The organism is Variovorax glacialis, assembly GCF_051216375.1.
GTDB lineage: Bacteria > Pseudomonadota > Gammaproteobacteria > Burkholderiales > Burkholderiaceae_C > Variovorax.
Map to the genome: position 1 here is coordinate 56,374 of NZ_JBPJZT010000007.1, position 111,271 is coordinate 167,644.

Consider the following 111,271-nt stretch of genomic DNA (forward strand, 5'->3'; position numbering starts at 1 on the left):
CCGACCGTCCTGGTGACAAGCTCGGACGGCACCCGTCGCAACATCATGGCAGCAGCCTGGTCGATGCCGGTCGAATTCACGCCGCCGCGAATTGCCGTGGTCATCGACAAGAACACGCTCACGCGCGAACTGGTCGCGGCGAGCGGAGCATTCGCGATCTGCATTCCAGGCGCGGCCCTGGTCGACCTGACCTATGCGGTAGGAAGCGCGAGCGGCCGCGAGTACGACAAGTTCGAGCATCACCGGATCGATGCCAGGCCCAGTCCCGGCCTGGGCATGCCGGTGCTGGAGGCCGGATGCGCGGCATGGCTCGAATGCCGGTTGATCCCGGAGCCGCACACCGAAGCGGCGTACGACACCTGCTTCGGCGAAGTCGTCGGCGCCGCGGCGGATGCCCGGATCTTCGCGGGCGGCCATTGGTCCTTCCGCGAGGACAACGCCGATCTTCAGACCATCCACCATCTCGGCGCCGGGAACTTCGTACGTGCCGGTGGCGTGCTCCGCGCCCGGCCGCGGGACCCGGGCACCGCGACGGCGTCGCCGTGAGCCTGCGTCAGCGCACGCGCGTGTACGTTCCCTTGGGAAGGCACTTGCTGGCGCCGGTGACCTTCAATTCGTTGAACTGAAAGTCCGACTTGATCGTGTAGTCCTTGCCGGCGTGCGAATGGCTCGCATGGGTACGCGGGTGAAACTTCTTGTCGGGACAGAGGCTCGACACGAATTCATTGCCCAGGCGGCCGCCCGCGCGCCATTCGATTCTGGTGTTGCCGTTCACATACGTGCCTTCGAAGTCATCCTCCGCCAACGCGGCGACGGGGCCGGTTGCAAGGACGATCGATGCGAGGAACTGCGCGAAGCAAGTGCGGTGGTGTCGTGTCATCTGGTTTCGTTCTCGATGGCTGCCCGGACGCCCTAGAAACTGAAGTCGATGGCCTTGGGCCCGCCGCCGACCGTCACGGCTTGCGACTTGGTCTTGCCCGAGGCCTGCGCGTCGACGGTGTAGCTTCCGTCCGGCAGCTTGATCAGGCAGACCGGTCCGGTCGAGGGAACCGTCAGGACGCTGGCGCCCTTGCCATCCTTGACCGTCACCGTGACCGAGGCCATGTACTCGCCGCCGGCCGTCGCGAAGAGCAGGGAGAGCGGATAGTCTTTCCGGGCGGCGAGCATCGCCTTGGAGGATGCTTCCCCGATGCCGCCGCAAGTGAAGCTTGCGGCGCCCTGGGTCTGGAGGGGTGGAATGGCGGGCAGGTTCTGAGCCAGCAAAGGTGTCGCCAGGCATGAAAGCGACATGGCTGCGGCTCGGACGGTCGAAGACAGGAGCGGCATACGGATCTCCTTGGACGGCAACTGGCCAATCCGGCCATTCTCCCGGAGAGGGAAGGGCCTCGCCATCCCGGCGCGCACCTAGCTCACGTACGTAGGGGCGCGGAAGCCTGAACCATCGGCTCAAAGTTGCGCAGACAGCAACGAGGCGACTTTCTCCATCGCCTTTTCGGTCCAGGGCCGCGCATGCCATTCCTCGCGGGTGATGCGTCGCGATCGCTGGAGGTCCGCCACGAACTGGGCGGTTTGCATTGCCGCGAACTTTTCATCGTAGATGTTGAGGTTCGCCTCGTCGTTCAGGCGGAACGAGCGGTTGTCGAAGTTGGTCGAGCCGACCGACACCAGCAGACCGTCGACGGTGAAGACCTTGCAGTGGAACATGGTCGGCTGGTATTCGCTGATCTCGGCGCCGGCATCCAGCAGCGGGCCCCATGCGGCACGCGAAGCGCCGCGCACGGTCTGCGAATCGATGATGGGGCCGGGCACGATGATGCGCACCCGCACGCCGCGCTGCATGGCGGCAACCAGCGCACCGACCGTCAGGTCGTCCGGCACGAAGTACGCGCTGGAGAGATCGATGCTCTTCGTCGCTGCGGCGATGGAGAGCAGGTACATCAGGTGCATGCTCTCGCTGCCTCCCGAAGGCGAACTGCTGAACATCTGCGCCCGCCCTTCGCCCGTTCCGGTGATCGCAGGAAAGTAGCGCTCGCCGTGCAGCACGTCGCCCGCCACCTTGATCCAGTTGTCCATGAAGACGGCCTGCATCTGCGCGACCACCGGCCCTTCGACCTTGTAGTGGGAATCGCGCCAGTGATCCGCATCCTGGGCGTCGCCTGTCCATGCGGGCGCGATACCGACGCCGCCCGTGAAGCCGATGCGGCCGTCGACCACCAGCAGCTTGCGGTGCGTGCGGTTGTTCATGCGCGTGATGTCGTACCAGTCCGGCTTGTGGAACTTGCGGATCTCCACGCCCGCAGCTTCCATTTCCTTCACGAACTCCGCGTCGACCTTCGCGCTGCCCACCCAATCGAGCAGCACGTGCACCTTGACGCCGGCGCGCGAGCGCTCGGCCAGGGCGTCCGCGAATGCACGCCCGATGTCGCCGGACCAGTAGATGTAGGTCTCGAACGTGATGCTCTTCCTGGCGCCGCGGATCGCGGCCAGCATGGGAGGAAAAATCTGGTCGCCGTTGTAGAGCGCCTCGAACCGGTTGCCTTCCGTGATGGGCGGCCCGAGCATGACGCCGAGGGCACGCTGGTACTGCGCATCGTGCAGGGCGTATTCACGCTTCACTTGTTCATCGAGCTTCTTCTCGCCGCCGCTGAGGGTGAGTGCGAAGAGCGTCGCGACCACGGACAGGATGAGTGTCCAGGCGATGACTTTGACGGTGCGGCTTCGAGGCAGATTCATGAGTGAACGAGTGTGTACTTTCCATGACCGAGTTGCCGCGCCGTGCGGCGGTGAAGGTGGGTAGGACGGGGCCGCGAGACGCTGTATGAATCGGCGGAGTTGCTCCTCGTGACGACGTCGTTCCGGAGACAGATCCGCCCCGGTCCGCCTCCTATACTGCGGCCGGCCCTGTGCCGCTTCAGGCGGGCGAGGGCCGCAACGCTTTCAATCCGGAGACTGATACTTGATGCATAACAAGCTACGACTTTGCGCCGCTGCAGCCCTGCTGTGTGCCGCTTCCTACGCGGGGGCCCAGACGCCGGCCCCGATGCCGCCCCTGACCCCCGAGCAGCAGCGCTTCCACGACATCTACAAGGAACTCGTCGAGATCAACACCACCCATCTGTCGGGCAACAACACCGAGGCGGCGCAGGCCATGCGCAAGCATCTGCTGGATGCGGGCTTCAAGGCCGACGAGATCCAGCTCTTCGAGCCCTATCCCAACAAGGGCAACCTGGTGCTTCGATTCAAGGGTACGGGAGGCAAGAAGCCGCTGCTGCTGCTGGCCCACATCGACGTGGTCGAGGCCCGGCGCGCGGACTGGAAGACCGATCCGTTCAAGCTCAAGGAAGACGACGGCTACTTCACCGCGCGCGGTTCGTCCGACGACAAGGCCATGGCGGCTTCCTTCGTCTCGATCCTGAGCCAGCTGAAGCGCGAGGGTTTCAAGCCCACCCGCGACATCGTGCTCGCGCTCACGGCCGACGAGGAACTCGGCGACGTGCCGACCAACGGCGCCTTCTGGCTCGTGAACAACCAGCGCGCGCTGCTCGATGCGGAGTACGGCATCAACGAAGGCGGCGGTGGGCAGCTCAACAACGGCAAGCCGGTGCTCAACCGCATGCAGGTGGCCGAGAAGATGTACACCACCTACAAGCTCGAAGTGCGCGACGTCGGTGGCCACAGTTCGTTGCCGACGCCGGCGAATCCGATCTACGAACTGAGCGCGGCCCTCGACCGACTCGGCGCGTATCGCTTTCCGGTGAAGCTGGCCGAAGTCACGCGCAGCTACTTCGACAAGAGCGCGCAGTTCGAGACCGGGCAGATGGCGGAGGACATGCGCGCCGTCGCATCCGGCAAGCCGGACGAGGCCGCGATCGACCGCCTGTCGCGCTCGGCGCTCTACAACGCCACGCTGCGCACGACCTGCGTCGCGACGCAGCTCCTGGCCGGCCATGCGGAGAACGCGCTGCCGCAGTCGGCGAAAGCAACCATCAACTGCCGCATCCTTCCGCACGACGATCCCGCCGAGGTCGACGCCGCGCTGCGCAAGGTGCTGGGCAGCGAGCGCATCAAGATCGAGCAGACCAATCCGCCGCTGAAGAGCCCGCCTTCGCCGTTGCGCCCCGATGTCATGCAGGTCGTGGATTCGATCACGCAGCAGATGTGGCCCGGCATCCCCGTCGTGCCGACCATGAGCACTGGCGCGACCGACAGCCGCTTCATGCGCAACATCGGCATTCCGATGTACGGCGTGTCGGGCATCTTCTCCGAGCCCAGCGATGCGCGTGCCCACGGGCTGGACGAGCGCGTCGCCATCCCGAGGCTCTATGACGGGCGCGAGTTCATGTACCGGATGGTCAAGCAGCTCTCGCAGTAGAGGCGCGAAGGGTGCGGCCCGCCGCACCCGCTCGCATCAGTTTTCGAGCGTGAGCAGCGGCACGTCGCGCTCGCGCGCCATGGTGTCGAGTTCGGCGCGGGTGCGTGCGCCGATCCAGCGCGCGATCGCTTCGTGCGTTTCGGGGGCGATCATGTCCGCCGCCGCGACGCCGGCGGCTTCGCAAAGGCGTGCCGCGAAGTGCGGCTCCAGGGCTGCGACCGCCACGCGGCCATCGACGCAAGGGTAGACCCGGTAGCCCGCGTGTGCGCCCCCGACCGCCCCCGTGGGCGTCGTCAGGCCCCAGGTGCGCGGCAGCGCGAGCCAGTTGGCGGCGGCGTTGAGTGCAACTTCGAGGTAGATGCCCGATTTGTCGGCCGCGGCGGAACGCAGCGCGGCCTGCAACACGGCTTCGCTCGCGAGCAAGGCGCCGCCCATGTCCGCGTACAGCGTGGGCGGCAGGGCAGTCCCCGCGATCAGGCCGCTTTCCGCCAGATAGGTGAGGTCATGGCCAGGCTCCTCGGCGCGCTCGCCGGGCGCGCCGACGATCGCGACCTGGGACAGCGCCGGATGCCGCGCATTCAGCGCCTCCCACCCGAGGCCCAGCTTGGCCAGCGCCGACGGCCGGAAGGAGGTCAGCAGCACATCCGTCCCCGCAAGTGCACGGTGCAGATCGTCCTGGCCGACCTCGGTCTTGAGGTCGGCGACCTCGATGGTCACGCCTTCGTGCAGCGCGGCGTACGCCGTCCGGTTGTAGTGGGCCATCGGGTCGCCCGATGGCGGTTCGAGCTTGGTGCACGTGGCGCCCATGGCCCGGCAGCGCATCAGGGCGGCAGGTCCGGGCAGGTTGAGCGCCAGGCTCAGCACCCGCACGCCGGCGAGCGGGGAGAAGGCGGCGGAGGGCAGGGATGTGGAAGTCGGCATGGGTCGGATCCTCGGCGGTGTCACCTTTGGAGCTTACTTGCTTGCGTCCGGCGCTCTACGATGTGGCTTGCACTCTGTTCCAACGTAGATAAGGAGACCCGCATGTACCAATCCGATCTCATGGCCGGCCAGCGCATCCTGGTGACCGGCGGCGGCACCGGCCTCGGCCGCGCGATGGCCGAACGCTTCCTGGGGCTGGGCGCCGATGTGGCGATCTGCGGCCGCCGGCAGAGCGTCTGCGAGGAGACCGCCGCCACGTGGCGCACGCAGTTTCCGGGACGCCGCATCGACACCTTCGGCGTCGACATCCGCAACGCGCAGGCGGTGGACGAGATGGTTGAAAGCCTCTTCGAATCGGGCGGCCTGACCGGGCTCATCAACAACGCGGCGGGCAACTTCGTCTCGCCGACCGAGGCGCTGTCGCCGCGGGCCTTCGATGCGGTTGCGAACATCGTGTTCCACGGCAGCTTCTATGTGACGCAGGCTGTCGGCAAGCGCTGGGTGGCCGAAGCCAAGGAAGGCAAGTGGAAGGCGGGCGACCCCTACCGCAGCGTGATGAGCATCATCGTGACCTGGGTCGACAACGGAAGCCCCTACGTCGTGCCTTCGGCGATGAGCAAGGCGGGCATCGAGGTGATGACCAAGTCGCTGGCGGTCGAGTGGGCGCGCTATGGCATCCGGCTCAACGCCGTGGGGCCGGGCGAGATCCCGACCGAAGGCATGAGCAAGCGCCTGAATCCGGGCGAGGAGCCCGGCGCACGCAGCAAGGCGACCAACCCGATGGCGCGCACCGGCCTGATGAGCGAACTGCAGAACCTGGCCGCATTCCTGATGGCGCGCGGCCAGTGCGACTGGCTCACGGGCCAGAGCATCATGATGGACGGCGGCAGCGCACTGGCGACCGGCGGCAACTTCTACGAGCTGCGGCAGTGGAGCGATGCGGACTGGCTGGCCGCGCGCGAGCGCATCGAGGCGCAGAACCAGAAGGACAAGGCGCAGCGCTAGCGCCTGCCGCAAAGCCTCAGGCGCGCTGCGGCGTCCGCAGCCACGCGACCGCACGCGCGGCAAGGCCCTGGTTGACCACGAGCCCGAGCAGCACGGCCGACGTGCCGATCCACTGCGCCGGGCTCGGCCGCTCCCCGAAGCTCACCGCCGCCGCGGCAAGGCCGACGACCGGCACGAGCAGCGAGAAGGGCACCACCCGGCCCGCGGGGTGGCGCTGCAGCAGGCGGGTCCACAGGGTGTAGGCGAGCAGCGTGGCGAACCAGGCGAGGAAGAGCACGGCCAGCACTGCCCGCAGGTCGAGTCCGGCCAGTTGATGCAGCACCTTCCCGGGTCCGTCGAGCGCGAGTGCGAGCAGCGCGAACGGCACGATCGGAAACAGGCTGCTCCACGCGATGAAGCCGAAGGGGTCGTAGCCCGGCGTGGCGCGCACGGCGAAGCGCACGACGATGTTGGACGAGGCCCACATGAACGCGGCCGACAGCGTCAACAGGAAGCCGATCAGCGTCATCTGGCCCGGCCCGTCGCCGTGCGCGGCGGCGATCAGCACCAGCCCCGCCAGCGCGACGGCGAGCCCGAGCCACTGCGCGGGACGCGCCCGTTCGCCGAGCAGCGGCGCGGCCAGCAGCAGGGTGAAGAAGGCCTGGGTCTGCATGACCACCGACGCCATGCCTGCCGTCATGCCGAGCTGCAGTCCGAGGAAGAGCAGGCCGAACTGACCCAGCCCTTGCGCGAGCCCGTAGGCCGCGAGGTAGCGCCAGGGCAGCGCCGGCCGGCGCACGAAGAACACCAGCGGCAAGGCTGCCGCCGCGAAGCGCAGGGCGCCCAGCAGCATCGGGCCCAGGTCGCGGAGCCCGAGCTTCATGGCCACGAAATTGAGGCCCCAGATCAGCGCCACGGCCATGGCGCGGCCGAAGTCGGCGCGGCTCAGCCGGACAGGCGCGACGATTTGCGCAGTGCTCATTGCGCGACTTGACCTTGGACGGCGCTGCGGCCGCAGCGCGCGGCCTTGAAGGCCAGGAACGCTTCCAGGCTCGTCTTGCGCGGCACGTAGCCGAACTCGCTCTTCAGCCGCGCGTTGGAGAGCACCGGCCGGTAGCGCAGGAAGTCGAGTTGCTCCGGGCCATAGCGGCTGATGCCCAGGCGCGAGCCGACCGCCAGTGCCAACCTGAGCAGCGAGGCCGGCAGCACCAGCATCGGCTTGCGAAGGATCGCCGCGATCTGCGACAGCGTCAGCGCGCCGTCGCCGGCAACGTTGAAGCAACCGTCGCGGCCGGTCGTGATCGCGTGGACGACGCAGCCGGTCACGTCCTCGTCCCAGATGAAAACGAAGGGGCTGTCGCTGCCGCGGATCGCGAGGATGCGCGGCTTGTCGAACAGCGCCGTGATCTGGTTGTGCACGTTCCTGCCGAGGATCGTGCCGATGCGCAGCACCGTCTGCCGCAGCGTCGGGTGCGAGACGCGGTAGTCGGCGAGCATCTCCTCGACCAGGCGCTTGTGGTGCGCATAGGCGAAGGCGGTATTGCCGCGCAGTGCGTCGTTCTCGTCGATCCATGCCGGGTTGTCGGCGTGGTAGCCGTAGGCGGCGCCGCTCGACGACACGACGATGTGCTGCACGCCCTGCGCGACGCAGGCTTCGAGCACGTTGCGCGTGCCGAGCACGTCGACCGAGTATTCGAACTCGCGCGTGCTGCCGCGGCCGGGCGTCACGATGGAGGCGAGGTGGACGACCGCGTCGATCGAATGCTCGGCCAGGGTTGCGCGAAGCTCCGGCGCGCGCACGTCCTGCACGGCATAGGTCACGCCGGGTGTGCGCCGGCTGGTGGGGACTTCACGCACGTCGAGCGCGATCACGCAATCGATGTCGGGCAACTGGGCCAGCGCGGCCACCACCGTCCGCCCGAGAAAACCGTCGGCGCCGGTGACGAGCACCCTGCGCGCCGCGATGGAAGGGGAAACAACCATGATTCAGGCCGATCGGGCGGCCGGTGAGGAAAGAGGGCGTCGCGCCCACCATGCGGCGAGCCCGAGGCCCGCGACGATGTCCCAGAAGCCCCAGACGCCGGCGACCACCGCCATGCCGCCGAGGCCGCCGAAGAAACTGAAGATCAGGACCAGCCCGAGGCCTGCGTTGCGGACGCCGACCTCGAAACTGACCGCACGCCGGTCGTACTCCGCGAGCCCCGTCGCGGTCGCGCAGGCGTAGCCCGTGGCGAAGGCGAGCGCATCGTGCAACACCACGGCGAGCAGCACTAGGCTCACGTAGTCGAGGAAGTAGCGCCAGTTGCCGGCGATCGCGGCCAGGATGAACCCGATCAGGCAGACGAAGCTCAGGATGCGCGCGGGCTTCTTGATGCGCTGCGTGAGCGCCGGCAGGTAGTGGGAGAAGGCCAGGCCGATGACGAAGGGCGCACCGATGATCGCCACGATGTGCACAACCATCTCGCCCGGATTCAGCGCGATGGTCTTCAGCAGCGGCGCCGCCGACGGATGGATGCCGCCCCAGAACGCGAAGTTGAGCGGCATCACCACGATGGCGATGAGGTTCGAGATCGCCGTCATCGACACCGACAGCGCCACGTTGCCGCCGGCCCGGTGCGTGAGGATGTTCGACACATTGCCCGGCGGGCAGCACGCGACGAGGATCATGCCCAGCGCGATGCTCGGCGCCGGCCGGAGCAGCAGCGTGAGCCCGAAGGTGACGGCCGGCAGCACGATGAACTGCGCGGCGATGCCCACCGCCATCGCGACGGGCATGCGCATCACGCGCTTGAAGTCCTCGATGCGCGTGTCCAGCGCGATGCCGAACATCAGGAAGCCGAGCACCGCGTTGAGCAGCACCAGCGATGCCGGGTTGAAGTTGAGGCGGATCTCGTCGACGGGAAGCGGAAGCATCGGTCTTTCTCAGTAGCAGCTTTGCGTTCGGGCCAGGACAGGTCCAGGACCCCCACGGAACCGGCTCCGCCGGGCCGCAGGGGGTGCCCCCGGCGAGGGGGTGGAGAGCGACACGAAGTGCGCGAGCCTGGGGGTCATACCAATCCTGCGGATGCTTCGCGCACGGCGCGGCGGTAGCTGTCCTTGTTGACGTAGTAGGCCATCCGCTCGAGCTTCAAGTACTTGTAGCCGCCCGAGAGATCCGGCGTCGGCCCCGCCTTGGCTTCCTTGAGCGCAGCAGCCTGCGGACGGCCTTGCGCCTGCGCCTTGAAATAACGCGCGACCAGTTCCGCCTGCTCGTAGCGCCCCTGCCATCCGATGCCGCTGGCCTCGATCATCCCGAGCACGGCGAGGTTGTCGAAGCCCGGCGCGAAGATGTTGAGGTAGAGCTTCGGCGCCATGCCTTGCCAGTTGAGCCAGGTTCGGTCGATGAAGGGGTAGTGCAGCTTGTAGCCGGTTGCGCACAGGATGAGGTCGTAGTCGCGCGCGCTGCCGTCCTTGAAGTGCACCGTGTCGCCGTCGAGCCGCGCGACGTCGGCGCGCACGCCGATGTCGCCATGGCCGATGTGATGCAGCACGAGCGAATTGACGACCGGATGGGATTCGTACATGCGGTAGTCCGGCTTCGGAAAGCCGAAGCGCACCGGGTCGCCGGTGAACCACTGCAGCACCTTGGCATCGAGCCGCTGCTTGATCCATGCCGGCAGCGGCCGCTTGCCGCCGAGCGTGTCGGCCGGCTTGCCGAAGATGTACTTCGGCACGAAGTAGTAGCCACGGCGCACGGAAATGTCGACGCTCTTCGCGTAGTGGACCGCATCGACCGCGATGTCGCAGCCGCTGTTGCCGGCGCCGACCACGAGCACGCGCTTGTCCTGGAACAGGCTTGCGTGCTTGTAGGCGGAGGTGTGCAGCAGGGCGCCGTTGAAGTAGCCCTCGAAGCGCGGCATGCTCGGCTCGGACAGCGTGCCGTTGGCGATGATCACGCCCTTGTACTCGGCCGACTCGATGCGGCCGCCGCCCGCGTCGACGCTCACGCGCCACAAGGTCGACGCGCTTTCCGTCACCGGTTCGACGCGCAGCACCTTCGTGCCGAAGCGGAAGTGACGGCGCAGGTCGAAGTGATCGGCGAAGTCGCTGAAATAGCGGCGCAGTTCGGTGTGGCTCGGGTAGTCGGCCACGGTGTCGCTCATCGGAAACTCGGCGAACTCCGTCGTGCGCTTGGACGAGATCAGGTGCGCGGACTGGTACACCGTGCTGCGCGGATTGCCGATGTTCCACAGCCCGCCGACATCCTCATAAGCCTCGAAGCCCTGGAACGGAATGCCGAGCTTCTGCAGGTTGCGTGCGCCGGCCAGCCCCGAGGGGCCGGCGCCGATCAGGGCGATTTGCTGGTGGGTAGGCACGGGAACGGACACAGGATCACTCACGAAAGAAAACTCCGACGCTCGATGGAACAGCCGCTCAGCGCGTGGCGGCTTCAGGGGTGGGTGCTGAAGTGTCGGCCGAAGCCGGCAGACCGGGAATGTGCGTGGCGCCCGGTTCGCCCGCACGTGGCTTGCGCGGCTGGCGCAGCAGCAAGGCATCGCGCCAGGCCGCGGGCAGCAGGGCGAGCGCATGGGCCAGCCAGCCGAGCCGGCGCGGCAGCACCAGTTGCTCACGGCCCTTGGACAGCGCATTCAGGATGGCGATGGCGGCGCGTTCCGGCGCCATCAGGCCGGGCATGGCGAAGCGGTTGCCCGCCGTCAGCGGCGTGCGCAGGTAACCGGGGCTGACGGTGCAGACGCGCACCCCGCTCGGACGCAGTTCGGCGCGCAGGCTCTCGAGATACCGGATGAGGCCGCCCTTGCTGGCGCAGTAGGCGCCGTTGCCGGGCAGGCCGCGCCGGCCGGCGAGGCTGGCAATGCCGACCAGCGTGCCCCGGTTGCGATCACGCATCGGCGCGACGAAGGGGTGGAAGGTGGTGACGACGCCGAGCAGATTGATTTCGAGGATGCGGCGGAACACCGCCAAGTCCGCGGCTTCGGTCGTGTCGAAGCCGCCGGCGACACCCGCGTTGGCGATGACGGCATCGGGCACGCCGAAGCGCGACATCCAGTCCTGCGCCATGGCCTGTACGGCCGCGACATCGCTGACATCCGGCGTGTAGACCGCAGTGCGCCCCGGTGCCGAATCGGCGAGGGCGTCGAGCGCGGCCCTGTCCAGGCCGACCAACGCGACTTTCGCTCCGCGCGCCAGCGCCTCGACGGCCAAGGCGCGGCCCAGGCCGCCACAGGCGCCGGTGATGACGAGGTTGTCCGGAGAAAAAGTCATGGAATCGTATGTTTGGGGTGTGCAGCTTAGCGAAATCGCGGCAAAATCTCGAAAATATTCAATTATTCGTCTCGATTTCAGAGATTTCTGATGGATTTTCTAACCCCAGACGCCCAGGAAGACACCGATTCGGCCCTGACACCCGGCTTGCGCCTCTTCCAGCTGCTGGAGCACGTCGTGGCCGCGCCCGAGCCGCAGACGCTGGTCGAGATCGTCCGCACGACCGGACAGCCGAAGCCTTCGGTCCATCGGATGCTCCAGCAACTGGAGGCCGGCGGCCTGCTGGCGCGCGGTGGCGATGGCCGCCGCTACGCAACCACCCCGCGCCTCATGCGCTTCGCCGAAACCGTGCTGCGTGGAAGCACCGCGACCGGCGTGCGCCACGCGGTGCTGCGCCAACTGGTGACGGACGTGGGCGAGACCTGCAATCTCACGGCGCTGTCGGGCGCCGAGGTGATCTACCTCGACCGCGTCGAGACGGCGTTCCCGCTGCGCCTCGAACTCGGACCCGGCTCTCGCGTGCCCCTGCATTGCTCGGCCAGCGGCAAGCTCTTCCTGGCGCACCTGCCGCGGGCCCAGCGTGAGCGCCTGCTCGACGGAATCGGGTACGAGCGCCACACGCCGCACACGCTGTGCTCCCGCGAAGCGCTGGAAGCCGAGATCGAGCGCATCCAGCACGAGGGCCATTCGGTGGATGCCGAGGAATTCATCGAAGGCCTCGTCTGCGTCGCGGTGCCGGTCCGCGACGAAGCGCACGGTCCGGTGCGCTGCGCCGTCGCATTGCAGGCGCCGGCGGTGCGCATGCCCTTGCCCGAAGCGCTTCAGCAACTCGACAAGCTGCGCACCGCCGCGCAGGGGATCGCGCGAGCGATGCGCTGATTCCGGCCGGCGCTCAGTCGACGATCTTGGCGCCGCGCTCGGCCAGCAGCGCGCGCAGGAAGGACCGGTGGCAGACCGCCTCGTGCTCGCAATAGCAGCCGACCGACAGGTTGCTCTGGTGCGAGAGGGCCGCCAGCAGGTCCAGGCTGCGGCTGGCGTCGGGCTCGGCCATCTCGTGGCGGAACTTGCGCCCGAACGCGGCCCATTCCGCCGGCACGCCCGACACCTGGGCCGCCTGGGCCATCTTCATCGTCTCGACCGAGGGCGCGAGATTCGGGTACCAGACGTCATACCAGTTGTGGGAGGCGAAGTCTGTCTTCGGCACGCCGCGCGGCGGGCGGCGCACGGTGCCGATGCGCAGGCCTTCGTCGGGCGCGCGGTCGGTGCCGAGTCGGACGATACGGATGGCCATGGCGTTTTCCTCTCTCCTCGATGGCTGTTCAGCTGCCGACGATACCGCCGTCGCGCCGCCGGACGACCACGGTGGCCGACCTCGGGCGTGCGCTGCAGGGTTCGGTGCCGTCGGGCCACGCGCTGTTGGGCGCGCCGCTGCCGTCCTCGCGGGTCTCGCCCGGGTGCTGGATGTTGACGAAGAGACTGCGGCGATCCGGCGTCACGGTGCAGCCCGTGATCTCGCAGCCTCCGGGGCCGACCAGGAAGCGCTTGATGCGGCCGCTGGCCGGATCGGCGCAGAGCATCTGGTTGTTGCCGAAGGCGGTCATCGGGGGCTTGCCGATGGCGGGGCCGCTCATGTCGGTCTGGATCCACAGCAGGCCGCCGCTGTCGAAGCACAGGCCGTCGGGGTTGCCGAACACGTCGACATCGGCGCTTGGGTAGCGCGTGCCGGCGCCGGGCCACTTCGGGTCGCCGGCGAGCACGAAGTGGTCCCAGGCAAAGCCGGTGCTGGCCGCATCCCGGCCGTCCTCGCGCCACCGGAGGATGCCGCCGAAAGCGTTGTTCGCACGCGGATTGGCTGCATCGGGCGCGGGCTGGCCGGGGGCGCCGCGTTGCGTGTTGTGGGTGAGCGTGACGTACACCTCGCCGCTCTCGGGATGCACGGCGATCCATTCGGGTCGGTCCATCTTCGTGGCGCCGACGATGTCGCCGGCCAGACGCGCGTGGACCAGCACCTCGGCCTGGTCCGCGAAGCCGCTGGCGGCATCGACGCCGTCGCGGCCATGGCGGAGTTCGAGCCATCGGCCGCGCCCGTCGGCGTCGTAGCGCGCGACGTACAGGGTGCCCTCGTCGAGCAGGTTGCGGTTGGCGGCGCGTGCGGCAGCGTCGTTGCCGGGACGGACCTTGTCGCGGCTCACGAACTTGTAGATGTACTCGAAGGCGGAGTCGTCGCCCATGTAGACCGCCAGCCGGCCGTTGCGGGTCAGCGTGCAGGTCGCGCTTTCCTGGCGCTTGCGGCCGAGGGCCGTGCGCTTGACGGGCACGGCGCCGGGGTCGAAGGGATCGATTTCGACCACCCAGCCGAAGCGATGGGCTTCGTTCGGATGCTTCGACAGGTCGAAGCGCTCGTCGAAGCGCCAGTAGTCCAGCCATTGCGATCCGCTGACCGTGCCGTAGCGGCGCTGCGCCGGCGTGGCGCGCGATGCCGCTTCCTTGGGCCCGCCGAAGTAGCCGTGGAAGTTCTCCTCGCACGTCAGGTAGGTGCCCCAGGGTGTGACGCCCATCGCGCAGTTCGCGAAAGTGCCGGACACCCGGTCGCCGCCGGGGTTGGCGGCGGTGCGCATCATCGGCGTGCTGGCCGCCGGGCCGGCGATGCGCATCGGCGTGGCGCCATGCACGCGGCGGGCGTAGCGCGAAGGCAGCACCTGTCGCCAGCCGGCGGCGGTCAACTCGACTTCGATCACCGAGACGCCCATCGCGTGCAGCGACTTGCGGGTCTTCTCCTCGGTCCAGGGCGTCATGCCGGTGGCGTGGAGCAATCGCTCGTCGGTGTACTCGTGGTTCATCACCAGCAGGCCGCGATCGGTGCGGCCGTCGAGCGCGAAGAAGTGCATGCCGTCGTGATGCATGCCGGCCTGCACCGCCTGCTCGGCCGCGATGTTCGAGGCGTCCGGCGCGAAGGCGGGCATCGACGAGGCGATGCCGGTCGGCGTGCCCCAGGGATAGAGCACCTGCGCCTCGTACTCGGGCGGCACCGTGACGGCGTCGCGCAGCGTGGGCGCCACGGCGGTGAAGCCGAGGCGGCCATCGTCGGCGCGGGCGAGCGTGCATCCTTCGCCCACGAAGGCAACGACGGCAGCTGCGGCACCGGACTGGAGGAACTGGCGGCGGGCGAGTGGCATGGCGGGATGTTGACTGGGCGACAGCGCGATCATCGCCGAGCATCGCCGAGCATCGATACTGTCTGAAAGCTCCGGAGACATGCAATGACCGACCGCATCGAAACGATCCGCCACGCCGACGGCGTGGTCGAACTTCACCTGGCCCGCGCCGACAAGATGAACGCGCTGGACCCCGCCATGTTCGATGCCCTCATCGACGCCGGCACCCGGCTCCGCGATGACGCCGGCGTCCGCGCCGTGGTGCTTGCCGGGCGCGGCAAGGCCTTCTGCGCAGGGCTCGACATGCAGTCCTTCGAGCGCATGGGGCAGGGCAGCGGCAGCGGCGTGATCGGCTCCGGCGCCGCCGGCCGCGACCTGGTCGAACGCACCCACGGCGTCGCCAATGCGGCGCAGCAGGTGGCGATGGTGTGGCGCGAAGTGCCCGTGCCGGTGATTGCGGCCGTCCACGGCGTCGCCTTCGGTGGCGGTTTGCAAGTGGCGCTCGGCGCGGACGTGCGGCTGGTCGCCCCCGGCACGAAGATGTCCGTGATGGAGATTAAGTGGGGCCTCGTGCCCGACATGGGCGGCATGGTGCTGATGCGCGAACTGGCGCGCAACGACGTGGTGCGCGAACTCACCTTCACCGGCCGCATCTTCTCGGGCGAGGAGGCCGTGGCGATCGGTTTCGCGACGCGGCTGGCGAACGACCCCCTGGCCGAGGCGCTGGAGATGGCGCGCGAGATCGCGCAGAAGAGCCCTGATGCGATCCGCGCCGGCAAGCGACTGTTGAATGCGGCGATGGGGCACAGCGCGGCCGACCTGCTGCTGGCGGAGTCGGTCGAGCAGAAGGCGCTCATCGGCAGCGCCAACCAGACCGAGGCCGTGCGCGCCAACATGGAGAAGCGCGCGCCGCGGTTCAGCGATCCGAAGCTGGCAGCGTGAGCGCGCTCAGGCGTCCCTGAAGTTCAGCCATTCTTCCGACGGGGCGCGGTCGCTCACGAGCGTGTTCACCGGATGCGCCGGATCGCGATAGCCGATCGCCATCCCGCAGAACAGCATGCGTTCCGGCGGCAGGTCGATCGCCCGGGCAACCGTTGCCGGGTACACCGCCCAGCACTCCTGCGGGCAACTGTCGAGCCCCTCGGCGCGCAGGAGCAGCATCACCGTCTGCAGATACATCCCCAGGTCCGACCACTGTGGCGGTCCCATCGTGCGGTCGACCGAGCAGAACAGCGCCATCGGCGCGCCGAAGAAATCGTAGTTGTTGGCGAACCAGCGTCGGCGCGCGGCCTTGTCGTCGCGGGGGATGCCCAGCCGCGCGTACATCGCTTCGCCGACCTGGAAGCGCCGGTCGCGCCACGGGGCGCGCAGGCTCGGCGGATAGACGTCGTACTCGGAGGGTTCCGGCTCGCCGCCTTCGGTGAGGCGCTGGCGCATGGTCGCCCTGAGTGCAGCCAGCGCGTCGCCCGCGAGCACGTCGATGTGCCAGGGCTGCAGGTTGCCGCCGGAGGGCGCCCGCGCGGCGGCTGTCAGCACCTTGCGAATCGTGCCGCCGTCAACCGGCGTCGGCAGGAACGCCCGGATGGATTGGCGGCTGGCGACGGCGTCCTGGATGTGCATGGAAAGGCTCGGAGTGGGTCGGACGAGTTTAATTAAGCGCGCCGTAAGCAGCGTCACGCCATACTCGCCGGGTGCCTATGTACCTACTCCATCGCCTCGCAGCCCAAGCGCTGCCCGTCGCCGTCACCGGTGGTGCGCAAGTTGACGCCGTTCGCGTGCTCAGCATGGCCGGCCATGTGAAGGCGGAGATCCCCAAGCCCATCCGGACGCTCGACGGCTTCGAGCAGCCGCCCGCCACGGTGACCGAGATCACCTCGCTCGGACACAGCATGCTCCGGCGCTTCCCACTTCGCTAGCGCGCGCCCTGCAACGGGGCGCTCTCGCGCCATTGCGGGGCGTACAGTTCGACCGCAAATGTCCTATTGACGGTACAACAGAACGCCGCGACGATCGGGCTCCATGTCCCAGATGCCGCTGCCGAAGTACCACCAGATCTATCTGCTGCTGTGCGAGCAATTGGCTGAGGGGCGTTTCGCCGACGGCCTCCCCGGCGAGTTCGCCTTGATGGGGGAATTCGGCGTGGCCCGCGTCACCGTGCGGCGCGCGCTCGAGAAGATGGCCGCCGAGGGCCTGATTTCGCGGGAGCCGGGCCGAGGCACGCGGCCGATCCGTCCGCCGTCCGCTTCCATCGGGCAGGGCGCGCATGACGTCCAACGCGCCAATCTCGGCGGCCTTCTCGAAAACCTCGTGAGCATGGGCCTGCGCACCTCGGTCAAGGTGATCGACGTGCAGACCGTCACCGCCTCGGCCAGCGTCGCGACCGCGCTGCAGCTGCAGGCGGGCGACGCGGTGCAGAAGGCGGTCCGCGTGCGCTCGACGCGCGAAGGGCCGCTCTCGCACATCACCACCTACGTGCCGGCCGATGTCGCGCGCCAGTTCGGCCGCCGCGAGCTCGCCCGCAAGCCCATCCTCGTGCTCCTGGAAGAAGCCGGCGTGCAGGTCGGCCGGGCCCACCAGACCATCACCGCGCGGCTGGCCGATGCCACGCTGGCGCAGCACCTCGACGTGTCGGTCGGCTCGGCCCTGCTGGCCGTACGCCGCCTGGTCTACGACGCCAACGAACGCCCGGTGCAATGGCTGCACGGCCTGTACCGGCCCGACCGCTACACCTACGAGATGCAGTTGTCCCGCGTGGGCGGCATCGACGCCAAGGTGTGGGTCAGCAAAGAGCTTTCCGCCCAGTTCATTTAAACCACGAGGAGTCCCCATGGAGAATCGCCGCCGCTTCCTGTCGCAGACCGCCGCCCTCGGCACGTCGATCGCCTTTCCGCTGGTCGGGGGCGCGCAGCCCAAGCCCATCCGGGTCGGCGTGCTGCATCCCGTGACCGGTGCGCTCGCCTACTCGGGGCAGCAATGCCGGCTCGGCGCGCAGATGGCGATCGACGACATCAACCAGGCCGGCGGCATCAAGTCGATGGGAGGCGCAAAGCTCGAAGCCTTGCTGGGCGATGCGCAATCGCAGCCGCAGGCCGGCGCGGCCGAGGTCGAGAAGATGAACGAGGCCGGCGTCTCCGCGATCGTCGGCGCCTTCGCCTCGGCGATCTGCCTGGCCACCACGCAGGCCGCGGCCAAGTACAACCTGCCGCACGTGGTCGACGTCGGCGTGGCCGACCAGATCGTCGAGCGCGGGCTGAAGAACACCTTCCGCTTCGGCCCCGGCTACAAGAAGTCGACCGAAGTCGCGATGGCCAACCTGCTCGTGCTCAACAAGGCCGCAGGCAGCCCGGCCAAGACCGTGATGATCATCCACGAGGAGTCGCTGTTCGGCTCCGGCACCGCGCAGCTGCTGGCGCGCGAACTGCCGGGCTACGGCTTCGAGGTGAAGGAAGTCGTGAAGCACGCGAACCCCACGCGCGACTTCAACAACATCGTGCTGCGCATGAAGTCCATCAACCCGGACATCGTGATTCCGGCCAACTACTACAACGAGTACGCGCTGCTGGTGCGCACCATGCAGCAGCAGAAGGTGCAGCCGAAGGCGATCTTCTCGGTGCTGGGCGGTGCCGCATCGAGCTACAAGTTCGTGAAGGAGTTTCCGGACGCGGCCAACGGCATCATCGACTGCAACCACTGGTTCAACCCGAAGGACAAGCGTTCGCAGGAGCTGCGCAAGCGGGTCGAGGCCAAGGGTCAGTTCTTCAGCTACGAGGTCTTCATGACCTACACGGCGATGGCGCTGCTGGCGGATGCACTGGAGCGTGCCAAGTCGAGCGATCGCGCCGCGATCATCGATGCGCTGGAGAAGAGCACCTTCTCGAACCACATCATGCCGTACGGCCCGACGAAATTCGTCAACGGGCAGAACGAAGGCGCCCAGCCGCTGATGACGCAGGTGGTGAAGAACGACATCAAGGTCATCATCCCGCGCGACTTCCGCGAAGTCGAGCCGGTCTTCCCCCTTCGCGCAGCCTGAACCCGGCAGTTCCGCAGGATGTTCGACTTCAGCATTCTTTTCCCGTCGGTCCTCAACGGCCTGACGACCGGTGCGGTGTATGCATTGATCGCGCTGGGGCTCACGCTGATCTACGGCGTCCTGCACATCATCAACTTCGCGCACGGCGCCTGCCTGATGCTGGCGCTGTACGCGGTGTACTTCCTCAAGGAACGCTGGGGCATCGATCCCTACCTGGCGCTGCCGATCGTGATCCCGGGCATGTTCGCGCTGGGCTACGGCCTTCAGCGTGTCGTCATCAACCGCGCCGGGCACGGCAAGGACGAGAACATCCTGCTCGCCACGCTCGGCATCGCGATCGTGATGGAGAACCTCGCGCTGCTCTTCTTCAAGTCGGACACGCGCAACATCGACACGGCCTATTCGCTCAGCACGGTGGCCATCGGCCCCGCAATGATCGCGGTGCCCAAGCTCGTGGCCTTCGGGGGCGCGCTGGTGGTGTCGGCGGTGCTTTTCTGGATCATGGGCCGCACCGACCTCGGCCGCGCGATCCGCGCGGTGGCCAAGGAGAAGGAGGGCGCCAAGCTCATGGGCATCGACGTCGACCATGTGTATGCGATGAGCTTCGGCATCGGCCTGGCCTGCCTCGGTGCGGCCGCGTGCTTCCTGCTGCCGGCGTACTACGTGAATCCGCAGGTGGGCGGCGGCTTCGTGCTCGTGGCCTTCACCATCGTGGTGCTCGGCGGCATGGGCAGCTTCGTGGGCGCGCTCATTGGAGGCTTCCTGGTGGGCGTGGTCGAGTCGCTCGGCGGGCTCTACCTGGGTGAATCGCTGGGCCAGATTGGCATCTTCGCGATCTTCATCGGCGTCGTGCTGTTCCGGCCCGAAGGCATGTTCGGAGCGAAGGCATGAACGGCGCGCGCGTTTCAGGCAGTGGCCTGCGGCACCTGGGCGGCATCGCGGTCTTCGCGGTGCTGGTGGCGTGCCTGCCGCTCGTGACTTCGTCCGGCGTGGCGCTCAACTTCGTGATGATGGCCCTGTATGCGACCCTGATCGCACAAGCGTGGAACATCCTCGGCGGCTTCGGCGGCCAGTTCTCCTTCGGCCATGCGCTCTTCTTCGGCACCGGCGCCTACATCCAGGCGATCGCGCAGTTGCAGGGCGGTATCAATGCATGGGTCGCGTTGCCGATGGCGGTCGCGGGCAGCGCGCTCATCGGGCTCTTCGTGGGCGCGCTCACCTTCCGCTACGGGCTGAAGGGTTCGTACTTCGCGCTGGTGACGCTCGCTTTCGCGGAGGTCTTCCGCATCGTCGCGCTGTCGGTGCCTTTCACGGGCGGCGGCGTCGGGCTGATGGTGCCCTTGCGCGAATCGGTCGGCAACCTGCAGTTCGCTTCGCGCGCCGGCTACCTGTGGGTGGTGCTGGCCTTCGTCACGGCCGCTTTGCTCGTGACCTGGTGGCTGCGCAACGGCCGCTTCGGCGCGTACCTTCAGGCGGTGCGCGACAACGAGGACGCGGCGCGGGCGGTCGGCGTGAATCCCTTCCGCATCAAGCTCGCGGCCATCGGCATCTCGGGCGCCTTCATGGGCGCGGCCGGCGCGTTCTACGTTCAGGTGTTCCAGTACATCGATCCGGGCATCGCGTACGGCTCGGGTACGTCGATCGAGGCGCTGGTCGCGGCCATCGTCGGCGGCATGGGCACGCTGTGGGGGCCCTTGCTGGGCGCCGCGGCGCTGCATGTGCTGTCCGACCTCACGCGCAACCTGTTCGGCGAACTGCCGGGCATCAACATGGTGATCTACGGGGTGGTGCTGGTGCTGATCGTGATCTTCCTGCCGCGCGGCATCGCGGGCATGGGCCTGTCGGTCCGCCAACTCTGGGCGGGGAAGGGGAGCCGCCATGGCTGAGCCGCTTCTCCAGTTGAACGGCGTCTCGCGCTCCTTCGGCGGACTGAAGGCCGTGCAGAACGTGAGCCTCGCCGTCAACGAAGGCAGCCTGAGCGCTTTGATCGGCCCCAACGGCGCCGGTAAGACGACGCTGTTCGCGCTGATGTCCGGCTTCCTGAAGCCCGATACGGGCACGGTGCGCTTCGCCGGCGAGGACATCACCGGCCGCGAGCCGCATCGCAACGCGCTGCTGGGCATGACGCGCACCTTCCAGATCGTCAAGCCCTTCGCGGCACAAACCGTGCGCGAGAACATCGCGGTCGGGGTGCACCTCCACGTTCGCGCTCGCGGCGCCGCCCTGCAGCGCGCGGAAGAAGTGGCGGCGCGGGTCGGCCTCGCCGCCCAGCTCGACAAGGCGGCGTCCGACCTCACGGTGGCGGGGCGCAAGCGGCTGGAGCTGGCCCGCGCACTCGCCACGCAGCCGCGGCTCCTGCTGCTCGACGAAGTGCTGGCCGGTCTCAATCCGCAGGAGATCGCCGAGATGATGCCGGTGGTGCGCGGCATCGCCGACGGCGGCGTGACCGTGCTGATGATCGAGCACGTCATGCAGGCCGTGATGCACCTGGCCGAGCACGTCTGGGTGCTGGCGCAGGGCCAGCTGATCGCCGAGGGCAATCCCGCGCAGGTCACCTCGAACGACAAGGTGGTCGAGGCCTACCTCGGCCACGGCACGGCGGCCCGGCTGCGCAAGGCCGCGGCAGGTGCTGCGCAAGGAGTCGCCGCATGACTTCGCTGCTCGAGATTCGCGCGCTGCGCGGCGGTTACGGCCGCGTCGAAGTGCTGCGCGGCGTCGACCTGCAGGTGAATGCGGGCGAAATGGTCGCGCTGCTCGGCAGCAACGGCGCCGGCAAGTCGACCCTCAACAAGATGATCTGCGGACTCTGCCCGGCCTGGAGCGGCACGGTGCGCTTTGACGGCCAGGACCTGAGCGGCGCGCACTACCGCGACGTCGTCAAGGCCGGCCTGATCCAGGTGCCCGAGGGCCGCAAGGTGTTTCCCAACCTCAGCGTGCTGGAGAACCTCGAACTCGGCTCGTTCACGCGGGCCCGCGAACGACGCGCGGCCAACCTCGACAAGGTGTTCGGCATCTTCCCGCGGCTGAAGGAACGCATCCGCCAGCACGCCGGCACCATGAGCGGCGGCGAGCAGCAGATGCTCGCGATCGGCCGCGGCCTGATGGCCGAACCGGTGCTGCTGATCCTCGACGAGCCTTCATTGGGCCTCTCGCCGCTGTTGGTCGAGGAGATGTTCACGCTGATTCGCCAATTGCGCGACGGCGGACTCGCCGTTCTGCTGGTCGAACAGAACGTCGGGCAATCGCTGGAGATCGCCGACCGGGCCTACGTGCTCGAGAACGGCAGCGTCCGCTTCTCGGGCCTGCCGCAGGACCTGCTGGGCAGCGACGAACTGCGCCGCGCCTACCTCGGCCTTTGAGCCGCAACGAAGAGATCGAACCCGGAGACAGGGAAACGTGAAACGCAGAGACATCCTCCTCGCATCCATGGCCGCGGCGCTCGGCAGCGCGGCCCACGCCCAGGTGGGCAACGCACCGGTGCGGATCCTCGTCGGCGCGCCGGCTGGCGGCTCCACCGACACGCTGGCCCGTACGCTGGCCGCGAGCATGGGACCGGCCCTTGGCCGCACCGTGATCGTCGAGAACCGGCCCGGTGCGGGCGGCAACATCGCCGCCGACGCGGTCGCCAAGGCGCCGCCCGACGGCAACACGCTGCTGATGAGCTTCACCAGCCATGCGATCAACGCCACGCTGTATCCGTCGCTGCCCTTCGATCCGGTCAAGGACTTCACCGCGCTGACCGAGGTCGCGACATCGCCGTCGATCCTCGTCGCGCATCCGTCCGTGCCGGCGAACAACGTGCGCGAGTTGATCGCGCTGGCCAAGGCCAAACCGGGCGAGCTGAACTTCGCGATCGGCTCCGTCGGCTCGTCGCTGCACATGGCGGGAGAAGCGTTCAAGATGCAGTCGGGGGTCAATATCGTGAACATTCCCTATCGCGGCACCGCGCCGGCGGTGCAGGACGTGCTGGCCGGGCAGGTGCAACTCATGTTCGCCGCCGTGGGCAACGTTCAGGCCCACATCCAGGCGGGCAAGCTCAAGCCGCTGGGCGTGACCACCGCGAAGCGCTTGCCCGCGTTCCCGGACGTGCAGGCCATCGCGGAGGTGTTGCCGGGCTACGAGTCGAGTGCGTGGTTCGGCCTGTTCGGCCCGGCCCGCATGCCGCCCGAGGTCACGCGCAAGATCAGCGATGCGGCGCGCCAGGCGATCAGGCAGCCCGAGATGCAGCGCCGGCTGGAAGTCGAAGGCGCGATCCCGGTGGGCAATTCGCCGCAGGAGTTCTCGGCTTTCGTGCAGAGCGAGATCAAGCGGTGGTCCAAGGTCGTGAAGTTCTCGGGAGCGAAGCCGGAATGAGCCAGACGCTGGCCCAGAAGCTGATCGCACGTGCGAGCGGGTGCGACGGCGTGTCGGTGGGCGAGATCTTGACCTGCAAGGTCGACATGGCCATGTTCCATGACTCCTCCGGTCCCCGGCGCCTGAAGCCGATGCTGGAGGAACTGGGCGCGCAGATCTGGGACCGATCGCGCGTGGTGCTCGTGATGGACCACTACGTGCCCGAGCGCGACGACGATTCGCGCCGCATCGTGCGCATCGCGCGCGAGTGGGCCCGCGACCAGCAACTGCCGCATGTCTACGACAGCCAGGGCATCTGCCACGTGGTGGTGCCGCAGCACGGGCACATCCGGCCCGGCATGCTATGCGTGGGCGGGGATTCGCATTCGCCGACGGGTGGCGCCTTCGGGGCCTACATGTTCGGCATCGGCAGCACCGAGATGCTCGGCGTGATGGTCACGGGCGAGATCTGGCTGCGCGTGCCCGAGACCATCCGGATGTGGTGGGACGGTGCGTTGTCCGCCGGCGTGACCGCCAAGGACATGATGCTGCACATGATCGGCCGCTTCGGCATGAACGGCGGCGGCTACCAGGCCGTCGAGTTCTGCGGGCCGGGCGTGATGGCGCTGTCGATGCAGGAGCGCATGACGCTGTCGAACATGAGCGCCGAACTCGGTGCGCAGGCCGGGCTGATCGCGCCCGATGCCACGACGGCCGCCTTCCTCGCGGACGCCGGTGCCCCGGAAGTCGACATGGCGCCGTGGTTCACCGACGCCGATGCCGACTTCACGCGCCATCGCTTCGACGCCGCCACGCTGGAGCCGCATGTCGCCGCCCCTCACAGCCCGGCCAATGCGCACGGCGTGAGCCGCTACGTGGGAACGCCCGTGGACGTTGCCTACATCGGCGCGTGCACCGGCGCCAAGCTGGAGGACCTGCGCGCGGCTGCCGAGGTCCTTCGCGGCCACAAAATCGCTGCCGGCGTTCGCCTGATCGTGGCACCGGCCAGCCTGCGCGACCAGGAGCAGGCGCGCGAGGAGGGCGTGCTGCAGGTGCTGCTGGAGGCAGGGGGCGAACTCTTCCCGACCGCATGCGGCGCGTGCTCCGGCTACGGCGACCCGATGGGCGACGACATCACGGTGATCTCGACCACGGCGCGCAACTTCAAGGGCCGCATGGGCTCCGCGTCGGCGCAGGTGTTCCTCGGGTCGCCCTATACGGTGGCTGCAGCGGCGCTTCGTGGCCGGGTCACCGACCCCCGCGAGGTTCTTGCATGACCTCCCCCACCACCCACCGCGTCTGGCGCCTCGGCGCGGACATCGACACCGACGTGCTCGCGCCCGGCCATGCGATGAAGCATGGCATCGAGCGGATCGCCGAACACTGCCTCGAAGCCGTCCGCCCAGAGTTCGCCCGCGAGGTGCGCCCCGGCGACGTGATCGTGGCAGGGCCCAATTTCGGCATCGGCTCCTCGCGGGAGCAGGCAGCTGCGGTGCTGGTGAAACTGGGGGTCGCCGCCGTCATCGCGCCGGCCTACGGTGGCCTGTACTTCCGCAACGCTTTCAACCTGGGCCTGCTGCTGCTGACCTGTCCCGCGGCCGAGACGCTGCGCGAGGGCGATCACATCGCGATCGACAGCGCCGACCTGGCGGTGATCACGCCGGACGGTGCGCGGCTGGCGTGCGAGCCGATCCCCGCATTTCTCATGGACATGGTCCGCGCCGGCGGGCTCATGAACCAGTTGCGCCAGCGTGCTGGCAAGGAACCCATCGATGTCTGACCCTTCCCACGTGACAGCGCTCGACCCCGTCACGCTCGCCGTCCTGCGCGGCCGCCTCGAACAGGTGGCCGACGAGATGGACGCGACGCTCTACCGCAGCGCGTTCAATCCCATCATTGCCGAGGCGCACGATGCCTGCCACGGCCTTTACGACGCCGTGACCGGCGACACCCTGGTGCAGGGCAAGTCCGGCCTGCCGGTCTTCGTCGGCGCGATGGCTTTCGCGGTGCGTGCGACGGCAAAGGCGGCCGAGCCGCGCGGCGGCATGCGCGACGGCGACATCTGGATCAGCAACGACGCCTACGACGGCGGCACGCACGCCAACGACTTCAAGCTGGTGCGGCCTTTCTTCCGCAACGGCAAGCTCTATTGCCACATGGCCTCGGCCGCGCACTGGCACGACGTCGGCGGCGCGGTGCCCGGCAACTACAACCCGGCAGCGACCGAATGCTGGCAGGAGGCGGTGCAGATCCCGCCGGTGCGCATCGTGCGCGACGGCGTGCTCGACGCGGACGTGCTCGCCATCCTGCAGGCCAACACGCGGCTGCCGGACAGCCTCTGGGGCGACCTCAACGGCCAGCTCGCCGCGCTGGAACTCGGTGCGAAAAGGCTGGACGGTCTGCTCGACGAGTACGGCGACGACCTCGTGCTGCAGGCGCTGGGCGAACTGCGCAGCCGCGCCCTGCGGCTGATGCGCTCGCACATCGCATCGCTGCCCGACGGCCGCTACAGCTTCGAGGACGTGCTCGACAACGACGGCATCACCAACGAGCCGCTGACCATCGCGCTCGACATGACCGTCGCAGGCGACCGCCTGTTGCTGGACTTCTCGCGCACCTCGCCGCAGTGCGCGGGCCCCGTGAACATCTCGCGCGCCACGGCGGTCGCCGCCTGCTATGTCGCGCTCAAGCACCTCTTTCCCGACGTGCCGGCCAACGCCGGCGTGCTCGACGCGGTCGACTTCGAGATTCCCGACCGGCTCGTGATCAGCTGCGAGCGCCCGCGCCCCGTGGGCGGCTACACCGAGACCATCCTGCGGATGATCGACGTGATCTTCAGCGCTGCCGCCAAGGCCGACCCCACGCGCGCGGTGGCGCAGGCCTACGGCACCATCAATGCGCTGTCGATCGCGGGCCATCGCAGCGACAAGGGCCGCGAAGGCCAGCGCTGGGTGATGTTCAGCTTCTTCGGCGGCGGGCATGGCGGGCATTCGGGCGGCGACGGGCTCTCGCACGGCAACGCACCGATCTCCACCGCCACCATCCCGCCGCTCGAAATCCTCGAAGCCGCCTATCCGGTGCGATTCACCGAATGGTCACTGCGTGCCGACTCGGCCGGCGACGGGCAGTTCCGTGGCGGCCTCGGCGCTGTCTATGAAATCGAACTGCTGGAGAAGGATGCCGAAGTGTTCGTCTTCGGCGAGCGCGGCACTTCGCCGCCCAAGGGCATTGCCGGTGGCGGGCCGGGCGCCGTCAACGTCTTCCGCTACGAGAACGAAGGCGAGTGGCATGCGCCGCCGATGGTCTCGAAGATGCGCGGCATCCAGCTCGTGCGCGGCGAACGAGTGCGGCTCGAAACCCCCGGCGGAGGCGGCTGGGGCAGTGCGGCCGAACGCCAACCCCGACAGCGTGAGCAGGACTTGGCCATGGGCTACGTGAGCGCCGGCACCGAATCGAAGAAGAAGGCATCCGAATGACATCCACTGGCCCATCCCTCGTCGTCGGCGTTGATGTCGGAGGCACTTTCACCGACCTCTTCGTGCTCGACGAAGCGAACGGTACCGCCCGCATCGTCAAGGTGCCTTCCACGCGCGGCGAGGAAGCGCGCGGCTTCATGAACGGCGTGGCCCGCGTGGCCGACTCCGCAGCGGCGATCGCCACCATCGTGCACGGCACGACGGTCGGAACCAACGCGCTGCTGGAACGCAAGGTGGCGCGCACCGGCATCATCACCACGCGCGGTTTCCGCGACGTGCTGGAAATGCGCCGCCGCGACCGCCCGCAGACCTGGGGCCTGCGCGGCAGCTTCGTCCCGGTCGTGCCGCGCGACCTGCGCCGCGAGGTGGACGAGCGCGTGCTGGCCGACGGCACGCTGCACACGCCGGTGGACCTAGCCCAGGTGCGCGCCGAAGCGCGCGCGCTGCTGGCTGCAGGTTGCGAGGCGGTGTGCGTGTTCTTCATCAACACCTACGCCAATGCAGAGAACGAACGGCTTGCCGTCGCGGCGGTGCGCGAGATCTGGCCCAACGCGCACGTCACCTCGGCCAGCGAGGTGCTGCCTGAGATCCGCGAGTTCGAACGCTGTTCGACCGCCACGCTCAACGCCGCGCTGCAGCCGGTGGTGGGCGGCTATCTCCAGCGGCTGGAATCCGATCTCCGCGCGCAGGGCTTCGACGGCGAACTGTTGGTGGTGCAGAGCAACGGCGGCGTGATGTCGCGGCAGACCGCGAGCGACTTGCCGGTTCGCACCGCGCTCTCGGGCCCTGCGGCCGGCGTCATCGCGTGCGCGGCGATTGCGCGCGCGGCGGGCTTCCCGAATGCGATCACCGGCGACATGGGCGGCACCTCCTTCGACGTATCGCTGGTCGCGAACGGCGAGGCGGCGCTGGCCGCGCAGACGGCGATCGAATTCGGCATGGTGATCCGCTCGCCGATGATCCAGATCGAGACCATCGGCGCCGGCGGCGGCTCGATCGCGTCGGTGGACGCGAGCGGCATGCTGCAGGTCGGCCCCGAATCCGCCGGCAGCGTGCCGGGCCCCGCCTGCTACGGGCGCGGCAACATGCGGCCGACGGTGACCGATGCGAACGTGCTGCTCGGGCGCATCGCCGCCGACCGGCCCCTGGGCGGCGGCCTGCTGGCCGCACTCGATGCGGAGAAGTCACGGCAGGCCATCGAGGAGCACGTGGCGCGCCCACTGGGCCTCGACGTGCATGCCGCGGCCGAGGCCATCCTGACGGTGGCCAATGCGCGCATGGCGGGCGCGATCCGACTTGTCTCGATCGAACGCGGCCATGACCCGCGCCGCTTCGCCTACATGCCCTTCGGCGGCGGCGGTGCGCTGCATGTGTGCGCGATGATGCGCGAGGTCGGCGTCGCCACCGGCATCGTGCCGCGCTATCCGGGCGTCACCTCGGCGCTGGGCTGCGTGATCGCCGACATGCGCCACGACGCCGTGCAGACCATCAACCGGCCGCTGGCCGATCTCGACGTCGGCGACCTGCAGCGGCGCATCGACGAACTCGCCGCCAATTGCCAGCAGCGCCTCGATTCTTCGGGCGTGCGCTTCGATGAAATCCGGGAGGTCGTGGCGCTCGACATGCTCTACGCGGGACAGACCCATACCTTGCCGGTGCTGCTGCCCGATGCACGCAGCGCGCCGCTGACGAACGCGTCGATCCGCGACGCCTTCGAGGCGAGCTACGCGGCAGCCTTCGGCCGCGTGCTCGACGGCATTCCGATCCGGGTGATGAATCTGCGCTATGCACGCATCGGCGTGCGGCCGAAGTTCGATCTCGCCGTGCTGGCACCGGAAGGCGCGGGCAGCATCGAGCCGCTGGGCACGCAGAGGGTGTTCCATCATGGGCAATGGCATGAGGCGGTGCGCTATGCGCGTCTCGAACTGCCGGTCGCGGCGCGCATCGACGGACCGGCGATTCTCGAACAGGCCGACACCACGGTGTGGCTGGAGCCCGGGTTCCACGCGGAGGTCGACCCGCACGGCAATCTTCTCGTGAGGCCGACATGAGCGACGGCGCACCGATCGCGGGCCCGAAGACCGCGCTGGTCATCATCGACCTGCAGAACGACTTTCTCGATCCCAAGGGCGCCTATGCGCGCGGCGGCGACACGAATCCGCCGGCGCTGCTGCTGCCCGCCCGCGTGGCAACGGTCGCACGCGCACTCAAGGCGGCCGGCGGCATGGTCGTCGCGAGCCAGTTCACCTTGTGGCCGGATGCAGCGGGCGAGCCCATGGTGTCGCCCCATCTCAAGGCCTTGCGTTCCTACCTGGCCCGGGGCGACTTCGCGCCCGGCAGTTGGGGCCAGGCGAACGTCGATGCGCTGGCGGGGCTGGTCGACGTGACGGTCAGCAAGGTCGCGTATTCCGCCTTCTTCAACACGCAGCTCGACTGGGTCCTGCGGCGCGCCGGCATCGACACGGTGGCCGTGTGCGGCATCGTCACCAACGGCGGTGTCGCGAGCACCGTGCGAGATGCGCACATGCGCGACTACCGCACGCTGGTGCTGGCCGACGGCTGCGCGGCTTTCGGCGTGGAACGGCACCTGACCTCGCTGGCCGACATGCGCAACGTGGCCGAGGTCACCGACTGCGCCGCCTTCGTCGAGGGGCTCGCATGAAGGACACGTTGGCAACACAGGAGGGCGGCCCCTCGCGTGGCGTCCGTCGTGCGTCGCATGTCGATGCGGAAGTGCATGTGTCGGTGGCGATCGTGGGGGCTGGCGCATGCGGTCTCACGGCCGCATTGATGCTGCATGACGCTGGCGTCGATTGCGTGGTGCTCGAACGCGATGCCGTGCCCAGCGGCTCGACGGCGCTGTCGTCGGGATTCATACCTGCGCCGGGCACGCGCGTGCAGCACGCCCATGGCATCACGGACGACACCCCGGCGCGCTTCGCCGCCGACATCCAGTCCAAGGCCCATGGCCGTGCCGCGCCGGCGCTCGCTGCCGCGTATGCCGCGGCCATCGGCCCCGCGCTCGATGCCTTGCAAGCCCGGCACGGGATGGAGTGGGTGCTTCTCGATGGCTTTCTCTACCCGGGCCACAGCGTTCACCGCATGCATTCGCTGCCGCAGAAGACCGGTGCCGCGCTGATGGCGAAGCTGCAGTCCGCTGTGGAGACTGCGGGGATTCCGGTGCTGACGCAAGCCGTGGTCGATACCCTGGTGCTCGACGCGAAGGATCGAGTGATCGGCATCGACTACCAGCGTCCGGACGGCCATCGCGAAACCCTGGAATGCGATGCGCTGCTGCTGGCCTGCAATGGCTTCGGCGGCAACCCGTCGATGGTGCGCAGCCTCCTGCCCGAGATGGCCGCGGCCACCTTCGGCGGGCACGTCGGCAACGACGGCAGCGCGATCCTGTGGGGACTGGCGCTGTGTGCGCGCCTGCGCGATCTCGGCGGCTACCAGGGGCATGGCTCCTGGGTCACGCCGCAGGGCGCCTTGATGACCTGGGCCGTGATGATGGAAGGCGGCGTGCAGATCAACCGCGAAGGCCGGCGCTTCCACGACGAGACGCACGGCTATTCCGAGGCCGCGGTGCACGTGCTCGCGCAGCCGGGCGGCATCGCATGGAACGTGTTCGATTCGCCGCTGTTGGCGCTGGCCCGGGGCTTCCCCGACTTCCGCGACGCGGAAGCCGCCGGCGCATTGCGCTGCTGCGAGACCGTGTCGGAACTCGCCGCGTGCATCGGTTGCGAAGAGGCCGTATTGCGCCGCACGCTCGATGCGATGCGCGAAGGCACGGCGCAGGCCGACGGACGCGTGTTCACACGCGGACTGGAAGCGCCGTACTACGCCGTGAAGGTCACCGGCGCGCTCTTCCACACGCAGGGCGGACTCGACACGGCCTCCGACATGCGTGTGCTGCACGAGGACGGCAGACTCTTCGACAACCTCCTGGCGGCCGGTGGCGCGGCGGGCGGCGTGTCGGGCGACGAGGTGTGGGGATACCTCTCGGGCAATGGCCTGCTGAGTGCGGTGGCCGGCGGCTACATCGCGGCGCGCACGGCCGCCGCATTGATCCATCCATCGAAAGCAACCCATGTCGCATGACACCTTCAAGACACGCCTGTCGTCGGCCGATATCGTGCTCGCGCCGGGCGTGTACGACGCACTGAGCGCGCTCGTCGCGGAGCAGGCCGGTTTCGAGGCGCTGTATCTCTCGGGCGCATCGATCGCGTACACCCGACTGGCCCGCTCGGACATCGGCCTCACGACGTTCACCGAAGTCGCCGACACACTCGCACGCATCACCGAGCGCGTGAGCCTGCCGGTGATCGTCGATGCGGACACGGGCTTCGGCAATGCGCTCAACACGCAGCGCACCGTGCGCGGCTTCGAGCGGGCCGGCGCGGCCATGGTGCAGATCGAAGACCAGACCTTTCCCAAGCGATGCGGCCATCTCGATGGCAAGGCGGTGGTGTCGGCGCGCGAGATGGCCGGCAAGCTCAATGCCGCGCTGGATGCGCGCATGTCGAGCGATACGCTGATCCTCGCGCGTACCGACGCCGTCGCGGTCGAGGGACTCGACGCGGCGCTCGATCGCGCCGACGCCTACCTCGACTGCGGGGTGGATGCGATCTTCATCGAGGCATTGCGGTCACCCGAGCAGATGGATGCCGCTTGCGCGCGTTTCGCGCACCGCGTGCCGTTGCTCGCCAACATGGTCGAAGGCGGGAAGACGCCGATCCAGGATGCGGATGCGCTGCAGGCCCACGGCTTCCGCATCGCCATCTTTCCGGGCGGCACCGCGCGGGCAGTCGTGCACACGCTGCAGGGCTACTACGCGAGCCTGCACCAGCATCGCACCACGCAGCCCTGGCGTCCGCAGATGCTCGATTTCGATGCGCTGAACGATGTCATCGGCACGCCTGAACTGATGCGTGCCGGGCAGAAATACGAATAGAGGAGCGCGCGGCGCGGCCGGCGCAGGATCAGGCGCGCCCGAGCACCTTTCGCAAGGCGGACTTGAGCGGCGTGCTTCCGAAGATCAGGCGCGAATACGTGACGAACAGGGAGCGCGGCAGCACCAGGCTGCCGTAGTAGTACACGCGATGCTGCCGGGGCGCATTCAGGGTGTCGGGATGCCGCAGCACCTTGCGCAGCAACTGGCGATCCTTGCCGTTACCCGAGAGCCACCGTTCGAGGAAGGTCAGCCAGAGATAGCCGCCCTGGTCTTCGAGCGGGCGCCACAGGGTGGCCGCTCCCGGCTTGATCTTCTCGAGCTGTGCGCGCAGCCACTGGTCGTAGCGGCTCGCGCGCTTCCGCGTCGCGCGGATCTGATCAAGCGTGATCATCGATCCCGACGTGGCGGAAGTGTCGTGAACGCGGTAGCGGGTCAGGGGTTCGGGAATCCACGCCGTGGCGCTGAGGAAGGTCGCCGCGGTGCACAGCTGCAGGTCCTGGTACATCAGCCGGTCGCTGTCCAGGGGCCCGATGGCCGCCAGCACCTCCTTGCGAAAGGCCAATGCCGAGGTCAGCGAGAGCACCGGCGTCGATGCCGCCGTCACGGCCTCTTCCACGAGCCAGCCCTCGGGGCCTTTGCCGCCGGGGTAGTGGGGTGCGAGCCCCAGATGCGGGCGTCCGTCGGAAAAACGCTGCATGCGGTGATGGACCCAACCGGGGTATTGGCCATCGACGGGCCTGCGCAGCGCGCTGAGCACCATTTCGATACGCTGGGGCGCCATGGTGTCGTCTGCGTCGAGCAGGACCACCACATCGCCGGAACAAGCGCGTATCGCGGCGTTGGTGGCCGAACAGATACCGCCGTTGGCCTGATGGATGGCCTTGATTGCCGGGTGGCGCGACGCGTAGGCGTCGATCACTTCCGCCGAGTTGTCGGTCGAGCCGTCGTTCACGACGACGATCTCGTCGGGCGGCGCCGTCTGGTCGAGGCAACTGTCAAGGCATTCCGGGAGGAATCGCCCGTAGTTGAAGCAGATGATGGCCACGCTCACCGAAGGTTTCGGTGGCAGTTCACTCAACATCAGGGGTTCGATCGCAAGACGGGCTGGAGAGCTATCGGACATTCTTGCAGCCTTCATATGACGGATTCAGACAGGTAGCACCAACTGTGCCGACACATCCTCCTCGGAGTCATGCGACGGGTGATTTTGCGGAGCAACCCTGCGCTGCGTGGTCATCTTGTTGCCACGTATTTCGTCGGAAAACGCTGACGATAGTGTGACAAGGCTGCCCTATCGCTGACTCTGGCGAGGGTCTGAAGATTAATCGCGCTGCGTGACCGCATAAAGTCGGGGGCATGGCACTTCTTCGACAAACGACATCCCCATTCATCGAATCGCCGCCACCTGGCGCAACTGCATTTCGTTTCATTTCTTTCGGCTTCGCCGCTGCGGTCACGGCGCTTGCGTTGCTTGGTTGCGCTTCGAAGCCTGCACCCGCATCGGGAACGAGTTCGAAAGCGGCCGCGGCATCGAGTTCATCGAAGGCCGAGTCGCATGCCGAACCCTCTTCAGCTTCGTCGTCGCGATCCACACGCACGGCCAAATCCTCGAGCGCGAAGAAGACCGCGAAGAGCGGATCGCGCGGCAAGGCGGCCGATCCGAAACCCGCGGCGGTGGCGAAGGCGGACAGGAACTTCCTCAAGCCGGCAGGCGGCGCGGTCATCGCCCGTTTCGACGGACGTCGCAACAAGGGCGTGGACTTCGCAGGTGGGAAGGGCGATCCGGTCTATGCGGCACGCGACGGCCGCGTTGTCTATTCAGCCGCCGGGCCGCGAGGCTATGGGCAGTTGGTCATGATCAAGCACGACGCGTCCTATGTGACCGCCTATGCGCACAACAGCCAGTTGCTCGTCAAGGAAGGGCAGTCGGTGAAGCGGGGCCAGGTGATCGCCCGCATGGGCAGCACCGAGTCCGATCGCGTGAAGCTGCACTTCGAACTGCGAAAGAACGGCAACGCGGTCGACCCGCTTCAGTATCTGGAATCCGGCGAAGCTGCCGCACCGGCCGCGGCCTCCGAAGCGCAGTGAGCGTCGATCCTCCTTCAGGTCATTAGCTCGCGCAGCACCATGTAGGCGCCCAAGAGCGCCAGGCCGATGAAGAAGCATCGCTTGAAGACCGGCACCGGAAGCCGCACCCGGATCCACTGTCCGATGGCCATGCCCGCGATCGCCGGCACCAGCATGGCCAGTGAAGCACCGAACAAGGGCACCGAGTAGCTGTCCTGCCCGGCCAGCGCCAGGCCCAGGGCGATGGTGGAGGTCGTGAACGAGAGCCCCATCGCCTGGATCAGTTCGTCGCGCGTCAGCCCCAGCGATTGCAGGTAGACCACGGCAGGCAACACGAAGACGCCGGTCAGCGCGGTGATTCCGCCGGTCAGGATGCCCGCGATCGGGCCGAGCCAGCGTTCGTGCCGCGCGGGGAGCCTCAGTGGCCGAGCCAACAGTCCCCACGCCGCGTAGCCGACCAGGGAAAGACCGAGAGCCGCGGCGGCGCCCGCACCGGCCGGTGCTCCGAAGGTCCACGCGGCCGAGAGCGTTCCCACGACCACGCCGGCCTGCATGCCGCCCAGGCGCCACGCGATCCGCCGCAATGTGGCCCAGGGCCGCAGTTGCCACACATTGGTCACGAGGGAGGGCACGATCAGCAATGCAGCGGCCGCGGCAGGCGGCATCCAGACGGCCAGCAAGGCCATCGACAGCGTCGGAAGCCCCAGCCCGATCACGCCCTTGACGGTGCCCGCGAGCGTGAAGACCGCGGCGACCACTGCCCACACCATGAAGCCTTGACCCGACAAGGCGACCAGTTCCGTATTCGTCATGCGGCCAGTGTCGCGAGAACGCCCGAGGTCGAAAATGCGGATCTCGCACACGCTGCCTCAGTCCCAGCCTGAGGATGCCGTGCTACCGTCGGCACCATGCGATTCGACCTCACCGACCTTCGGCTGTTCGCGAACATCGTCGACGCCGGCAGCATCACCGGCGGCGCTGCGCAGACCCACATGACGCTCGCTTCGGCGAGCCAGCGCGTGCTCGGCATGGAGGAAGACCTCGGCACGCCGCTGCTGTTGCGTTCCAAGCGGGGCGTGCAACCGACGGAAGCGGGGCACACGCTGGTCCATCACGCCCGGCTGGTGCTGCAGCAGATGGAGCGCCTGCGCGGCGATCTTGGCGAGTACGGCGCCGGCCTGCAGGGCCACGTGCGGCTCCTGTGCAATACCTCGGCGATGACGGAACACCTGCCCGAGGCCCTGGGCACCTTCCTCGCGCAGCATCCGCGCGTCTCGGTGGAACTCGAAGAGCAGGGCAGCACGGAGATCGTCGATGCCGTGCGCGCGGGGCTCTGCGACATCGGCATCGTCACCGACGCGGTCGATGTCGAAGGACTGCAGAGTGCCGTGTTCCGGCGCGACGACTTGGTGCTGATCGTGCCGCGCGGCCACCCGCTCGCGCGCCGGCGCAAGGTTGTGCTGGCCGAGGTGGTCGATGCGCGCTTCGTCGGCCTGGCGGAAGGAAATCCGCTCCAGGCGCACGTCGCGCTCCATGCCCGGCGGCTCGGCAAGCGGCTGAACTACCGCGTGCGGGTCCGCGGCTTCGACGCCGTGTGCCGCATGGTCGAGCAGGGCATCGGCATCGCGATCGTGCCCAAGGCGGCGGCGGACCGTTCCGCCTCGTCGATGCACATCCGCCGCATTCCCGTTGCGGAGGCATGGGCCGAGCGCTACCTGCTGGCCTGTGTGCGCGATATCGAGGGGCTGCCGCTGAACGCGCGCCGCATGCTGGAGCACCTTCTCGCGGAAGCGCCAGCGGGGCGGCGATGACCGCCGCGGCCCCGCTCAGTTCGTGACCGAGACAATGTGCGCCTGGATCTTTCCGTCGACCGGCCCGGTGCCGAATCGAGCGGCAATCGCCGCAGCCGACCTTGCCGTGGCCGTCGCCAGATCCGCGCCGCCGCGAGCCTCGATCTCGTTGCGCAGGGGCGTGCCCTGGCAGTAGGCGATGGCGGGCGTCTCTGCCGAAGCCGCGCGACTTCTCGCTTCCTTTGTCTCGAAGCCGGGCGCCGCCCCGAAGCCGCCCGCCGAGAGGTCGGCCGAAATCGCGATCCGGTCGTAGTAGCCGTGCGGCGTGCGCGCCATGAAGCGCGGCGGGTCGTCGGGAAACAGGGCCGCCAGCGCCTGCGTGACCACATCGGCGAATTCGTTCTCCTCGATGCGATCCCAGGCGTTGAACAGGAAGGTGCCGCCGGGACGCAGCACGCGCCGCGCCTCGGCATACGCGTGCGCCTTGTCGGGGAAGAACATCACGCCGAACTGGCAGACAACGACGTCGAAGCTGGCGTCGGCGAAGGGCAGTTGCATCGCGTCGGCGTGCTGCCATGTCACGGGCCGGCTGGTGCCGGTCGCCTTGGCGCGATCGAGCATGGGCTGGTTGAGGTCGGTGGCCACCAGTTCCACGGCGGCGGGCAGCGCACTCGCCATGGCGCGTGTGACGACGCCGGTTCCTGCCGCCGTCTCGAGCACGCGGGTCGGCTGGAGCGCGGCAACGCGTCCGGCGAGATCCTCGGCATAGGGCGCGAAGATCATCGGCACCATCAGGGTGTCGTACAACTCGGGAATCGAACCGGCGAAGAGAGCGTCCGAAGGGGATCCGGCCATGAGCCACTTCCTTTCTCTGTCGCCGGCAACATGTCGCGGCAGCAGCGTAGAGGATCTTAGGCGCGGCGCAGGCAATCTCCTACAGTGCCAGGCGCACCCCGCCCACCGTGCCTCGGCGCCGCGCTGCTAGGGTGCACGGGCATGAAAAAGTCCATCCTTGTCTCCATTGGTTTGGCCGCCTGCTGCACCGGCGTGTTCGCGGAGGATCTGAAGTTGCCGCTCGACAGCAGCGACAAGGGCACGGTCTACGTCAATCCCAACGTGACGCCGACCGAGACCTCCGTCAACACCAACGGCGCCACGCTTGGCGTGGAGCGGCCCGACGGAAGCGGGCTTCGCGCCGGCGTCGATACCTCGGCGGAGCGATCGAAATACTCCGTCGGCGCCAGCACGGGCGGGAAGCGCTCGTTTTCGGCGGATGCCTTCTCGGACGGGAAGAACAACGCAGGCGTCAAGGCCGGCGTGACGATCAAGTACTAGTCACTGGTCGGCGGGCTCACTTGCCGAAGGCCGACGCGGGCATCCGCAGTTCGGTGAGCTTCCAGTCGACGAATCCACTGCGCTCGAAGACGAGGCCGAGCCGTTCAGAATTCGGCGCGTCGGGCTTCGCGGGATCGACGGCATACGCGGTGATCTTGCTCGGGCCCTGACGCTCGATCACCCAACGCGCTTTGTTCTCCGTCGGCGCGCGGTCGGGTGGCGGGGCAGTGTCGGCCGCTGAAGGCGCTTCGCCTGCCGCCTGAGGCGGCGGTGCAGGCGGAGAAGGCGCGGCGGCAGGCTTGGCCAGTTGCCCGTTCTTCATCGCGGCCATCACCGTCTCGGGACGCACCATCGCGTCCACCAGCTGATTCACCAGGCCCAGGCCGATCATGCTGCCCAGCGCCGCAAGCGGATTGCGCGAATGCTGCGTGCCCAGTTTCTGCGCGACGATGGCGGAAAACTGGCCCTTGAGGCTGTCTCGGACGCGGGGATAGTCGACGTGGGCGTTGAAGGTCTCCGCATCGCCTTCCTGGGCTGCCGTCTGCAACTGGCGCACGGCCAGGAAAGGTGACCAATACCAGTAGGCCGCGAGGGCCGCAAGAAGGATCAGTGCGGCTGCAAGAAGACTTCTGCTTTTCATTGCGCGATTCTGCACGCGCAAAAAAACGGCCCGCACGAGGCGGGCCGTTTCGATGGGCGCTATGCGGCGCTCAGGTCAGGGCACGTTGGCCGAGTTCACCTGGTAGGGCTTGCCGGGCAGCGACATCTTGCCGCCGTACTCGATCTTGGTCGAGCCGGTCGCAACCACCGGGCAGCCACCGCTGGCCTTCGGGCACGAGCCGCCGTCGGAGAAGATCACCGGGCCGTAGCGGAAGTTGTGGATGCCCTTGCCGGCAAAGTCGGCAACCGTCATCACGTAGCCGGTGTTGGCGAAGTTCTCCGCATCTTCAGCCGCGATCGGATCCTGGATCCGCGGATCCTGCAGCGTCCGGATCACGCTGGCATTGCTGCCGAAGCGCACCCACGAGATCTTGCGATCGCCGCGAGAAGTCACGAGCACCTGCTCGTTGTTGGGCTCGATGTTGCCATTGTCCGGCTCGCCCTTCGACGTGGCCAGCGAGGTCGGATTGCGGCCGACGTTGATCGCGAACTGCGTGAGTTCCGAGATCTGCGATGCGCTAGGCGAAGCCACCGTACCGCCCGGCGCGTAGTTGCCGAGGTTGTAGGTGCGCAGCGAGCCGTCCTGCGTCGCGATCCAGGCGCGCTGCGTGCCGCCGAAGATGGTGGTCTTCACCGCGGTCGGCTTGTCGGCCAGCGAGATGATCTTCGCCACGGTCGGCTTCTGCGACGGCGTGTTCGCAAAGGAGTACGGCCACTGGCCATCCGCCTGACCCAGGCTCGCCATGCGCGAGTTGAAGGTGTTGACGTCGCCACCGAAGTACACGCTGTTCACGTAGCTGAACAGTGGCTTCAGGTCGATGAACGCAGCCTTCTTCTCCGACTTCGAGACCACCACCGCCATGCCACCCTTGGCGTACTTGCCCGCGTAGCTTCCGTTGAGGAAGTTCTGCCGGTTGGCCTGGTTGGTCAACGGGTTGTCGAGGCCCATGAAGTTGCCGCCGACCAGCATGGTCTGGAACTGGTCCATGCCCGTGGTCACGGCGATCTCGGTCGGCGCGTTCATCGCCGTGCCGTCGCTCGCGACGAGGTCGATGTAGCCCAGGATCTTCATGAAGGCGATGTTGCCCATGTTGGCCAGGCCCGGGTAGGGCGACATCCACTCATGCCACCAGTCGTAATAGGCGCGCTTGCCGTTGGTGCCGTTGCTGTACGGATCACAGCCATCGCACAGGCCGGCTAGTGCCACCACGGCAACCTGGCCCTTCTGGGTCTGGGTGTCCCACACCGTGACCAGCGCGAACTCGCTGTCGTTGGTCATGGCGATGCCCGTCGGTACCTTGTTGGCCGGGAGCTTGACGGTCGTGTCGTTGCTGGCCGTGTTGCTGCCCACGGTGCCGATGACGCCGTTCTGGAACGCCACGAGCGCTTCGGCACAGAAGCCGGCGCGGCCGCCGCAACGGGCGATCGCGACCGGGTCGCCCGACACGACGCCTGCCGACTTGTACGCCATCACGTTGAGGCTGTTCATGCCGCCACCCGGGGCTGCTGCAATGGTCCAGCTCAGCTGGGGCAGTTGCGCGAAGGTGTTGTACATGAAGCCGGAGACCTGGAAGTCGGTCACGCCGACGTTCGTCGACGGGCTGTCCGCCTGGAACACCAGGTTGGCCTGGTTCGTCGAGTACGAGCCGGCATTGCCGGTGCGCGATCCGATCTGCCACGTGTACGGGTATTCCGGGAAGGTCTGGTTCCCGCGCGGCCCGTACAGCTGCGTGCCGCCGCCGGCGCCATAGGACGCGGCATCGGGACCGTAGCGGTAGGCGAGGCCGGCGCTGCCGCTGTACGCGGCGGCCATGTCGTTGTAGGCCTTGGCGACGATATTGCCGGACGAGTCGACCACGTCACCAGGCAGGGCTGCGCCAGGCGCCGAGGGGGCGGGAGCGGGTGCAGGTGCGGGAGCCGGCGCGGGGGCCGGTGCAGGTGCCGGGGCGGGAGCCGGTGCCGGCGAGGGTGCCGGGGCAGCAGGCGCGGGCGCCGGTGCCGGAGCAGGTGCCGGGGCGGCAGTGCCGGCCGCTTCGCACGTGCGGGGAGCAGGCACGCCAGGGTTGCCGAACACGTCGACATGGCACATGACCTGCGTATTGGCCGGGATGCCGCGGCTCTTCCAGCTGGTGCCGCTGCCGAAGCGAACGTCCGTGTACTTGGGAACCGTGAAGATGTCGCCTTCGTTGGCTACCTTGACGTAGCCGCTGGGAGCAGGCGCCGGGGCCGGAGCGGGTGCCGGCGCCGGAGCAGGCGCCGCAGGGGCCGGAGCCGGAGCGGGCGCGGGAGCCGGAGCAGGCGCATCGGCAGTGCCGGTTTCGCAGACGCGGGGCGCGGGCACGCCCGGGTTGCCGAAGACGTCGACGTGGCACATGACAGCCGTGTTGGCCGGCACGCCCCGGCTCGTCCAGCTGGTACCGCTGCCAAAACGAACGTCCGTGTACACCGGCACGGTGAAGATTTCGCCTTCGTTGGCGAGGTGGGTGACCTTCTGGGAGTTCGTCGACTTGACCGTCGAGGCATTGGCTGCGCTCGGGTCGGCGACCAAAGTGCCGGTCGCGTTCGAATCGGCTGCCGCGACAGTGGCGGCAGCGGCGTTTGTTCCTGCAACGGCGCCCAAGCCGCTGCCATTGCTTCCTCCGCCCCCGCAGCCGGCGAGTGTTCCGGCAGCAATAAGGAGCAAAAGAGAACTTTTATCTATTGATTTCAAACAAAAAACCTCAAGTTTTGGAAAGATGACGGTTTGTACGTGGGAGGCCTCCTACGCGGCAAGTGTTCTTTCAAATCTTTTCCCAATGTGTATTGGGTTCCCTAAGGCGCTGTTACAACCGTTATGCACAGTCACGAGTTCAACGTGAACTTCTTGATTAATTGCAAGATTTGCGTGTAACCGTAGGCAACATTGCAGAATCTGCTTTTATCTTTCGAGATGTTGCAAGGTGTCTCGACTTCGGCGCCGTCCGGGACCCTGCCGGGACCTCCGCCTACACGTTTTTGCGCTGCCGCCAGCAGCGAAAAAGGTGCGCCATCGCCTAATTTGTAAGAGGCGAAAAGGAGATGCGAAATGACAACAGATTCGTGTGGAACGCGCGCAACGGTGCGCTCCCGATATGTGCTGATCGCGATAGTTTGCGCTCTAGAGTTGGCTGGATGCACCGATCGCGCATCCCAGGGGTCGGCTGGCGGACAGGTTGATGCGGCTGTCGACAAGACGGAACAGGCGACCGTCGCCGCTGCCCGGAAGGCCGCCGAACTGGCGGACGTCGCGCGGGACAAGACCCGTGCCTACCTCACCTCGCCCGACGTCAAACAGGACGCAGCGGCCGTCAAGGATGCCCTCAAGAATGTGGGTTCGGGCGCGGCGGCGACCACGGACGACGCCTCGATCACGTTCTCGGTGTCCACCGCGCTGGCCAAGGACGCCGAACTGAAGGGTTCACGCATCGATGTCCGGACCAAGCACGGCACGGTGCACCTGACCGGCCCGGCGCCCAGCGCGGCGGCCAAGGCGCGGGCCGGGGATATCGCCAAGGCGGTCAGTGGCGTTTCGCGCGTCGACAACGAACTGGTCGTGAGTCCCGGCTGAAGGGAGCGCGGCTAACCCCGCGAGTCCCCTGCCTCCTGGATCTCGTCCGGGAAGGGACGGGCCAGGCCGTTCCACGCCCCAGCCGTGGAGGGCGAGGGCGCGTCCTCTTCGAGTTGCAGCCATTTACGGGCAAATCCGCGCAGCGCCTCGATCTGCAAGCCGATCAAGCCGAGTTCGGTTCGAACGAGATGCACGGTCGGGTCCGTTTGCCCTTCCTGTGCGGCTGCGGGCGCGAGCGCTTCGAGGACGGCCAGACTCGCCTCGGCCTCCGACGGATTCACCGATGCCTTGTCGAGGCCGTCGGCCAGCGCTTCGAGCCTTGCCGCCGTGGCTTCCGCCGCCGCGCGGACGGCGCCGACATCCTCCGGATTGCGCAGGGCCGTGCGGTGTGCGCCCAGGGCGGAGAGATAGCTCAGCAGGGTATGCGACTGGATCAGGAAGCGCAGGGCCACGCCCGCGCGCGGCCGCACGAAGCCGGGCTCGCGGAACATCTCTGACACCGCCGCGGACAGCGCCGCATCCGCGTTGTGCGCGTTGCGTCGGGCCAGCCGGTAGGCCAGGTCGTCACGCGGGCCCGATCGGTATTGCCCGGCAATCTCGCGGAGGTAGCCTTCGTGGGCGCGCATCGCGGTGGCCGCCAGCTCGCTGAAACGCCTGGCCTGCCAGTGCGGCAGCACCAGCAGCATGGCCAGCCCCGCGATCAGGCTGCCGATGGCGGTATCGATCAGCCGCGGCACGATCAGCACGCCACCGTCGCCCACCAGGTTGAAGCACATCAGCACGAGCACCGTCATGCAGGCGGTCGCCAGCAGGTAGCGCGTCGTGCGCGTCGTGAAGAACAGGACGCCGGCCACCACGGCGAGCAGCGACTGCACCAGGTGCTGTGGAAACAGGTCCAGCAATGCCCAGCCGGCGACGACGCCGACCGCCGTGCCGGCCATGCGCTGGCCCATGCGCGAGATGGTGTCGCCCCAGGTCTGCTGGCAGACGAAGAGCGTCGTGAGAAGGATCCAGTAGCCCTGCGCCGGATGGATCAGCCGCATCACCGTCCATCCGGCCAGGAGCGCGACGGCAAGCCGGAGCGCGTGGCGGAACAGGGCCGATTTCGGGCTGAGCTGTCGCCGCACCCGGTCCACTCCGTCGCGCCATGAACGCGGCGAGCGGTCGAGCAGGCCCATGTCGTTGCGACCGGCTTTCGCGGTGGGCTGGCTGGCGCCGGCGAGTTGCCCGTCGAGTTGCGCCAGGTTGCGCGCCAGGGCCTCGATCGAAGTGAGCAGGGCCTGCCGCCGTGGCTCGTCGGCATGTGCGTGCTCGTAGTCGATGGCGCTGCGCAGGTCGGCCAGCGCCTGGACGGTCGCGTTGTCGACCGCGAAGGGCTCGCGCCGGGCGATCGATTGCGCAAGGCGCAGGCAGGCCTGGCCCTGCATGTCCAGCACGCGCTGGCAGCGGTAGCAGGTCGCTGTGGAAGAAGGCATCGGCGAGCGCGTTGTAGTCGTCGTGCGACGAGCTCGCACGCTCGTGCACATCCTGTGCGATCAGGTAGAGGCCCCGGTAGCGCGCAATGCGGCCGGTGGGCGCACGTTTGCCGATGCGCCGGAAGATGCTCTCCTTGGCCGCGTTGAGTTCGCTCACCACCTCGGCGTTGAGCTGCGCGAGCGACAACCGCTTGCGTTCGATGTCGATGCCGCGCAAGGGCTCGAACAGCGAAGCCTTGAAGCGCACGTACTGCCCGAGCACCGAGAACAGCCTGACCAGCCGCGCCTGCACCGGCTGCGCCGGGAAGGCCGCGCACCACGCAACCGAGAACACGCCGTACCACGCGGCGCCGATCAGCAGGAGCTGGACTTCGCGCCACCGCACCTCCTGGGTCGCCGGCTGGTTCTGGATGCCCAGCGTGGTGTACATCGCGAGGATCAGGGTGGCGTAGCCGATGGCCTTGTAGCGGGCCTCGACCGCGCCCAGCATCGTCAGCCAGAAGGCGGCGAGTGCCAGCCCCGTGACGAACAGGACCGGCGATCGGATCAGGGCCACCACGGCGAAGGCCGCCGCCGCAAAACAAACCAGCGTGACCACCTGCGCGCGAAAGCGCCCGCGGCCGCTGTCGTCGGTTTCGGCCAGCGCACTCGCAATGGCGCCAAGGAAGAGCGGCGTCACCGCCTCCGGACGACCCATGAAAGCGCAGATCGCCATCAGGCTTCCGAGGGTGAGCAGCACACGAAGCGCCTGGGCCCGGCTGGCCACCGCGCGGAGCCGCTGCCGGAAAGTGTCGACTGCGGAAGGAGGCATCGGCATGGACAGTGCACGATACGTGCCATCGAGGCGCAGAAGATGGTGCTCCAGACCGCGCCCGGGGTCTGGAAAACCCTGTGCGAACAGCAGGCAGTTGCCCGGAAATCGAACAATCCGCCTGTTTCAATTTCAGGCGATCTCAGCGATTTCTCGAATGAAACGCCTGCGTTTCCTCACTTTGGTCCGATGGCATGAACTGTGCAAGTTCCAGCCAATGTTTTTGAGGAGCTTGCCATGGACCATCGCCCGAACCCCGCTGCCGCCGACGCCGTCCTGGATGCCGACATCGCCGTCCTTGAACTGTCTCTTCGCACCACCAAGGTCCTGCGCGTGAACCAGCTCCACACGGTGCGGGACGTGACGAGGGTCCCGGCCAGGAAGCTCTTCGCGCTCTCGCGCCTGGGTCGCAACTCGTTGAGGGAGATCGTCGAGAGCGTCAACCAGAGGGGACTGCAGCTCGCGGACTGAGCACTGAAGACGGGGTTGCCGCTCAACGCCCCTGGTTCAGGCGCTGGAGGCCCTGCTCGGTCAGGAACTTGTAGCCGTGGCGGTCCGACGCGACGAGCCCGTTAGACCGCAGACGCTCGGAAACCTTGATCGAATCGGTCGGGTAGCCTTGGGCATGGGCCTCGCGCAAGGCCTCGAGCGTTTTCCACTGTTCATTGTTGAGCTGAATCTTCTTGACCACGACACCTCCGTCGATCGTGGGAAGTTTGGAACAGCCGCGGTCTCCGTGCGTCCCCAAAATTGGCGACGTACCGGCGTCGTCGCCGCGACGGGTCTTCAGGGGCGCTTGCTGGTAAAACATGCGGCGCTCCATGACAACACCCACACATGCCCCATCCCCAGCCACTTCCCCCGCCCCGGTGCGGCCCGTGCGCGTTGCCGCCACCCTGATCGTCCTGCGCGATGGCGCGTCCGGCCTGGAAGTGCTGATGCTGCGGCGCGCGGAGAAAGAGGCCGACCAGAACAGTGGTGCCAGTGTCTTCCCCGGCGGCACGCTCGACGCGCAGGACCGCGCGCTGCATGCGCTGTGCATCGGTGTCGACGATGCGGCGGCATCCTCGCGTCTCGCCTTGCCGGCGCACGGGCTGGACTATTACGTGGCGGCAGTTCGCGAATGCTTCGAGGAAGCCGGCCTGCTCTTTGCCAGCGGCGCCGATGGCCCGCTGGTCGAACTCGATGCGATGCCGGTCGACGAACTCGCGGCGATGCGGCTGGCGGTGGAAGAGGGCGGCGATGCGCTGGGCAAGCTGTGCACCGACCGTGGCTGGCGCCTGGCCGTCGACCGGCTGGCCTACTTCAGCCACTGGCTCACGCCGCTCGGCATGCCGCGCCGATTCGACACACGCTTCTTCGTGGCGATCGAGCCGCAGCGCCAGAGTGCGCGGCCCGACGGGCGGGAAACGGTCGAGCACACGTGGTTCCGTCCCGCCGACGCGCTCGATCCTGCACGCGGACTCAAGCTGATGAACGTGCAGCGGCGCATCCTCCAGCACCTTGCCACCTTGCCACCTTCGACAGCGCGGAGGCGTGCATGGCCTACGCGCGCGAGGCACGCGAGATCCCGCTCATCATGCCGCGCATCGCGGACGGTCCCGCCGGCCGCCAGCCGGTGAATCCCGGCGACCCGGCCTACGAAGAACTGTCCCGCATCGATCCCGATGGGCTCGTGATCGGCCGGTACGCGCTTTCGCAGGGGCTGGCGATGCAGTTGTCGCCCCGTGTCCTGCGCGTCACGGCCCTGAGCGATGACGTGCTCGTCAACAGCTACTTCATTCGCGGAGACCGCGATGAATGGGCGTTGATCGACGCGGGACAGGGCGACGAGGCGCACGCCGACGTCTTGCTCGCGTCGGCACCCGGCCGCGTGCGATGGACGCTGGAAATGCACCTCCCCACGCTGCCGCACGGCCACCGCATCGATCTGGGCGGCTGCGCCTTGCGCGTGCACCGTACGTCCGATCGGGAGGATGCAGGCGTGAGTTTCCTGCTCGAGGAAGAGAAGACGCTGTTCGTCGTCGATGCCGATTCGCCCGGCGCCTTCGATGCGGGCGAGGTCGAGTGGCTGGCGCCTTCGCGCGGCTTCATCCGGCGCGCTTGACTGGAATAACATGCAACTCTTCGAACTCCCGGAAGCGAAGACATGAAGTCATTGGCCAGAAGGGCAGTCGCGTCGGCGCTCGCGATGCTCGCGGTCGGAGTCGCAGCGCCGGCCGATGCGGCGCTCGATGTCGGCCAGCCCGCCCCGACGTTCAGCGCGCCGGCTGCGATGGGCGGCAAGACCTTCACCTACTCCCTCTCGGCCGCCCTGGCCAAAGGGCCGGTCGTCCTGTATTTCTTCCCGGCGGCCTTCACCATGGGTTGTTCGCTGGAGGCCCACGCCTTCGCCGAGGCGGTCGACAAGTTCGCGGCGCTCGGCACCACGGTGATCGGCGTTTCGACCGATGACATCGACACGCTCACCAAGTTCTCCAACCAGGCCTGCCAGGGCAAGTTCCCTGTCGCCTCGGACGCGAACAAGTCGATCAGCCAATCCTTCGATGCGCTGGTGCCGGCGCGTCCGCAGTACGCAACCCGCGTGTCCTATGTGATCGCGCCCAACGGCACCGTGGCGGCCGAGTACCAGAACCTCGATCACGACAAGCACGTCGAGAAGATGCTGGCCGCGGTGAAGGAACTCCCGCAGAACCGCGACAAGAAATAGCCGCTCGAAGGCCCGATGCCATGGACACAGCGCAGACAACCCCGAACTGGCCGGCCCTCTCGCTCTCCGAATGGCGCGACACCTACGCCACCCTGCACATGTGGACGCAGATCGTCGGCAAGACGCGGCTGGCATTGGCGCCGATGGAGAACCACTGGTGGCAGGTCGCGTTCTACGTCACGCCGCGCGGTCTGACGACATCGCCCATGCCCTGCGGCCAACGCACGCTCGCCGTCGAATTCGATTTCGTCTCGCACGCGCTGGTGCTCACGTGCAGCGACGGTGCCTCGCACAGCTTCGACCTCGTGCCGATGTCCGTCGCCGACTGGTTCGCTCGCTACCAGGAAGCGTTGCGTATCTTCGGCGTGGACCCCAAGCTGATGCCGTCGCCAGTGGAAGTCGAGACGGCCATCCCTTTCGCCGAAGACCGGACGCACACGTCCTACGATGCGGACGCCGTCCATCGCTGGTGGCGCATCGTGGTGCAGGCCGATCGCGTGCTGAAGCGCTTCCGGGGCCGCTTCGGCGGCAAGCAGAGCCCGTCGCATTTCTTCTGGGGCGCTTTCGACCTGGCGGCCACGCGCTTCTCGGGACGGCAGGCGCCGCCTCACCCCGGCGGTGTTCCGAACTGTCCCGATCACGTCATGGTCGAGGCCTACTCGCACGAGTGCAGCAGTTGCGGGTTCTGGCCCGGTGGCGGACCCGTGGCGGAGGCTTCGTTCTATGCCTATGCGTATCCCGAACCGCCGGGCTACGCGAGCCGTGCTGTGCAGCCGGCCGTCGCGCGCTACGACACGCAGATGCGCGAGTTCATCCTGCCGTACGAGGCGGTGCGCACTGCGGCGGACCCGGACGAAGCACTCCTGTCCTTCCTGCAATCCACCTACGACGCGGCAGCCGATCTTGCGCAGTGGGACAGGGCATCGCTCGACCGCCCGCCCGCGCTTTGGCCCTGATCGCTGTACAGCCGCAGGCATAGCCGATACATTGCGCTCCACGTCCGGGCTCGGAGATTCCTCCGGCGAACGCCACAAGGAGTCGATCTCGTGATCATGTACCCGTTGCCCGGCTCGCGTGCCTACCAGGAGCGCGTCTATCCCGACCCGTCGCTCCTGAACCCCAAGACGCGCAGTGCGCTGAAGCTCGAGACCTACGAAGACGTCATCGCGCACTTCACCGCCAGCTCGCTGGCCGAGGACGGCATCCAGATCGAACCGGGCTCGCTTGCCGTGAGCAAGGGCGCTGGTGCGACGGGCTACATGGTGGCCTTCCGCGCCTTGCCTGCCTTCGCGCTCAAGGCGGAGCAGTTCGCGGCCATGCACGTGGCCATGCTCGACGCCGAGCATTCGGGCCTGGCGCTCGACGGCGCCGACGCATGCCGGAAGACCCCCGCGTGGAATCCGATGGCCGGCTTTCCGGTGAACCGCAGCGACGGCCCTTCGGAGTGGCTGCCCTGCCTGCCACTGGGCATGCCGATCGCGAACCATCAGGCCGTGACGCTGATGCACTACCCGCCGATCGTCGCCTACCGCACCGCCGACTACCTCAACAACATGACGCTGCACCGCTGGGCGCAGCTGCTGCAGTGCGCGGGTATCGACGAGCCGCGCCGCTATCACTCGATCCTCGACGTCAACCCGATCGCCGCGCCCGGCTCCGGCGAGAGCGAATACCCGAACGACTACTTCCCGATCAGCCTCACGTCGATGTTCTACGACAACGAGGCAAGCGGCCACACCTACGTGCGCTCGATGCTCGAACTGATGCTGAACCCGCCGGCCAATGCGTCCAACCCGACGACGCTGCCGTTGCTCGTCTGCGGCTCGCCGCTGTACGACCCGCAGGCGCCGGGCTGGTTTCGCACCCGCTACAAGGAGCATCTGCCGAAGGACGGGAACGGATCGCCCACGGTCAACGTGCTGCAGGCGGGCTTCGTCCGCATCAACCCCGACAGCCCGAAGAAGACGCCCTACATGGTCGCCAACCACATGATCGCCGCCGGCGTGACCGGCCGCTGCACGGACGACCCGAGCCAGATTCCGGACATCCGCAAGTACGAGGCGCAGGACCTGGTGGCCGCGACTTTCCTCGGCCTGTGCGCCGAAGCGGCCAGGCAAGGCGAAGAGGTCGACCCCACGGAGGCGGCGCAGAAGGCCTGCCAGCGATGGTTCGGCGCGGCGGACGGCAGCGGCGCACCCAAGCCGCCGAGCGAAGACGACCGCCTGACGATCTGCGCGCTCGCGCAGATGGACCTGTGCTTCAACCCGAAGACGATCTCGCCGATGTACACCTACGCGCAGGCGTTGGAGCGCTGCAAGAGCAAGGGCGGCGCGGATTTCTCGCCGTGCTTCGGCTGCGATTGCTGACAGGTCGCGCGCCGGCGCCGGTTGGCCTAACATCGCTGCATGGAAGAACTACTGCGGCGCACCGCCGGCCTGCCTGAAATCGACCTGGCAGCCGGCGACACGGTGGTACGCGAAGGCGACACCGGCGACGGCATGTGGATCCTCGTCTCGGGCTGCGTGGAAATCCGCAAGCACGGCATCCCGATCACGTCGATCCGCCGCCCGGGCGCGGCGATCGGCGAGATCTCGCTGCTGCTGAATTCACCCTATACCGCCACCGTCGTGGCGCTCGAACCGAGCGTGGTCCGCTTCGCGGCCGAGGGTTCCGAGTTGCTTGCGAGCGATCCGGCCGTCATGCGCCTGATCGCCGCCGGACTGGCCGAACGCCTGGACTTCGTGACGAGCTATCTCGCCGACCTCAAGAATCAGTACGGCGATTCCCCGGGGCTGGCGATGGTGTCGGAGGTGCTGGGCCAATTGGCGCACCGCCGGGGGCCGCCGGCCCAGCCCGGCTCGGCGCGAGAACCGAACCCCGACTACTGACGGTTCAGAACACCGAGCGCGCCGGTGCGTGCTCGGCATCGAGCGCCAGCGATTCCTCGCCCATGAGCGAGCGCCATACCGCGGTGCCGGCGTCCAGGTCGATCACGATGTGGGCGGGCACCGGCCCGATCTGCTTGCCGGCATTGAAGACCCAGGTGCGGCCGATGCGATCGGCCCAGGCGCCATCCGGCTTGAAGGGCGGCTGGTGCACGTGGCCGGTCAACACCAACTCGGGTTGATGGCTCGCGATCCAGGCGGCGAGGTCCGCGTCGCCGTACTCCCGCTTGCCGGTCCAGCAGGTGGGCGAGCCGGTCGGCGGCCAGTGGTAGATCCAGATCCAGCGGGCGGGCCGTTGCACAGCGTCAGTGGCCAATTGCCGGTCGAGCGCGGCACGGCCGGCGGGGCCGTCCCACCAGGGGCAGATCGTGATCAGCGTGTCGCCGATGGTCAACGAATCGCCATCCGTGAAGACGCCGCTGCGGCGGCACTCGGGCAGCCACAGCGCGGCCCGCTCGCCGTTGGTGTCCGGCCCCGTCAGGTCGTGATTGCCAGAGGCCAAAACGAGCGACTTGCCCGGATTCATCAGCGAAAAGTAGCGCAGCAACACGACCGACTGCGCATCGAGCGACACGGGCGAACTCACGTCGAGATGATCGCCGGCGAGCACCACGAGGTCGTAGGACGGCGCAGCCCGCACCACCCAATCGAGTTGAGGCAACGCGTAGTGAAGGTCAGAGGCAAGGAGGATGCGCACGACGTGGGCTGCTGCGACGGAGCACGCATTGTGCGGGCTCTGGCCGGGTTGGCGAACGGGGTAGCATCAACAGATGCCCGAATTCACGCCCCAGACTGCGGCTATCGCGAGCTGTATCGCCGCGGGCGTCATGACGGTCGGCTTTGCGGCGCGGTCGACGCGATGGGGCGTGCCGCTGATGATGTTCGGCATCCTTGCACTGCTCGCCATCATCGGCTACGGGATCATCGATCTCGTGACCATCTGACGGCGGCGCAGCGCACCGCGCGATCACTCAGCGGGTCGTGGAGAGCACCGTGGCCCGGCAGCGGCGTTGTTCGTTGGCCGGCAGCAGCACGCAGTTGTCCAGCGCACGCTGCTGCATGTCGCTCAGCCTCGGCGGCGGCGGGCGGCCTTGTCCGTGCCCGTAGTAGCCCGGAGCCGGCGCGTAGTAGGCAGGCGGCGGTGCGTAGTACCCCGGCGCCGGACGATAGTACACCGGCGGTGGAGGTGCCTGGTAGACGGGTGCCGGCTCGTAGTAGACGGGCGGCGCGGGTTGGTAGTAGACGGGCGGCGGTGCCTGGTACACCGGCGCCGGCTCGTAGTAGGTCGGGCCGCCGACACCGACGGACAGGCTCACGTCGGCATGGGCGGCAGCGGCCGCTGACAGCGCAGCCGCCGCGACGGCTGCGGAACAAGCCCATTTGGCGAACACAGGGCGATGAAAGATCAAGAAATTCTCCGAAAGAAGGGCAGGTCGAGCCTACATCCATCAACGTTCGGATCGCGGTCCGGTGGACACCAGACGGTTCTTTTGCGTAACAGGGCCCGGAAGTGTCACTTCGAGGCCAGCCAGTCCCAGACCCGCCCGGGCGCTTCGACCATCACGTTGTGGCCGTGCGGCCCCAGATCCGAGGCCTCCGGGTCCAGGCCGCGCAGTTGTTCCGTGGTCACCAGCGCGTCGTCGCGCCCGCGGCCCAGATGCACGGCACATTGGGCCAGGGCGGTCAATTCGGTCAGCGGCGGCTTGCCGACCGCGTTGGCCCGAGGGTCCATGGCAAGACGCCATCCGTCGGCCTCCGGTCGAACGCCCCGCGCCGCGACCGCCCCCGCCGCGCTCGCGATGCCGGCAAGCCCGGCGACCTTCAGGTAGCGCGCCCAGGCTTCTTCTTCCGTGGCGAAGTTCCTGGCGGGCTGCGACGCCACCGCTTCCATCCGTAGGAGGTCGTCATCGCTCCAAGCGACCTTGATACCGGCCCCGAAGACCCGGTGCGGCGTGACACCGAACCAGCCGGTCGCCAGCGCGAGAGCGATCACGCCGCCGAGCGAGTGCCCGAGAACCACGAGCTGGCCGTCGGGCTGGATGTTTGGCAGCACCGCACGCGCCACGCTGGCGGCGTATTGACCGATGGCGTAGCTGTCCTGGCGATCGGATCGACCGTGGCCGGGCAGGTCGAGGACAAGCCAGCGTCCGCGCCACCGGGCGCCCGCCTCGGCGCACATCGGCGCCCATACCGCCCCTGTGGCACCCATCCCATGCAGCATGAGGAGCAGGTCCGGGCCATCGCCGCCTTGTTCCATGTACATCGTCCATGTCTCCATGATTACTTGTGCATCAGCCGCTCGAAGCCCTGCCAGTCGACGGCAACCGGCTCGTTCAGGAATCGGGCGCATCGCTCGGCGAACAGGCGCGGCACTGCGTCGTCGGGGTCGGCCTCGCTCATCGCTTCGAACAGGGCCATCGCCGCGTCGAACTCGCGCTGGAAGTACAGCGCCATCGCCGAATCAAGCTGCGCACGCGTCGCGAGCTTTGCCGCGCGGCGATCCGCCGGTTCCGCGTCGATGACCTCGTACAGATCGACGGCGACGTTCTTTCCCTTGACCGCCACGCGATCGACCCGGCGCAGCGCGAAGGCGTCCGGCTGCTGCAGGCTGCGGAACATCGGCTCACCGATGAGGAAGCGCCCGCCGTAGACCTTGGTGAGTTGCTCGATGCGCGAGGCGAGATTCACCGTGTCGCCGATCACCGTGCACTGGATGCGGTCGACGCCGCCCACCGTGCCGAGCACGACGGGCCCGGTGTTGGCGCCGATGCCCGCCGCCAGCATCGGCTGGCCCAGCGCGGCGGCCTTCACGTTGAACGCCTCCAAGGCGCGCCACATGTCGATCCCCGCGCGCACGGCCGCGTCCGGCGGCGTGTCGAAGAGCACCTTGATCTCGTCGCCGGCAAAAGAGTCGATGAAGCCGCCAGCCTGCGTGATCTGCTCCTCCATGCTGCGGAAGTAGCGGTTCAGCAGGTCGATGATGCTGCGCGGGTCGAGCCGCTCCGCCAGCGGCGTGAAGCCGCGCAGGTCCGCGAACATCACGGTCATCGTCTTGGCGACGTTCTCGCCCAGGTCCACCCGCGCGATGTCGCGGCGGTCGAGGCTTTCGAGAAACTGGCTCGGCACGAAGCGCCGCTGTGCGTCGATGAGCCGCTGCTGGTCCTTGTAGAGCCGGGCGTTCTCGATGGAGATGGACACCTGCGCCGCCAGCAGCTTGATCAGCTCGATGCGGTCGTCGGTGAAGACGCCCGCCGTCAGGCTGTTCTCCATGTAGATCGCGCCTTCGAACTTGCGGTTGCGCTGCAGCGGAATGCACAGCACGGACTGCGGCTGGCGCGCGAGCAGGTAGGCGTCGCGCGCGAAGCGTCCGGCACGCGCGGCGTCCTGCAGGACGATCGGACTGTTGGTGTGCAGCACGTGGTAGACGATGGAGATGGGCAGCGCGAGCGCGCCCTCGTTGGTGTCGAAGGGGATGGCGCGCACGGGCAATACGGGCTCGGGGCCGGTCTCGCAGAGGCCTTCGATCATCAACTGGCCCTCGTCGCGCACCACGAAGCAGCCGCGCTGTCCGCCGGCGTTCTCCAGCATGATCCGCATCGTGGTCGTCCACAGGTGCTCCAGCGTGATCTCGCTGGAGATCGCCTGCGAGGCCTTGAGCACCGAAGCGAGGTCGAGCGAGGCCGAGTCGACGCCTTTCGCCGTCGTGCGAAGCAGCGAGCTGAACTCTTCTTCCAGGTGCGTGACCTTGCGCCGCGCGCCCCAGGCTTCGTAGAGGTTGCGTGCGGCGCGCAGATAGCCCTCGGCCTGCTTCCGCCTTCCGGCGGCCAGCAGGTGCCTTGCGGCCAGTTCGTTGGCCATGGCCTCGTCGCGGCGGAAGCCGGCGTTGCGGGCAGCGTCCATCGCCTGTTCGTATTCGAACAGCGCAGGCTCGACGCGACCATCGAGCCGGGCAAGCTCCGCCTGCATCAGCCGCTGCAGGTGCAGGAAGTTCGCGGGGCAGTTCACCGCCCAGCGCGTCATGCGCCGCAGGTCGGCCCGCATGCGCATGCGCGTCGCGGCCTGTTCGTCGGCCGTCATGCCGGGCAGGCAGGCGGCCAGCGTGAGAAAGGCGACGATGTAGAAGCGCGCCAGTTGCGGCAGCGACATTGCTGAGGCGATGAGCTTGTCCTGCTCGCGCACGTGCACGAGGGCCTGCGCATGCTGGCCGTAGAAATGGAAGATCTCCGCCTTGTAGATGTGATAGTTGGCGACGCCGGTCATGAAGCGGCGCTGCTGCATGCCTTCGAGGCAGCGCTGCTCGTCGAAAGTGGTGTCGTTCATCGAGCACAGCCCGTCGGTCAGGCCGAGGAAGTTGCGCTGCATCTGCAGGAAGAGGGTGCCCGAGTCCAGCGAGTCCTGGTATTCGCAGTCGCGCACGATGGTCAGGAAATCGGCGTGCTCCTGCGCGGCCGTCTCCAGGTCGAGCCGCGGGTCCCAGATGATGCAGTCCTGTGCGCTGTAGGCGAGGTAGAGCAGGTCGCCCGACTCGTAGCCGGCCTCGATGCCGCGGCGGAACCACGGGGTCATGGTCGACCAGTGGTTGCTCCAGTGGTGAATGAACATCGCGTAGAGGTAGATCACGCGGGACTTCAGCGCGATGTCGTCGCTGCGCTCGTTCATCGCCACGGCCAGCTTGCCGTACTCGTAGCCGAGGGCCGGGTCGTCGAGCACGCCGCACAACAGCATGCCGTAGGCCGCATAGGCGAAGGCCGACTCGGGGCTGTTGCCGTGGCGCAGCGAGATGTTGACGGCCTTGAGCACGAGGAACGGAAAGAGATTGCCGCTGCCGGAGAGAAAGGCCGCCGGGAAGATCTCCATCAGCAGCCGGATCGCGACCTGGTGCGCGCGGTCGGTCATCGGCGGTGCGCCGATCAGCTCGGCGATCTTCCTGCCGGCGAGATTGCGACGCACCGTGGCGATCTCGCGCCCGATCGCGGCGCGGTCGGGGTTGTCGCCGAGGCGCATGCCCAGCAGGGCGAGCCCGGTGGTCGCGGCCTGGATCGATGCTTCCATCTTGCCGGTGGTGGCGTACTGCCGCGTCCGCATCGAGAGGATCTCGGCCTTCTCGACGTTGGTGCGGGCGTGCGCCAGCATCTGCTCGATCCACGATTCGGCTTCGTCGAAGCGGGCAGTCAGGTAGGCGCACTGCTGGTACTCCGTGGCGAGCGTCATCGCGAGATCGGGGTCGCTGGTCCATCCATCGGCAGGCAGCAGGTCCAGGCCGATGCGCAGGTAGCCGAGCGCGGATTCGTAGGACGACGAACGCTGGGCCCGGATGCCCGCAGCCAGGTTCATGCGGGCGAGCGACTGGCGCTCGTCCGGGTCGACGATGAGCCGGCGGCATTCGTTGAGGTGGCCGACGATCTCGATCAGCCGCTGCTCGCGTTCTTCCTCGCTGGCGTGGCGCTGGATGAGCCGTCCGATCGAGAGGTGGACAGCCTCCTTGTGGTCGGCGTCGATGAGCGCATAGGCCGCCTGCTGCACGCGGTCGTGTTGAAAGCGGTAGGTCGGGTTCAGTCCCTCGGCGCCGGAGGCCTTGCCGACCAGCTTGTAGTCCTCGTTGAGCGGAACGACCAGATGCCGCTGCAAGGCCGGCAGCAGGTCCTCGCCGGCCTCGTCCATCGGACGTTCGTGGATGATCGACAGCGTTCGCAGATCGAAGGAGTCGCCGATGCAGGCCGCCAGTTGCAGCGCACGCTGGGTCGCATCCGGCAGCTTGCGCAGATTGGCGAGCACGAAGTCGACCACGTCGCCGTCGAGGCCGCTGCGTCGCACGGCGTCCATGTCCCAGCGCCAGCGGCCGGCATCGGGCGCGAAGGCGATGGCGCGCGCCTGCTCCAGCGTGCGGAGCATCTCGGTGAGGAAGAAGGGGTTGCCCTGCGCCCTTTCGTGCAGCAGTTCGGCCAGCGGCCGGCAGGTGGCGGCGTCGGTGTGCAGCGCATCGGCGACGAGGTTCTCCACCGCGGATTGGGCCAGCGGCAGCAGCCCCAGTTCATGGATCGCGCGGCTCTGCTGGATCTCGTTCAATGCGAGCCGCAGCGGATGGCCGACGTCGACCTCGTTGCTGCGGTACGCACCGATGAACAGCAGGTGCGGGAGATCGCGGGCCGTCGCGAGCCAGCGCATCAGGTTGAGCGTCGATGCATCGCTGAACTGCAGGTCGTCGAGGAAGATCACCAACGGCTGTTCGCTCGCGACCGCGCGGACGAAGTTCAGGAAGGCCATCTGCAGCCGGTTCTGCGCTTCGTTGGGCGGGAGTTCGGCCACCGGCGGCTGCGTGCCGATGATCTGCACCAGCTCGGGGATCAGGTCGACCAGCAACTGCCCATTGGGCGCCACCGCGGCGTTCAGCTTGCGATGCAGCGCTTCGCGGCGCTCGCCGGATTCGACCATGAGCTGCCGCGCCAGGCTGCGAAAGGCCAGGGAGACCGCCGAGTAGGGCGTGCTGCGCTGGAACTGGTCGAACTTGCCCTGGATCAGGAAGCCCTGCCGGCGCACCAGCGGCTTCGCGATCTCGTTGACGAGCGCCGACTTGCCCACGCCCGAGTGGCCCGAGATCATGCAGAACTCGGTGCCGCCGGCGGCGACGCGCTCGAACAGCGCCAGCAGCGCCGCCTGCTCCGGCTCGCGTCCGTAGAGACGCTGCGGGATGTTGAACTTGCGCGACACATCGCGATGGCCAAGCGCGAAGGGCGTGATGCTCCCGGTCTGCGCCAGCTCGCGCTGGCAGCGCCCGAGGTCTTCGATCAGGCCGTAGCTGCTCTGGTAGCGGTCCTCGGCGTTCTTGGCCATCAGCTTGAGCACGATGGCGGAGACCGGCGATGGAATCCTCGGATCGAGATCGCTGGGCGAGGGCGGCGCCTTGCCGATGTGGCTGTGCACCCATTCGAGCACCGTGTGCGCGTGGAAGGGCAGTTCGCCCGTGAGCAGCTCGAACAGCGTGATGCCGAGCGAGTAGAAGTCCGACCGGTAGTCGAGGAGGCGGTTCATGCGGCCCGTCTGCTCGGGCGACATGTAGCGCAGCGCGCCTTCGAGCCGGCGCGACAGCGCATCGTTCTGCCGCTCCAGCGACAGCTCCGATGCGATGCTGAAGTCGATCAGCCGGATTGCGTCGGCATCGTCGACCAGGATGCTGTGCGGCTCGATGTTCTTGTGCACCACATCGAGCGCGTGCACGCGCGCCAGCGCATCGGCCAGCGAGATCGCGATGCGGAAGAGGCTTTCGAGCCGCAGGCCGCGCTCGCTCAGCACCTCGATTTCCTCGGCCAGCGAATGGCCGAAGGGTTCGAGCACGAGCGCCAGGTTGCCGTTGCCCCATGGCTCCAGCGCATGCACCCGCACGACGGACTCGATCGCCTGCAGGCGCGACAGCAGGTGGAACTCGCGGCGCAGTTCCGCCACTTCCTGCCGGCCGGGGTACTCGACATCGAGCGTCTTGATGACGACCGCATGACCATCGGCGACGCGCACGGCGCGATGGATCGAGCGCCGTTGCGACTGGTGGATGCGCTCGCCGATCTGGTAGCCGGGAATCGTGAGCACGCGGGCCGATGCTAGATGCCGAAGACCTGCCGCGTCCGCTCGGCGTAGGCCTCGGCGGCAGTGTCGCGCAGCGGCGAACCGTGTCCGCAGAGGGCATGGCGGAAGGGCAGTGCGCGCAGGCGGGCGTAGTCCTCGCCCTTGGGCTCGTTGACCTGCAAGAAGAGCGGGCCGAAGTTGGCGGGCTGGAAGAAGCCCATCCCGGCCATCATCTCGCGCGAACCGTCGGAGAAGTATTCGTTCGGCTCGACCCAGTTCTGCAGGGCGTCGCAGGCCACGAGGATGCCGCCCGCGCGATCGATGCGGATGATGCTTTCCGGCAGCTTCGTGGTGTCGAAGGCGAACACGCTGCATCCCGGGAAGGGCACCTCGCCGCCCGGCACGAGGGGCTTGTCGACCTGCAGCCCGTGCCCATGCGTGGTGCCGGGCGGGGCCCAGAAGGTGGCCCCGTAGCGCTGCTGGTAGAACGCGTTGTCCTCGTCGTGCAGCGCGCCGATCTGTACGACGTTGACGACGCGGCCGAGCGAATCGAGCCGCGCCAGGCCGGCGTCGTCGAGCCGGACCGGATTGATCAGCGTGAGTGCATCGCCGTCGCGGACCACCGTCATGTTGCGGCTGAAGTGCCACGGTGCGCCCATCAGGACCGTCTTCATCGTCCCCGTGACGAAGAAGACATCGGGAAAGACCTCTTCCAGCTCGCCGTGCGGCAGGGCGGGGGGCAGCTCATCCATCAGGTGACTCCTGTGCTCGGAATCCGCGAGCGTACTTCGGCGGCGCCGAGGCGACAAGCAGGACCTCAGTCGTAGGTGAACCGGCCGGCGTAGCGGTATTCGTCCATGTAGGCGTGCAGGTACTCGTCGAGATAGCGCCGTTGCGCGGGTGTCAGGCGGCCGTGGCGCAGGTCGTCGAGGGTCTCGCTGCCGTCGGAATGGTCGAGGCGCTTCAGGTGGAAGAGCGTCATGTCCCTGCCGCCGAAGTAGCCCTGCAGGTAGCGGTGGTAGGCGCGGGCGCCGGCCATGTCGAAGACCGCGCCGGCCAGCGCCGTGAGGTTCGGCTGCCGCGCCAGCGTGGCGGCGGTGAAGGTGGGGTAGTCGCCCGCCGGTGCCACGAAAGGCGCGATGTCGCCCTTGGGCAGCACGGGCTGGCGCTGCAGCGCCTCGATGTAAGCCGGGTCCAGGCCGGCGGCCTTTGCACCCTGGAGCAGGATGTTCAGGTAGCGCCGGGTCGGCAGGCAGGCATCGTTGACGAAGGCGGGCAGTCCCGCATAGGCGACGGCGCGCTGCTCGCCGGTGTCGGTGCCGACGACGACCTCGAAGCGGTCATAGCCGTGGCCATAGGCTTCGGCGATGTCGAGCAGGGCGAGGTGCTGCGGCTCGCACAGGTGCAGCACGCCGCGCACCAGGTCGGACGGCTCCGCCGACCGCTCGATGTTCCCGACGCCGCCCTCATGCCGGAAGAAGTGCTGCACGTTGAAGCGCAACCGCCAGCCGTGCAGCACGCCGCGTTGCGACGCCCGCGGCTCGACGCCTTTCGCGCGCAGCGACTGGAGATCCATGTTGGAGCCATAGCCGAAGTACCAGAACACGGGTCTTCTCCTGTTGCACCTTTGGCAGTTAGTATCCGACGAACAGGAGCGGGCTGCCCCGGCCGAACGGCTGGAAGATGGTCCCGGATGCAGGCAACGACCTTCGACGAGGAGTACCCCAGTGGCCCAGAACGCTCCGGTGAGCCAGGACTTCGTCCTGAGCCGCCAACCCGCGCGCAACACCTATGCGGGCAATCCGGCCTACCGCCTGTGGCGATTCGACATCGAGGCCGACAGCCTGCTCGCGCCGATGCCGCTGGACCCCGGCGCCACCCTGGACCCCACCCACCAGCTGGTGCCGATCGGCCGCTACCTGCTCGAATGGGGGCCGCTGATGTTGAAGCCCTACCAGCCCTGCTTTCCCTATCGCCTGTTCGAGTTCGATCCGCGGAGTGCCAATCCGCTGGCAACGCGGCCGGTGCAGCACGGGCTGTGGACCAAGACGAAGTTCTGGCAATACCGCCCGGACTTCGGCAATCCGGAAGGCGCGCACGAAGGCTATGACTCGGGCGAAGAGCTTCTCCTGCTGCCGCTCGGCGGCTTCATGCTCAACGTCATCCCGACCGAAGGCCGCGGCACCTTCCAGCTGTGGAACTTCGACCCCAGTCCGTTGAAGCCGGGCTGCGCCGACCCGCTGCCGTTGCCGTACACGCCACAGGGCTCCTTCGACACCATCCAGTTCGGCCACGAACTGATCCCGATGGGCAACTACGTGCTCGACCGCGTGCCCGAGACGGGCGAATACTGGCTCTGGAGCTTCGACCCGCAGAACGTGATGCCGCTGGGCCTGCCGGCCATCCAGCAGGGCCAGTGGAAGGACATCGACGCGGGCCACAGTCTCGCGGTGATCGGCGACCATGTGCTCGACTGGACGCCCGCCGATGGCGCCTACCGTCTCTGGCGCTTCGACCCGCGCAGCGCGAACCCGCTCACCGGCCCGGTGCGCACCGGCACGCTGCCGCCGGAACTCGACGTGAACACCGTGCTGACGGGCATCCAGGCCCTGCGGCCCGTCGATGCAGCACGCAGCGAGGTGCCCGGCACCATGGACTTCATGCGCGCGAAGATCAAGCATGTCGTCTACCTGATGCTGGAGAACCGGTCCTTCGACCACGTCTGTGGCTGGCTCTACGACAAGGGCGAGACCGGGATCAATTTCGTCGGCGACGACCGGCCCTTCGATGGCGTCGACCTCGCCATGTACAACGTGGACCCCGGCATCAAGGATGCGCAGGGCAACCCGACCAAGGTTCACGTGCTCAAGTACAAGGACGGCGAGCTCAGCGACGACTGGGACCTGGACTTCCTGCCGCAGGACCCCTATCACGACAAGTCCGACGTGATGCGCCAGATGTACTTCGGCAACCGGCAGGGCTACCAGCAACACGCGAAGCCCACCATGGACGGTTTCGTCTGGAACAACGGCGTGCACCAGGTCATGTGGACCTATTCGCCCGAGCAGTTGCCGGTGCTCAACGGCCTCGCGAAGGGCTTCGCCGTGTCGGACGCCTGGTTCTCGTCGATGCCGGGCGCGACCGACCCGAATCGCGCGATCGCCTTCACGGGCTCGGCGGGATGCACGCTCAACAACTTCCAGAACGGCACGCAGTACACCTACTGGCCGCTCTCGCCGCATCGCCAGTCGATGTGGAAGGTGCTGTGGACGAACGGCTTCACTAGCTGGAAGATCTACAACTCGGTGGAGTGGATGAACTTCGTCCACACGTACCACCTCTTCCTGCAAGGCCAAATCCCGTCGGTGGATGCCGCCATCGTGCAGAACCCCACGAGCTTCATCGACAACATCGACCAGTTCAAGAAGGACGCGCGCGCAGGCAACCTTCCCACCTTCAGCATGCTGGAGCCGGCCTGGATCGCCACATCGGGCACCAGCTCCTACCACCCGGGCGCCGACCTGGTCCCGGGCGAGAGGGCATTGAACGAGATCTACGAAGCCCTGCGCGCCGGGCCGGCGTGGAACGAGACGCTGCTCGTCATCACCTTCGACGAGCACGGCGGCATCTTCGACCACGCGACCCCGCCTTACGCGGCGAACCCCTGGCCCAACGACGTCGTCGACGGCTTCCGCTACGACGTCATGGGCGTGCGGGTGCCGACCATCCTGGTTTCGCCGTGGATCGAGGAGAAGACGGTGTTCCGCTCGCCGACGGACGTGGCCTATGACGCGACCTCGTTCATGGCGACGCTGCTGCACTGGTTCGGCATTCCCGAGTCGCGCTGGGCGGTGGGCGAGCGGGTGCAGCAGGCGCCGACCTTCGAGGGCGTGTTCCAGCGTACTGCGCCGCGCGCCGAGACGCCTTCGCTCACGCCGCCCTACGACCGGATGTTCCCGCGTTCGGGCAGCTCGGGGCGGAGCGAGCGGGTGCACGGCCTTCACCGCCTGATGGCGCCGCGCGTGGTGGCGTCCCTGGCCGCGGGCAAGCTCAGTCCTGAGGAGATCGCCAGGCTCTCGGACGAGATCCTGGCCGGCGCCACCGATCTGAAGACGTTGCACGCGATGCTCGACAACCTGGCGAAGCGCCTGGCCTGAGGCGCGTCACAGAAGGTCCTCGTCGACCAGCGTCGCGAGTAGCGAAAGCCGCAGCCTGCGTCCCCAGGTGGTATCCGGTTCGCCGGCATGGACGACCTCCTGGCGTCGGCCGCTCTGCTCGACCCATTGAAGGCGTTGCGTGCCGTCCGTGTAGCAGACCTGGTAACTCCTCGGCAACCGTTCGTCCCGCAGCAGCATCGCGACCTGGCCAGCCAGCACCGGGCTGTCGATGATGAGGCTCATCTCGGTGTTGCTGTGCGCGGAGCGGCGGTCCATGTTCATCGAGCCGATGGAGAGCCAGCGCTGGTCCACCACCGCCAGCTTGGCGTGCAGGCGGCCGAGCGAGCCGTGCGGTCCGTCGGCGAGGGGCGGCCGGTCGTCATCGTCCTCGGGCATCAGTTCATAGAGCGCGACCCGCATCTTCAGCAGCGACACGCGATAGCGCGCATAGCCGAAGTGCGCCAGCGGCTCGTCGGTGGTCGCGAGGGAGTTGGTCATGACGGACACGCTCACGTCGCTGTCGGCGGCCCGTTGCAGCACGTCCATCGTGCGGCGCCCCGGAATGAAGTAGGGCGATGCGACCAGCACCTCCGAGCTTGCGGACTGCAGCAGGTCGAGGTTGCCGTTCATGACCACGCCGTCGGCGAGCGAGTCGTTGTCGGCATCGGCCTTCTGCGGTGCATCGGCCACCACGCGGACGGCGGCCATGTGCATCTCGACGCGGCCGGCGGCCAGTTGCGAGCCCACGCTGCTCTGGCCGAGCGAATCGCGTGCGGCGAGCGGCGTCACCGCCGCGCCGGCCACCTGCACGGACTGATCGAACCGGCGACGCGCATCGGCGGGGTCGAAACCCTGCGCGGCGAGGCTTTCGATCGGATAGGCGTGGCGGCTGTTCCAGTAGGCGTCGAACACGGCCGCCATCTCCGCCACGACCGGTCCGGTCGACAGCATGTCCATGTCGATGAAGTTGGCGGGTTCGCTGCGGCCGAAGTACTCGTCGGCGATGTTGCGGCCGCCGCTGATGGCGAATGCACCGTCGACGATGAACAGCTTGTTGTGCATGCGGCGGTTAATGCGCGAGAACTCGTGCATCGACAGCAGCACCCGCGAGCGCACGCTGCCATCGCGCACCGGCAACGGGTTGAACATGCGCAGCTCGACGTCGGGACGCGCGGCCAGGCCGGCCAGGAAGGCGTCTTCGCCGGTGGCGTGCAGGTCGTCGATCAGGACGCGAACGCGCACGCCGCGGGCAGCGGCATCGCTCAGCTCGTGCAGGAACTGGCGGCCCGAGGTGTCGTCGGCGATCTGGTAGTACTGCACGTCGATCGACCGCTCGGCGGCGCGCGCCAGCGCAATGCGCGCCTCGAAGGCCTGGTCGCCGGCCGGCAGCAGGCGCATGCCCGAGAGCTCTGGTTCATCGCTGGGCATCGAAGCCGCCGCGAGCGCGGCGAGGCGCGTGTCGGCCGCCTCGTCGATCGTCTGCGAGACCGGGCGGTGGACGTTGTCCGGCAGGCTGGCGCAACCAAGCATGCCGATCAGCACCACGATGAACACGAGCACAGCCACGCCCACGCGGGCCTGGGCCATGCCGAACTCGATCAGGCGCATCGCGATGCTGTGGGCGATCAGCAGATGACAGCGCTTGGCGGAGGGCTTGGCGGCGGGCTTCATGGCGAAAAGGCGACGGGCAGGGGTCCTTCGGGTGATAGAGCGAATCTAGGCAATGGCCTCGTTCCGCACGAGGAATCAATACGCAACGGGCGAGTGACATCGATCACATCCGGGCCCGTGGCGTCCCATAATGGATTGATGAACTCGCCCGTCGAAGGCCTCGACGACCGCCTGCCCCAGTCCCTGCTCGACGCCATCGCGCCGCACGGGCTGACGCGCACCTTTCCGGCGCACGCGATCCTCATCAATGAGGGGGATACGACCGACTCGCTCTACATCGTTCTCAGCGGGCGGGTGAAGGTCTACGCCAGTTCGGACGACGGCCGCGAACTGGTGCTCACCGAGTACGGCCCGGGCGGCTATTTCGGCGAGCTGTCTATCGACGGCGAGAAGCGCTCGGCCTCGATCAAGGCCATCGAGCCCTGCACCTGCCGCGTGGTCCAGGGCTCCGAGCTGCGCCAGTTCCTTGCGGACAACCCCGACTTCGCGGTGCACCTCACCCGCAAGCTGATCCGCATGGTGCGGCGCCTGACCGAGCAGGTCCGCAGCATCGCCCTGCAGGACGTCTACGGCCGCATGGTGCGGGTGCTGACCGAACTGTCCGAGCCGGTCGGCAACGAGCGCATGCTGCGCCACAAGCTGACGCAGCAGGACATCGCCGACCGCGTCGGCTCCTCGCGCGAGATGGTGAACCGGGTGATGAAGGAGCTGACCGCCGGCGGCTATGTGGGCCAGCGCGACGGGCGGATGGTGATCCTGCGGAAGCTCCCGCCATCGTGGTAGCCCGGCTTGCCCTGCTGCTGTCCGCGCTGCTGCTCGGCGGCTGCACCACCTATGGCGTGGTCGTGAACGTGCCGCTGGCGGCGGACGAAGAGGGTCGCGTCTATTCGCTGGGCGAATTCGCCCGGGGCCCGCATCGCGGTTCCGGCGAACTGAAGCTGGCCGTCGCTTTCTCCGGGGGCGGCACGCGCGCCGCGGCCCTCTCCTATGGCGTCATGCAGGAACTGCGTGACACCCGTGTGACGATCAACGGCCAGGAACAGAGCCTGCTCGACCAGGTCGACATCATCAGTTCGGTGTCTGGCGGCAGCTTCACCTCGGCCTACTACGGGCTCTACGGCAACCGGATCTTCGTCGACTACGAGGAGCGCTTCCTTCGCAGCGACGTCCAGGGGGCGCTGCTGCGCGGCCTGCTGAATCCCGTGCGCTGGTTCAGCAGCCGCGGCCGCACGGAGATGGCGGTCAGCTACTACCAGCAGTCGCTGTTCGGCGATGCGACCTTCGGTGACCTGGCACGGCGCGGCGCACCGATGATCCTGATCAACACGTCCGACCTGAGTTCGGGCGCCCGCTTCTCATTCGTTCAGGAATATTTCGACCTCATGTGCTCGGACCTGAGCAAGTTTCCCCTGGCGCGGGCCGTCACGGCATCGAGTGCCGTGCCCATCATCTTCGGGCCGGTGGTGGTCGAGAACTACGGCGGCTGCGCCAGCGGGATGCCCCCCTGGCTCGCGGCCGCGAAGAAGCGCGACGGCAACAATGACTACCTGAGCATGATCGTGCACGACGACCTCGCGTACGAAGACAAGGTCACCCACAAGTACGCCCAGTTCGTCGATGGCGGCATCACGGACAACCTCGGCCTGCGCGCATTGCAGGACGCCGTCGAACTGGCCGGCGGCCCCGAGGGCTACGTGCGTGAACTCGGCATCCAGACGCCGCGACGCATCGCCATCATCTCGGTCAATGCGGCGGCCGATACGCCGGCGGGTATCGGGGAGACCAGCCGGGAGCCGTCCTTCGAGCAGACGATGAACGCCGTCACCAATGTCCAGCTGCATCGCTACAACGTCGCGACGCTCCAGCAGATGCATCGCAACCTCGACCGCTGGACGCGCGAACTTTCCACGCCCGAACGGCCCGTGAGTTCGTACTTCGTCCAGCTGAGTTTCGAGGACGTGCCCGACCTGCCGCTGCGCCGCTTCTTGAACGAGATCCCGACCAGCTTCGCCCTCGACAAGGAACAGGTGGCCCGCCTGATCGCGACCGGCCGCGAGTTGCTGCGCAACAGCCCGGAGTTCCAGCGATTGCTGGCCAGTCTGCGTGCACCGCCAAGCGCGGGCGCGTCGAAACCGCCGGCACGCTGACGCCAGATCTACTTGTAGTCCAGCGTGAACGTCGCCATGCCGTCGGCACGACCGGCCGTCACCTGGTTGCCAGTCTGGAAATAGCGCGCGGTATACGGGAGCAGATAGACGCCATCCTTTGATAGACCCACCAGCCCGTCGTCGCCGAACTGCACAGGGAGGCCCATCTTGTCGAGGACTTGAATGCCCACGCCGCCGGCGATGTCCTTGCCGCCCTGCGTGATCTGCAACACACCCGGCAGATTCGTTGGGTCCCGCTGTGCATCCATCCGCAGATAGACGGTGTTGGGCATGTTCAGGCCGGCGCTGCAGTTCAACCTGATGTTGAAGTTCTTCTCGTACCCGATGGCAGGCGATGCCATGCCCTTGAAGCTGCTGATCGGCACCTTGCCGAATTGCACCGGGATGTTGCGCGTGCCCGCGTCGACGGTGCACGAGGGTGTGACGATGTTGATGCCTGCGCCCGAGAGGACGGTGGTCAATATCGAGTACGCCGGGCCATCGTCGCCGTAAAAGCGGGTGTAGACGCCGTGCGCGAGTGGGCCATTGCCGGTGATGGGCGCTGTCTTGATCAGTTCCACCCGGAACTGTGAGCCGAGCTCGAAATACAAATTGCCGACCCCTGTCTGCCGCGTGAACGGGTAGTAGCGCAGCGTCGAGGTCTTGAGCGACAGGCGAATGCCCACGCCTGGCACATCGGTCGAATAGATGTCGGCGCGGCTTGGGACCGGCGCCCCCTGCAGCATTACAGCGTTCATCCTGCCGCCGCTTCCCGAGCAGTTGCTCCTGATGTCGGCCGAGCCGTTGGTTTGGATGGGGAACTCTCTTGACATGATGAGACCACCCACCGGTATGCCTGGGCTGACGAGAACGTTGCCGATGTCGATGTTGATGACAAGCTCGGTGACGCCGGGAATGCGCGCGCATGCCGCCCAGGCGGCAGGCGCGCCGTGCAGCAGGCACAAGGCCAGCAATGCGGGGCGCGCTCGACGGCGCCACAGTTTCTTCATCGCTGCGGATCGACTGTTGTTCATCTCATTCCTTTGCTTCGGCATCTGCCGGGGGGGCGCTGAGAGCGACGCTGGCGTCGGACCTGCTGCACTGTCCGTCGAACTCGCGAATGGGCGGCGGGTTCTCTTGGTCGGGCAGGCTGTAGGGCACGATGCACTGGTCGTTTTCGCCATGCCCCCAGATGACTTTCAGGTGGCCCTTGCTGGCCGCTCCCGCGACGAAGGCCTGGCCATCCGGTCCGACGATGCCGACTTCCTCGCCCGCTTCGTTCTCGATCTTCGAACCCAGCGGCAGGGGCCTGCCAAATTCACTCACCAGCGTCATCAGCAGGCGGAACCCCACCGAGCTCTCGAACTTCGCCACCACCACCGCGCCACGGGTCGGCACCAGCTCGGTCGCGGCGTTCTTCACCTCCACGTTGTCGCCCAGGTCACCGGTGCGAATGGCGATGCGGTTGATGCGGTAGGGACTCAGGCTGGGGATCACCGCGTTGCCTGCGCCGTCCGTTGCGACGCCCGGTTGCGAGTCGAAGCCGACATCCGTTGCATTGGGCGCCTGCACCAGTGCGACGGTCTCGCCGAGTGACTGTGACAGCGTCGCGCCGCCGGCATGCACCAGCAGGCCGCCGGCCACGCCCAAGGTAGTCTGGCCGTAACCGCGCCCTTGCGAACGGCCCACGTCCAGGCGCCCCATCGGCGAGAGGTAGCTGGCGCTCGCGCTGCCGCTGCCGCCTTGCTCGTTGGAATGACCGGCCGTCACGTTGTAGGTGAGACGGCTGTCGTCGAAGGCGGAGCCATAGACGCTCGCCTGATGGTTGACGCGCCCGCCGCGCTCGCTGGTCACCGAGTACTGCGCGCTGGCGCGTGTGCTGCCCAGCGGAATGCTCAAGGTCACCATGATCTGCCGGGAGGGTGAACGGCCGAGGTCGGTGGCGTAGTTGTAGAACACGCTATAGCCGAACTGCTTGTAGTTGCCCGAATAGCCGACCTGCACCAGCCGATCTGTCGCGCTCGTTCCCCAGTAGGACTGCTGTCGAGCCGACACGAACACGGCCCCCTTGTCGGCGACCTGCTGCGACATGTCGAAACGCAGCTCGTTGCGACGGCTGTTGAACGGCAGCGACGAGAAAGGGTCGCGCATCTGCACCGCTTCCTCGAAGGTCCGGTAGCCGCTGGTCGAATAGCGATAGCCCGCGATGCGGAAGTTGGTGCCTGAGTCGGCGAACGACTTGGCGTAGAGAAAGCGCAGCGACTGTCCGCTGCCGCCGACGTTGTTGCGAGCGCTCGAACTGGCGCTCGACAGGTCGACCGACACCGCACCGAATCCACGCATGTTCTTGCCGACGCCGGCGAGCACGGATTGGTAGCCATGCGTCGTCGACACGGTCGTTCCGCCGTAGAGCGTGAACGCGTGGCCCAGACCGCGCGCCAATGTGCCCTGAACGAAAAATGGTGTCTCACCGTTCCGGAATGACTTCGATGAGGGAAGGCTGTAGCCGTTTCGGTATTGGCCCGCGGTGGCCGAGTAGCGCCAGGCGCCCTCGCGCAGAAGCGTCGGAACGGCCGAGAAGGCCTGGATGAAGCGGCTTTCCCGACCGTCGGCTTCCGTGACCGTCACCTGGAGATCGCCGCCCGCCGCCGTGGGATAGAGGTCGTCGAGCACGAAGGGCCCAGGCGCCACGTAGGTGCTGTAGATGATGTAGCCGTTCTGCCGCACGGTGACGCGTGCATTTGTCTGTGCCATGCCGCGGATCGTCGGCGCGTAGCCCTGCAGGCTGTCGGGCAGCATGGCGTCATCGGACGAGACCTGCACGCCCCGGAACTGCGTGCTGTCGAACAGGTCGCCCGGCGTGCTGCCGTCGCCGATCAATAGCTGGCCGCGAATGGACGGCAGGTCTCGCTGTACGTAGGTATTGATGGCCTGCCATCTGCTGCGGCCGTCGTAGGCCCGGTTGTAGGTCGAGAAGTGGCGAAAGCGCCAATCGCCCAGATTGAAGCCGGCGCGCACGCCTGCGAAAAGCGTGTCGCGTTCGTACCTGTCGGCTGCGCCGTTGGCGAACGACGTGTCGCCGCTGAAGGCGGGTGAGTTGTCGGAGCCGTTGCCGTCGTTGCGTGCGAAGTTGACCTGGTAGTCCATCATGCCGGCGGTGATGCCCTTGTCCCACATTTCCGGGTCCACGGCGCCGCGGGCCGAACGCGTCAGTGCGGCTTGCGGGATGCTTATAAACAGGCGCTGCTTGCCGCCGTCGTACGACACTGTCGATTCGGGGATGACTGCACGCGGGTCGTCGAAGCATGTGTCTTCCGACGCGCTGGCGAGGTCCGGAAACACCGCGACGTTGACACCCCATTTGTCGAGCAGGCCGCGTGTCAGGCAAGGTACGGCGTCCTTTTCGGCCTCCCGCTGGACGAAATGGATGTCGCTTTGTCCGACGAAGCGCTGGTTCAGGATGACGTCGACAAAGTAGGTGCCCGCCGTCACGCGGTTGCCTGTGGCAAACAGCGACAGGTCCGCGTGGGCCTGCTCGCCGCCGATGGCGAGGAACTCTTCATTGAAAGTCGATGCCGCCACTTGCTGTTGTGCATAGCCCGGGGTGCCCAGCGATGCGAGCAGTACCGCCCACAGCGTCGGCCCGGACGGCAGGCGGGAGGAGGACCTGGATCTCTTGCCCATGCGTCGGCCCTCAGCGCTTCACACCATCGGCGGGCGGCGCGACCAACTCGGCCTTCACGGCGACAGGCTCGGTGCCGACGGGGACCTGCACGCGCTCTTCGGGCGTTTCGCCGCCGTAGTCGTTGATCGTCGTGTAGGAGACCTGGATCGCCTGCGGGGTCTCGATGGCGCTCAGTGGGTACGTGACGTCGCCGTATGGCGGCACCATGGCGGCGTTGATCTCCTGCTTGCCGTCGTTGACCTTCAGCGCGGTGAAGGTCACGTGGTAGGCCGAGGTGTTGGCGACCTTCAGCACGGCCCCGTGGCGACTGCCGTTCGCACTCACTGCCCACTTGAGCTTGGCGCGAGCCTCGCCAGGCTGGCCGGAAAGATCCGACGGCCGATAGAAGATCTTGATGCGCGTTCGCACTGCGATCTGCAGGACGTTTTCTTCCCTGGACTTCTCCGGAATCTCCTTCACGTTGAGCCAGAACACCGACTCGCGGTCGGTCGGCAATGACCCGCCTGCACGCATGATCCGCAGGATGTTTTCCATGCCGGGATCGAGCCGCGACAGCGGCGGCGTCACGAACAATGGCGTCTTGTTCATGCCTTCTCCGGCGTCGATCCAGGCCTGGACCACATAGGGAGCCGTGCCGGTGTTCTTCAGGGGAATGGAGGCTTCGCGATCTTTCTCTCCCAGAATCACGCGCGTGCCGGCGAGCATCACGCCCGCACCGGCCGGCCATTGGAGGCCGACCAGCAGCAGCAGGCCGAGCGCCCACCGAAAACAGGTCTTGTTGTGCATACACATCCCTTGGTGCGCGTCGAACACGGGGCACATGGCGCGCAGGCGAAAGCACCGCGGCGCGTCGGCGTCGACGCTCCGGCGGAGAACAATCAAAGAGGAGAGGTCCGACGCCGCAGCGGGAGTGCAGGACCTCGGACGGCGTCGGTCCTTCAGGCGGCGGGCTGACGCGCAAAGGCGTTCAGCCTGCCGCGATTCCCGCGGGTTCCGCGGAAACCATGGACTCGTGAGCGTCGACTAGGGGTAAGTGACGGTGAACTGCGCCACGGCGTTGGCCGGGCCCACAGTCACTGCAGGCTGGGTTGCCACGTAGATGGCCTGGAAATTCAGCGAGTTGTCGCCCTGGCCCAGGACGTATTCGGCGGATTGCGAACCCAGGGGAATCTTGCTGCCGTTCGAATCACCCAATTCGATCGCCACGCCGGTAGCCTTCTGAACGCCGGTCATGCCTGTATTTGCAATTGCCAGGGTTGTGTTGTCGTTCAGATCGGGAACGCCGGTGAAAGCCACCGTGGCGCCCTTGGCGGAAGCGCCGCAGTTCAACAGGTCGATGGCGAATTTGGCCGGCATGGGGGCTCTCTTGCCCACGGCACCGTCGAGGGCCGTGCGCGAGACGCTGCCGAGCGGCACGATGATGTTCTGGCTGGCTGGCGAGATCGAGCAGGGTGCGTCGGTGATTTCACCGGTGAAGTTGATCGTGCCATCGGGAGCTGCAAAGGCGCCTTGCGACAAAGCACCGACAAGGGCGAGAGCTGCGAATTTGAAAAATCCAGTCTTTTGCATCTGATTCTGATCCAGGGTGAATTTAGAAAAGGGTGTTGCCTGTACAGAGCAGCTTCAGAATAGCAGCGCAATTCAGTCCTGAATCAGCTGATCGAACTTTCAGAACATTCCTAGAACGCTATTCAGATAAGACAAATAGAACCGAATGGACTAAATAGTTTTAAGCGGGCGAAAACTCTGGGCGAGGTTTTCCGGCGGCTTCGGGCGAGCGCGCCAAAGGCATGAATGCCTTTCCTGTCCACCTACCGCAGCGCTGCCACGACCTGGACGAAGCCGCTGATCACCAGCGCATTGCACAGGTCGATGATGAACGCGCCCACCACCGGCACCAGGATAAAGGCCTGCGGCGCGGCGCCGTAGCGCGTGCAGATCGCCTGGATGTTCGCAATGGCCGTCGGCGTGGCGCCGAGCCCGAAACCGCATTGGCCGGCCACCAGCACGGCCGCCTCGTAGTTCGCGCCCATCACCCGGTAGGTGACATAGGTGGTGTAGAGCGCGACGCCGATGCCTTGGAGGGCAAGGATCACGAACATCGGCAGCGCGAGAGACGCAAGCTCCCACAGCCGCAGGCTCATCAGCGCCATTGCGAGGAAAAGCGACAGGGAGACGGCACCGGTGAAGGACAGCGCCTGGCCATCGATTTCGTGCACCCGTGCGAAGGCGAGCGCGTTGCGCAGCACTGCGCCGACGAACAGCGCCCAGACGAAGGTCGGGAGCGTGAACACCGGGTTCTCCGTCCATCGCGCGAGTGCGGTTCCCACGGCCACGCTGGTCGCGACCAGCATGATCGTGACGATCAGGCGCTCCGCCGTGAACGCCTCGAGGGACTCCGCCTCGTCATGCGCGAGCGCCTGTTCGTTGGAAACGCCCAGCGGCTCGCCGCGCGCCTGGAGGCGCCGTATGAGGCGCATGGCCACCGGCCCGCCGATGACGCCGCCCATGATGAGGCCGAAGGTGGCGGACGCGAGGGCCAGTGCGGGCGCGCCCGCCAGGCCGAACTGGTCCGCGAAGCGCTGGCCCCAGGCCGCGCCGGTTCCGTGGCCGCCGGCCATGGTGATCGAACCGGCGATCAGGCCGATCAACGGGTCGGTGCCCATGACCTTGGCCGCGCCGACGCCGATGAGGTTCTCCACCAGCAGCATGCCGATCACGCAGACGGTGAAGCGAAGCAGAGGGCCGCCGCCCTTGGCGATCATGCGGGCGTCGGCGCCCAGGCCGATGGTCGCGAAGAAGGCCAGCATGAGCCCGGGCTGCAGCGCCGTATCGAATGCGATCCGTACCCCGGCCGCATGCAGCGCGGCGACCAGCACCGCGGCGACCAGTCCGCCGACGACCGGTTCCGGAATCGAGTATTTCCGGAGGAACGCGATGCGCTGGATCAAGAGGCGACCCACCACCAGCACGAGTGCCGCGATGGCGAGCGTCGCCGGAACGCCGAGCCCGATGTCCAAGTTCACTCCTCACGCAGCCTGTGATCGGCCTTGGCCCGCATCCTGCCACATCACCCTTGCTCTGACGAGCCCGGGGAAGCGGCAGGTTGCGGGCGGAGGAGGTCGACCGGTCAGGGCGGGCAGGGCGTGGCCGCGGTGGCGGCGGCGATGGCGGTGCGCAGGGCCTTCGTCGACTGCGATGTGTCGTCCACCCCCATGACGTTCTTCGTGAAGGTGCAGCCGTAGGTAGGCTGCGCGACGGTCGCTGCCGTCACGACGTCGTCGCCCGCGGGCTTCACGCCATCGCGTTCCCACTTGATCATGTCGTCGAAGGCCGTGACCTGCTCCGCGACGGTGAAGTCGCAGTGCGAGGCGCCGCGGATCGCGCGCTGCACCAGCCAGGCGCTGTTGCCCTTGGCGGCGACGCGCTTGTTGTAGACCTGCTCCATGCTGAAGGGCACGTACAGGTCACCCAGCGTGTGCAGGGTCACGACGGGGATCTTGAACTCGCCGTTGGCCTTCGGGATCCAGCGCAGTCCGTCCCTGCGCAGGCGGTTGGCATCGGTCTCGGCGGTGAGCTTGAGCGCCGAGGCATTGAGCGCCGCGGACCCGGCCGTGTCGCCGTCGATCACGTAGGTGAAGCGGTTGGTATCAACCCCGTTCTTGTTCAGGATGCCGGTGACCGTACCGTCGCCGCCAAACACGCCCCAGACCAGCGGGAAGGTGCCGCCGTTGGAGAAGCCGAGGCCGAACAGCGGGCGTTCGCCGCCGGTGAGGTTCTTGATGACCGATGCGTACTTCACGCCGACGGTGGCCGAGGGCGTCACGGCCGCGGTGGGCGTCGCCGCCGACGGGAAGGTCGAGAACAGCGTGCCGGTGACCTGCGCCAGGATGTCCGACCAGCTGGTGAACGGGTACTTGGGCACGCCGGCCAGGGCCTGCGCCGTGACCTGCGCGGCAGCGAAGTAGTCGAACAGCTCGGTGTCGCCGACCACGCCGCACATCGGCACCGCGCCGTTGTACTTGACCTTGTGGTTGGCGGTGGCGAAGGCCTCGTCCTCGATCGCGGCAGCGGTGATGTGGCCGCCCATCGAATGGCCGGTGATGTAGATCTTGCTCGGCGCGGCCAGCGTGCGGCCTGCCGCCGCCGCGATCTTGTTGAACTCCAGCGCCAGCGCGTTGGTGTCCTCGACGCCCACGCGCACGTCGTAGTAGTTCTTGCTGTAGCTCGATGCAGCCCAGGCATAGCCGTTCTGGATCAGGTAGCGTCGGATCGACGGATTGGTGACGCCCAGCGCGTTGCCGGTGCCGGCGTAGCCGTGCGCATACATCACGAGCTTGCCGTTCCAGTTGGCCGGCACTTCGACGCGATAGGCCGCACCGCCGAGCACGCCGGCCCAGCGGCTGGTGGTCGTGTTGTCGACCGTGTCGCCGGCATCGGCCGCGAGCGCCGCGAAGGTGGTGTCCGTCGGCGCGGCGGGCACGAAGGTGTTGCGATCGTCCTGGGCGCGCTTCTCTTCCGGCGCGGGGGCAGGCGCGGGGGCGGGTGCTGCGGGTGCCGGGGCCGGCGCTGCCGCGACGGGGAGGAAGGCTCCTCCGTTGCCGCCGCCGCCACACGCGGCAAGGCTGAGAGTGGTCGCCAGCGCCAGGAGCTGGACACGAGTCTTTTGCATGGGTTTTTGTCTCCGTGATTGAACACACAAACCGGCGCCGCACTGCCTGGACAGTGCGGCGCCGGCGGTCGGAGCGTAGGGGGGCCATGCGTGCGGCCCGGGGCGGAGTAACCCGGAGCCTCTATCACCTTGGCGACACGGGGTCGCGAAACTAGGCGTCGGCGGGCGTCGCGACGGCGTACACCTCGACCGGTGCCGCCTTGCCCCGGAACGAGGCGGGGCCCAGCGGCTCGACGGCGATCCGGCCGTCGAGCGCGAGCTGCGTCGCCGTGTCGATCAGGATCAGTCGCCCCGCGAGCTTGGTGTGTTCCTCGAGCCGCGCGGCGAGGTTCACCGTGTCGCCGATGCAGGTGTAGGTCGCGCGCTGGTGCGTGCCGGTGTAGCCCGCGACCATCTCGCCGGTCGCGACGCCCACGCCCATGCGGATCGCCTTCTTGCCGGTCGCCGTGCGTTCGAGGTTCAGCAGGTCGATCATCTCCACCATCTCGAGCGCGGCGCGCACCGCGGCCGCGCTGTGGTCCTCCAGCGGCAGCGGCGCGCCGAAGATCGCCATCAGGCCGTCGCCGATCATCTGGTTGACCACGCCGCCATGGCCGTTGATCGCGTCGAACATCAGCGTGTAGTAGGTGTTCAGCAGCTCGATCGTCTCTTCGGGTGGCTGCGATTCGACGATCGAGGTGAAGCCGCGAATGTCGCAGAACATGACCGTCGCCAGCACCCGCCGCCCGCCCAGCGCGAAGCCGGATTGCTGCAGGTCCTGCGCGACTTCCGAGGTGGCGAAGCGGCGCACCATTTCCTTCTGCTGGTCGCGCAGGCGCTTCTTTTCGAGACTGGCCCCGATGCGTGCCTTCAGCAGCACCGCATTGACGGGCTTGTGCAGGTAGTCCTCCGCGCCCAGTTCGATGCAGCGCGCGATGTCGGCCACGCCTTCGAGCGACGAGGTCACGATCACCGGCAGGTCCTGCAACTTGACGTCGGCGCTCAGGTGTTCCAGCACCTCGAAGCCGGTCATCTCGGGCATCTCCATGTCGAGCAGCAGCAGGTCGAAGGGCTCGCGCCGCAGCATCTCCAGCGCGATGCGGCCGTTCTCGGCGCACTGGACGGTGTGGCCTTGCAGTTCGAGACTTCGCGTCAGCAGCAGGCGGTTGACCTTGTTGTCGTCGGCCACCAGCAGGCGCGCGGGCGCATGGCGCAGGTCAACCATGGCTGAGATCCTGCAAGGCGGCCGCGACGCGCCCGTATTCGGCCGCGAGCGCGTCGAGGGCGTTCGACGGCTGCGCGGCGGCGAGCCCGCCGAGTTCCTGTTCGCGCGCCATCGCGCCGAGCGTGAGCGCGCCGAAGGTGAGGCTGTTCGATTTCAGCGAATGCGCCGCGCGCCGGAAGGTGTCGGCGTCGCTTTCGGCCAGCGCGTCGCGAAGTTCCCTCAGCATCAGCGGCGCTTCCTCGAGAAAGGTCTGCACCAGTTCCTTCACGAAGTCGGCGCCCGCGGCTTCCTGCAGTTCCGCGAAGGTCGCGCGGTCGATCGTTGCCTGGCTCTTGTCATCGCTCACGTCATCGGTCCTTTCGTGCGGGCACGCTGTTCAATGCTTCGACCAGCCGGTCGACGCGGATCGGCTTGGTCAGGTAGTCGTCCATGCCCGCGTCCATGCACATCTCGCGGTCGCCCTGCATCGCATTGGCCGTCATCGCCACGATGCGCGGCCGCGAAGGGGGGTCCAGCAGGGTGCAGATCTGGCGGGTGGCATCCAGGCCGTCGAGCTCGGGCATCTGCACGTCCATCAGCACCACATCGTAGGCTTGTCGCTGCACCGACTCCACGGCCTCGATGCCGTTGGAGGCGAGGTCGGCGCGGTAGCCCATCTGCTGCAGCAGGCGCATCGCGAGCTTCTGGTTCACCGCGTTGTCTTCGGCCAGCAGGATGCGCAGCGGATGCCGCGACGCCATGGTGGGGTCGATCTGCGGCTTGGCCGCGGCGCCGGCCGAGGGCCTCGCGGGCGCGTCGTGCGCGAGCAGGCTCACCAGCGTGTCGAAGAGGTGCGACTGGCGGATCGGCTTGGCCAGGTAGGCATTGAACAACGTATCGGCATCGCCGATCTCGCGCCGGCCGAGCGAACTGAAGAGGACGAGCGGCAGCGTCGGATGACCGACGCGGATGCGCCTCGCGAGGGCGACACCGTCCATCCCGGGCATGTGCATGTCGAGGATCGCGAGGTCGAAGGGCTCGCTCTGTTCGAGCCAGCGCAGGGCCTCGACCGGGGATTCGGTGTCGTGCGGCTTCATGCCCCACTTGTCCGCCTGGAGCGCGAGCACGCGCCGGTTGGTGGCGTTGTCGTCCACGATCAGCAGGCGCTTTGCCTGCAGTTCATGCTGCACGCCGATGAAGTCGCGGCGTGCGCTGGGGGGCAGTTCCGCGAGCGGCACCTCCATCGTGAAGAAAAAGGTGGAGCCGGTGCCCGGGCCATCGCTCTCGACCCACATGGTGCCGCCCATCAGCTCGGCCAGCCGCTTGCTGATCGCGAGGCCCAGGCCGGTGCCGCCGTACTTGCGCGTGGTGCTGGAGTCGGCCTGCGAGAAGGACTGGAACAGCCGCCCCATGCCCTCCCGCGTCAGGCCGATGCCGGTGTCGCGCACCGCGAAGGTCAGGGTGATCTTCTCCGCGGGCAGAGGCTTCGCGCTGACCGTCAGCACCACTTCGCCGGTCTCGGTGAACTTCACCGCATTGCTCATCAGGTTGAGCAGCACCTGCCGCAGCCGCGTGAGGTCGCCGCTCACGGCAGGCGGCACGTCGCCCTCGAACATGTAGGCGATGTCCAGGTTCTTCTCGGTCGCGCGCGTGCTGACGAGGTCGAGGGCCGACTCCACGCAATCGCGCAGGTCGAAGGGATGCTCCTCGATGTCCATCCGGCCAGCCTCGATCTTCGAATAGTCGAGGATGTCGTTAATGATGGTCAGCAGGGCATCGCCCGAGTCGCGCACGGTCGAGACGTAGTCCTGCTGTTCGGCGTCGAGCTTCGTGTCGAGCAAGAGGCCGCTCATCCCGATCACCGCGTTCATCGGCGTGCGGATCTCGTGGCTCATCATCGCGAGGAAGGCGCTCTTGGCCTCGTTGGCGGCCTCGGCCGCGGCGCGCGCCTCGCGGGTTTCGTTGAAGAGCCGGGCGTTCTGGATGGCGATGACCGCCTGGTCCGCGAAAGTCTTCAGCAGCTTGAGGTCCTTGTCGGCGAAGGGCCCCGGCGGCTGGCGGGTGACATGGATCGACCCGATGAACTGGTCCTCCCACATCAGCGGCGCGACCATGATCGCGTAGGTGCCGATCTGTTCGGCCACCTGCCGGATGAAATAGGGCGCCTCCCCGTGGGCGAGCACATCCGGAATGTGGAAGACGTCGGGCCCTCGCATGCTCATGCCCAGCGGCGAGCGATCGATGGGGCGCGGATAGAACTGTTCGAGCACTTCGCGGGCGGAACCCCGATGCGCGCCCAGGTGCACCATGCCGTCGTCGCCGACCAGCGAGACGCCCACCTGCCGCCCGGAAAACAGGCGCTGGCAGCTTTCGAGGATCTTGTCGAACACCGGCCGCGCGTCCTCCATGGAGCCGCTGATGACCTGCAGCACTTCGGCCGTGGCGGTTTGCTGCTCCAGCGCCTCCCGGGTCTCGCTGATCAGCCGCACGTTCTCGATGGCGATGACGGCCTGGTCGGCGAAGGTCTGCACGAGCCCGATCTCCGCCGGCGCAAAGGGCCGGACCTGGTTGCGCAGCAGGGCGATCACGCCGACCGACTGGCCGTCGCGCAGCATCGGCACGGCCAGCACCGTGCGGAAGCCGTTGCGCGCCTGGAGCTCGCGCACGTCGGGGTATTCCGTGTCCATGAGGGGGACGACGTCCTCGACGTGGATGCAACGGCGCTCCATGAAGGCACGCCCCGCGATCGACGCCGTGCGCATCGGCAGCTCAGCGGCCATGGCGCCGGTGTCGTACGTCGGCCCATAGCTCGTCATCGCGCGCAGCCTGCCGTCGATCGCGAGCCACACCCGGCTGCCTTCGGCGCGGCACAGGATGCCCGCACGCTCGGCCACCGTGTCGAGCACGGGCTGCACGTCCGTCGGCGAGGCGCTGATGACCCTGAGAACCTCCGACGTGGCCGTCTGGTATTCGAGCGACTCGGTCAGCTCGGCGGTGCGCTCCTCGACCTTGCGCAAGGCCTGCTGGGTCTCGTTGAACAGGCGCGCGTTCTGGATGGCGATCACCGCCTGGTCGGCGAAGGTCTTGAGCAGCGCCCGCTCGCTGCGGCGGAAGGGCCCGACCTCGCCGCGCTGCATGCTGAGCAGGCCGATGCCGCGGCCCTGCCACATCAGTGGCGCAGCGAGGTTGGCGAAGCTCCTTCCGAGCTGTCGGGCGTTGCGATGCAGCACGTGCGGCGCGCCCGCGTCCTTCAGCACATCGGCGAACTCCACCAGTTCGCCGCTGCGGAAGGCGAGTTCGGCCGATGTGTCGGAAGGCGACGCCGGATAGCTCGACTGCATCAACGGCTGGAGCTCGGCGGAGCGGGCCTCGCCGATCTCGGCGCGGCCGGCGGCGGTCAGCATCCACCGTTCGAGCGCGAGCTGGCCGTTGTCGTCGAGCATCATCAGCGCGAAGGAACTGGCGTCAAACAGCCGATCGCAGCATTCGAGGATCTTGTCGAAGACGGGGCCCGGATCGGCGACGGAACTGCCGATCACATGCAGCACCTCGGCGGTGGCGGTCTGGTGCGCCAAGGTTTCCTGTGTCTCGTCGAACAGGCGCGCATTTTCCAGCGCGACACCCATGCTCGCCGCCACGGTTTCGAGCAGGCGGACCTCGTCGGCCTCGAAGGCGTATTCGCGCTCGTGGTTCTGAAGTCCGATGGCGCCCAGGACGCGGTCGCGGCCGATGATGGGGACGGCCGCGATCGAATGCGCCCAGTCGGTCCCCGGCGCGGGGTGGAGGCCGACCTGGGTCTGTTCCTCACGCGTGTTCGCCACGCGCACCTCGCGCATGTGGAGGATCCGTATGAGCGGTTCGTCCGCCTGGATCGACCGTGGCGGCGGCAGGGGCAGCGGCTTGTTGTGCTCGTAGCGGTACAGCGCCTGGATCAGATCGGTCTTTTCGTCCCACCAGAGGATGTTGACGTCGCCGGAGTCGAAGATCTCGCGCAGCTTGTCGCCCACCATCTGGATGATGGCGTCGAAGCCGAGGCGGTCGGCCATGCCTTGCTGGATGCTGTCGATGAGGGTGAGCGCGCCTGTCTGTTGCGCCAGTTCGGCGTTGCGCTCGGTCAGGCGGTGTTCCACGTCTTCCCGCGCGCGCAGGTTGAAGAGGGCGCCCGCGGCCTGGCGCGCCAGCGCGGACAGCAGGTCGCGGTCCGCATCGCGGAAGCGTCCGACTGCGCCTTCGACATCGGCGTAGAGGAAGCCGAGGAGCGCGTCCTGCGCCATCAAAGGGGCGATCAGGCATGAGCGCTGGGCCGTGGGCCTCGCCCCTTCAGGCCCGTGCCGGAGGTTTGCGATGCATGCGCGGCGTGTTTCGGCGAGCCATGGTTCGATCGCGCGGAGGAGGCTGTCGGCGTCTTCGCCGGGCGGCAGCATCGAACCGGCGATGCGCAGGCCGTCACCGGTATCCAGCACAAGCAGCACCCGCTGGGCACCGCTGAGCTCGGCTGCTTCGCGGACCAGGTCGCCGTGCAGTTCGCTTTCGCTGCGCAGCCCGTTCAGGCGCAGGCCGCTCTCGATCAGGCGCTCGAACGGCTCCCGCGGCTGCGCATCGGCGCGCAGCGCATGCATCGACAGTGGCCGGGACCGGGACTCTGCCATGGGGCGATTGCTCCTGCGATCAGGGGACGGTGCGCGAGGCCGCGCACACGGCGTGGAGTCTAGCGAAGCAGCGGCCGGATGCGGAGCCCTCGGTCAGGGAACGAAAAGCCGCTGCACGAGCCCCCGCAGCCAGATGTTCGACGCATCCTGGTGAAAACGCCGGTGCCAGAACTGGTGCACCTCGACCACGGGCGCCTTGAACGGCGGGTCGACGATGCGGATGCTGGCGTAGCGCATGCAGATGTTCGCCAGGTCGCGCGGCACGGTCGCTACCAGGTCCGAGGCCTCGATGATGGGCAGTAGGCTCATGAAATGCGAAAGCCCGACCAGCACGCGCCGCTTCAGCCCACGTCGCTGCAGGAACTGGTCGAGCAGGTGCTCGCGGCCGTCCGGGCTCACGACCGCGTGGGAAGCCGCCAGGTAGGTCTTGAGGGTCAGGCGCTCGCCGATGGTGGGGTGGTCGCCGCGCACGATGCACACATAGTCGTTGCGAAACAGCTTCTGCAGGAAGAAGCCGGCCTTCTGCAGGTCCGGCAGGTAGCCGATGGCGAGTTCCGCCGCGCCGGTCTCCAGCGCCTCGGCCGCCGCCTGGCGCGGCATCGACAGGGTGCGCAGGTCGCAATGCGGCGCCTCCTGCGCGAAGGCGGCCAGGATGCGCGGGAGGAAATGGACTTCGGCAATGTCCGGCGTGACGAGGGTAAACACCTTGCTCGCGTCGAGCGGATCGAAGCCCGGCGCGGGAAGGATGTCGGCCTTGATCGTCTCGATCACGCGCCGCACGGCGGCATCGAGTTCGGCCGCGCGCGGCGTGGGCTGCATGCCGGCGCCGGTCTTGACGAACAGCGCATCGTTGAACAGCAGCCGCAGGCGCGAGACGGCCGCGCTCATGGCCGGCTGGCTCAGGCCGATCGCCTCGGCGGCGCGGGTCACGCTGCGGTGCTCCGACATCGCATGGAAGGCGACCAGCAGGTTGAGATCGACTTGCCTGATATCCATGTCATGGATTCTATGTATATGCCGAATCCACTTCATCAATGAGCGTCGGCTGCCTAGACTTCGCCGACAGGAGACAAGACAACATGGTTCATCGGTTTTCACGGATGGCGGCGCATGGCTGAGGGCATGAAGCGCCTGCGCTGCGCCTGCGGCGTCGACGTGCATGCGCACGTGGTGCCGGCCGAGTTCCCGGCTTACCTCGGCAGCAAGGCGCCGGCGGACTGGCCTTCGACCGCACTCGCGCCCGACGCGGGCGGCCTGTGCCACCGCCACGTGATGATCGCCGGCAAGAACTACCGCACCGTGTCGGAGAAGTGCTGGAGCGTGACGCGCCGCCTCGCCGACCTGCCGGAGATGGGGCTTGCGCACCAGGCCATCTCGCCGATGCCGGAACTGCTGTCGTACTGGATGGCGCCGGCCGATGCGCAGCAGCTCTTGCGCTACCTCAACGAGCAGATCGCCACGATGGCGGCAGAGTCCGGCGGCGTGCTGATCGGCATGGGCGCCGTGCCGCTGCAGGACATCGACCTCGCGATCGCCGAGTTGCGGCATGCGGTCGAGACGCTCGGCTTCGCGGGCGTCGAGATCGGCAGCAACGTCAACGGCGCGCCCATCGGCGATCCGCGCTTCGATCCCTTCTTCGAGGCTTGCGAGGCGCTGGACGCGGCGGTGTTCGTGCATGCCCTCAAGCCGACCGGCATGGACCGCCTCGTCGGCCCGGCCCCGCTGCAACAGGTGCTCGCCTATCCGACCGACGTGGGGCTGGCCGCCGCATCGGTCATCACCGGCAACCTGCTGCTGCGCCGGCCGAAGCTGCGCATCGCCTTCAGCCACGGCGGCGGCACGCTCGCGATGTTGCTGCCACGACTGCAGCAGGGCCGGGGCGTGTTCCCGGCGCTGAAGGAGCAGGTGCAGGCATCGCCCGCCGAGCAGGCGCGGCGGCTGTTCTATGACACGCTGGTGTTCGACGCGCCCACGCTGGCGCATCTGGTGCAGGTGTTCGGCGGCACGCAGTTGATGGTCGGCACCGACTACCCGTTCAACTTCCACGAACCTGCACCGCTGGCGCGCATCGACGCCGCCGGAATCGCTGCGGACGTGGCGGACCGACTGACCGACGGCAACGCGCGGCGCTTTCTCGCGCGCGCCTTTGCCTCGACGCAGCATTGAAGGATCGCGAATGAGTTCACCCTGGATCAGTGGCCTGCGCAGCGTCGCACTCGATGTGCCGGACCTGGCGCGCGCCGAGGATTTCTACACCCGTGTGTGGCATCTGCAGGTTGCGGCGCGGACGGACGATGCGCTCTACCTGCGCGGAACCGGCGCCGACCACCACCTGCTCTCACTGCACAGTGGCGGTGCCGCCTGTGCAATTCGCCACGTGACTTTGCGGGCGCGCAATGCCGAAGCCCTGCAATCCGTGGCCGACGCGACGGTTCGCGCCGGCGGACGGATCGTCGCGCCGCCCGCAGCCGTGACTGAACCCGGAGGCGGTACCGCGCTCACGCTGCGCGATCCCCACGGCCGCCTGCTGCAGGTGGTGCACGGCGATGCCTTGCACGCCGACGCGCACGAGGCCGAGGACCGGCCGGCGCGGCTCGCCCACGTCGTGCTCAACAGCCACGACGTCGCCGGAACGCAGGCCTTCTTCGAGCAGGCGCTGGGCTTCCGGCTGGCCGATCGCACGCGGATCATGGCCTTCCTCAACTGCAACAGCGACCACCACAGCGTCGCGCTCGGTGACACCGACAACGATGCGCTCAACCACATCGCTTTCGTGATGCCCGACCTCGAATCGGTGATGCGCGGTGGTGGTCGCATGAAGGACGCGGGCCACGCCATCGAATGGGGCCCCGGCCGCCACGGACCGGGCGACAACGCCTTCAACTACTTCATCGGCCCCTTCGGCGAGGTGATCGAGTACACGGCCGAGGTCGAGCAGATCGACGACAGCTACGTCGCAGGCGGCCCGGCCGACTGGACCTGGCCGCCGGGCCGCGTCGACCAGTGGGGCATCTCCCAGCCGCCGTCGGCGCGCCTCAAGGAAGCGCAGCGGCAGGTTTTCTTCATCCCGACTCCGGAGCATCCATGAAATTCACCACCTTCCTGCACGACGGGCGCGCACGCCTCGGCGTCGTCGACGGCGACCAGGTCATCGACCTGAACGCGGCACAGTCGCAGGTTCCGCCGGACCTGCGCGCGGCGCTGGCCGCCGGCGTCGATCTCGCGGGCGCGGCCAAGGCGGCCATCGCATCGAACGCGCCGCGCCTTCCGCTGGCCGGCCAGTCCTTCGCGCCGCTGGTGCCCGAGCCCGGCAAGATCATCTGCCTCGGCCTCAACTACTTCGATCACGCGAAGGAGGGCGGACGCGAGAAGCCCGAATACCCGTGGTTCTTCTTCCGCGGCGCGACCTCGCTGGTCGCGCACGGTGCGCCCGGCATCCTGCCGAAGGTCTCCGGCAAGTTCGACTACGAGGCCGAACTGGCACTGGTGATCGGCCGCCGCGTGCCGCGGCATGTGACGCAGCAGGACGCGCCCGGCTACGTGTTCGGCTACACCTGCTTCAACGACATGTCGGTGCGCGACTACCAGAAGCGCACGCCGCAGTGGACCATCGGCAAGAACTTCGACGGCACCGGCGGCTTCGGACCGGTGCTGGTCACCGCCGACGACCTGCCACCCGCCGCGACCGGCCTCAAGATCCAGGGGCGCCTCAACGGCGAAGTCATGCAGAACGCCAACACCACGGACATGATCTGGGGCGTGGCCGAGACCATCTCCCTGCTGAGCGACGTGCTCACGCTGGAGCCCGGCGACGTGATCGTGATGGGCACGCCCGCCGGCGTGGGCCAGGCACGCACGCCGCCGGTCTGGATGAAGGCCGGCGACACCTTCGAGGTCGAGATCGAAGGTATCGGCACGCTCGTGAACCCGATCCGCGCCGAGGACTGACAGCATGGCTTCATCGGTTCGGCGCGACGTCGACTTCGACGTCGCGGTGGTCGGCTTCGGTCCCTCTGGTGCGGTGGCCGCCGGCCTGCTCGCGGGCATGGGCCTGCGCGTGTGGGTGTGCGACCGTTCGCGTGAGGTGTACGACAAGCCGCGCGCCATCGCCGTGGACCACGAGATCCTTCGCGTGTTCCAGCAGCTCGGCGTGATCGACGACATCGAGCCGCACCTGGAGCCCTTCACGCCGTCGGAGTACTTCGGCGTTGACGGCCAGCTCATCAAGCGGCTGACGATGGTCGCGCCGCCGTATCCGCTGGGGTACACGCCGTCGAACGTGTTCACGCAACCGCCGGTCGAGGCGGCGCTGCGCGCGCACGTGCAGGCGTTCCCCGACGCCACCGTTGAACTCGGGACGCAGGTGACCGCGCTCGCGCAGGACGGGGAGGGGGTCACGCTGCAATGGCGCAGCGACGACGGGCAGGAAGGCAGCACGCGCGCCCGCTGGGTGGTGGCTTGCGACGGTGCCTCCAGCAGCGTGCGCGAGCAGGTCGGCATCGCCCTCGAAGATCTTTCGTTCGACGAGCCCTGGCTGGTGGTCGACGTCCTTGCCAACGCAAGCGGGCTGGCCAAGCTGCCCGAGACCAGCGTGCAGTACTGTGAGCCGGACCGGCCCTGCACGATGGTCATCGGCCCCGGCAATCACCGCCGCTGGGAGATCTCGCTCAAGCCCGGTGAAGATCCGCAGAAGGTCGTCGAGCCCGAAGAGACCTGGAAGCTGCTGTCCCGCTGGCTGTCGCCCGTGGACGGCACGCTGTGGCGGCAGGCGAGCTACCGCTTCCATGCCCTCGTGGCCGATCGCTGGCGCAACGGCCGCGTCTTCGTCGCCGGCGACGCCGCGCACCAGCAGCCTCCCTTCCTCGGGCAGGGCATGTGCCAGGGCGTGCGCGACGTCGCCAACCTCGCCTGGAAGCTCGCGGCCGTGTGCAAGGGCGAAGTGCGCGGCGCCGCGGCCGAGGCATTGCTCGACAGCTACGGCATCGAACGCAAGCAGCATGTGCGCGAACTCACCAGCCGCATCAAGGGCATCGGCGCGGTGATCTGCGAGCGCGACGAGGCCAAGGCCCGCGAACGCGATGCGCGCATGCTCGCCGAATGCGGCGGCGTCGTGCGCGACATGCCGCGACAGGATGTGCTGCCCCGTCTCGAAGGCGGACTGCTGTCGCCCACCGCTCACTCCGCCAACGGGACGATCTTCCCGCAGCCCTGGATCGAAAGGGGCATGGAGTGCCTGCGCTTCGACACGCTGGCCGGCAACGGCTGGTGGCTGGTGCTCGACCCGAGCTTCGACGCCGTCGATGCCGCGGCCTTGTCGGACGGCGCACCCGGCCTCACGACCCTGCGCCTCGGCGAGTCGCTGCACGAAAGCGATGGCGTGGCCGCCGCCTGGTTCCGTCGGCACGACTGCCGCGCAGCCATCGTCCGGCCCGATCGCTACGTGTACGGCGTCGCCTCGAACGCCGCGGAACTCGACACGCAACTGGGCGCACTCGCCGCCCGGTTCGGCTGAACGCTCATCCATTCAAACAACGGAGACAAGATCATGAACAGAAGAAGCTTTCAACTGACGCTGGCCGCCGCGGCATTGGCGCCCCACGCCATGCTGCGAGCGCAGGAGCCATGGCCCTCCAAGCCCATCAAGGTCGTGCTGTCGCAGCCGGCCGGCTCCGGCCCCGACAACATCGCGCGACTGCTCGGCGATGGCCTGTCGCAGTCGATCGGGCAGCCTTTCGTCATCGACAACAAGCCGGGCGGCCAGAACGTGATCGGCGCGCAGGCGGTCAAGCAGTCGGCGCCCGACGGCTACACCTTCTACTTCGCGACCACGGCCGCGCTGGTGACCAACAGCTACCTGTTCAAGACGCTGCCCTACGACCCGCTGAAGGATTTCGCGCCGGTGGCCTTCGTGGCCAACAGCCCGTTCGCGCTGCTGGTGAGCAGCGAGTCGCCCATCAAGTCGGTGAACGAACTCATCGCGCGCAGCAAGGCGGACCCCGGCAAGCTGTCGCTGGCAAACGAGGGGCCGCGCACCTTCGGCGGGATGATCGCGCGCCTCTTCAATGCGCGTGCCCAGGCCGGCGCCAACCTGGTGGCCTACAGCTCCATCGGCACCGGCGTGCAGGATCTCATGGGCGGCCATTCGGATGCGCTGGTGGCCGACGTCGCGTCGACAGCGCAACTGGTGCGCCAGGGCCGCCTGCGCATGCTGGCGGTGACATCGCCCAAGCGCATCGCAGGCTGGGACAACGTGCCGGCGCTTGCCGAGACGCTGCCCGGCGTGGACATGGTGGGCTGGATGGCGGTCGTCGCACCGGCCGGGACGCCGGCGCCGGTCGTCGCCCGCATGAACGCGGGCATTAACGCCATGCTCGCGAATCCAGCCTTTGCCGACAAGTTGCTGGCGATCGGCCCCATCGCCGCGCCGCCGCAGTCGCCGCAGCAGTTCGAGGCCTTCCTGCGCGAAGAGCACCGCCGCCTCGGACAGGTGGCCGCGGAAATCGGGTTGCTGCCGGAATAGGCCTGCGCTCAGCCGGGGACCAGGCCCGCGGCCTGGACGCCGGCGATGCAGATGGCCTCGTCCTCGTCGCCGGTGCCGCCGCTGGCACCGACGGCGCCGAGCACCGTGCCTTGCGCATCCTTGATCAGTACCGCGCCGGTCTGCGGCAGGAAGCGGCCGCCCGAGGTGGCGGCCAGCGACACGAAGAAGTTGGGGTTGCCCTTGGCGCGCTCGCCGAGCGTGCGGCTCGACACGCCCATGCCCACGGCGCCCCAGGCCTTGCCCTGCGCGACTTCGAAACGGAACATGCTGGCGCCATCCTCGCGTGCGAAGGCCTTGAGGTGGCCGCCTTCGTCGAGGACGACCACGCCCATGGGCTGGTAGCCGGCCTTTTTCGATGCGGCGAGCGCGGCGCTGATGATCTGGTTGGCCTGTTCGAGGGTGAGTGGCGTCATGGCTTGAGGATGTGAGGGAGGAGGGAGTGATTGTGTTCTCAGGCGGCGGGCGTCGGTCGCGTCAGGGCGTCGAAACCGAAGCGGTTCATGCTGCCGAAGTTCGGGCTGGCCGGGTGCGGCACGAAGCGCGTGTGGCAATCCAGCACCGCGGGGAGTCCAGACGCCAGTGCGCGCGCCATCGCGGGTGCTACGTCTTCCGCACGCGCGACGACTTCGCCAAAGCAGCCGAAGCCGCGTGCGATCGCGGCGTAGTCGGTGCCGTCGAGGCTGGTGGCGAACTCGAAATCCAGTTGGGCCTTTTGGCCCGCGCGGATGATGCCCCACGCCGCGTTGTTGTGGACGATGGTGAGGACGGGCAGCTTCGCGCGCCGTGCGGTGTCGAGTTCGTTCAGCGTGAAGCCGAAGGAGCCGTCGCCGGTGATGTGGACCACGGGCCGCGCGGGGTGCTGCAACTGCAGGGCCATGGCAAAGGGCAGACCGAAGCCGAGATGGCTCATGCCGGGCTCGTGGAGACGCGTGCGTACCTCGCTGACCGGTGTGAAGTCGTTGCTCCAGAAGGTCGTGTGACCGCCGTCGAACACCGCGAGCGCATCGGTGGGGAGGGCGTCGGCGATGGCCTTCGCGAGTGCGGCGGGATGCATCGGCTCCGTGCTCTCGCTCGCCATCGCGCTGAGTTTCGATTCGTAGGTGGCGCGCACGGCGCGGAGGCCTTCCAGCCATCCGGCCTCGGCGCCGGGAACCGGCTCCCTGTCCAGCGCCGCAAGCAGGTCTTCCAGCGCCAGCTTCGCATCGGCCTGCATCGCCACCTCATGCAAGGCCGGCTGCCCGAGCGCAGCGGGGTCGATGTTGATGTTGATGGTGCGATGGTGCCGCCGCGCGAACGGGCCGCGTTCGTCCCACATCCAGGACGAGAAGCGGCATCCGATGCTCAGCACGACGTCGGCACCCTCGAAGGCGGCGCGCACCGCGTCGCCGGCGATCAGGCCCCCATGGCCGACGAAGTGCGGGCTGTCGCTCGCGACGACGCCGAGCGCCATCTGCGTGGGCACCACCGGCGCGCCCAGGCGACGCGCGATCTCCCGCACGGCCTGCGTTGCGCCGGCAGCCACGACACCGCCGCCGGCAACCACCAGCGGACGCCGGGCGTGACGAAGCAATTGCGCAGCCTCCTCGACCACGCTTGCCGCAGGCCGCGGCCCGGCAGTGGCGCGGTAGCGGGAGGGTGGGAGATAGAATTCGTCGTCGGCGAACTCCGCGACCGCCGAGAGCACGTCCTGCGGCACGTCGAGATGCACCGGCCCCGGCCGCCCCGAAAGCGCCTCGCGAAAGGCGCGGCGGGCCAGTTCCGGCATGCGCCGCGGATCGTGCACCACCGCATTCCACTTGGTCAGCGGCGCGAACACGGCGCGCGTGTCGAGGTCCATGAACATGCCGCTGTGCGGATACGCCGCCGCGCGATGCTGGTTGGTCGTGATGGCGAGCAGCGGCAGGTTGTTGTTGAGCGCGACGCCCATGCCCGACGCCAGGTTGAGGCCGCCGGGCCCCATCTCGCCGACCGCGACCGCCATGCGGCCTGAACCGGCGTGCACGGCCGCGGCCATCATCGGGCCGGTCGCTTCGTGGCGCACGCCGACGAAGCGCACCGCCTGCTGCTGCGACAGCGCATGCATCAGCGGCGCGAGCTTCCCGCCGACGATGCCGAAGGCGAAGGGCACCTGTTCCGCCGCCAGGACGCGTACCAGGGCCTGGGCACCAGTCAATCGAAGCACGGGTTCAGTCCTCCGCCGTGAAGCCGGTGGCACGCACGATGGGGCCCCAACGGTCGTAGTCGGCCTTGACGCGGCGCGCGAATTCCTCGGGCGACTGGTGGATCGGCTCCAGCCCGTAGGTGGCGAGCGACGCAATGAAGTCGGGCGCCTGCAGGGATTCGCGCACCAGCGTGTTGAGCCGCTGCACGGTGGCCGCGGGCGTCTTCGCGGGCAGGAACCAGCCCAGCCATTCCTGCACCGCGATGTCCTTGTAGCCCTGCTCGACGAAGGTCGGCACCTCGGGCAGGAAGGGCGAGCGCTGCGCGCTGGTGATGCCCAGCGAGCGCAGCTTGCCCGCGCGGATGTGCGGCATCACCTCGCCGACCACGTTGAAGCTCACCGGCACCTGGCCGCCCATCACGTCGTTCAGCAGGGGCGCGCCACCCCGATAGGCCACGCTGGTCATCTCGACGTCGGCTGCCTTCTGCAGCATCATCCCGGCGAAGTGCAGTGCCGAGCCCGCTGCGGGAACACCGTAGGTGGCCTGTTTCGGATTGGCCTTGGCCCACTTCACATAGTCTGCGACTGTCTTGATCTCTGCCGGCAGGCCGGGGCCCGCGGTGAACGAGAAGGCATAGGTCACCGTCGAGGTCACCGGCGCGAAATCGACCAGCGGGTCGTAGTTGAGCTTCTTGTAGGTGTGCGGATACAGCACCATCGGCGAGCTCGGGATCTGCAGGATGGTCAGTCCGTCGGGTGCGGCGCGCTTGACGTACTCCACCGCGATGCGTCCGCCCGCGCCGGTGCGGCTTTCGACGACCAGGCTGGTCGCGTAGTGGCCGCGCAGCTTCTCGGCGATGGGCCGCGCCACGTTGTCGCCCATGCCGCCCGCCGGAAAGCCCGACACGATGGCCGCGTTGCCGTTGAGTTGTGCCATCGCCAGCCGCGGCACGCCGAATGTCGCAAGGGCCGAGAGCCCGGCGCTGCGCAGCAGCACCTCACGCCGATTCCACATGGTCTTGTCTCCAGTGTTCTGTTGTGCGTCGAGCTTAGGCAGTCGCGCGCGGCGCGGCCATGGACGAAGAGGTCCGGGCCATGTAGATTTCCGGCATCCTGAAGCCCTCGCCATGGCCGTTGCACCCCTTCTCGTCGTCCCTTACCGCGAAGTCCGTCACTTCGGGCCCGAGGACAGTCTGCACTTCGAGGCGATCCGCGTGCGCGCCAGCCAGCACCAATGGACGATTCCGGCACACCGTCACGAAGGCCTGCACCAGTTCCAGTTGCTGACCGAGGGCGGGATGGTCGGCATGCTCGATGGCGAACGGCACGTGCTGAAGGCGCCGGCCGCGGTGATGGTCGCGCCGGGCGTGGTGCACAGCTTCGTCTACGAGCCGGAGAGCGCGGGCTCGCAAGTCACCGTGCCGAGCGAGGCCCTGGCGGCCCTCACGGCGCATTCGCCCGCGATCGGTCAGCGACTGTCGCAGAAACTGATCCTCGACCAGGCCGCGCTCGGCGATGGCGTCGCCGATTGCGCGCAGCGCTTCGCGATGCTCGGCGACGAGTTCATCGGGCAGCGGGCAGGGCGCGCGGAGGCGCTGCAGTCGCACGTCATCCTGCTGGCGCTGTGGTTCCTCCGGCACCAGGAGGCCATCAGCGGCAGCGGCCGGCTGCGGGCATCGCGCGACACGCTGGTGCAGCGCTATCGCGGGTTGGTCGAGCTGCACTTCGCGGAACACCGGCCGCTGGGCTTCTACGCGGGCGCGCTCGGTGTGACGGCGGATCACCTGAGCCGCGTGTGCCGCGCGACGACGAGCACCAGTGCGCTGGAGCTGCTGCACGCGCGGGTCGCGCTGGAGGCCAAGCGCATGCTCGCGCACTTCGACCTCACGGTTGCCGATGTGGCGGAGCGGCTCGGCTTCGACGACGTGGCTTACTTCAGCCGCTTCTTCAAGGCGACCACGGGGAGTGCGCCTTCGGCATATCGGGAGGCGCTGGCGGCCGGCCTGGCGGCAGCGCCGCGCCTGGCCGCTAAGGGGTGAGGCGCCGTCGACTGGCGCGTTGTCAGCTCAGCGTCGATGAACGATTGCCTCCTGGCCTGCTGAACGCCGTCGCCGCGGCCTGCAGTTCGGGCACGAGCGTCAGCAGCCGGCGCGTAAGCCAATAGAGGTGCGAGGGATCGAGCGGGTTGGGCAGCCTCAGGGTCTTGATGAGCCGCTGCGGACGGTCGCCCAGCGGAAGAGCGGTCAGCGGTTCGAGGGTGCGTGCCAGTTCCAGACGCACCTGCTCGTCCACCAGGTCATGCTCGTCGAGGCTGTGCCAGATGGCGAGCACGGCACGTTCGCACAGGTCAGCATCGGTGGGCGCTCCCATCGGAATGGGATAGCCCAAGGTGCTCGGAGGTACTTGCGGCACGCCCCGTGTCTCCGTGGGCGCGTGGCTTCTTCTTGAAGGCATGTGCTGCTCCTTCATGGTGCAATCACACGATACGCCGCACCGAAGTGAACCGCAATGACGGGAGCCATGCAGGAGCGAAGGCGAATCCATGCATATGGCGTAAGTGATGTTCCCTTGTGTAGGACGGCTTCATAGAATGGCCCGCCCCTGCACCAATGGAGCTTGCCATGCCAGACGGGCCATCGGATGACGACAAGATTCGCGTCTTCATCAGCTATGCAAGCGCAGACCGCGAGATCGCGCAGGTTCTCTACGACGAACTGACGGAGATCGACCGCAACCGCGTCGAGTGCTTCTTCGACGTGAGAACGATCGAGTCCGGCGCCGAATGGAAGCAGATCCTGAAGCGGGAATTGCGACGGGCCGAGTGGCTCATCTGCATCTACACCGGCGAGCAGAGCGAGTTCTGCGGCTTCGAGGTCGGCTATTTCGCGGATGCGAACGACGGCAAAGCCTCCCAGGATGCGCGCGTCGTCTGCCTGCATGACGTGGCGGACCTCCCCGGCATCTACAGCGGCTATCAGAGCCGGCGCATCATTTCGCCGTCCGAGACGCCGCCCGGCGCGCCGCTGCCGGACGAGTCGACGTTCTACAAGGCTGCGCCGCTGGCGAAGTTCCTGAACGATTTCTGCAAGTACCGCGACCTCTACCGCATTCGGGACCTCTCCGATGCAACGCGCCAGGAGGCCAGCCTCCTGGCCAAGGTCAAGCGGATCACCGAAGCGTTCGTCTCCGCACGCGGCAGCGACGAGAAGTCATCGACGCCCATTCAACTCGGCATCGAGATCCGCATCGCGAAGGTTGCGGAAGGAAAGATGGAGGCGATCCCGCCGACGGCAGAGGTCTCCGGCACCTACGAGAGCCTGAAACTGTTCGGCCTCCAGCCGCCCATGCAGCAGGAGCGGCTGCCGCGCACCACGTGGCAGGAATTGCGGGAAGCCAGCACCTCGCCCCGCAATCCGAATGTGCTCTGGATGGACAAGTTGCAGGCGGACATCGTGAACGCCGCCAACGGACGCGCGGTCAGCGCGCCCGAGGCCACGCTCCGAAGCAAGAGCAATGAAAAGATCTACCGGCCGATCCTGGCGCGTCACGTCGAATACTTCGGTGGCAGCCGGCTTTTCTCCGTGCTCTTCGTCGAGACATTGCCGCGTCAATTCATGGGTAGGAAGAACACCTCTATGCTTCTGGCCGGGCTCGTATTGGCATCGCGTTTTCGATTCGCGTACCTGGAAGATGGCGAGGAAGTTTTCGCGAAGCTCTTCGGTGATGGCCTGTCGGATGAGGAATTCGAAGCGAACTGCACGCAGCTCAAGTACAACCTGGAGCAGATGTCCCACGAGGCCGCCGATTTCGGGTTGCTCGACAACGACACCTTCGTCAAGGCCTTCGGTGTGGAGAACCGGGCCAAGGCCGAGAACTTCCTGAAGAACTGGGACGAGACGGAAAAACGCCTCAACCTGAAGCTCCCCACTATGGAGACCCGCATCACGCCCGAGAATCGGTCGGACATCAAGAGCGCGTTGACCGAGTTCTTTGCCAGCGTCGAGGTCGAGAACGAGAAATTCACCCTGGCTGCGATCGATGTGTTCCGCGCGGAAGTCGAAACCGGATTCCGTCATCGTGAAGCGAGCGTCGGACGCCTCGCGCAATGAGGATCGCACGCACCCTGTCGATCATCGCGTTGCCCTTCGTGCTGCTGGCGGGCATGCCGGCTTCCGCCGCATCGCCGAGCTTCAGTTGCGCCAGGGCCGAGGGCGCGGCGCAGCAGGCCGTCTGCCAAGACGACACCCTTGCCGCCCTCGACCGGGAGAATGCGCGCCTCTATGCACTCGCGCGCGCCACGCCTGGCTTGAGCGCGCAGCGCAGGAGCGAACTGACCGCGACACAGCGCGGCTGGATCAAGGGCCGGGACGATTGCTGGAAGGCGAGCGACCTGAAGACCTGCATCCGCGACGCCTACATGATGCGCATCGCCGAACTGCGCACCGGCTATGCGGGCGCGCAGGGCAAGGGGAAGGGCGGCGTGAGCATCGGGCCGGTGCGCGTGACCTGTCCGGATGTTCCGGCCATGAACGCCACCTTCGTGAATGTCGATCCGCCGCTGGCCTATCTCTCGGGCGGTGATCGCAGCATCGTGCTGACCATCGCGCGGTCGGGCTCGGGCGCCCGATACACGGCCCGCACGCCTGAAGGCGAAGCGACCTTCTGGCAGAAGGGTCCGGAGGCCATGGTGCAGTTGCCGGGTGGCAAGGAGCAGACCTGTCGCGTCGGCGCGCTGGAGTGAGCGTGGTCGTGATCGCCTCGCCGCGATCTTTGCGCTGAATGAAATAGCCCATTCGGACGTCGCTTCTTTTTCCAAACCGCGTTCGTCCCTAGAGTTGGCCGCAGGGTTGCCTCTCCCGGCTTCCCGGCTTTCAAAGGATGAACCATGAGCCGTGATCCCCTGTACTTCGACGACCTCCATGTCGGCGACACCTTCCAGACCGCGACGCACACGCTCGATACGGAGCAGATCAAGGGCTTTGCGCGGCAGTACGACCCTCAGCCTTTCCACCTCGACGAGGCCGCGGCCCGCGAGTCGCTGTTCGGCGGACTCGCCGCCAGCGGGTGGCACACGGCCGCGATCACGATGCAACTGCTCGTGACCAGCGGGCCGGCGCTCGCCAACGGCATCGTCGGCGCCGGTGGAGACATCGAATGGAAGGCCCCCACGCGGCCGGGCGATGTGCTTCGCGTGGAAAGCGAAGTGGTCGCGCTGACGCCTTCGCGCTCCCGTCTGGACCGGGGCATGGTCGTGCTGCGATCGAACACGCTCAACCAGCGCGATGAAGTCGTGCAGACGCTCACTGCCAAGCTGGTGGTAGGACGCAGGGCGGCCTCGTAGTCATCGTCGCCGCACGCGCGTCCGCCTCGGCGGGTTCACCGCCCTATCATGGGCTCCCCCAGCGCAACCGGGAGCTTGGACATGGATCGAATCGCCGCGATGAACGCCTTCGTCCGGGTGGTCGAGGCGGGCACCTTCACCAAGGCCGCGGACACGCTCGACGTGCCCAATGCCACCGTCACCCGCCTGATCCAGGGCCTGGAACAGGAACTGAAAGTGCGCCTGCTCCACAGGACCACGCGCTCGGTGACCGTGACGCCGGAAGGCGCAACCTACTACGAACGCGTGATCCGGCTGCTGGCCGACCTCGCCGACATCGAGGCCAGCGCCAGCCAGTCGCTCGCCAAGCCCTCGGGGCGGGTCCGCGTGGAGACTGCCGCGGCGATCGGCTCGCTGGTGATCGTTCCGAAGCTGGCCGAGTTCTACCGCGACTTCCCGGAAGTGGAGATCGAACTCGGCGCGGGCAACCGGCGTGCGGACCTCGTCGCCGAAGGGATCGACTGCGCCATCCGCATGGGCGAAGTCACCGAGCAGATGCTCGTGGCGCGACGCATCGGCGAGTTTCACTTCACGACCTGCGCGACGCCGGCGTTTCTCGCGCGGCACGGCATTCCGGCCACGCCCGACGACCTCAGGGAGCGCCCGACGATTGGCATGAACTCGGCCGGCACCGGGCGGCCACTGCTGTTCCGGTTCACGAACGCTGAAGGGGTGGTGGACCTGCCGTTGTCGCATGGTCTCGTCGTCAACGACACCAACGCCTACCTCGCAGCCGGACTCGCCGGGCTCGGCATCATCCAGGCACCCACGTACGTCGTGCATTCGGCCGTACGAAGCGGTCACCTGGTGCCCGTGCTCGGGGACTGGGACACACCGGGCTTTCCGGTGCACCTCATCTATCCGCCCAACCGGTACCTGAGCGCCAAGGTGCGCGTCTTCATCGATTGGGTCATCGCGCTGTTCGAGCAGCACGAAGACCTCAGGCGGCGTTGAGCCGCGGCGGCGGCCCGTCCGCCTGCGACAGCGCCCGCCGGAGCCGCTCCATGCCGGCGTCCCTGATCGCCAGGCCTTCGAGCGTCGCCAGCATCGTCTCGAAGTACGCCCGGCTGGTGCCAAGCCCTCCCTTGCCCGTGCGGACAAGATGCGCGATCTGCTCGACGGGAAGCCCGCCAAGGTAGCGGTCGTGATGGCGATTCGCAACGAATGTCAGCGCGCGCAGCCTGCGGCCTTCGGCAAGCACGGTGACCCAGCGCGAGGTGTAGGAGCCTGCGAGCATTTCGCGCCGCCACAGGAGACGCAGCTCTTCAGCCACCATCGCGGCGGGAATCCGATAGACCCGCCCGATGCAGGCCCCGCCACGGTCCAGCGCGCACATCACGCCCGGGTCGTCCGGCGACCCTCTCGCGAACAGCAGTCGCAGGCAGAACCTGCGATGCCAGCCCTGAAGGCGCGCGGTCCAGACCCCGGCGTGCTCCAGCGCGGGGTTCCACATCAGGGAACCGTAGCCGAAGACGTACACGTCCTGCGTCTTGTCGTGCGTTCGCAGCATGTCGGCGAGCGACGCTTCCAGTTCCTCGTCGCTGCGGATCGTCATGCCGGCGGGCGGATCGGCCCGCCAGGCGGCCAGCACGGTGCCCTCCCGCAAGCGCTTCCGCGTCGCGTCCGAATCGTCCCCGAGGAGTCCGGCATTCGTGTCCACGTGAGCTTCCCGGGTCGGTCTGACTTCCATCGCGATGTCCTTTCGAATCGTCGATGGAACTCTAGGGCCCGACCGCAGCGGCACCAACGGTGCGCGTTGAAATTGATCTTTGTTCCGGGGGAAATGATGCCGACACGGCTCGGCCGCGCCGCACCCATCGCGGAGGCCGCCCGAACCCTCGCCGCGCCACCCTTTGACGTCTCGCCGTCATAGGTTCACAGTGGCTCGTCCGTCATTCCAATTCACGCACGAGGAGCCTTTCATGAACCGATTCATCATTGGCGCACTGCCTGCCGCCGTGGCGCTCGCCTTTGCCTACCTCGGCCCGTCGGCCTTGGCGCAGGGCACGGCCCCGAAAACGGAGAACGCAGGCGAAAAGGCCTGGGACGCCACCAAGAGCGGCGCCGAGAAGGCCATGAAGGCGACCGAGAAGGGCGCCAAGGCGACCGGCAAGGCGATCGACAACGTCGCGGACGATGCCGCTTCCGGCACGCGCAAGGTCGGCGACAAGATCGGCGAGAAGATCCCGGGCACCGTCCAGAACGAAGCCGTCAAGAAGTAGGCGGCTAGTCGGCGCGGAACCCCGACGCCTTGACGATCGGCGCCCAGCGCGCGATGTCTTCGGCCAGGATCGCGGCGAAGGCCTCCGGCGTGGTGCCGGTCGGCTCCACGCCGAAATCGAGCAGCAGCTTTTGACCCTCCGGCGATCGCACCGTCGCGACCAGCGCGCGCGACCACTCGTCGATCACCGCCTTGGGCGTCCGGGCGGGCGCGAACACGCCGGCCCAACCGGTCGCCACGACGGTGGGGTAGCCCTGCTCGGCGAAAGTGGGAACGTCGGGCAGCTGTGGCACCCGCCTGTCGCCCGAGGTCGCGATGATCCGGAGCCGTCCCGCGCGATGCAGGTCGATGAAGTCCGACACGCCCGAGATGCCGGAAGAGATGGTGCCCTCCACGAGGTCGATCGACATGGGTGCGAATCCCTTATAGGCTACGTGCGTCATTTCGACGCCGGTCGCGCGCGAGACCATGACGCCGAGGAAGTGCGGCAGCGCGCCCGCGGCGCCGGTGCCGTAGAAGGCCTTGTCGGGATGTGTTTTCAACCAGGCGATGTACTCGGGCATGGTGCGGGCCGGGTGATTGAACGGCACCGCAAGGGCCAGCGTGTAGGTCGCAATCTGCGAAACGGGGGCGAAGTCTTGCGTCGGGTCGTAGTGGACATCCTTGAAGGTCAACGGTGCCAGCACCGGAACGGCAATGGGCAGGTATGCAAGCGTTGTTCCGTCGGGCGCCGCGTTCTTCAATGCCATCGCGGCGATGCGTCCGGTGGCGCCCGGACGCTCTTCGACGATCACCGGACGCCCGAGCTGGACGCGGGCGCGCTCGGCCAGCAGGAATGCCACGGCCCTGCTGGAGCCGCCTTCGAAGGCCAGCAGGATCTTCGCGGGACTGGCGTCCTGGGCGCCGGCGCCGGAGCCGGATGCGGCGGCGAAGGCCATGACGGCGATGGACAGAAGTGCTCGAAACAGACTCATGCCACGGCTCCCGCAATGACCGGCTCGGTCGATGGGCCGCAGGATACCTCCGTTGAGGCGCTCCCATGAGGCATGAATTCATCCCCGACGGCCTGTTCGCGGTCGACCTGCTGCGCTTCGAGCGCCTGTTGTCTGAGCTCTCGGCGGACTTCATCGACCTGCCGCCCCAGCACATCGATCGCGCGATCCAGGACAGCCTCGCGCGGATCGTGGACGCACTGCGGATCGATCGATGCACCCTCAACCGGGTGTACCCGTTGACCGGGTGGATCGAGGTGACGCATTCGTTCGCGGTGCCTGGCGTCGACCCGGTTCCCAGGTCGCTTCCGGCGCGCTCGCTGAATCCATGGGTCCTGTCGAATTCGATGCGCAACCTGCCGTCCGTGTTCGAGCGGCTCGGCGACCTGCCGCCCGAGGCGAGCATCGACAAGGAGTCCTTTCGCCGCATCGGCCTCAAGTCGCATGTCACGATGCCGATCGTCGTCGCTGGCGAGTTGCATGGCTCGCTGAGTTTCGGCTGCGTCCAGTTCGAACGCACCTGGCCAGACAGCCTGCTGGCCCGGATGCGGCTGCTGACCCAGGTGTTCGGCAGCGCCCTGGCGCGCAAGCAGACCCAGGAAGCCCTGGACATCGCGATCGGCTTCGAGCGGCTGGCGAGCACCATCCTGGCCTCCCTGGTGCTGACCAAGCCGGGCCAGGAAAGCCGCGCGATCTCGCTCGGCCTGCAGCAGATCGGCGAGTTCGTCGGCGCCGAACACGTGGCCCTCTGGGAGCGGCTCGGCACGGAAACACGCCTGGGCATCACGCGGCGCTGGGATGCACTCGGGTCCGAGGCGCCGAGCCACGTCGAGCTGTCCGGGGTGCTGCCCTGGATCAGCGCCCAGGTCCTCGACGGCCACGTCGTCCGCGTGTCGGACGTTGCCGAGCTCACGCCCGCCGCGCCGCGGGATCGCGTGGCGCTGGAGGAGGGCGGCATACGCTCGATCATGGTCGTGCCCATCTCGGTGTCGGGCCGGATCGCCGGTGCGCTGTCGATCGCCAGCCTCCGGCGCGAGCACCAATGGCCGGCCACGTTGACGCCCGGTGTCAGCCTGCTGGCCGATGTGTTCGGCAGCCTGCACGCGCGCGAGGCGGCGGAGCAGCGCAAGGCGGCCGCGGAGGTCGAGGCGGCGCACTGGCGCGAACGCCTGGCCCACCTGGTGCGGGTGCACACGGCCGGCGAGATGTCGGTCGCGCTGGCGCACGAGATCACCCAGCCGCTGGGTGCCATCGAGAATTACGCGCTGGCCGCGCGGCGGCGCGTCGGCGAGGGTGTGCCCGACATGGCCCGCGTGGTCGAACTGCTCGACAAGGTCATCGGTCAGGCCACGCGCGCCGGCGACGTCGTGACGCGCATGCGCGGCATGGCGCAGCGCCATGAGCTCGATCCCAAGCCGCTCGACATCGAGCGCGCCGTCAACGAGTGCGTCGGCATGGTCAAGATGGATTGCGAGATGCGCGACATCCGCATCCGCGCCCGTTGCGCGAGCGGATTGCCGGTGGTGGTGGTCGACGAGATCCACCTGCAGCAGGTGGTCCTGAACCTGCTGCGCAACGCGATGGAGGCGATCGAACTGCCGGGCGCGAGCGCCAGGGAGATCGGCGTGGCCATCGCGCCGAACGATCGCGGCGAGATCGAGGTGCAGGTGGCCGACCGCGGTGCGGGCATCGCCGACGGCGACCTGGAGCGCATCTTCGAGTCCTTCTACTCGACCAAGTCCAGTGGTCTCGGCGTCGGCCTCGCGATCTGCCGCAAGCTGATCGAGGCCCACGGCGGCCATCTCTGGGCGTCGCACCATCCCGGCGGCGGCGCCTTGTTCCACTTCACGCTTCCCCTCACTCCTCCCGCGGATTGACGCCATGGCCGAACCGACTGTTTTCATCATCGACGACGATGAGGCCTATCGTGATTCGGTCCAGGAACTGGTCAGTTCGGTCGGCCTGCCGACGGAGACCTTCAGCTCCGCACTGGATTTCCTCGATGCGTTCGACCCCGAGCGGGCGGGCTGCCTGGTGCTCGACGTGCGGCTCGCGCGCATGAGCGGGCTCGCGCTGCAGGAGCGCCTCGCGGCCATGGGGGCGCGCATCCCCATCGTCTTCATCAGCGGCCACGGCGACATCGCGATGGCGGTCAAGGCGGTCAAGGACGGCGCGGTGGACTTCGTCCAGAAGCCCTACCGGGAGCAGCAGTTGCTCGACGCCATCGACGAGGCGTTGCGACGCAACGCCGCGCCGCGCGCGGCCGCCGGCGATGGCCGCCCGGCCCTGGCCCGGCGGCTGGACGCCCTGAGCGTGCGCGAACGGGAGGTGATGGACCTCGCGCTCAAGGGGCTGTCGAGCAAGCTGATCGCCAAGGAGCTGGAAATCAGCCACCGCACGGTCGAACAGCATCGCAGCCGCCTCATCGAGAAACTCGGTGTGGGCTCCATCAACGACCTGTTGCGCCTCAATCTCGACAGCCCTCCGGAATAGGGCGCTGCGTCGGCCGCGCGACCCCACTACGTACGTGGCGTTGCGTGGTCGCCGGGATGGACCCTTCGCCTCGCGGCACGCAACATGATGTGCTCGAAGGCGCCGCGTGCTGCTCACCCTCTCGGAACTCATGCCAACAACCGTCTATGTCGTGGACCCGGACCCGGCCGAGCGCGCGTGGATCGAGGGCGCGCTCGCGCGGTCGGTCGATGCCGTCGTCTTCTGCGACGACGGGCCGACGCTGCGCGCAAGCCTGGCTGGCGCGCCCGACGGCTGCCTCATCGCCTCGGCCGACGGCAACGAGGCGGCCACGCTCCGGCTGGTGCGCGAGATCCGCGCCGCGGGCTCGATGGTGCCTGTGATCGTGCTGGGGCCGCATTCCGCTTTCCGCACCGCGGTCAGCATCGCGCGCCTCGACGCGACGGATTTTCTCGAACGGCCCGTGAGCGTGCGGCAGTTGCGCGCCGCGGTGCGCCGCGCCTGCCCTGAAAACAACTGAGGATCACCCATGAAATTGCGTTCTGCCTCGATCTTGCCGCCGACCTGCATCGCCATCGCATTGGCGTTGCTTGCGGGCTGTGCCGGCCCCGGCGGCGGCGCCGATGTGATCGCGTCGGAAAACTCGAAGGACAAGGTTCCCAACGTCGGCTTCCTGAGCGACCCGGGCAAACTGAAATCCATCTCGGCGAACAGCGGACTGCTGTGCTGGCGCCAGGCGGGCGTCGACTGGCGACGCTACGACAAGGTGATGATCGAGCGCATCCAGGTCTACATCAAGCCGACGGCGAACCAGCGGCCGGTCGATCCCAGTGACTTGAAGACCCTGCTGGACTACTTCCACAGCGCGCTGGTCCGAGACCTGTCGCCGGAAGTGCAGATCGTCAACGCGGCCGGGCCGGGCGTGCTGCGCGTCCGGCTGGCCTTGACCGCGCTCATCCCGACCAACACCGCCGAGAGTCTCGCCGGCACCGCGGTTCCCTACGGCTTCGTGGCCGAGATCGGATCGGGCGCGGCAACCGGGCGGCCCGCGGGCTCGACGCCCTACATGGGGCAGACGGGGCTCGAGGCGCAGTTTCGCGACGGTGCAACGGGCGCGGTCGTCGGCGAATGTGCCGACACCGAGATCGGGCTCAAGTACGCGGCCGACCTGAACAGCGGGGCGCCGACGGCGGCGGAAGCGTGGCTCAGCGGCTATGTCAGTTCGTTCCAGAGCTGGACCTACGCCCAGGATGCCTTCAACAAGTGGTCGGCCGTCTTCGCGCGGCGATTCAAGGAACTGCGTGCCGCGTCATCCTGAGGCTGTGGCAGCGCGTTCTATCCTGGTCAGTGATTACGTACGTGAAGCTAAGTGGCCGCCGGGATGGTTGTGACATCCCGCCAATTCCACAATGAGTCCCTGTCCACCACCATGAAGGAATCCAGATGAGCAAGATCCTCGCAGCCATGATCGCCGGACTGTTCGCAGCCGGCGCGTACGCACAGAACCCTCCCGGCGCTTCGTCGCAGGAACAGGTCATCACCAACAGCAAGGGGCAGGACAAGGCACAGGCCAAGGTCGAAGCAAGGCCGCAGGGCAAGGTCAAGAAGATCGGTGGCGACGAAGTGACCTCGGCGCAGAACGATGCCATCGGAACCGGCAAGGCGGCTGCCGCCGGCCAGGCGAAGGTCCAGGCGCGCGACGCAAAGCACCCGAACAGGAAGGCGGCCCCGAACGGCGGTACGCCCGACATGCCCGGAGCCAAGTAACCGGCTTGCGACACCGCCTTGCGCGGTGTCGCCTTCAGATCAAACGGGCCGCGGCTTCCCCGTCATTGCCTATAGCCGCTGCGCACCTTGCCGCGGAACACCCAGTAGACGCCGAAGGTGTAGATGGCGATCACCGGCAACACCACCACCCCGCCGTAGAACAGGAACTGGAGCGATGGGTCGGGCGCGGCGGCACTGCCCACCGTGACCGCGTACGGCACCATGTAGGGCCAGAACATCACGCCGAGCGTCAGGTAGGCCGCCGCGAAGAACAGCATGGTCAGCGCATACGCGGCGCCATCGCGGCGGGCCCGGGCCCCCATCACGACGCCGAGCAGCGCGGCCACCGCCACCACCGGGAAGATCCATCCCCAGGGCCTGTCGCGCAGGTGGCCCTGCGAGATCGCGCCGATGTCCCAGGTCAGCGACACGACGAAGGCGACGCCGAGGATCACGAACACGGCCACGGCCAGCCAGGGGATGCGGCGATACGCCCATTCGCGCAGGGCGCCCTCGCTCTTGAGCACGATCCAGCCTGCGCCCAGCAGCGCGTAGCCGCAGACGAGCCCGATGCCGGTCAGCACCGGAAACGGATGCAGCCATTCGAACGATGTGCCGGCGAACTGGCCGTCCGCCACCTTGAGGCCGCGCATCAATGCGCCCACCGCGGCGCCCTGCACGAAGGCGACCACCGCCGAGCCGAGGAAGAAGCCCATGTCCCACAGCCAGCGCGTCTTCACGCTGCGGAAGCGGAATTCGAAGGCGATGCCGCGGAAGATGAGGCCGACGAGCAGCAGCAGCACCGGCAGGTAGAACGCACCGAGAAACACGGCATACACCACCGGAAAGGTCGCGAACAGCCCGGCGCCGATGATGACCAGCCAGGTTTCGTTGCCATCCCAGAATGGCGCGATGGTGTCCATCATGTGCAGCCGGTGGTCTTCCTCGTTCGTGGTGCCGAAGAGGATGCCGACGCCGAGATCGAAGCCGTCCAGGACCACGTAGACGAGGATCGACACGGCGATGACCGTCGCCCAGAAGAGCGCGAGATCGCTGGGCTCGATGGAATTCACCGGGAACCTCCCGGGACGGGATTGGCTGCCGCGTCGGTGCGGGCGGCCACGGCCATGGGTCGACTGCCGGTCACGTTGGCCGTGGCCTCCGTCCTGGCGCGCGGTCCCTGGCGCAGCAGCTTGTAGATGTAGTAGATGCCGAAGGAAACGAAGAGCCAGTACACCACCACGTAGATGATCAGTGAGGTCAGCACGTCGCCCGTCGTCAGGGAGGGGGTGATGGCGTCCTTGGTGCGCAGCAGGCCGTAGACCACCCAAGGCTGGCGTCCGATCTCCGCGGTGTACCAGCCGGTGAGGATGGCCACGAAGCCGGTCGGGAAGGCCGCGAACGCGCACCACAGGAACCAGCGCGACGATTCCAGCTTGCCGCGCCAGCGCAGGAGGTTTCCGAACCACGAGACCGCCAGCATGATGAGTCCCATGCCGACCATCAGGCGGAAGGCGAAGAAGGGAATCAGCACCGGCGGGCGGTCTTCTTTCGGGAAGGATTCGAGGCCGCGCTCGGCGGCCGTGAAATTGCCCGACGCGATGAGGCTGCCCAGCTTGGGCACCGAGATGGCGTAGAGGTTGCGTTCGTTCGCCTCGTCGGGAATCGCGATCAGCGTTTCGCTCGCGGGTTGCTCGTTCTTCCAGCGCGCCTCGATCGCCGCGAACTTGGCGGGCTGGTGCTTGAGCACGTACTCGCCGGTCAGGTGGCCGAAGAAGAGCTGGACCGGGATCAGCACCGCGGCCAGCCCGAGGCCCCAGTGCAGCATCATCCGCCCCTCGTCGTGATGGACGCGGCGCAGGAGATACCAGGCACCCGTCGCCGACACGCACATCGAGGTCGTCAGCAGGGCGGCCAGGAGCATGTGCGGCCAGCGGACCATCTGTATCGGGCCCAGCACGATCTGCTTCCAGTCCACCGGGATGATCTTGCCGTCCACGATCGCGTGGCCCAGCGGCACCTGCATCCAGCTGTTGTTGGCCAGGATCCAGAAGGACGAGAACATCGTGCCCAGCGACACCATGCAGCACGAGAAGAAATAGAAGCGCGGGGACACCCGGTCCCGCCCGAGCAGCATCACGCCGAAGAAGGTCGCCTCCAGCATGAAGGCGGTGAAACCCTCGTAGCCGAGCAGGGGGCCCTGGATGGAGCCGGTCTTGACGGCGAGGACGCCCCAGTTGGTGCCGAACTGGAAGGCCATCACGATGCCCGTGACCACGCCCATGCCGAAGGATGTGGCGAAGATCGGCAGCCAGAAGTCGAACACCCGCCGGTAGAGCGTGTTGCCGGTCGCCAGCCGCGCACCCTCGATCGTGGCGAGCCATGCCGCCAGCCCGATCGTGAACGCCGGGAAGATGATGTGGAAGCTGATGACGAATCCGAACTGGATTCGTGACAGCAGGACGGGATCGAGGTCCACGGCGGCGGGTCTCAGGGCATCAGCTTGTTGACGACGACGCGCTCGACGTCGTGCCGCGCGTAGGGTGGATAGCGCACGCCGGGGTCGACGGTGCTGCTGTGGTGCAGCACGCCGCGCGCATTGGTGAAGGCCTCGAAACCCCACCGTCCGTGGTATTTGCCCATGCCGGAGTTGCCGACGCCGCCGAACGGAAGCTCGGGGAAGAGCGGATGGATGGCGCAGTCGTTGACCTCGGCATCGCCGGAGCGCGTGGCCGAGAGGATCTTTTCGACCACGGCGCTGTCCTCGGCAAAGATGTAGAGGCCCAGCGGACTCGGCCGGCTGTTGACCCACCGGATGACGGACTCGACCGAATCGATCTCCAGCACCGGCAGGATCGGCCCGAAGACCTCTTCCTTCATGATCGGCGAATCCACCGCGACGTCCACCAGCACCGTCGGCGCGATGTAGAGCTCGTCGGCATCGGTCTGGCCGCCTGCAAATGCCTTGCCGCTGCCGATCAGGCCGGCCAGCCGGTCGAAGTTGCGGCGGTTGATGATGCGTCCGTAGTCGGGGCTCTGCTTCGGGTCGTCGCCGTAGAACTCGCGGATGGTGTCCTTCATGTGCTGCAGGAATTCGTCCTTCACCTCGGGCCACGCCAGCACGTGGTCGGGCGCGGTGCAGATGTGGCCGGAATTCATGAATCGGCCGTAGGCGATGCGCCGCGCGGCCGACTTGAGGTTGGCCGACGAATGCACGACGGTCGGGTTCTTGCCGCCGAGTTCGAGCACGCAGGGCGTGAGGTTCTTCGCGGCGGCCTGGTGCACGATCTTCCCGACGGGCGGGCTGCCGGTGAAGAAGATCATGTCCCACTGCTGCGCCAGCAGCGCGGTGGTCTCGGGGACCGCGCCCTCGACGACCGCGACGGCGCGCGGATCGAAGTACTTCGGCACCAGCCGCGCCGCGGCGGCCGCGCAGTTCACCGCGATCTCGGACGGCTTCAGCACCGCCGTGTTGCCCGCGGCCAGCGCCGCCACCAGCGGGCCGAAGACCAGCATGAAAGGCTCGTTCCACGCGCCGATGATCAGCGTCACGCCGAGCGGATCGCGGTTCACGCGGATATAGCCCGGCTCGAACACCAGCGGCATCGGCTCGTGCAGCGGCTTCACCCAGGTGTCGATGTGCTTGAGCGCGTAGCCGGCCTCCTTCGCGCAGTACTCGACGTCCATCAGGTCGGCATCGTTCCTGTTGCGGCGGAGGTCCTTCCAGAGCGCGTCGCACAGTTCGTCGTGATGCTCGGTGAACAGGGCCCTGACCGCTTCGAGCTGTGTCTTGCGCCATGCGACCGGCCGCGTGTGGCCTTCCAGGAAGAAGCCGCGCTGGCTTGCGACGAGCGAGGCGAAATCAGGCTGGGACATGGCATCGGCTCCATGTGGACTCGGAGAGAACGCATGATCGACTTGGCGGCCTGCATTGAACATCCCGGCGGCCACGCAGGCCACGTACGTGGAGGGAAGGGCGCCGCTTTTCCCGGTCAGCGACGGGCCGTCGGCGTGGGTGACGATTCCGGACTTGCCGTGGCGCCGGAGCCCGCGCCCGCGACCATTCCCGGCGCGAATCGCTGCACCAGCAAAGGCCCCAGGATGGACGTGACCAGCACCATGATCAGCACGGCATTGAACATCCGGCCGTCGAGCAGCGGCTGGCCGGCGGCATTGAAAGTCTGCTTCGCGACCAGCGCGGCCGCGAGCGTCGCGGCGACCTGGGGCAGGGTCAGCGACCACATCGTCTTGCGGGCGGCGGGGCCATAGCCGAAGGCGAGGCCGCAGGCCTCCGCGGCAATCCACTTTCCCGCCAGCAGCGCCGCGATGATGCCGCCCGCGACCAGCGCGTCCTGCGACAGGCTGCGCGCCAGCGCCAGCGGGTCGATCAGGAAGCCGGTGACGACGAAGAAGACCGGGATGAACAGCGTGGTGCCCATGAATTCGAGCTTGTGCTTGGCGGGCTTGTCCTTCACGGCCGCATTCACCGCAAGGCCCGCCATGAAAGTACCGACAATGCCGGGCAGGTTGATGTACTGCGCGAGCAATGCGGTCACCGCAAGAATGCCCAGCATCAGGATGAAGTACGTCTGCTCGTCGTGCTCCACCTTGCGCAGCACATAGGCGGCCGCGCGGCTCAACCCCGCCAGCACGAAAACCACGAAGGCCACGATCTCGGCGACCTGGACGACGAGGGCCGAGGCCGAGAAACCGCTGACGAACATCGGCACGCACACGGCGAACACCAGCAGCGAGAGGGTGTCCGACATCATGGTCGCACCGATCGCGACGACGATGGACTCCTGGCGCTGCACCCCCAGCGCGGTGACGATCGGCAGGGCCAGGAGCGTGTGCGACGCGAGCAGGGACCCGACCACGACGGCGGGCAACAGGGCATAGCCGAGCCAGCGTACGGCGAGTGTCCCGAGAAGCAGCGGAATGGCGGTCGTGGCCACGCCGAAAACGATGGCGCGGAAGATCTTCCGGCGGAAGAGTTCCAGGTCGATCTCCCATCCAGCGAAGAACATCAGCAGCAACATGCCCAGGTCGGAAAAGAACTGGGCGACGGGGTGCTCGCGCGGGATGACATCGAGCACGTGCGGGCCGAGCAGCACGCCGCTGAGCAGCAACCCCACCACCACCGGAATCCGGAAGGCGCGCGCGATGCGCGGAACGGCGAGGATGAGCGCCATCATGAGCGCGAACCTCGCGAGTACGGGCAGGAGCTCGATGGTTCGATGCACCAGTGCGATGAATGTCATGACACGATCTCCAGTGGAGAGCACCCATATCGATTGAATCGCGGTTTCGCCCCGGGCGGAATCGGTCTGGCCACGTACGTGCTCGAAGGCCGGAATCCGGCGCTCCCGGGCGTTGGCATACGATCGCCCGATGGCAAGCACTCCGGCCCCGCGGAAACGGGATTCACAGATCTATGGGCGGCCCGCCTCCGGGCTGCGGCTGAAGGTGTACACCGTCATCTTCGAGGCCGATACGCGCGCGGGGCGCCTGTTCGACCTCGCGCTGATCGCGGTCATCATGGCCAGCGTCGCGGTGGTCGTGCTCGACAGCATCGCCTCGGTGCATGCGAAGTATCAGGACCTCTTCCGCGTGCTCGAATGGATCTTCACGCTGTCGTTCACGGCCGAATATGTTGCACGCCTCGCATGCGTGCAGCGCCCGGCCCGGTACGCGCGAAGCTTCTTCGGCGTCATCGACCTGCTGGCCGTGCTGCCGACCTACCTGGCCGCCTTCGTGCCGGGCCTGCATGCACTGATCGATGTGCGGGTGCTGCGCCTGCTGCGGCTGTTCCGGATCCTGAAGCTCACCGAATACGTCCACGAATTCGGTGCCCTGGGCCGGGCGCTCGCCGCGTCCCGGCGCAAGATCATGGTGTTCATGGCCTTCGTCATGCTGGTCGTGCTCGTGATGGGCACCCTGATGTACGTGGTGGAAGGGCCCGAGCACGGCTTCACCAGCATCCCGATGGGCGTCTACTGGGCGATCACGACGATGACGACGGTCGGCTTCGGCGACATCACGCCGCACACCAACCTCGGCAAGTTGATCGCGTCGGCCATGATGCTGCTCGGCTGGGGCACGCTGGCGGTGCCCACCGGCATCGTGAGCGCGGAGTTCACCGCCCTGCGCGCGGCCGAGCCCACCACGCGGACCTGCCACGAATGCCTGAGCGAGGGGCATGCGCCGGGCGCGCGATTCTGCAGCGATTGCGGTGCCGCACTGCCGCCCTGGCAGAACGAGTTCGGCAACGGACCCCCGCACGTACGTGGTTCTGAGTAGCCACCCGTATTGACCGGTCGCGCGCGCGAATCGACGATGTGCAATGGTCGCCGGGACGTTCCCGCCGCGCTTCGGGGCGCGACGTTCCGGCTTTCGTCCACGACCCCAACCCGGTGATCGATCATGAAACCACTGCTCCATGCCTCGAAGTACCTTGCCGCGGCGGTCGTCGTCGCGCTGGCCGCCGGCTGCGCCACGGGCAATGACGCCCTCAGCAATGACAACCTGGCCATTGCCGCCGGCTTCAAGGTCATCACGCCCAAGAACCCCGGCCAGCAGGCGATGCTCGCCAAGCTGCCGAAGGACAAGGTCTCGCCGGTCAACTACCAGGGCACCACCTACTATGTCCTGCCCGACTCGATGAACAACCTGGCCTATGTCGGTGGGGCGGCGCAGTTCCAGGACTACCAGCGGATGCGCGTCGCCAAGCAACTGAGCAACAACAACCTCGAAGCCGCCCAGATGAACGAGATGAACGCGATGGATTGGGGTGGCTGGGGCGGTTGGGGCGGTCCCGCGTTCGTCGGGTTCCGCCGCTAGGCATTACGTCCGTGGGGGTACGAGGCCCTCGCGCACCTCCTTCCGCCCCTGCGCGCGCCCCGCTGCAGGAACGGCTGGACTTCGAGCGGCTGCTGTAAGACCTGTCGGCTGGATTCATCTCCGCATCCGCCCGGGACATCGATCACGTCGGCGCGCCCATGCCGCGGTGCCCGACCGGGGCCGGCTGGTCGACCTGCTAAACAAGGTCATCGGACAGGCCACGCGCGCCGGCGATGTCGTGACACGAATGCGCAGCATGGTGAAGCTGCATGAGCCCGAGCCTAGGCCGATCGACATCGAGCGGGAGTTGGCCGAGTGCGTCGGCATGGTGAGGATGGACTGCGAGCTTCGCGGCATCCGGTTCCGCCTCGCGACCGAGCACCCCTTGCCGGCCGTGATGGTCGACGAGATCCATTTGCAGCAGGTCATCCTGAATCTGCCGAGGAACGCCATGGAAGCCATCGAAACGGGGCCGGCGGGCGGCAACCGGGAGATCGGTGTCTCCCTGCCTGAACGCGCACGAGAAGGTCCTGGTCGAAGTCGCCGATGGCGGCATCGGCATCGTCGACGGCGACCTGGAACGGATCTTCGAATCGTTCTACTCGACCAAGTCCACCGGCCTGGGCGTCGGGCTGGCGATCTGCCGAAAGCTGATCGAGGCGCACGGCGGCGAGCTCTGGGCGACGCATCGCGACGGGGGCGGGGCCGTCTTCAGTTTCACACTCCCGACGGCGACTTCGGTAGACTGACCGGATGGCAGAGCCGACCGTGTTCATCATCGACGACGACGAGGCCTATCGCGATTCGGTGCGCGAACTGGTGAGTTCCGTCGGCGTCGCGACCGAGGTGTACTGCTCGGCGGTCGACTACCTGGCCGCCTTCGACCCGAACCGCCCGGGTTGCCTGGTGCTGGACGTGCGCATGGGGCGCATGAGCGGACTGGCGCTGCAGGAGCACCTGCTGGCGATTGGCGCGCGCATTCCCATCGTCTTCATCAGCGGCCACGGCGACATCGCCATGGCGGTCAAGGCCGTCAAGGACGGGGCGATCGATTTCGTCCAGAAGCCCTACCGGGAACAGCAGTTGCTGGACGCCATCGACGAGGCCCTGCGCCGCGATGCGAGCATGCGCAACCCTTCGTCCGCCGAAGGGGGCAAGCGCCTCGACAAGCAGATCGCGTCGCTGACGGTCCGGGAGCGCGAGGTGATGCGGCTGGCGCTCAAGGGGCTGCCGAGCAAGGTCATAGCCAAGGACCTGGACATCAGCCACCGCACCGTCGAGCAGCACCGGAGCCGGCTGCTCGAGAAGCTCGGCGTCAGTTCGATCACCGAGCTGATGCGGCTCCACGCCGAGCGACCCGCCGAATAACGGCACGCCGGTCCGGCGTCGGGCTCGCCACCCGACCACGTACGTGGGGGTACGTGGCCGCCCGGCTGGATTTGCCGCGCCAGGGCTCCCAGAATGAATCCGCATCGATGCATGGGCCGCGCGGGCGAGCCGGGCGGCATGCCCGGCGCCGCGAGACGAACAAGTGCCACGGAAGGAGATGTCAGTGAAGAGCCGATCTCAAGTTCTTGCCAGAGCGTTGCTGCTTGCCGTCAGCCTGATGTTCGTCGTCGGGGCACAGGCCCAGAAGGCGCCCGCCAAGGCGGCCGCTTCGAGGGGCACTACGGCCGCCAAGCCCGCGCCCGAACTCGAAGCGAAGGCGATGGACTTGCTGCGCGGGATGAGCGCCGCGCTCACCGGGGCGTCGTCGCTGTCGTTCACCGCCGTCGCGACCTATGAAAGCCCCAGCATCATCGGCCCGCCGCTGACCTTCTCGACCACTTCGGAGGTGCTGCTGCAGCGGCCGGACAAGCTGCGTGTCGTCACGAGCGGCGACGCAAAGCGTGCCGAGTACTACTACGACGGCAAGACGCTGACCGCCTTCGCGCCGTCCGAGAACCTCGTCGCCGTCACGCCCGCGCCGGCCACCATCGACGCCATGCTGGAAGGGGCCTTCAAGAATGCCGCGATCTACTTTCCCTTTGCCGATGTGCTGGGCGCGGATCCCTTCAAGAACATCACCGAAGGCCTGACCAAGGCGTTCTACATCGGCCCCTCCACGACGGTCGGCGGCACGACCACCGATGTGCTCGCGGTGGTCAGCGACGAACTGTTCATGCAGATCTGGATCGGCGCCGATGACAAGCTGCCGCGCCGCCTGCGCGCGATGTACCGGGGCGACCCGCTCCTGCTGCGCCACCAGGTTGACCTGTCGAACTGGAAGCTCGACCCGGTCATTGCCGCCGAGGCCTTCGCATCGGTCAATGCGGCCAATGCGAAGCGGATTCCGTTCGCGATGCCGCAGGCGCCGGCGGTGGCCGCAGCCCCCAAGGCCAAGGGCGGCAAGGCCACCAAGGCGCCCTGATCGACTCGGAAGGACCCTCGACATGAAACCGATGAAAGCCATCCTTCCCCTGATCGCCGTCACATTGCTGGCCACCGGGTTCCACACGACCGCCACGGCCTGGGCGCGCGCGAATGCCTGGGGCGGCCACACGACGGGCGGCTTTGGCGGATTCACCCACGACAACGCGTTCGGCGGCAGCACCACCCACAGCTGGTACGGCGGAACCAGCCACACCAACCGCTATGGGGGAACCACCACCGGCGCGTACGGAATGGGTGCCGTGCACACCACCGCCGGCGGCTTCACCACTTATCACCCGCCGGGCTACGGCTACGGCGGCTATGCGCCGTACTACCGGCCGGTGGGCGTGCCCTATTACCACCCGGGCTGCTACGACTGCGGCGCCGCGGTCGCTGCCGGCGCGGCCGTGGGACTGGCGGCCGGCGCGGTGGCGGGTGCCGCACTGGCGCGACCCGCCGTGATTCCCGCCTATCCGCTGGGGACCAGCTTCACGACCTTGCCGACGGGCGCGGTATATGTGGATCGCGGCGGCGTGACCTACTACCAGGTGGGCAACGCCTGGTTCAGGCCCGCCTTCGGCGCAGGCGGCGTGTACTACAGCGTCGTGCCGGCACCTTGAAGCGCACATGATTGCCATGCGCAAGTCGACGTGTTCACGCGCGTTGAAGCATGCTGGCGGATTGGCGTCGGCGCTGGCTTGCCTGTCCGCCGCGGCGCAGGGCCAGCCTCCGGCCGATGCATGGCAGTTCGAATTCATTCCTTATCTCTGGGCGCCGGGCATCAAGTCGGACCTGCGGATCAGTGCGCTGCCCCGGAGCACCACCAGCGTGAATTCCTCGAGTGTCCTGAGCGCGCTCGACTATGGCTTGATGGGGACGCTCGAAGCCCGCAAGGGCCCCTGGGGCGCATTGCTCGACATGCAATACGTGAAGCTCGGCGTGTCCCGCCAGATCGGTGCCGTCTTCCCGCCGGTCGGGCTCGACGTCGACTACGTGCAGCAGATCTACACCATGGCCGGCCTCTACCGCGTCTACGACAGCGCCGCCGTCCAGGTCGATGTCCTGGGGGGTGCGCGCTACGTGAACGCCAGGACCGACGTCTTCCTCGCGCCGAACCTGCCCGGGCCGGGCATCCGCCAGTCCGTGGGCTGGTGGAACGGCATCGTCGGCGCGCGCGTGCTCGCGCCGATCAACGACACGTGGTCGGTTCTCGGTTACCTCGACAGGGGGTGGGGCAGTTCGAACTCGAGCTGGGAAGCGATCGCCGGGGCCAGCTACCAGTACTCGCCGACGATTTCGTTCAAGTTCGGCTACCGCTACCTGAGCTTCGAACGCGACGAAGGGCTGCTCAGCAAGGTGGCGCTCGGCGGCTTCTTCGCCGGCGCCGGATTCAAGTTCTGATCCAACCGGACAAAGTCACATGAAAGACGGCCCCACCACGACGCCTCCACCGGAGAAGACGTCGGCGCAGATCAATACCGACCTGGCCGTCGACCGCACGGTCATGGCGGCGGACCGGACGCTCATGGCGTGGGTCAGGACGGCGCTTTCGATGACCAGCTTCGGCTTCACGATCTACAAGGTCATCGAAGGGTTCCAGCACGATGCAGCCCACACGATCAAGGCCGAAATGCCACGCGACGTGGGGCTGTTCCTCACCGGCCTGGGCACCGTGGCGATGGTGATGGGAACCATCGAGTACTGGCTTCGGATCAAGGAACTGCAGCACAACAAGCCGCTGCACATCATGCAGCCGTCGTTCGTGATGGCGCTGATCATGTCGGTGGCGGCCCTGTTCATCTTCGTCGGCATCGCCTTCAGATTGCTTTGAGTAACCATGGACCTGCTGCTCGATTTCTGCGTGCGCACCTGGCAGGACATCACCAGCGGCCGGCA

General features: G+C 67.5%; 109 protein-coding genes and 1 pseudogene (2 of these 110 running past the window's edge). 61 read left to right on the top strand and 49 right to left on the bottom strand.

What is annotated here, in order from left to right; genetic code table 11:
• Positions 1–546 carry the 3' portion of a flavin reductase family protein gene (locus ACSFBL_RS19370; RefSeq protein WP_435517752.1) on the top strand. 57 nt of this gene lie to the left of the window's left edge, so only the last 546 of its 603 coding nucleotides appear in the window; the start codon falls outside the window, past its left edge; it ends in the stop codon at positions 544–546.
• A 7-nt stretch (positions 547–553) separates the two neighbouring features.
• Here the strand turns inward: ACSFBL_RS19370 and ACSFBL_RS19375 are convergent, their stop codons facing one another.
• The 3 genes from ACSFBL_RS19375 to ACSFBL_RS19385 form a co-directional block, all read right to left on the bottom strand.
• Positions 554–880, bottom strand: coding sequence for a hypothetical protein (locus tag ACSFBL_RS19375; RefSeq protein WP_435517434.1), 327 nt, complete (start codon positions 878–880; stop codon positions 554–556).
• 32 nt (positions 881–912) lie between these two features.
• Complete coding sequence (locus tag ACSFBL_RS19380; RefSeq protein ID WP_435517435.1) at positions 913–1,326, bottom strand: carboxypeptidase regulatory-like domain-containing protein; 414 nt, start codon at positions 1,324–1,326, stop codon at positions 913–915.
• 120 nt (positions 1,327–1,446) lie between these two features.
• The gene (locus ACSFBL_RS19385) at positions 1,447–2,733 is read right to left on the bottom strand and encodes a phospholipase D-like domain-containing protein (protein ID WP_435517436.1); all 1,287 of its coding nucleotides are present in this window, start codon (positions 2,731–2,733) and stop codon (positions 1,447–1,449) included.
• A gap of 226 nt (positions 2,734–2,959) precedes the next feature.
• On the opposite strand from ACSFBL_RS19385, the gene ACSFBL_RS19390 reads away from it, so the two are divergent.
• Entirely contained in the window at positions 2,960–4,372 is a 1,413-nt protein-coding gene (locus ACSFBL_RS19390) for a M20/M25/M40 family metallo-hydrolase (protein WP_435517437.1), read from the top strand.
• A gap of 36 nt (positions 4,373–4,408) precedes the next feature.
• Here the strand turns inward: ACSFBL_RS19390 and ACSFBL_RS19395 are convergent, their stop codons facing one another.
• Complete coding sequence (locus ACSFBL_RS19395) at positions 4,409–5,293, bottom strand: CoA transferase (protein ID WP_435517438.1); 885 nt, start codon at positions 5,291–5,293, stop codon at positions 4,409–4,411.
• Between the two features lie 102 nt (positions 5,294–5,395).
• Between ACSFBL_RS19395 and ACSFBL_RS19400 the strand changes: the two genes are divergently transcribed.
• On the top strand, positions 5,396–6,298 hold the full coding sequence (locus ACSFBL_RS19400; protein WP_435517439.1) for an SDR family oxidoreductase: 903 nt from the start codon (positions 5,396–5,398) through the stop codon (positions 6,296–6,298).
• A gap of 16 nt (positions 6,299–6,314) precedes the next feature.
• On the opposite strand, the gene ACSFBL_RS19405 is transcribed toward ACSFBL_RS19400, so the two are convergent.
• From ACSFBL_RS19405 to ACSFBL_RS19425, 5 genes are all read right to left on the bottom strand, one after another.
• Positions 6,315–7,259 (bottom strand): EamA family transporter, encoded by a 945-nt coding sequence (locus tag ACSFBL_RS19405; protein ID WP_435517440.1) that lies wholly within the window; start codon positions 7,257–7,259, stop codon positions 6,315–6,317.
• Positions 7,256–8,260, bottom strand: a complete 1,005-nt coding sequence (locus tag ACSFBL_RS19410) for an SDR family oxidoreductase (protein WP_435517441.1) — start codon at positions 8,258–8,260, stop codon at positions 7,256–7,258. Before ACSFBL_RS19410 ends, ACSFBL_RS19405 begins: the two co-directional genes overlap by 4 nt.
• A gap of 3 nt (positions 8,261–8,263) precedes the next feature.
• Positions 8,264–9,190, bottom strand: a complete 927-nt coding sequence (locus tag ACSFBL_RS19415) for a bile acid:sodium symporter family protein (protein ID WP_435517442.1) — start codon at positions 9,188–9,190, stop codon at positions 8,264–8,266.
• Between the two features lie 134 nt (positions 9,191–9,324).
• Entirely contained in the window at positions 9,325–10,656 is a 1,332-nt protein-coding gene (locus ACSFBL_RS19420) for a flavin-containing monooxygenase (protein ID WP_435517443.1), read from the bottom strand.
• Positions 10,657–10,690: 34 nt separating this feature from the next.
• Positions 10,691–11,539, bottom strand: coding sequence for an SDR family oxidoreductase (locus ACSFBL_RS19425; RefSeq protein ID WP_435517444.1), 849 nt, complete (start codon positions 11,537–11,539; stop codon positions 10,691–10,693).
• Positions 11,540–11,629: 90 nt separating this feature from the next.
• Here ACSFBL_RS19425 and ACSFBL_RS19430 point away from each other — a divergent pair, with 90 nt between their 5' ends.
• A complete protein-coding gene (locus ACSFBL_RS19430) occupies positions 11,630–12,418 on the top strand; it encodes an IclR family transcriptional regulator (protein ID WP_435517445.1) in 789 nt (262 codons plus the stop codon).
• A 13-nt stretch (positions 12,419–12,431) separates the two neighbouring features.
• Here the strand turns inward: ACSFBL_RS19430 and ACSFBL_RS19435 are convergent, their stop codons facing one another.
• Together ACSFBL_RS19435 and ACSFBL_RS19440 are read right to left on the bottom strand one after the other, a co-directional pair.
• On the bottom strand, positions 12,432–12,830 hold the full coding sequence (locus tag ACSFBL_RS19435) for a DUF488 domain-containing protein (RefSeq protein ID WP_435517446.1): 399 nt from the start codon (positions 12,828–12,830) through the stop codon (positions 12,432–12,434).
• A gap of 28 nt (positions 12,831–12,858) precedes the next feature.
• Entirely contained in the window at positions 12,859–14,715 is a 1,857-nt protein-coding gene (locus ACSFBL_RS19440) for a PhoX family protein (protein WP_435517447.1), read from the bottom strand.
• 84 nt (positions 14,716–14,799) lie between these two features.
• On the opposite strand from ACSFBL_RS19440, the gene ACSFBL_RS19445 reads away from it, so the two are divergent.
• Positions 14,800–15,636, top strand: a complete 837-nt coding sequence (locus ACSFBL_RS19445) for a crotonase/enoyl-CoA hydratase family protein (protein WP_435517448.1) — start codon at positions 14,800–14,802, stop codon at positions 15,634–15,636.
• Positions 15,637–15,642: 6 nt separating this feature from the next.
• Here ACSFBL_RS19445 and ACSFBL_RS19450 read toward each other — a convergent pair whose 3' ends face one another.
• The gene (locus ACSFBL_RS19450; RefSeq protein ID WP_435517449.1) at positions 15,643–16,314 is read right to left on the bottom strand and encodes a nitroreductase; all 672 of its coding nucleotides are present in this window, start codon (positions 16,312–16,314) and stop codon (positions 15,643–15,645) included.
• Positions 16,315–16,391: 77 nt separating this feature from the next.
• Between ACSFBL_RS19450 and ACSFBL_RS19455 the strand changes: the two genes are divergently transcribed.
• From ACSFBL_RS19455 to ACSFBL_RS19525, 15 genes are all read left to right on the top strand, one after another.
• The gene (locus ACSFBL_RS19455; RefSeq protein ID WP_435517450.1) at positions 16,392–16,610 is read left to right on the top strand and encodes a hypothetical protein; all 219 of its coding nucleotides are present in this window, start codon (positions 16,392–16,394) and stop codon (positions 16,608–16,610) included.
• A gap of 103 nt (positions 16,611–16,713) precedes the next feature.
• Positions 16,714–17,505 (top strand): GntR family transcriptional regulator, encoded by a 792-nt coding sequence (locus ACSFBL_RS19460; RefSeq protein WP_435517451.1) that lies wholly within the window; start codon positions 16,714–16,716, stop codon positions 17,503–17,505.
• A 16-nt stretch (positions 17,506–17,521) separates the two neighbouring features.
• On the top strand, positions 17,522–18,727 hold the full coding sequence (locus ACSFBL_RS19465) for an ABC transporter substrate-binding protein (protein WP_435517452.1): 1,206 nt from the start codon (positions 17,522–17,524) through the stop codon (positions 18,725–18,727).
• 18 nt (positions 18,728–18,745) lie between these two features.
• Positions 18,746–19,618, top strand: a complete 873-nt coding sequence (locus ACSFBL_RS19470; protein ID WP_435517453.1) for a branched-chain amino acid ABC transporter permease — start codon at positions 18,746–18,748, stop codon at positions 19,616–19,618.
• Complete coding sequence (locus ACSFBL_RS19475; RefSeq protein WP_435517454.1) at positions 19,615–20,613, top strand: branched-chain amino acid ABC transporter permease; 999 nt, start codon at positions 19,615–19,617, stop codon at positions 20,611–20,613. The genes ACSFBL_RS19470 and ACSFBL_RS19475 overlap by 4 nt, the downstream gene beginning before the upstream one ends.
• Positions 20,606–21,379: an ABC transporter ATP-binding protein gene (locus tag ACSFBL_RS19480; protein ID WP_435517455.1), complete on the top strand. Its 774-nt coding sequence runs from the start codon at positions 20,606–20,608 to the stop codon at positions 21,377–21,379. Before ACSFBL_RS19475 ends, ACSFBL_RS19480 begins: the two co-directional genes overlap by 8 nt.
• On the top strand, positions 21,376–22,086 hold the full coding sequence (locus ACSFBL_RS19485) for an ABC transporter ATP-binding protein (protein ID WP_435517456.1): 711 nt from the start codon (positions 21,376–21,378) through the stop codon (positions 22,084–22,086). Before ACSFBL_RS19480 ends, ACSFBL_RS19485 begins: the two co-directional genes overlap by 4 nt.
• A gap of 37 nt (positions 22,087–22,123) precedes the next feature.
• Complete coding sequence (locus ACSFBL_RS19490; protein WP_435517457.1) at positions 22,124–23,080, top strand: tripartite tricarboxylate transporter substrate binding protein; 957 nt, start codon at positions 22,124–22,126, stop codon at positions 23,078–23,080.
• On the top strand, positions 23,077–24,336 hold the full coding sequence (locus ACSFBL_RS19495; RefSeq protein ID WP_435517458.1) for a 3-isopropylmalate dehydratase large subunit: 1,260 nt from the start codon (positions 23,077–23,079) through the stop codon (positions 24,334–24,336). Before ACSFBL_RS19490 ends, ACSFBL_RS19495 begins: the two co-directional genes overlap by 4 nt.
• On the top strand, positions 24,333–24,839 hold the full coding sequence (locus tag ACSFBL_RS19500) for a LeuD/DmdB family oxidoreductase small subunit (RefSeq protein ID WP_435517459.1): 507 nt from the start codon (positions 24,333–24,335) through the stop codon (positions 24,837–24,839). Before ACSFBL_RS19495 ends, ACSFBL_RS19500 begins: the two co-directional genes overlap by 4 nt.
• The gene (locus ACSFBL_RS19505; RefSeq protein WP_435517460.1) at positions 24,832–26,535 is read left to right on the top strand and encodes a hydantoinase B/oxoprolinase family protein; all 1,704 of its coding nucleotides are present in this window, start codon (positions 24,832–24,834) and stop codon (positions 26,533–26,535) included. The genes ACSFBL_RS19500 and ACSFBL_RS19505 overlap by 8 nt, the downstream gene beginning before the upstream one ends.
• The gene (locus tag ACSFBL_RS19510; RefSeq protein ID WP_435517461.1) at positions 26,532–28,586 is read left to right on the top strand and encodes a hydantoinase/oxoprolinase family protein; all 2,055 of its coding nucleotides are present in this window, start codon (positions 26,532–26,534) and stop codon (positions 28,584–28,586) included. Before ACSFBL_RS19505 ends, ACSFBL_RS19510 begins: the two co-directional genes overlap by 4 nt.
• Positions 28,583–29,197, top strand: a complete 615-nt coding sequence (locus ACSFBL_RS19515; protein ID WP_435517462.1) for a cysteine hydrolase family protein — start codon at positions 28,583–28,585, stop codon at positions 29,195–29,197. The genes ACSFBL_RS19510 and ACSFBL_RS19515 overlap by 4 nt, the downstream gene beginning before the upstream one ends.
• Positions 29,194–30,636 carry an FAD-dependent oxidoreductase gene (locus tag ACSFBL_RS19520; protein WP_435517463.1) on the top strand — a complete coding sequence of 481 codons (1,443 nt, stop codon included), beginning with the start codon at positions 29,194–29,196 and terminating at the stop codon, positions 30,634–30,636. The genes ACSFBL_RS19515 and ACSFBL_RS19520 overlap by 4 nt, the downstream gene beginning before the upstream one ends.
• Positions 30,626–31,489 carry an isocitrate lyase/PEP mutase family protein gene (locus tag ACSFBL_RS19525; protein ID WP_435517464.1) on the top strand — a complete coding sequence of 288 codons (864 nt, stop codon included), beginning with the start codon at positions 30,626–30,628 and terminating at the stop codon, positions 31,487–31,489. The genes ACSFBL_RS19520 and ACSFBL_RS19525 overlap by 11 nt, the downstream gene beginning before the upstream one ends.
• Before the next feature lie 28 nt (positions 31,490–31,517).
• On the opposite strand, the gene ACSFBL_RS19530 is transcribed toward ACSFBL_RS19525, so the two are convergent.
• Together ACSFBL_RS19530 and ACSFBL_RS19535 are read right to left on the bottom strand one after the other, a co-directional pair.
• Positions 31,518–32,570, bottom strand: a complete 1,053-nt coding sequence (locus ACSFBL_RS19530; RefSeq protein ID WP_435517465.1) for a glycosyltransferase family 2 protein — start codon at positions 32,568–32,570, stop codon at positions 31,518–31,520.
• A gap of 109 nt (positions 32,571–32,679) precedes the next feature.
• Positions 32,680–33,138: a hypothetical protein gene (locus ACSFBL_RS19535; RefSeq protein WP_435517466.1), complete on the bottom strand. Its 459-nt coding sequence runs from the start codon at positions 33,136–33,138 to the stop codon at positions 32,680–32,682.
• Positions 33,139–33,163: 25 nt separating this feature from the next.
• On the opposite strand from ACSFBL_RS19535, the gene ACSFBL_RS19540 reads away from it, so the two are divergent.
• Entirely contained in the window at positions 33,164–33,577 is a 414-nt protein-coding gene (locus tag ACSFBL_RS19540) for a M23 family metallopeptidase (RefSeq protein WP_435517467.1), read from the top strand.
• A gap of 14 nt (positions 33,578–33,591) precedes the next feature.
• Here ACSFBL_RS19540 and ACSFBL_RS19545 read toward each other — a convergent pair whose 3' ends face one another.
• Positions 33,592–34,368 carry a sulfite exporter TauE/SafE family protein gene (locus ACSFBL_RS19545; protein WP_435517468.1) on the bottom strand — a complete coding sequence of 259 codons (777 nt, stop codon included), beginning with the start codon at positions 34,366–34,368 and terminating at the stop codon, positions 33,592–33,594.
• Positions 34,369–34,464: 96 nt separating this feature from the next.
• On the opposite strand from ACSFBL_RS19545, the gene ACSFBL_RS19550 reads away from it, so the two are divergent.
• Positions 34,465–35,367: a LysR substrate-binding domain-containing protein gene (locus tag ACSFBL_RS19550; RefSeq protein ID WP_435517469.1), complete on the top strand. Its 903-nt coding sequence runs from the start codon at positions 34,465–34,467 to the stop codon at positions 35,365–35,367.
• A gap of 15 nt (positions 35,368–35,382) precedes the next feature.
• Here the strand turns inward: ACSFBL_RS19550 and ACSFBL_RS19555 are convergent, their stop codons facing one another.
• The gene (locus tag ACSFBL_RS19555; protein WP_435517470.1) at positions 35,383–36,201 is read right to left on the bottom strand and encodes a class I SAM-dependent methyltransferase; all 819 of its coding nucleotides are present in this window, start codon (positions 36,199–36,201) and stop codon (positions 35,383–35,385) included.
• 141 nt (positions 36,202–36,342) lie between these two features.
• Between ACSFBL_RS19555 and ACSFBL_RS19560 the strand changes: the two genes are divergently transcribed.
• Positions 36,343–36,681, top strand: coding sequence for a hypothetical protein (locus ACSFBL_RS19560; protein WP_435517471.1), 339 nt, complete (start codon positions 36,343–36,345; stop codon positions 36,679–36,681).
• A 16-nt stretch (positions 36,682–36,697) separates the two neighbouring features.
• On the opposite strand, the gene ACSFBL_RS19565 is transcribed toward ACSFBL_RS19560, so the two are convergent.
• Positions 36,698–37,321: a DUF2939 domain-containing protein gene (locus tag ACSFBL_RS19565; protein ID WP_435517472.1), complete on the bottom strand. Its 624-nt coding sequence runs from the start codon at positions 37,319–37,321 to the stop codon at positions 36,698–36,700.
• Positions 37,322–37,396: 75 nt separating this feature from the next.
• Positions 37,397–39,961, bottom strand: a complete 2,565-nt coding sequence (locus ACSFBL_RS19570; RefSeq protein WP_435517473.1) for a hypothetical protein — start codon at positions 39,959–39,961, stop codon at positions 37,397–37,399.
• 444 nt (positions 39,962–40,405) lie between these two features.
• Here ACSFBL_RS19570 and ACSFBL_RS19575 point away from each other — a divergent pair, with 444 nt between their 5' ends.
• The gene (locus tag ACSFBL_RS19575; RefSeq protein WP_435517474.1) at positions 40,406–40,927 is read left to right on the top strand and encodes a BON domain-containing protein; all 522 of its coding nucleotides are present in this window, start codon (positions 40,406–40,408) and stop codon (positions 40,925–40,927) included.
• 11 nt (positions 40,928–40,938) lie between these two features.
• Here the strand turns inward: ACSFBL_RS19575 and ACSFBL_RS19580 are convergent, their stop codons facing one another.
• Both ACSFBL_RS19580 and ACSFBL_RS19585 read right to left on the bottom strand, forming a co-directional pair.
• Positions 40,939–42,105, bottom strand: coding sequence for an FUSC family protein (locus ACSFBL_RS19580; protein WP_435517753.1), 1,167 nt, complete (start codon positions 42,103–42,105; stop codon positions 40,939–40,941).
• A gap of 102 nt (positions 42,106–42,207) precedes the next feature.
• A pseudogene (locus ACSFBL_RS19585) lies at positions 42,208–43,219 on the bottom strand (FUSC family membrane protein); the annotation flags it as partial.
• Between the two features lie 36 nt (positions 43,220–43,255).
• Here ACSFBL_RS19585 and ACSFBL_RS19590 point away from each other — a divergent pair.
• Both ACSFBL_RS19590 and ACSFBL_RS19595 read left to right on the top strand, forming a co-directional pair.
• Complete coding sequence (locus ACSFBL_RS19590; protein ID WP_435517475.1) at positions 43,256–43,411, top strand: hypothetical protein; 156 nt, start codon at positions 43,256–43,258, stop codon at positions 43,409–43,411.
• Between the two features lie 39 nt (positions 43,412–43,450).
• A complete protein-coding gene (locus tag ACSFBL_RS19595) occupies positions 43,451–43,684 on the top strand; it encodes a DNA-directed RNA polymerase subunit alpha C-terminal domain-containing protein (RefSeq protein ID WP_435517476.1) in 234 nt (77 codons plus the stop codon).
• Between the two features lie 22 nt (positions 43,685–43,706).
• Here ACSFBL_RS19595 and ACSFBL_RS19600 read toward each other — a convergent pair whose 3' ends face one another.
• The gene (locus tag ACSFBL_RS19600) at positions 43,707–44,024 is read right to left on the bottom strand and encodes a hypothetical protein (protein ID WP_435517477.1); all 318 of its coding nucleotides are present in this window, start codon (positions 44,022–44,024) and stop codon (positions 43,707–43,709) included.
• Positions 44,025–44,034: 10 nt separating this feature from the next.
• On the opposite strand from ACSFBL_RS19600, the gene ACSFBL_RS19605 reads away from it, so the two are divergent.
• From ACSFBL_RS19605 to ACSFBL_RS19630, 6 genes are all read left to right on the top strand, one after another.
• The gene (locus ACSFBL_RS19605; RefSeq protein WP_435517478.1) at positions 44,035–44,835 is read left to right on the top strand and encodes an NUDIX hydrolase; all 801 of its coding nucleotides are present in this window, start codon (positions 44,035–44,037) and stop codon (positions 44,833–44,835) included.
• Positions 44,754–45,320, top strand: coding sequence for an MBL fold metallo-hydrolase (locus ACSFBL_RS19610; RefSeq protein ID WP_435517479.1), 567 nt, complete (start codon positions 44,754–44,756; stop codon positions 45,318–45,320). Before ACSFBL_RS19605 ends, ACSFBL_RS19610 begins: the two co-directional genes overlap by 82 nt.
• 51 nt (positions 45,321–45,371) lie before the next feature.
• Positions 45,372–45,923 (top strand): peroxiredoxin, encoded by a 552-nt coding sequence (locus ACSFBL_RS19615; protein WP_435517754.1) that lies wholly within the window; start codon positions 45,372–45,374, stop codon positions 45,921–45,923.
• Positions 45,924–45,943: 20 nt separating this feature from the next.
• Positions 45,944–46,879, top strand: coding sequence for a DUF5996 family protein (locus ACSFBL_RS19620; protein WP_435517480.1), 936 nt, complete (start codon positions 45,944–45,946; stop codon positions 46,877–46,879).
• 90 nt (positions 46,880–46,969) lie between these two features.
• On the top strand, positions 46,970–48,289 hold the full coding sequence (locus ACSFBL_RS19625; protein WP_435517481.1) for a hypothetical protein: 1,320 nt from the start codon (positions 46,970–46,972) through the stop codon (positions 48,287–48,289).
• 39 nt (positions 48,290–48,328) lie between these two features.
• The gene (locus ACSFBL_RS19630) at positions 48,329–48,811 is read left to right on the top strand and encodes a Crp/Fnr family transcriptional regulator (RefSeq protein WP_435517482.1); all 483 of its coding nucleotides are present in this window, start codon (positions 48,329–48,331) and stop codon (positions 48,809–48,811) included.
• A 4-nt stretch (positions 48,812–48,815) separates the two neighbouring features.
• On the opposite strand, the gene ACSFBL_RS19635 is transcribed toward ACSFBL_RS19630, so the two are convergent.
• A complete protein-coding gene (locus tag ACSFBL_RS19635; RefSeq protein ID WP_435517483.1) occupies positions 48,816–49,565 on the bottom strand; it encodes a metallophosphoesterase family protein in 750 nt (249 codons plus the stop codon).
• 73 nt (positions 49,566–49,638) lie between these two features.
• Between ACSFBL_RS19635 and ACSFBL_RS19640 the strand changes: the two genes are divergently transcribed.
• The gene (locus tag ACSFBL_RS19640) at positions 49,639–49,812 is read left to right on the top strand and encodes a hypothetical protein (RefSeq protein WP_435517484.1); all 174 of its coding nucleotides are present in this window, start codon (positions 49,639–49,641) and stop codon (positions 49,810–49,812) included.
• 27 nt (positions 49,813–49,839) lie between these two features.
• Here the strand turns inward: ACSFBL_RS19640 and ACSFBL_RS19645 are convergent, their stop codons facing one another.
• The 5 genes from ACSFBL_RS19645 to ACSFBL_RS19665 all read right to left on the bottom strand — a co-directional run bounded on the left by ACSFBL_RS19645 (position 49,840) and on the right by ACSFBL_RS19665 (position 58,031).
• Positions 49,840–50,277, bottom strand: a complete 438-nt coding sequence (locus ACSFBL_RS19645) for a hypothetical protein (protein WP_435517485.1) — start codon at positions 50,275–50,277, stop codon at positions 49,840–49,842.
• Between the two features lie 104 nt (positions 50,278–50,381).
• Positions 50,382–51,146 carry an alpha/beta fold hydrolase gene (locus ACSFBL_RS19650; protein WP_435517486.1) on the bottom strand — a complete coding sequence of 255 codons (765 nt, stop codon included), beginning with the start codon at positions 51,144–51,146 and terminating at the stop codon, positions 50,382–50,384.
• Positions 51,147–51,148: 2 nt separating this feature from the next.
• Positions 51,149–56,449 (bottom strand): AAA family ATPase, encoded by a 5,301-nt coding sequence (locus ACSFBL_RS19655; protein WP_435517487.1) that lies wholly within the window; start codon positions 56,447–56,449, stop codon positions 51,149–51,151.
• A gap of 11 nt (positions 56,450–56,460) precedes the next feature.
• Positions 56,461–57,177, bottom strand: a complete 717-nt coding sequence (locus ACSFBL_RS19660; RefSeq protein ID WP_435517488.1) for an MBL fold metallo-hydrolase — start codon at positions 57,175–57,177, stop codon at positions 56,461–56,463.
• Positions 57,178–57,242: 65 nt separating this feature from the next.
• Positions 57,243–58,031 carry a gamma-glutamylcyclotransferase family protein gene (locus ACSFBL_RS19665; protein ID WP_435517489.1) on the bottom strand — a complete coding sequence of 263 codons (789 nt, stop codon included), beginning with the start codon at positions 58,029–58,031 and terminating at the stop codon, positions 57,243–57,245.
• Between the two features lie 121 nt (positions 58,032–58,152).
• Between ACSFBL_RS19665 and ACSFBL_RS19670 the strand changes: the two genes are divergently transcribed.
• Positions 58,153–60,582, top strand: a complete 2,430-nt coding sequence (locus ACSFBL_RS19670; protein ID WP_435517490.1) for an alkaline phosphatase family protein — start codon at positions 58,153–58,155, stop codon at positions 60,580–60,582.
• A 6-nt stretch (positions 60,583–60,588) separates the two neighbouring features.
• Here ACSFBL_RS19670 and ACSFBL_RS19675 read toward each other — a convergent pair whose 3' ends face one another.
• The gene (locus tag ACSFBL_RS19675) at positions 60,589–62,253 is read right to left on the bottom strand and encodes a phospholipase D-like domain-containing protein (protein ID WP_435517491.1); all 1,665 of its coding nucleotides are present in this window, start codon (positions 62,251–62,253) and stop codon (positions 60,589–60,591) included.
• Positions 62,254–62,391: 138 nt separating this feature from the next.
• Between ACSFBL_RS19675 and ACSFBL_RS19680 the strand changes: the two genes are divergently transcribed.
• Together ACSFBL_RS19680 and ACSFBL_RS19685 are read left to right on the top strand one after the other, a co-directional pair.
• A complete protein-coding gene (locus ACSFBL_RS19680) occupies positions 62,392–63,036 on the top strand; it encodes a Crp/Fnr family transcriptional regulator (RefSeq protein ID WP_435517492.1) in 645 nt (214 codons plus the stop codon).
• Complete coding sequence (locus ACSFBL_RS19685; protein WP_435517493.1) at positions 63,030–64,400, top strand: patatin-like phospholipase family protein; 1,371 nt, start codon at positions 63,030–63,032, stop codon at positions 64,398–64,400. The genes ACSFBL_RS19680 and ACSFBL_RS19685 overlap by 7 nt, the downstream gene beginning before the upstream one ends.
• 8 nt (positions 64,401–64,408) lie before the next feature.
• Here the strand turns inward: ACSFBL_RS19685 and ACSFBL_RS19690 are convergent, their stop codons facing one another.
• The 10 genes from ACSFBL_RS19690 to ACSFBL_RS19735 form a co-directional block, all read right to left on the bottom strand.
• Positions 64,409–65,365, bottom strand: coding sequence for a fimbrial protein (locus ACSFBL_RS19690; protein WP_435517494.1), 957 nt, complete (start codon positions 65,363–65,365; stop codon positions 64,409–64,411).
• Positions 65,366–65,435: 70 nt separating this feature from the next.
• A complete protein-coding gene (locus tag ACSFBL_RS19695; RefSeq protein ID WP_435517495.1) occupies positions 65,436–68,084 on the bottom strand; it encodes a fimbria/pilus outer membrane usher protein in 2,649 nt (882 codons plus the stop codon).
• Between the two features lie 10 nt (positions 68,085–68,094).
• Complete coding sequence (locus ACSFBL_RS19700) at positions 68,095–68,871, bottom strand: fimbrial biogenesis chaperone (protein WP_435517496.1); 777 nt, start codon at positions 68,869–68,871, stop codon at positions 68,095–68,097.
• 237 nt (positions 68,872–69,108) lie between these two features.
• Positions 69,109–69,654, bottom strand: a complete 546-nt coding sequence (locus ACSFBL_RS19705; RefSeq protein WP_435517497.1) for a fimbrial protein — start codon at positions 69,652–69,654, stop codon at positions 69,109–69,111.
• A gap of 242 nt (positions 69,655–69,896) precedes the next feature.
• Entirely contained in the window at positions 69,897–71,105 is a 1,209-nt protein-coding gene (gltS, locus tag ACSFBL_RS19710) for a sodium/glutamate symporter (protein ID WP_435517498.1), read from the bottom strand.
• 110 nt (positions 71,106–71,215) lie between these two features.
• The gene (locus ACSFBL_RS19715) at positions 71,216–72,757 is read right to left on the bottom strand and encodes an alpha/beta hydrolase (protein WP_435517499.1); all 1,542 of its coding nucleotides are present in this window, start codon (positions 72,755–72,757) and stop codon (positions 71,216–71,218) included.
• A 151-nt stretch (positions 72,758–72,908) separates the two neighbouring features.
• Positions 72,909–73,961: an adenylate/guanylate cyclase domain-containing protein gene (locus ACSFBL_RS19720; RefSeq protein WP_435517500.1), complete on the bottom strand. Its 1,053-nt coding sequence runs from the start codon at positions 73,959–73,961 to the stop codon at positions 72,909–72,911.
• A complete protein-coding gene (locus ACSFBL_RS19725; RefSeq protein ID WP_435517501.1) occupies positions 73,954–74,307 on the bottom strand; it encodes an Hpt domain-containing protein in 354 nt (117 codons plus the stop codon). The genes ACSFBL_RS19720 and ACSFBL_RS19725 overlap by 8 nt, the downstream gene beginning before the upstream one ends.
• A 1-nt stretch (position 74,308) precedes the next feature.
• A complete protein-coding gene (locus ACSFBL_RS19730; RefSeq protein WP_435517502.1) occupies positions 74,309–78,589 on the bottom strand; it encodes a GAF domain-containing protein in 4,281 nt (1,426 codons plus the stop codon).
• A 93-nt stretch (positions 78,590–78,682) separates the two neighbouring features.
• Entirely contained in the window at positions 78,683–79,585 is a 903-nt protein-coding gene (locus ACSFBL_RS19735; protein WP_435517503.1) for a LysR family transcriptional regulator, read from the bottom strand.
• A 114-nt stretch (positions 79,586–79,699) separates the two neighbouring features.
• On the opposite strand from ACSFBL_RS19735, the gene ACSFBL_RS19740 reads away from it, so the two are divergent.
• From ACSFBL_RS19740 to ACSFBL_RS19760, 5 genes are read left to right on the top strand one after another with little or no spacing between them, the layout of a single operon-like run.
• Entirely contained in the window at positions 79,700–80,755 is a 1,056-nt protein-coding gene (locus tag ACSFBL_RS19740) for an amidohydrolase family protein (protein ID WP_435517504.1), read from the top strand.
• Between the two features lie 10 nt (positions 80,756–80,765).
• A complete protein-coding gene (locus ACSFBL_RS19745) occupies positions 80,766–81,677 on the top strand; it encodes a VOC family protein (RefSeq protein ID WP_435517505.1) in 912 nt (303 codons plus the stop codon).
• Positions 81,674–82,537, top strand: coding sequence for a fumarylacetoacetate hydrolase family protein (locus ACSFBL_RS19750; RefSeq protein ID WP_435517506.1), 864 nt, complete (start codon positions 81,674–81,676; stop codon positions 82,535–82,537). Before ACSFBL_RS19745 ends, ACSFBL_RS19750 begins: the two co-directional genes overlap by 4 nt.
• Before the next feature lie 4 nt (positions 82,538–82,541).
• On the top strand, positions 82,542–84,101 hold the full coding sequence (locus tag ACSFBL_RS19755; protein WP_435517507.1) for a bifunctional 3-(3-hydroxy-phenyl)propionate/3-hydroxycinnamic acid hydroxylase: 1,560 nt from the start codon (positions 82,542–82,544) through the stop codon (positions 84,099–84,101).
• 33 nt (positions 84,102–84,134) lie between these two features.
• Positions 84,135–85,109 (top strand): Bug family tripartite tricarboxylate transporter substrate binding protein, encoded by a 975-nt coding sequence (locus ACSFBL_RS19760; protein ID WP_435517508.1) that lies wholly within the window; start codon positions 84,135–84,137, stop codon positions 85,107–85,109.
• Positions 85,110–85,117: 8 nt separating this feature from the next.
• Here ACSFBL_RS19760 and ACSFBL_RS19765 read toward each other — a convergent pair whose 3' ends face one another.
• The 3 genes from ACSFBL_RS19765 to ACSFBL_RS19775 are packed head-to-tail and all read right to left on the bottom strand — an operon-like array spanning position 85,118 to position 88,306.
• Positions 85,118–85,543, bottom strand: coding sequence for a GlcG/HbpS family heme-binding protein (locus ACSFBL_RS19765; RefSeq protein ID WP_435517509.1), 426 nt, complete (start codon positions 85,541–85,543; stop codon positions 85,118–85,120).
• A 38-nt stretch (positions 85,544–85,581) separates the two neighbouring features.
• Positions 85,582–87,312 (bottom strand): thiamine pyrophosphate-binding protein, encoded by a 1,731-nt coding sequence (locus tag ACSFBL_RS19770; RefSeq protein ID WP_435517510.1) that lies wholly within the window; start codon positions 87,310–87,312, stop codon positions 85,582–85,584.
• A 4-nt stretch (positions 87,313–87,316) separates the two neighbouring features.
• Positions 87,317–88,306: a Bug family tripartite tricarboxylate transporter substrate binding protein gene (locus ACSFBL_RS19775; RefSeq protein ID WP_435517511.1), complete on the bottom strand. Its 990-nt coding sequence runs from the start codon at positions 88,304–88,306 to the stop codon at positions 87,317–87,319.
• A gap of 112 nt (positions 88,307–88,418) precedes the next feature.
• Between ACSFBL_RS19775 and ACSFBL_RS19780 the strand changes: the two genes are divergently transcribed.
• The gene (locus tag ACSFBL_RS19780; RefSeq protein ID WP_435517512.1) at positions 88,419–89,330 is read left to right on the top strand and encodes a helix-turn-helix domain-containing protein; all 912 of its coding nucleotides are present in this window, start codon (positions 88,419–88,421) and stop codon (positions 89,328–89,330) included.
• 22 nt (positions 89,331–89,352) lie between these two features.
• Here the strand turns inward: ACSFBL_RS19780 and ACSFBL_RS19785 are convergent, their stop codons facing one another.
• The gene (locus ACSFBL_RS19785; protein WP_435517513.1) at positions 89,353–89,745 is read right to left on the bottom strand and encodes a hypothetical protein; all 393 of its coding nucleotides are present in this window, start codon (positions 89,743–89,745) and stop codon (positions 89,353–89,355) included.
• A 167-nt stretch (positions 89,746–89,912) separates the two neighbouring features.
• Between ACSFBL_RS19785 and ACSFBL_RS19790 the strand changes: the two genes are divergently transcribed.
• From ACSFBL_RS19790 to ACSFBL_RS19805, 4 genes are all read left to right on the top strand, one after another.
• Positions 89,913–91,400: a toll/interleukin-1 receptor domain-containing protein gene (locus ACSFBL_RS19790; RefSeq protein ID WP_435517514.1), complete on the top strand. Its 1,488-nt coding sequence runs from the start codon at positions 89,913–89,915 to the stop codon at positions 91,398–91,400.
• The gene (locus ACSFBL_RS19795) at positions 91,397–92,032 is read left to right on the top strand and encodes an MliC family protein (protein ID WP_435517515.1); all 636 of its coding nucleotides are present in this window, start codon (positions 91,397–91,399) and stop codon (positions 92,030–92,032) included. Before ACSFBL_RS19790 ends, ACSFBL_RS19795 begins: the two co-directional genes overlap by 4 nt.
• A 144-nt stretch (positions 92,033–92,176) precedes the next feature.
• Positions 92,177–92,632, top strand: coding sequence for a MaoC family dehydratase (locus ACSFBL_RS19800; protein ID WP_435517516.1), 456 nt, complete (start codon positions 92,177–92,179; stop codon positions 92,630–92,632).
• Between the two features lie 81 nt (positions 92,633–92,713).
• Positions 92,714–93,625, top strand: coding sequence for a LysR family transcriptional regulator (locus tag ACSFBL_RS19805; protein WP_435517517.1), 912 nt, complete (start codon positions 92,714–92,716; stop codon positions 93,623–93,625).
• Here ACSFBL_RS19805 and ACSFBL_RS19810 read toward each other — a convergent pair.
• Entirely contained in the window at positions 93,612–94,361 is a 750-nt protein-coding gene (locus ACSFBL_RS19810; protein ID WP_435517518.1) for a gamma-glutamylcyclotransferase, read from the bottom strand. The genes ACSFBL_RS19805 and ACSFBL_RS19810 overlap by 14 nt on opposite strands.
• A 232-nt stretch (positions 94,362–94,593) precedes the next feature.
• Between ACSFBL_RS19810 and ACSFBL_RS19815 the strand changes: the two genes are divergently transcribed.
• Positions 94,594–94,893, top strand: coding sequence for a hypothetical protein (locus tag ACSFBL_RS19815; protein WP_435517519.1), 300 nt, complete (start codon positions 94,594–94,596; stop codon positions 94,891–94,893).
• A 4-nt stretch (positions 94,894–94,897) separates the two neighbouring features.
• On the opposite strand, the gene ACSFBL_RS19820 is transcribed toward ACSFBL_RS19815, so the two are convergent.
• Complete coding sequence (locus ACSFBL_RS19820; protein WP_435517520.1) at positions 94,898–95,866, bottom strand: tripartite tricarboxylate transporter substrate-binding protein; 969 nt, start codon at positions 95,864–95,866, stop codon at positions 94,898–94,900.
• 65 nt (positions 95,867–95,931) lie between these two features.
• Here ACSFBL_RS19820 and ACSFBL_RS19825 point away from each other — a divergent pair, with 65 nt between their 5' ends.
• The 5 genes from ACSFBL_RS19825 (at position 95,932) to ACSFBL_RS19845 (ending at position 100,123) form a co-directional block, all read left to right on the top strand.
• A complete protein-coding gene (locus ACSFBL_RS19825) occupies positions 95,932–97,761 on the top strand; it encodes a sensor histidine kinase (protein ID WP_435517521.1) in 1,830 nt (609 codons plus the stop codon).
• Positions 97,762–97,765: 4 nt separating this feature from the next.
• Entirely contained in the window at positions 97,766–98,377 is a 612-nt protein-coding gene (locus tag ACSFBL_RS19830; RefSeq protein ID WP_435517522.1) for a response regulator transcription factor, read from the top strand.
• A gap of 106 nt (positions 98,378–98,483) precedes the next feature.
• Positions 98,484–98,876 carry a response regulator transcription factor FixJ gene (locus tag ACSFBL_RS19835; protein WP_435517523.1) on the top strand — a complete coding sequence of 131 codons (393 nt, stop codon included), beginning with the start codon at positions 98,484–98,486 and terminating at the stop codon, positions 98,874–98,876.
• A 9-nt stretch (positions 98,877–98,885) separates the two neighbouring features.
• Complete coding sequence (locus ACSFBL_RS19840) at positions 98,886–99,674, top strand: DUF3313 domain-containing protein (RefSeq protein ID WP_435517524.1); 789 nt, start codon at positions 98,886–98,888, stop codon at positions 99,672–99,674.
• 125 nt (positions 99,675–99,799) lie between these two features.
• Entirely contained in the window at positions 99,800–100,123 is a 324-nt protein-coding gene (locus ACSFBL_RS19845) for a cell envelope biogenesis protein TolA (protein ID WP_435517525.1), read from the top strand.
• A 62-nt stretch (positions 100,124–100,185) separates the two neighbouring features.
• Here ACSFBL_RS19845 and cydB read toward each other — a convergent pair whose 3' ends face one another.
• The 4 genes from cydB to ACSFBL_RS19865 form a co-directional block, all read right to left on the bottom strand.
• Complete coding sequence (gene cydB / locus ACSFBL_RS19850; protein WP_435517526.1) at positions 100,186–101,196, bottom strand: cytochrome d ubiquinol oxidase subunit II; 1,011 nt, start codon at positions 101,194–101,196, stop codon at positions 100,186–100,188.
• Positions 101,193–102,602, bottom strand: a complete 1,410-nt coding sequence (locus ACSFBL_RS19855; protein ID WP_435517527.1) for a cytochrome ubiquinol oxidase subunit I — start codon at positions 102,600–102,602, stop codon at positions 101,193–101,195. The genes cydB and ACSFBL_RS19855 overlap by 4 nt, the downstream gene beginning before the upstream one ends.
• Positions 102,603–102,613: 11 nt before the next feature.
• Positions 102,614–103,999, bottom strand: coding sequence for an aldehyde dehydrogenase family protein (locus tag ACSFBL_RS19860; RefSeq protein ID WP_435517528.1), 1,386 nt, complete (start codon positions 103,997–103,999; stop codon positions 102,614–102,616).
• A 116-nt stretch (positions 104,000–104,115) separates the two neighbouring features.
• Complete coding sequence (locus ACSFBL_RS19865) at positions 104,116–105,384, bottom strand: cation:proton antiporter (RefSeq protein ID WP_435517529.1); 1,269 nt, start codon at positions 105,382–105,384, stop codon at positions 104,116–104,118.
• Positions 105,385–105,514: 130 nt separating this feature from the next.
• On the opposite strand from ACSFBL_RS19865, the gene ACSFBL_RS19870 reads away from it, so the two are divergent.
• Positions 105,515–106,423 (top strand): ion transporter, encoded by a 909-nt coding sequence (locus ACSFBL_RS19870; RefSeq protein WP_435517530.1) that lies wholly within the window; start codon positions 105,515–105,517, stop codon positions 106,421–106,423.
• 123 nt (positions 106,424–106,546) lie between these two features.
• Positions 106,547–106,963, top strand: coding sequence for a hypothetical protein (locus ACSFBL_RS19875; RefSeq protein WP_435517531.1), 417 nt, complete (start codon positions 106,547–106,549; stop codon positions 106,961–106,963).
• A gap of 196 nt (positions 106,964–107,159) precedes the next feature.
• Here ACSFBL_RS19875 and ACSFBL_RS19880 read toward each other — a convergent pair whose 3' ends face one another.
• Positions 107,160–107,378 (bottom strand): hypothetical protein, encoded by a 219-nt coding sequence (locus ACSFBL_RS19880; protein ID WP_435517532.1) that lies wholly within the window; start codon positions 107,376–107,378, stop codon positions 107,160–107,162.
• A gap of 82 nt (positions 107,379–107,460) precedes the next feature.
• On the opposite strand from ACSFBL_RS19880, the gene ACSFBL_RS19885 reads away from it, so the two are divergent.
• From ACSFBL_RS19885 to ACSFBL_RS19915, 7 genes are all read left to right on the top strand, one after another.
• Positions 107,461–107,712, top strand: a complete 252-nt coding sequence (locus ACSFBL_RS19885) for an ATP-binding protein (RefSeq protein ID WP_435517533.1) — start codon at positions 107,461–107,463, stop codon at positions 107,710–107,712.
• A gap of 4 nt (positions 107,713–107,716) precedes the next feature.
• A complete protein-coding gene (locus ACSFBL_RS19890; RefSeq protein WP_435517534.1) occupies positions 107,717–108,331 on the top strand; it encodes a response regulator transcription factor in 615 nt (204 codons plus the stop codon).
• A 184-nt stretch (positions 108,332–108,515) separates the two neighbouring features.
• On the top strand, positions 108,516–109,373 hold the full coding sequence (locus tag ACSFBL_RS19895) for a DUF2092 domain-containing protein (RefSeq protein ID WP_435517535.1): 858 nt from the start codon (positions 108,516–108,518) through the stop codon (positions 109,371–109,373).
• A 22-nt stretch (positions 109,374–109,395) separates the two neighbouring features.
• A complete protein-coding gene (locus ACSFBL_RS19900) occupies positions 109,396–109,995 on the top strand; it encodes a hypothetical protein (protein ID WP_435517536.1) in 600 nt (199 codons plus the stop codon).
• A 7-nt stretch (positions 109,996–110,002) separates the two neighbouring features.
• Positions 110,003–110,776 (top strand): YfaZ family protein, encoded by a 774-nt coding sequence (locus tag ACSFBL_RS19905; protein WP_435517537.1) that lies wholly within the window; start codon positions 110,003–110,005, stop codon positions 110,774–110,776.
• Positions 110,777–110,795: 19 nt separating this feature from the next.
• Positions 110,796–111,206, top strand: coding sequence for a YidH family protein (locus ACSFBL_RS19910; RefSeq protein WP_435517538.1), 411 nt, complete (start codon positions 110,796–110,798; stop codon positions 111,204–111,206).
• A 6-nt stretch (positions 111,207–111,212) separates the two neighbouring features.
• Positions 111,213–111,271: the start of a hypothetical protein gene (locus ACSFBL_RS19915; RefSeq protein WP_435517539.1), read on the top strand. 337 nt of this gene lie beyond the right edge of the window; only the first 59 of its 396 coding nucleotides appear in the window; it begins with the start codon at positions 111,213–111,215; its stop codon lies off the right edge, out of view.

Coding starts and splice junctions, on each gene's coding strand:
- ACSFBL_RS19375 (WP_435517434.1), bottom strand. CDS start 880: ATGACACGACACCACCGCACTTGCTTCGCGCAGTTCCTCGCATCGATC.
- ACSFBL_RS19380 (WP_435517435.1), bottom strand. CDS start 1,326: ATGCCGCTCCTGTCTTCGACCGTCCGAGCCGCAGCCATGTCGCTTTCA.
- ACSFBL_RS19385 (WP_435517436.1), bottom strand. CDS start 2,733: ATGAATCTGCCTCGAAGCCGCACCGTCAAAGTCATCGCCTGGACACTC.
- ACSFBL_RS19390 (WP_435517437.1), top strand. CDS start 2,960: ATGCATAACAAGCTACGACTTTGCGCCGCTGCAGCCCTGCTGTGTGCC.
- ACSFBL_RS19395 (WP_435517438.1), bottom strand. CDS start 5,293: ATGCCGACTTCCACATCCCTGCCCTCCGCCGCCTTCTCCCCGCTCGCC.
- ACSFBL_RS19400 (WP_435517439.1), top strand. CDS start 5,396: ATGTACCAATCCGATCTCATGGCCGGCCAGCGCATCCTGGTGACCGGC.
- ACSFBL_RS19405 (WP_435517440.1), bottom strand. CDS start 7,259: ATGAGCACTGCGCAAATCGTCGCGCCTGTCCGGCTGAGCCGCGCCGAC.
- ACSFBL_RS19410 (WP_435517441.1), bottom strand. CDS start 8,260: ATGGTTGTTTCCCCTTCCATCGCGGCGCGCAGGGTGCTCGTCACCGGC.
- ACSFBL_RS19415 (WP_435517442.1), bottom strand. CDS start 9,190: ATGCTTCCGCTTCCCGTCGACGAGATCCGCCTCAACTTCAACCCGGCA.
- ACSFBL_RS19425 (WP_435517444.1), bottom strand. CDS start 11,539: ATGACTTTTTCTCCGGACAACCTCGTCATCACCGGCGCCTGTGGCGGC.
- ACSFBL_RS19430 (WP_435517445.1), top strand. CDS start 11,630: ATGGATTTTCTAACCCCAGACGCCCAGGAAGACACCGATTCGGCCCTG.
- ACSFBL_RS19435 (WP_435517446.1), bottom strand. CDS start 12,830: ATGGCCATCCGTATCGTCCGACTCGGCACCGACCGCGCGCCCGACGAA.
- ACSFBL_RS19440 (WP_435517447.1), bottom strand. CDS start 14,715: ATGCCACTCGCCCGCCGCCAGTTCCTCCAGTCCGGTGCCGCAGCTGCC.
- ACSFBL_RS19445 (WP_435517448.1), top strand. CDS start 14,800: ATGACCGACCGCATCGAAACGATCCGCCACGCCGACGGCGTGGTCGAA.
- ACSFBL_RS19450 (WP_435517449.1), bottom strand. CDS start 16,314: ATGCACATCCAGGACGCCGTCGCCAGCCGCCAATCCATCCGGGCGTTC.
- ACSFBL_RS19455 (WP_435517450.1), top strand. CDS start 16,392: ATGTACCTACTCCATCGCCTCGCAGCCCAAGCGCTGCCCGTCGCCGTC.
- ACSFBL_RS19460 (WP_435517451.1), top strand. CDS start 16,714: ATGTCCCAGATGCCGCTGCCGAAGTACCACCAGATCTATCTGCTGCTG.
- ACSFBL_RS19465 (WP_435517452.1), top strand. CDS start 17,522: ATGGAGAATCGCCGCCGCTTCCTGTCGCAGACCGCCGCCCTCGGCACG.
- ACSFBL_RS19470 (WP_435517453.1), top strand. CDS start 18,746: ATGTTCGACTTCAGCATTCTTTTCCCGTCGGTCCTCAACGGCCTGACG.
- ACSFBL_RS19475 (WP_435517454.1), top strand. CDS start 19,615: ATGAACGGCGCGCGCGTTTCAGGCAGTGGCCTGCGGCACCTGGGCGGC.
- ACSFBL_RS19480 (WP_435517455.1), top strand. CDS start 20,606: ATGGCTGAGCCGCTTCTCCAGTTGAACGGCGTCTCGCGCTCCTTCGGC.
- ACSFBL_RS19485 (WP_435517456.1), top strand. CDS start 21,376: ATGACTTCGCTGCTCGAGATTCGCGCGCTGCGCGGCGGTTACGGCCGC.
- ACSFBL_RS19495 (WP_435517458.1), top strand. CDS start 23,077: ATGAGCCAGACGCTGGCCCAGAAGCTGATCGCACGTGCGAGCGGGTGC.
- ACSFBL_RS19500 (WP_435517459.1), top strand. CDS start 24,333: ATGACCTCCCCCACCACCCACCGCGTCTGGCGCCTCGGCGCGGACATC.
- ACSFBL_RS19505 (WP_435517460.1), top strand. CDS start 24,832: ATGTCTGACCCTTCCCACGTGACAGCGCTCGACCCCGTCACGCTCGCC.
- ACSFBL_RS19510 (WP_435517461.1), top strand. CDS start 26,532: ATGACATCCACTGGCCCATCCCTCGTCGTCGGCGTTGATGTCGGAGGC.
- ACSFBL_RS19515 (WP_435517462.1), top strand. CDS start 28,583: ATGAGCGACGGCGCACCGATCGCGGGCCCGAAGACCGCGCTGGTCATC.
- ACSFBL_RS19520 (WP_435517463.1), top strand. CDS start 29,194: ATGAAGGACACGTTGGCAACACAGGAGGGCGGCCCCTCGCGTGGCGTC.
- ACSFBL_RS19525 (WP_435517464.1), top strand. CDS start 30,626: ATGTCGCATGACACCTTCAAGACACGCCTGTCGTCGGCCGATATCGTG.
- ACSFBL_RS19530 (WP_435517465.1), bottom strand. CDS start 32,570: ATGTTGAGTGAACTGCCACCGAAACCTTCGGTGAGCGTGGCCATCATC.
- ACSFBL_RS19545 (WP_435517468.1), bottom strand. CDS start 34,368: ATGACGAATACGGAACTGGTCGCCTTGTCGGGTCAAGGCTTCATGGTG.
- ACSFBL_RS19550 (WP_435517469.1), top strand. CDS start 34,465: ATGCGATTCGACCTCACCGACCTTCGGCTGTTCGCGAACATCGTCGAC.
- ACSFBL_RS19555 (WP_435517470.1), bottom strand. CDS start 36,201: ATGGCCGGATCCCCTTCGGACGCTCTCTTCGCCGGTTCGATTCCCGAG.
- ACSFBL_RS19560 (WP_435517471.1), top strand. CDS start 36,343: ATGAAAAAGTCCATCCTTGTCTCCATTGGTTTGGCCGCCTGCTGCACC.
- ACSFBL_RS19565 (WP_435517472.1), bottom strand. CDS start 37,321: ATGAAAAGCAGAAGTCTTCTTGCAGCCGCACTGATCCTTCTTGCGGCC.
- ACSFBL_RS19575 (WP_435517474.1), top strand. CDS start 40,406: ATGACAACAGATTCGTGTGGAACGCGCGCAACGGTGCGCTCCCGATAT.
- ACSFBL_RS19580 (WP_435517753.1), bottom strand. CDS start 42,105: ATGGGCCTGCTCGACCGCTCGCCGCGTTCATGGCGCGACGGAGTGGAC.
- ACSFBL_RS19590 (WP_435517475.1), top strand. CDS start 43,256: ATGGTGCTCCAGACCGCGCCCGGGGTCTGGAAAACCCTGTGCGAACAG.
- ACSFBL_RS19595 (WP_435517476.1), top strand. CDS start 43,451: ATGGACCATCGCCCGAACCCCGCTGCCGCCGACGCCGTCCTGGATGCC.
- ACSFBL_RS19600 (WP_435517477.1), bottom strand. CDS start 44,024: ATGTTTTACCAGCAAGCGCCCCTGAAGACCCGTCGCGGCGACGACGCC.
- ACSFBL_RS19605 (WP_435517478.1), top strand. CDS start 44,035: ATGACAACACCCACACATGCCCCATCCCCAGCCACTTCCCCCGCCCCG.
- ACSFBL_RS19610 (WP_435517479.1), top strand. CDS start 44,754: ATGGCCTACGCGCGCGAGGCACGCGAGATCCCGCTCATCATGCCGCGC.
- ACSFBL_RS19620 (WP_435517480.1), top strand. CDS start 45,944: ATGGACACAGCGCAGACAACCCCGAACTGGCCGGCCCTCTCGCTCTCC.
- ACSFBL_RS19630 (WP_435517482.1), top strand. CDS start 48,329: ATGGAAGAACTACTGCGGCGCACCGCCGGCCTGCCTGAAATCGACCTG.
- ACSFBL_RS19640 (WP_435517484.1), top strand. CDS start 49,639: ATGCCCGAATTCACGCCCCAGACTGCGGCTATCGCGAGCTGTATCGCC.
- ACSFBL_RS19650 (WP_435517486.1), bottom strand. CDS start 51,146: ATGGAGACATGGACGATGTACATGGAACAAGGCGGCGATGGCCCGGAC.
- ACSFBL_RS19660 (WP_435517488.1), bottom strand. CDS start 57,177: ATGGATGAGCTGCCCCCCGCCCTGCCGCACGGCGAGCTGGAAGAGGTC.
- ACSFBL_RS19675 (WP_435517491.1), bottom strand. CDS start 62,253: ATGAAGCCCGCCGCCAAGCCCTCCGCCAAGCGCTGTCATCTGCTGATC.
- ACSFBL_RS19680 (WP_435517492.1), top strand. CDS start 62,392: ATGAACTCGCCCGTCGAAGGCCTCGACGACCGCCTGCCCCAGTCCCTG.
- ACSFBL_RS19695 (WP_435517495.1), bottom strand. CDS start 68,084: ATGGGCAAGAGATCCAGGTCCTCCTCCCGCCTGCCGTCCGGGCCGACG.
- ACSFBL_RS19700 (WP_435517496.1), bottom strand. CDS start 68,871: ATGCACAACAAGACCTGTTTTCGGTGGGCGCTCGGCCTGCTGCTGCTG.
- ACSFBL_RS19705 (WP_435517497.1), bottom strand. CDS start 69,654: ATGCAAAAGACTGGATTTTTCAAATTCGCAGCTCTCGCCCTTGTCGGT.
- ACSFBL_RS19715 (WP_435517499.1), bottom strand. CDS start 72,757: ATGCAAAAGACTCGTGTCCAGCTCCTGGCGCTGGCGACCACTCTCAGC.
- ACSFBL_RS19720 (WP_435517500.1), bottom strand. CDS start 73,961: ATGGTTGACCTGCGCCATGCGCCCGCGCGCCTGCTGGTGGCCGACGAC.
- ACSFBL_RS19730 (WP_435517502.1), bottom strand. CDS start 78,589: ATGGCAGAGTCCCGGTCCCGGCCACTGTCGATGCATGCGCTGCGCGCC.
- ACSFBL_RS19735 (WP_435517503.1), bottom strand. CDS start 79,585: ATGGATATCAGGCAAGTCGATCTCAACCTGCTGGTCGCCTTCCATGCG.
- ACSFBL_RS19740 (WP_435517504.1), top strand. CDS start 79,700: ATGGCTGAGGGCATGAAGCGCCTGCGCTGCGCCTGCGGCGTCGACGTG.
- ACSFBL_RS19745 (WP_435517505.1), top strand. CDS start 80,766: ATGAGTTCACCCTGGATCAGTGGCCTGCGCAGCGTCGCACTCGATGTG.
- ACSFBL_RS19750 (WP_435517506.1), top strand. CDS start 81,674: ATGAAATTCACCACCTTCCTGCACGACGGGCGCGCACGCCTCGGCGTC.
- ACSFBL_RS19755 (WP_435517507.1), top strand. CDS start 82,542: ATGGCTTCATCGGTTCGGCGCGACGTCGACTTCGACGTCGCGGTGGTC.
- ACSFBL_RS19760 (WP_435517508.1), top strand. CDS start 84,135: ATGAACAGAAGAAGCTTTCAACTGACGCTGGCCGCCGCGGCATTGGCG.
- ACSFBL_RS19765 (WP_435517509.1), bottom strand. CDS start 85,543: ATGACGCCACTCACCCTCGAACAGGCCAACCAGATCATCAGCGCCGCG.
- ACSFBL_RS19775 (WP_435517511.1), bottom strand. CDS start 88,306: ATGTGGAATCGGCGTGAGGTGCTGCTGCGCAGCGCCGGGCTCTCGGCC.
- ACSFBL_RS19780 (WP_435517512.1), top strand. CDS start 88,419: ATGGCCGTTGCACCCCTTCTCGTCGTCCCTTACCGCGAAGTCCGTCAC.
- ACSFBL_RS19785 (WP_435517513.1), bottom strand. CDS start 89,745: ATGCCTTCAAGAAGAAGCCACGCGCCCACGGAGACACGGGGCGTGCCG.
- ACSFBL_RS19790 (WP_435517514.1), top strand. CDS start 89,913: ATGCCAGACGGGCCATCGGATGACGACAAGATTCGCGTCTTCATCAGC.
- ACSFBL_RS19795 (WP_435517515.1), top strand. CDS start 91,397: ATGAGGATCGCACGCACCCTGTCGATCATCGCGTTGCCCTTCGTGCTG.
- ACSFBL_RS19800 (WP_435517516.1), top strand. CDS start 92,177: ATGAGCCGTGATCCCCTGTACTTCGACGACCTCCATGTCGGCGACACC.
- ACSFBL_RS19805 (WP_435517517.1), top strand. CDS start 92,714: ATGGATCGAATCGCCGCGATGAACGCCTTCGTCCGGGTGGTCGAGGCG.
- ACSFBL_RS19810 (WP_435517518.1), bottom strand. CDS start 94,361: ATGGAAGTCAGACCGACCCGGGAAGCTCACGTGGACACGAATGCCGGA.
- ACSFBL_RS19815 (WP_435517519.1), top strand. CDS start 94,594: ATGAACCGATTCATCATTGGCGCACTGCCTGCCGCCGTGGCGCTCGCC.
- ACSFBL_RS19820 (WP_435517520.1), bottom strand. CDS start 95,866: ATGAGTCTGTTTCGAGCACTTCTGTCCATCGCCGTCATGGCCTTCGCC.
- ACSFBL_RS19825 (WP_435517521.1), top strand. CDS start 95,932: ATGAGGCATGAATTCATCCCCGACGGCCTGTTCGCGGTCGACCTGCTG.
- ACSFBL_RS19830 (WP_435517522.1), top strand. CDS start 97,766: ATGGCCGAACCGACTGTTTTCATCATCGACGACGATGAGGCCTATCGT.
- ACSFBL_RS19840 (WP_435517524.1), top strand. CDS start 98,886: ATGAAATTGCGTTCTGCCTCGATCTTGCCGCCGACCTGCATCGCCATC.
- ACSFBL_RS19845 (WP_435517525.1), top strand. CDS start 99,800: ATGAGCAAGATCCTCGCAGCCATGATCGCCGGACTGTTCGCAGCCGGC.
- ACSFBL_RS19860 (WP_435517528.1), bottom strand. CDS start 103,999: ATGTCCCAGCCTGATTTCGCCTCGCTCGTCGCAAGCCAGCGCGGCTTC.
- ACSFBL_RS19865 (WP_435517529.1), bottom strand. CDS start 105,384: ATGACATTCATCGCACTGGTGCATCGAACCATCGAGCTCCTGCCCGTA.
- ACSFBL_RS19870 (WP_435517530.1), top strand. CDS start 105,515: ATGGCAAGCACTCCGGCCCCGCGGAAACGGGATTCACAGATCTATGGG.
- ACSFBL_RS19875 (WP_435517531.1), top strand. CDS start 106,547: ATGAAACCACTGCTCCATGCCTCGAAGTACCTTGCCGCGGCGGTCGTC.
- ACSFBL_RS19880 (WP_435517532.1), bottom strand. CDS start 107,378: ATGGATCTCGTCGACCATCACGGCCGGCAAGGGGTGCTCGGTCGCGAG.
- ACSFBL_RS19890 (WP_435517534.1), top strand. CDS start 107,717: ATGGCAGAGCCGACCGTGTTCATCATCGACGACGACGAGGCCTATCGC.
- ACSFBL_RS19900 (WP_435517536.1), top strand. CDS start 109,396: ATGAAACCGATGAAAGCCATCCTTCCCCTGATCGCCGTCACATTGCTG.
- ACSFBL_RS19905 (WP_435517537.1), top strand. CDS start 110,003: ATGATTGCCATGCGCAAGTCGACGTGTTCACGCGCGTTGAAGCATGCT.
- ACSFBL_RS19910 (WP_435517538.1), top strand. CDS start 110,796: ATGAAAGACGGCCCCACCACGACGCCTCCACCGGAGAAGACGTCGGCG.